Genomic DNA, 86425 nt, shown 5'->3' with positions numbered 1-86425 from the left:
GGTCCGGCGAGCGGCCCCGCTCCGCAAGCCGTCTCCCTGGCAGGACACGACACCTTCGTCTTCGCCGAGCATTTCGGTCAGGTCAGCGTTACCGATTTCCATCCGGGCAGCGACACGATCGTCGTCGGCCACAACATCTTCGCGAGTCAGGCAGAGCTGTTGGCGTCGATTCACGACGATGCGGCCGGCAACGCCGTGATCACCGACGCCGCGCACGACACGATCACCGTCCAGCACGTCACGACGGCGGACCTGCTGAGCCATTTGTCCAGCTTCCACCTGATCTGATCGGCGCGTCAGCGGTCCTCGGGACGGGCTGACGGGGAGCAAATCCCCTGCAGTGCCCGCTCCGATCTCTGCCCATGTCCGAGCTGCCCCAGCGCAGGCTGGCTTGGGACCCCGGGAAATAGCCGCTCCCCCAAATACGATCAATAGTTGATTGCGACCGGACGGATCGAACAATGGCGTATGGCCCGAGCGGCCTTTCTTCGATACCATTTTATACAAAATCTGGCGGCATCACTGCCCGATGCTTCAATTCCATCACGCCTGTCCGGCCTCGAGGACAGGATCACCATCGTGGCATGCATGTTTTACGAATCTGGCCGTACCGAAGACATTCCTGACCGCTGGCGTGAAGCCGCCCAGTCCCTCATTTTCGATCCTGTTGCTGGCGGGCGTCACGAGTTGCATGTGCAGCAGCCTGCTGCGGACGCTGCAGACGAATCCAAGCCGGCCTCCGCCGTCGCGCAGACCCAGCATGGCCCGGCCGAGCAGATCGATCTCGGGGCCGTAGCATCGATCGCCGTTGCTCCGAACGAAACCAGCGGTTTTCTCGCGCATGTCGACAAGACAATGGTGTTCGCACAGCTGTTCGATGTGAGCGCGCGGGCGCAGGCGGCGGCAGAGCAAACGGCTGGGACGGTGATCGCCGGCTCGACCTGGCGAGTCACCGAGACGTCCTTCCATCCGGCCCCAGCGGTTGCGGGCAGCGTCTCCGTCGAACCGGCGCATGCCGGGCAGAGCACCGGCGCGAGCGGATTCGTCCTATCGATCAGCGTCGCGATGTGGTCGGGCGCCAGCGCATCGCTGCAGACATGGTCGTTCAGCAGCCTCGGAAAGCCGGCGGCGGCGCACGCCGGACCGAGCGGAGAGCCCGCGCCCTCGCTCCACCACGCCGTGACGGAAGCCATCGCCTCGGCGGTCAGTGCACAAGGCGCGACCAGCGCCCAAGTCGTTCAGGCGCTCGGCGGCAATTCCACGGGCGTGACGGTATGTCAGCAACGCGATCGGCGCCGTTTCGGGCGGGTCGGCGGCGCTCGAGACGCTGGAAGCCAGCTTCCACCAGGATCTCAACGGCGACGGCACGATCGGCATTCGGGCTTCGAATAGCGCGGTAACGGCGACCGCGGTGACCGCCAACACGTCGGGCGGCGCCAACCTGATGCTCGCCGCCCCCTCCTTCAGCGGCAATCTTGTCGCCCTTGGCAGCACTGCGGCCCAAATCGACCTCCAGAAAATCGTCTTCGCGTCGCTGCAGACGCATTTCGACGAGGTGAGTGGCGTGCTGTCGCCAAGTGACGGGACGAGCAGCTCATCCCTGCAATTCGTCGGTCCGCTGTCGCAGGATAACTTCCAATTCGCCGGGGATGGCCTAGGCGGTAGTTTGAATTCCGGCGCGGCGGCGCAAGCGGCCGGCGTGATGTCTGAGCCGGTATCGCTGCAGGGCCACGACACATTCGTGTTCGCCGCGCATTTCGGTCAAGTGAGAATCGACGACTTCGCCCTTGGAGCCGACAAGGTCGTGTTCACCCAGAGCCTATTCGCCGACCAGTCGGCGTTGCAGGCAGCGATCCATGACGATACGGCGGGCAACGCCGTCATCACCGATGCGGCCACTGGACGCGATCATCGTCAAGCATGTGTCGACCGCCGAGCTGCTGTCGCATCTATCGAGCTTCCACATCGTCTGACTGTGAAGCTTGTCCAGAAGTTCGTCTCCGTCGACCAAACTTTGAGCTCCGTGACCGCCGCCTCTAAGAAGTCGGCCAATACGCGCATTATGAGGAGAATGGCGACCGGCTCCCGCTGCTCTCGACTCAACGCGCGAATTGCGCGGCCACTGGTCCCGCCGCTCTCAATTGTGATGTTGATTCTCGATAATGGTTGCGTGCCTTAGACCATGCGAGATGTGGAAACGAAGTCACGGGTTGAGCTACCAAGGCACCGGCAGACGAGGGCGGCGGGGCGGATGCCTTCGACCTGCGACGAACGGACCACATCTCGGCCTGCCCAAGGGAGTGAATTCATAGAGAGCGTTTCAGTCTGCTTCACGCCAGCGCTACACATTCGATACAGACGCTCTTACGCACACCAAAGCCCAGCAGATTCGGAGCAATCTTGTGGCTCAGTTCGGAGGTGCCGTTCGGGAAATGCCGCCGGGCCTCTGGAAGGTCATCACGTCCTCTGTTGCCATGGGGCGCGATGCCGGTTGGCAACCCGTCATGATGCTCGCAATGGATCCCCTGCTGCACGGAGGACCACCAGGATCTTTGTCGGCCGCCAATTTGGCCAGCGCGAAGAAGGCCAAGCAAAGAAGAAACAGCCCCAACATTAAAGACAATCGACGTAGAATCGGCACTCCGTTACCCCTCCCGCGTACCATCTGCGATGGCACGGAAGCCGCATTGCAGCCAGTCCTCTGTGGTTAGTCCTGGGGATTTAGCCAATTGGTGTGGCCAGTGTGCCGCAGTCTCGGCGCCAAAAAGTGGCGATGCGCTGTTGCTCTCGTTAAAGTGGTGGCTTGTCCGCCAAGCTAGGAAGTCTGTGTAGAGTGGTGCGTCGGTCTCGGCGGAAGGAATCATATCAGTGTCTTGCACCATCTGGGTGTTGGGGTCGTTCCGGGGGAATGCCGCGGCAATGAGCGCCGAGAATGCGTAGCCGTCCGCTCTTGCCGGCAGGTGCCAGGACATTGCGCATCGAATGGATCCGGCCGCGTTGCCAGATGGCGCTCAGGACCACGGCAACGGAGGCCTTGATGCCTTCATGCGAGTCGGAGATCAGCAGCTTGACCGCCGGCCCGCGCCGCGCGAGCCTGCGCGGGATATCCATGCCAAGAACCTCGCGGCGGCCGTCGCCTTCACTGCAATCGTAACGATAGCCTCCACTGAGGTGAGTTGGGCGTTCTGGCGCACTTTCACGCAACGTATGTTCGCGTAGGTAGCGTCGATCCACAGGTAGAGCCCGTCACCCTCGATAGGACGACCGAGGACCGCGCTCACCGTGTCGTCGATCCAGCCGCAGAGCCGGCTCACCCGGCTCCTGGAGATTCTGCCCATGCCATCGCCCCCCACGCCAGATCCTCGGCCGAGCGAGTGGGGACGCCCTGCACATAGGCCTTCTGGATCAAGGGAGTTGCGCCTTCTCCGCCATCCGCCGCCGCTTGCGAAAGCCTGGGAAGTAGCTCGCCCTGCGTAGCTTGGAGATACGCAGTTCGACCGCACCGGCTCGCGCCTCCAAGTCCGGTCGCGACAGCCACTCTGATGTGCCAGCCGCAGGGCGCTCTTCTCGCCAAAATGGCTCTGGTCAGTCCTGCGACCTCCATCAACATCAATGGCGAGTTGGCGACGCCGATCATCTGGGCAAGATGATCGCCGGTTACGATCAATTGCATCAATTGCTGCGCGCGCAGCGGCATTCCCATCTTTGACCCTGGGATGAGTGAGATGACCTCCGCAGAAAACCAAAACCAACGAACGACGGAAAGCAGCCGAAATTCCTCTCGCACCCGAACTAACCGCTCGATGCACGCGACAGGAGAAGTTTGGTGGAATTGCTGAAGCGGGTTGTATTCGTCGTTTGTCATCACCTTATGTTGTGAATAAGTTCCAATGCCCGTTGATCGTCAGACGCGAATGGCATCTGCTATATTTCGAATTGTGAAGATGCTGCGGGGGCAGGGATGTTTGGGAATTCGACTCGGGCCAGTCGAGAAAATGGCGCGCGTGGGTTGGTAGGACGAGCAGCGCGCGTCGGACTGAGCGCCGCTTTTTTTTGTATGTCTTTTACTACTTTAAGTAGTGCTGGAACGATGACGCTCCCCGGCCAGTTTTCTGTTGGCCAGATGGGTGCCGCGACCTATTCGCTTCCGATTGCCATTCCGCCTGGCTCCGCCGGTATGGTGCCGTCGCTGACGCTCGACTACAGCAGCCAGGGGGGCAACGGCGTGCTGGGTGTCGGTTGGTCGTTGGGCGGGCTGCCATCGATCGGCCGATGTCAGCGGACGGTAGCGCAGGACGGTGTGCTCGGTGGTGTCAATTTCGATGGCAATGATCGTTTCTGCCTCGAAGGGCAGCGGTTGATCCTGGTGAGCGGCGCCTATGGTGCCGACGGCGCCGAATATCGCACCGAGATCGATGCCTATTCCAAGATCGTATCGCGCGGCATAGCCGGTAGCGGCCCGGCTTGGTTCGAGGTGCGCACGAAGGCTGGGCAGATCATGGAGTTCGGTCGAACGGCCGACTCGCAGGTTCTGGCTCAGGGGAAAACCACCGCGCGCGCGTGGGGCGTCAACAAGGTCAGCGACACAAAGGGCAACTATTTCTCGGTCACTTATACGACGGACACGACGACGGGGCAGTCGGTCCCGAGCGGCATCGTCTACACCGGCAATGCGGCGGCGGGAGCCTCGCCCTACAACTCAATCGGATTCGTCTATTCGTCGCGTCCCGACGTCATTCAACATTACCAGGCCGGTTCGTTGGTCCGAACGGCTGTCCGGCTGACCAACATCAGGACGTTCTCGGATGCGGCCTTGGTGTCCGACTATCAGCTTTCCTATCAGCAGAGCCCGACCAGCAATGTGTCGGAAATCGCATCCATCAATGTCTGTGGCGGATCGGGCGGCTGCCTGCCGCCGACCATGTTCCAATGGGCGAATGGCGGAGGAGCGTCATTCTCCGGAGCCGTGACGACGCTCCCGAATGGCTTGTCATTCACTCCTCCGTCCGGCTCCAGCACGTCTGGCGGCGGATTTCTTTCCAATCTGGGGCCGCTGTTTCTGGGCATGCTGAGCGTGCCGGTTTCGGCTGATTTCAATGGCGACGGGAAGAACGATTTCGTCATGCTGTTGGGATCGAACGTGTACGGATTCCTTGGGAATGGTGACGGCAGCTTCACCAACGTGAATTCGATAGCGCCGAATGGCTGGAACTTCGGTCTGTCCAAGACCTTCATGAACATCAGCGGCGACTTCAACGGCGACGGAAAGACCGACTTTGCGATGCTGGGCGGCGCCAATCTATACGTCTTCCTGAGCAACGGAGACGGGCAGTTCAGCGGCGTAACGTTCCCTTGCCCGAACGGTTGGAATTTCGGCACGGCGCCGGCGGACAACTTCATTCCGATCGGAGGTGACTTCAATTCGGACGGTCGTAGCGATTTCGCGATGATGGCTGGTCAGTACCTCTACATGTTCCTGAGCAACGGAGACGGGACATTCGTGGGGCGCACGGTGCAGACGCCTGGATGGGACTTCGGCGTTCCGTCCTCGGCCGGCTACACGCCAGTCACGGGTGACTTCAACGGCGACGGGAAGACGGACTTGATGGTCCTCGGCGGTCTTGCTGCTGCCGGTCCAGGCGCGGCGACGAGCACGGCCGGGAAGATTGCCTATCTGATGCTCGGCAATGGCGATGGATCTTTCACATACAGCTCGTGGCAACTGCCGGGCGGGTGGAGTTTCGGAATAACCAGCAGCACGAACTTTACGCCGATCGGGGGCGATTTCAACGGCGATGGCAAGACCGACCTGATCATGCTGCAAGGGCCCTGGCTCTACGAAATGCAGAGCCGTGGAGACGGTACGTTCGACTACAGCTCGATCCATATCTCCAACGGCTGGGATTTCGGTGCTCAACCGAGTGCGAACTTCATGGCGTTCTCGAGCGATTTCAACGCGGACGGGAAGACCGACTTTGCGCTCATCGGCGGCAACAGTCCCTATATCTATCAGTTCATGAGCAATGGTGACGGCACATTTGGCTATCGTACACTCGGAATGCCCTACGGATTCAATTTCGGTGCTCCGCCCGCCAAGAATTTCTGGCCCCAACTCGGTGATTTCAACGGCGATGGTCGGCTGGAATTCGCCATGGTTGCCGGCACCAACGTCTATAGCGTCAGGGCCGACGGGGCGGCTGGCGATGTCATCAGCACGATCACAAGCGGTCTCGGAGCGACGGTCAGCATCAGCTATACTCCGCTGACAGACACGACTGTTTACGCCAAGGATACGACCAGCGCCTATCCGGTTCAGGACCTGCAGATCCCATTCTATGTCGTGTCGCGGGTCGACGCATCCAATGGTGTCGGCGGCACATCGAGTTCGACGTATACTTATACAGGCGCCAAGATCGATCTGACCGGGCGCGGGTTGCTCGGGTTCCGTCAGGTGACGGTCAGAGATGCTCAGACCGGAATTGCGGATACGACGACCTATCGGCAGGACTTTCCTTACATCGGCATGGTCGCTTCGGCTGCTCGCACGCTCGGCGCGCAGACCCTGGGCCAATCGACGAACACGTATCGCTTCATCAATGCGAGCGATGGAGCGACGATCTCGCCGTCAAGCGCGCCGTATCGTGTGTTTCTGACGCAGGGCGTGTCCAGCAGCACTGACCTCGATGGATCGGCAGTGCCGACCGTGACGACATCAAATCAGTACGATTCGTTTGGCAATGCCACGCGCGTGACGGTCTCGACGTCCGATGGGTTCAGCAAGACCACGTCCAACATCTACGCCAATGATACGTCCTATTGGTATCTCGGGCGTCTGACGCGCGCGACCGTCACGAGCCAGCGGCCACAATAGCCGGCCGCTGCCTCTCATCAGATCTCACATCTTCTGCTGCTTTGGTTGGTTAAGGAATTGACCATGTTCAATGCCGTGTCTCCGCGCGCCTTGCGCTCCCGTGCACCGCTCCGGCTGTCAGCTGCGGCGCTGGCGTTCTTGATCGGCGCTGGTGCTCCGTCGCTCGCCAGCGCTGCGCAGATCTTCCTCACCAATGGATCGACCTGGACGGTCCCGAGTGACTGGAACAGCTCGAACAACACCATCGAGGTCATCGGAGGGGGCGGCGGCGGCGCCGGCTCGAACTCTTCGACGGAAGGAGCTGGCGGTGGCGGCGGCGGTGGCTATTCGAAGATATCGAACCTCCCGCTTCAGCCAGGCGCGGCGATCACCTACCGCGTTGGCTCCGGCGGCGCGGGAGGCGGCGCGACGGCTGCCGGTGCGAGCGGCGGCGACACCTATTTCAACGGCTCCGGAGCGACCTGTCAGGCGCAATCGGTGTGCGCAAAGGGCGGCAATGCCGGTCAGCCCAGCAGTGGATTGAATGCCGCAGCCGGCGGTGCCGGCGGCGCGTTGGCGAGCGGCATAGGTGCCGTCAGATATTCCGGCGGAGCGGGCGGCAACTCGGGCGCGAGCAGCAATGGCGGCGGCGGTGGTGGCGGTGCGGCGGGGCCGCTCGGGCATGGTGGCAACGGCGGTTCCAGCGGCCAGAACGGCTCGGGTGCGGGCGGTGGCGGCAACGGTGGCGGCACGAGCGGAATCGGCGCGGGTGTCGGCGGCAACAACAACTCCGGAGCGGGAGGAGGAACGGCTGGCTCCATCGGCATCGCTGGCGGCAATGGCAGCGGCGGCGGTGGCGGTGGCGCGGGCTATTGGAATGCCAGCGCCTGGGTCAACAATGCAGGTGGCAGCGGCAGCACCGGGACGGAATGGGACGCCAACCACGGCTCTGGCGGCGGCGGCGGCAGCGGCGCTGGCGGCGGCGGTGGCGCGGGAGCGGCGAACGGCTCGGCGGGTCTCTATGGTGCGGGTGGCCCCGGCGGCTCCGGCAACAGCACTGCCGGAGCGCCTGGTGCATCGGGCATCATCGTCATCAACTATACGCCGGTGCCGCCGCCGCCTTCATCGGCCACGCGGATCTACTTGACCAGCGGCTCGAGCTGGACGGTTCCGGCGGACTGGAATAGCGGGAACAATACCGTCGAGGTCATCGGCGGCGGCGGCGGCGGTGCTGGTTCGAATGCATCGTCGGAAGGAGCCGGCGGCGGCGGCGGTGGCGGCTACGCCAAGATCTCCAACCTCTCGCTTCAATCCGGATCGAGCGTCAGCTACCGAATCGGCGCAGGTGGCGTTGGTGGCAGTGCCGCCAATGTCGGTGCGAGCGGTGGTGATACCTACTTCAATGGCACCGGGACGGCCTGCTTGTGGCAGTCGGTCTGTGCCAGCGGCGGCGCCGGAGGCGGCGTGAGCAGCGGGCTCAATCCGGCTGGTGGCGGTGCGGGTGGTGCAGCGGGCAACGGCGTCGGTACCGTCAGATACTCAGGTGGCGCTGGCGGAGGAACGGGAGCCAGCAGCAACGGCGGGGGAGGCGGCGGCGGTGCGGCTGGCCCGAACGGCAATGGCGGCAATGGCGGCTCCAGCGGCGCGAACGGCTCGGGCGCCGGCGGCGGCGGCAATGGCGGCGGATCGAGCGGAGCTGGCGCCGGTGCGGGCGGCAACAACTTTGTTGGAACTGGAGGCGGCAGCGCGGGCGCGCTGCGCGTTCCCGGCGGCGTCGGCAGCAATGGCGGCGGCGGCGGTGCAGGCTTTTGGGATGGTGTCATCGCGTTCGTCAACAATGCAGGCGGCAGTGGCAGCAGCGGCTCCGAGTGGGATGCGACGCATGGTTCGGGTGGCGGCGGAGGCAGCGGCGGCGGCGGCGGGGGCGGCCCAGGCGCATCCAACGGCGCCGCGGGTCTCTACGGCGCAGGTGGTCCGGGCGGCTCCGGCGTCAGCACAGCTGGTACGACCGGTGCGCCGGGCATCATCGTCATCACCTACACACCGGCGACGGGCGGAGGAGGATCGACGCCGGTCTCCGATATCTACACCATCACCCGCACATCCTCGTTCGCCTACGACTCCGCCTCGGGTCTCCTGACCCAGGAAGTCGTCGAGCCGGATACGCCGACGCTGCGGCTGCAGACCGACTATGTCTACAATGCGTTCGGCCAGAAGCAGTCGGTCACCGTCAGCGGCGCCGACATTGTCTCGCGTTCGAGCACGACCAGCTATGACGCGCGCGGGCAGTTCGCGACGTCCAACAGCAACGCACTAGGGCAGAGCGAGACGCTGCAATATGACGGCCGCTTCGGCCAGCCGGTCAGCCGCACCGGCCCGAACGGCCTGACCACGACGTGGAGCTATGACGAGTTCGGCCGCAAAACGCAGGAGACGCGCTCGGACGGCACGCAGACGCGCTGGGCCTACCAATTCTGCAGCGGCGTGAACGGCGGCAGCGCGAGCTGTCTGTCGGGCGCGAGTTATCTGGTGCAGGAAACGCCTTACGCCGCCGACGGCGCCACCGTGAACGGCCCCGTCACGACCGTGTTCTTCGACACGCTGGAGCGCGAGATCGGCCGCCGCACCCAGGGGTTCGACGGCAGCACGGTGCAGGCGACCAAAAGTTATGACGCGCTCGGGCGCGTCGCGCAGACCAGCCGGCCGTACTTCCTGACCGGCGGCACGCCGCAATACACGACGTTCAGCCATGACGTGCTGGGACGCGTGGTCTCGTCGACCCAGCCGGACGGCAGCGTGGCGCAGACCGCCTATCACGGCCTGACCGTCGTCGAGACCAACGCGCTGAACCAGACGCGCACGGTCACCAAGAACAGCCAGGGCCAGGTGGTCTCGGTCACCGATACGCTCGGCAAGACCATGACCTATGCCTATGATGCGGTCGGCAATCTGGTGCAGACCACGGATGCCCTGGGCAATATTGTCAGCGCGACCTATGATCTCAGGGGCCGCAAGATCGCGAGCAGCGATCCCGATCTCGGCAACTGGACCTACAGCTACAACACGCTGGGGCAGCTGGTCACCCAGACCGACGCCAAGGGCCAGACGGTCAGTCTGAGCTATGACAAGCTTGGCCGCATGGTGCAGCGGGTCGAGCCGGACATGACCTCGGTCTGGGCCTATGACACCGCGGCCAACGGCATCGGCAAGCTGGCCTCGAGCGGTATCACCTCCGGCTCGGGCAACGGCTTTGCCCGCAGCTTCAGCTATGACAGCCTCGGCCGTCCGCAGCAGGTCGCGACCACGATCGATGGCGCCACCTACACGATGGGTGCGACCTATGACGCCAACAGCCGGCTGATCAAGGTCAGCTACCCCTCCGGCTTCACCGCGCGCTACGGCTACAACAGCCTCGGCTTCGCCAACCAGCTGCAGGACGACGCCACCAGCCAGGCCTTCTGGACCGCGAATACGATGGATGCCGACGGGCATCTGACGCAGCAGACGGCTGGCAACGGTCTCGTTACGACGCGCGGCTTCGACCCGCTGACGGGGCGGCTGACCAGCGTCGCCACCGGCACCGGCAGCGCCGTGCAGAACCTGAGCTTCGGCTACGACCGGCTCGGCAATCTGACCTCGCGCAGTGACGCCAACACCAATGTCAGCGAAAGCTTCAGTTACGACGGGCTGAACCGGCTGACGACGTCGACGACCAGCCTCAACCCGACGCCGCTGGTGAAGACCTATTCCTACAGCGCGATCGGCAACATCCTGTCGAAGTCGGATGTCGGCACCTACGTCTATCCGGCGGCCGGAGCGCCGTTGCCGCACGCCGTCATGAGCGTCGCCGGCGGCAGCATCAATGCGACCTTCACCTACGACGCCAACGGCAACCAGACCTCCGGCCTCGGCCGCAGCATCGTCTATACCTCCTACAACAAGCCGGCGAGCATCACGCAAGGCACGCGGACGATCTCCTTCGTCGACGACACCGAGCACCAGCGCTTCAAGCAGGTGACGCCGGAAGGCACGACGCTCTACATTGCCGGCTTCGGCGTGATGGCCGAGGTGCAGAACTCCGGCACGACGACGCAGAAATGGACCGACTATCTCTCGGTCGGCAATGCCAAGGTCGGCATGCGCGTCACCCAGACCGCCGCCAGCGGCGCCACGCTGACGATGCGCTACTTCCACACCGACCATCTCGGCTCGATCGTGGCGCTCACCGACGAGAACGGTCTGCTGCAGCAGCGCCTGTCGTATGACGCCTGGGGCAAGCGCCGCAACGTCGACGGCACCGACGACGTCGCCGGCAGCACCACCAGCCAGACGACGCGCGGCTTCACCGGCCAGGAGGAGCTCTCGGTCGCCGGCCTCGTGCACCTGAACGGCCGGGTTTACGATCCGCTGCTGGCGCGTTTCACCAGCGCCGATCCAACGGTGACCGAGCCGCTCAATCCGCAGGGATGGAACCGGTACTCGTATGTCGGCAACGACCCGCTGACGTTCACCGATCCGAACGGATTCAACTGGTTCTCCAATTTCTTCGGCGGCATCTTCAACTGGATTGCTAAACCGATTCAGCGGCTGTTCCAGCAGGTCCCGATCCTGGCGAGCATCGTGCAGCTGGCTGCCACAATTGGGCTGACACCGTTCATTGGGCCATTTGCGGCGGCAGGTGTGGCTGCGGCCTTCGTTACGGGATTGCAGGGCGGTAGTCTCAGTCAGGCGCTGAGAGCGGGTGCAATAGCAGCAGCAACGGCGTTTGCTTTCGCGGTCGTCGGAGGCGCAACTGACGCCCTTGCCGCTGGTAACATGGATAAGTTCTCCATAGTGGGGCCACACACGCAGCCAGCTTTTGGGACTCCCGAGTACGCATTCAATGTTGCCGGTCATGCACTGGTCGGCTGTGGATCCTCTGTTGCTTCCGGCGGAGACTGCAAATCTGGTGCTCTATCGGGGGGAGTGAGTGCCGCATTCGGTCCGGTAGTTAACAGGCTGAACGGGGTTGCCGCGCTTACAGCCAATGCTGTCATCGGCGGCGCCGCGTCTGTCGCGGGAGGCGGAAAATTCGCAAACGGCGCGGTGACTGGTGCATTTGGCTACCTGTTCAATGCAGAGGGAGGGCGAATAGCTGGAGGACTGATCGCAGGTTCGATTGCTATGGTAGTGTTTGCCGAGACCGGACCAGCAGATCCTGCCCTAGTATATATTGCGCGCGCACTCGGGGGCGCCATAGGAGACGCCTATCAAGACTGGGTAGACTCGGTAAGGGGACCATACAGCAATCTTAAGGACTCCAGACCTGTTGATTACTTTGGAGAGTTTACTGCGGCACAAAAGGATGCGATCATTCGAGAGAACATGAGCCGAAATGGGGGCGTAGTGCGTTCAGACATCTCTGGTCAGGTCTTAAGTCAGCCACTTAAGAGCCAGAGCGGGATGGTGCCGGATCCGAACGAGTGGCAAATCGACCATATATTCCCACGGAGTTTCGGGGGAACCAATAGTTACAGTAATGCGCAAGTTATATCGCGTGCAGAAAATCGTGCCAAATCCAACATTCTTCCGTAGGACGCAATGAAAAGCCCAATACCGGATCCGCGCTCATTGTGGGAAGGAGCAGTGCTAGCATCAATCGCGCATGCAGTCTTTGTTGCGAGAGCGCCATATATGGTTAGCTCTCAATCGTGGGATGATAACGTCTACTGTGTTCAAGATAACGCGGACTCGCGGGGGGCCGTCGCATTTGCACCCAGTAAGACTCAGTTCGTTGGTGTCTTCTATTATTCAGAAAGCTCTAGAAATCCTCTCCGTCTTACGGTCGATCGACCGGTAGATGCAACGAAAGGACTTAGTGAACATCTTCTATTCAGTCTGCCTTCAGATCTCGTAACTCTTAAAGAGCAGGCGCTGCGGTACGTTATTCAGGACGTCCAGGGGCAGGTAATTCCGGTTGTAACGGCGGCGTTCTGGTGCGGAGCCGAAGGATCAGTTGTGGAAGCCGTGGAGCCTTGGTCCGTCGTATTTGAGGAAGGTGCGCTTCTGATTGAGCGTCAATTTTTGTCTGGTCACGATGCTCTTCACAGGTGGCAGCATGAGTTTGAGTTTGACTCAGATGAGCTGTCCCTCGTGGATAGTCTGTTCAAAAGGCGGATTAAATCACCTGATGAATTCATCGTGTTGACTTCAGAGGAGCAGAAGGTGCTCCGGTCCAATGCGTCTGGAGCGACGGGATTGACTGCGAGTCGAGAGGCGTTGGCGGAGATGAGAATTATGTTTAGTTAAGGGTGACGAGTTGATCACAAAGCATTGACGCCGCGCTGAGGAGCTTGATTGGATAAATTGAGTGCGCCTAAATTGTTGACTAGGTGTGTGGTGTTACGACGTCATTGGCGCTCGATGAGCGGGTGCGGTCAGATCGAAAGTGTGATGCGTTTTTTGACCGAAACTGCAGGTGTCAAGGCTTGTGAATGAATCACTTGCGTGTCCCTGCTAGCAATATCTCTCACTCCCGAAACCCTCTAGTCGCCGCCTGTTAGATGTTGAGCAGCCATGGCTGCTTCAGGTTGTCGGAAGCGGCAGTGCCTGGCGAGGCTTACAGGCACGGGTGGATGGCGCTTCCCATGGTGATGGCACTGTCGGCGTCCAGACCATGGACGAGAGCACGTCGTTCGCCTGGAGTACGGGTGGTGCGGAAGCGAGATCGGCGGCGCAGGCGCCGGCGGCGATGCGGGTGCCGGCGGGGAGTGCTCGGACCGGCAGGATCTCGGACTAGCCGCTGCTCGATGACAATAAGGGCGGCCCTGCCACCATGGTCGAAGGTGCCGGACGCTTCGTCGGTGAGTCGCCGACCGGCGTCGTGCCGCGCGGTGCGGAGCATGTTGCCGAAGGTGTCAGCATCAATCTCGCCGGGTAACGGTGCGGCAGGCGGCCAAGACGGTGCTCGGGGGGGGCAAGTACAGGGCCGATCCGAGGATCTGGTGGCGAGGATTATGGTGACAGTGCGTTTAACCGTTGATTGGGTGCGTGATGCTATGGCGATCGACGAGTAGGAAAAGTCTGGTCGAAATTCCCATTGTAAGTGCGCAATCCAGGATTGAGTCTTACGGCTGTCGCCTTACCTCCGCGTATCAAAGCATGTGTATGACTCACCGGCGTGTCCTGCCAGCAATATCTCTCGCTCTCAAAACCCTCTAGTCTCCGCCTGTTAGTTGTTGAGCAGCCTTGGCTGCTTCGGGTTGGGGCGAACGGCTGTGCGTGGTGAGTCTTGCAGACGCGGGTACATGGCGCTTCCCATGGTGCTGGCGCTTTCGGCGTGCCAGACCCTGGAGGAGGGGACGTCGTCGTTCGTCTGGAGCACGAGTGCTGCGGAGGTGGGATCGGCTGCACAGGCGCAGGCGGCGATGCGGTCGCCCGCGGGGAGTGCAAGGGCCAGCAGGATCTCGGGTTCGCCGCTGCTCGACGACAGTAAAGGCGGCCCGGCCACCGTGATGGAAGGCACCGGGCGCTTCGTCGGGGAGCCGACGACCGGGGCGGTGTCGCGCGGTGCGGAGGACGTGGCCGACGGCGTCACGATCAATTTGGTCAACGTGCCGGCGCCGCAGGCGGCGAAGACGGTGCTCGGGGATATTCTCGGGGTCAAGTACACGGTCGATCCGGGGATCGAGGGGCGGATCACGATTCAGACGCCGAAGCCGGTGGCGCGGGCCGCCGTGATCGATCTGTTCCAGGCGGCGCTGCGGGCCAACAATGCGGCCGTGGTCAACAATCGCGGCATCTATCGCATCGTGGCGGCGGACCAGACGGCGGTGTCATCCGCGTATCGCACCGACGATCCGGCCGATGGCGGCGAGATGGTCGGCAACGGGCTGCAGGTGGTGCAGCTGAAATATGTCTCGGCCTCCGAGATCCGGCGCGTGGTCGAGCCGATCGCGCCGCGCGGCGGCGTGGTGCGGGTCGATGATGCGCGCAACCTGATCACGCTCTCGGGTAATCGCCAGGAGATCGCGGCGATGATGGATGCGATCGCGCTGTTCGACGTCGACACCATGAAGGGGATGTCGTTCGCGCTGATCCCAGTCAAGACCTCGGCGCCAGATGCGATCGCAAGCGAGCTGAAAAGCGTGTTTGCCTCGGACCGCGACGGGCCGATGGCCGGCATGGTGCAGTTCGTGCCCAACAAGCGGCTGCGCTCGATCCTGGTGATCTCGCCGCAGGTTGCGTATCTGCGCCGCGCCGAGACCTGGATCCGCAAGCTCGACGCGCAGGCGCAAGGGTCCGAGAAGCAGCTCTTCACCTATGCGGTGCAGAACCGGCGGGCCCAGGAGCTGGTCGACGTGCTGCAGTCGATGTTCCCGACGGACACGCAGACGGCGACAGCCGGTCGGCGCACCGTGGCGCCGAACTATCAGGAGGCGAGCGTGCAGTCGCAGCCGTCGCCCTCCGGAGGCGGGCTGTCCGGATCGTCGTCGCCGTCCTTCACCGGCGGGCTCGGCGCGTCCGGCGGCGGCTTTGGCGGCATGCGCAATGCGGCGCCGGCGGCTGCTGCGCCGAGCGTCATGCCGGCGGCGGCTCCGGCTGCACCCACCGGCCGCGACGGCGATGCGGATGGGCCGCGGCTGCGGATCGTCGCCGACGAGGCCAAGAACGCGATCCTGATCGAGGCGGCCTCGGCCGACTACAAGCGCGTGCTGCAGGTGATCGAGCGGCTGGACCAGATGCCGAACCAGGTGCTCATCGAGGCGACAATCGCCGAGGTCACCCTGAACGACGAGCTGCGCTTCGGCGTGCAATGGTACATGCAGAAGCACAGCTCGAAATTCACCCTGACGGAGGCGGCCTCCGGCGCCGTCAGCTCGGTGTTTCCCGGCTTCTCCTACGCGCTGACAGCGGCCAACATCGCTGCCACGATCGACACACTGAACCAGATCACCAACGTCAACATCGTGTCCTCGCCGTCGCTGGCGGTCATGGACAACAAGCCGGCGGTGCTGCAGATCGGGGATCAGGTGCCGATCACGACGCAGTCGGCGACCGGCACCCTGACGCCCGGCGCGCCGATCGTCAATACCGTGAGCTACAAGGATACGGGCGTGATCCTGTCGATCATCCCGCGCATCAATGAGAGCGGGCGGGTGCTGCTCGACATCGAGCAGGAGGTGTCGAGCGTGGCGCCGACCACGTCATCGAACATCGATTCGCCGACCATCCGGCAGCGCAAGATCAGGACATCGGTGGTCGTGAACGACAATGACGCGCTGGTACTGGGCGGGCTGATCCAGGAGGGCCGCACCACCGGCCGCAGCCAGCTGCCGATCATTGGGGACATCCCGTTCATCGGCAATTTCGCCGGCAGCCGCGACAACGTCATCGGCAAGACCGAGCTGATCATCCTGATCCGGCCGCACGTGATGCGCAGCCTCGACGAGGCGCGCAGCGTGACCGAGGAGTACCGCCACTTCATGGCGATCGAGGGTCCGCATCGCCGGCAGCCGGCGCGGCGGCGGGTCGAGGACACCGGACGCAGGATTCTCGACTGATGCCGCGCTTCCGCTACCGCGCCTACGGCACCGACGGCTCCTTCGCGGAGGGGACGATCGAGGCTGCGTCCGCGGATGCGGCGAGCGCGACGCTGTGGGCGCAGGGGTTGTCGCCGTTCCAGATGCAGGCCGCCGATAGCGCCGGCACGGCATGGTGGAACCGCGAGATCACGCTCGGCAACGGCGCGGCGCGCGCGGACCTCTTGGCCTTCACGCGCGAGTTCGCCACGCTCTGCGCGGCCGACATTCCGATGGACGACGCCTTGCGCATTGTGCAGACGCAGGCCTCGGCAGCACGGCTGTGCACCCTGGTCGAGGCGCTGCTCGCCGATGTCCTCAATGGCCGCCCGTTGTCGGAGGCGATGCAGGCGCAGCCGCGCATCTTCCCGGCCGACTATGTCGCTGTCGTGCGCGCCGGCGAGAGCGGCGGGCGGCTGGCGCAGGTGCTGACCGAGCTCGCCGAGCTCCTGGAGCGGCGGGCGGAGATCCGTGCGCGCATCCAGTCGGCGCTGATCTATCCCGCGATGCTGATCGTGCTGAGCCTCGCAACGCTGGCGATCATCGTTGGCGGCGTGATCCCGTCGATGGCCCCGATCTTCACGCAGAGCGGCAAGCCGCTGCCATTGACCATCCAGCTGATGCTGGCCTTGAAGGCGCATTGGCTCGAGATGGTGATCGGCGGCGTTGCCGCCATCGTGGCTGGGGGGGCGGTCGTCGCATTCGTGCTGGGTGATCCCGGCCGCCGCCGGCGTCTCGACCGGCTCGCGCTGCGGCTGCCGCTGCTCGGCGGCTTCCTTCTGCAGCAGGACACCGCGCGCTTCGCCCGCACGCTCGGTACGATGCTGATGGCCGGCGTGCCATTGATAGCGGCGACGAAATCGGCGAGCGACGTCGTCGACAACCGTCATCTCCGCGCCGGCATGGAACAGGCGATCGAGCGGATCCAGCAGGGCACAGCGTTGCACCGCGCGCTGCGCAACGAGGTGGCCTTGCCGGCCGTGGCGCTGCAGATGATCGCGGTCGGCGAGGAGGCGGGCAAGCTCGACCGCATGTTGCTGCGCGTGGCGCAGATGCTGGAGAAGCAGCTGCAGACCAGCGTCGATCGCTTCATGGCGGCGTTGACGCCGGCGATGACGGTCGGCATCGCATTGATCATCGGCGCGCTGATCATGCCGGTGATGAACGCCGTCCTCAGCATCAATGATCTGGCGGGGCGATGAGCGCGCGGGCGGAACTGGGACGGGACGAGGCGAGCGCCGGCTTTACGCTGGTCGAGATGCTTGCCGTGCTCGTCATCCTGGCGCTGACGGTATCCGCCGCCGTCCCGCTGCTGTCACGCGGCGCCGGCACGGTGAGCCTCGATGCGGCGACAGGCGAGATTGCGTCGGCGCTGCGCGCGACGCGCTCGGCTGCGATCGTGCAGAACCGCGTGATGACCCTGAGCATCGACGTCGACCGCCGGGCCTTCAGCTCGGACGTCGTCCGGCCGCGTACCTTTGCGCCGGACATCCAGGCGAAGCTGACCTATGCCGCCGCGACGCGCGTGGGCGCCGCCGTGGGCGGCTTCCGGTTCTTTCCGGACGGCTCGTCGACCGGCGGCGATCTGAGCCTGGAGTTGAACGGGCGTCATATCAGGCTCTGTGTCGAATGGCTGACCGGGACGGTGCGGACCGCCGCGACGTGTTGAGGGGAGGGGACGATCATGCTGGGATGGATGGAATGTCGTGATGTCGTGAAGCTGCGCTTGGCCGCGTGGCCCGGGCAATTCCGGCTTCGTTTACGCAGAGGCCGCGATGGCGAGGCCGGCTTCACCTTGGTCGAGATGCTGGTCGTCATCACCATCATCGGCCTGATCATGGGTCTCGTCGGCCCGCGCGTGCTGAGCTATCTCTCCGACTCCAAGCTCAAGACGGCGCGGATCCAGATCCGCAGCCTGTCCTCGGCGCTCGACCTCTATCACCTTGACAACGGCCGCTACCCGACCGCAGCCGAAGGGCTCGGTGCGCTGGTGCAGAAGCCGGCCACCGCGACCACCTGGAACGGACCCTATCTCAGCGGCACCCTGGTCCCGAACGATCCGTGGGGACGGCCTTATGTCTACAGATTCCCGGGGCAGCACGGCACCTACGACATCGTCTCGCTCGGGCCCGAGGGACGCGAGGACGAGACCTCGGCAACGGCCAATGTGACGAGCTGGCAGCCGTGACTCCCGCCACGGCAGAGATGAAGCACGCGGACGGCGACGACGCCGGTTTCACACTGGTGGAGGTCCTCGTCGCACTTGCCATGCTGTCGGTCGGCCTCGCTTTGGTGATGAGCCTGTTCTCGACCGGACTGTCACGAACGGGCATGGCCGAACGCGTGGCTGGTGCCGTTGCGCTGGCGCAGTCGCTCATGGCCCAGGTCGGCAATTCGATTCCGCTGCGCACCGAGACGCGCGATGGCGCCGAGGCGAACGGCTATCGGTGGCGCCTTGCGATGCAGCCCTATCGGCCGGCACCAAACAGCGATGCACGCCCGGTCGAGCTGTATCAGGTCTCGGTCGAGGTCGGCTGGCAGGAAGGGCAGGACCCTCGCTCCTATGCGCTCTCTACGCTTCGCCTCGGGCCCAGAGTCTCCAGGTCGCAGTGAGCCAGGCCGATGATGTCGCCGAAAGCAAGCGGGATGGATGATCGCGACGCAGGCTTCACCCTGGTCGAGGTTCTCGTTGCACTGGCGCTGTTCAGCCTGCTCGCCGTTCTGCTGTTCGACAATCTCAAATTCGGCGCGCAGGCCTGGCAAAGCGGCAGCGCCCGCGCGGAGTCGTTCCAGCGCGAGCTCGCGGCGCAGGACGTATTGCGGCGACTGATCGGCAATCTCTATCCGATGATGCTGGGCGAAGGCGCGGCGCAGCGGCGCATCGATATCGACGGCCAGGCCGAGAGCCTCGAGTTCCTCAGCGACGCGCCGGCCGTGTCCGGTGGGGCCGGCCGCTTCCGCTTCAAGCTGTTCGCAGACCGCAGGCGTGACGGGGTCGATCTCGTTCTGCAGTCCCGACCCGAACTGGCGGTGAAGCAGGACACCGAGCGGACGCTGCTGGTGTCCGACATCGATCGAATCGAGCTCAGTTATGCGGCAAGAGCAACGGGAGACGCCAATGCGGCCTGGAGCACAAGCTGGAAGGATCAGAGCGAGGCTCCCGGCCTGATCCGGCTGCGGGTCCTGATGCGTCCCGACGATGCCCGTCACTGGCCGGAGCTCGTGATCGCGCCGCGGGTGCAGGCCGATGTGGCCTGCGTCTACGACGCGCTCACGATGCGCTGTCGCGGGCGATAGGGGGCCTCATGCCGGTGCTGTCGGTTCTCTGGGGGCTCGCGCTACTGACGGCGATTGCGCTGTCGCTGTCATGGTCGAGCAGCGTGTCCTATGGCCTTGCCCGTAACGGCGTCGATCAGGCCGCTCTCGGTGCGCTCGTCGAGGCCGGCGTGAACGCCGCCATCGACGGTCTGCTCGATGCCCGGGCGGACCACCGCTGGCGCGCCGACGGCCGTCTCTACACGCTCGATTTCAACGGCACGCGGATCGGCATCAGGATTCAGGACGAGCTCGGACGGGTCGACCTCAACCAGACCGATGAGGCAATGCTGAACAGCCTGCTGCTATCAGCGGGGCTGGACGCGCGGGCCGCCGCTGACCTGACCGACAAGATCGTCGACTGGCGAACCGCAACGTCCCTGAAGCATCTGAACGGCGCCAAGGACCGGGACTACGCGTCGCGCAACGCCGCCTATCATCCCCGCAACGGTCCGTTCCAGAGCGTCGATGAGCTGCTCCTGGTGATGGACATGACTCCGGCGATCTTCGCCCGGATCGCGCCGGCGCTCACGGTCCATTCGGGACGGCAGTTCGTTGATCCGCAATTGGCGCCGCGCGAGGTGCTGCGCGCGCTGCCCGGCATGACCGCGCAGAGTGCCGAAGCGACGCTGGCCGCGCGTGACGGTGCCAGGTCTGGCCTTGCCGAAGGCAACCCGATGACGGTGCTGCGTGGGCGCGCCTTCACGATCCGGACCGAGTTTTCCCAGGCTTCGCGCGTGGTCGAAGGCGAGGTCGCGGTGCGCCTGACGGAGAATCCGCAGCAGCCCTATTGGGTGCTGAGCTGGGGGACGCGATGACCGGACGCGCAGGGCCAGCGATGCAGCAGGACGCCGCCTTCGCCGCAGACATTGAGCAGCCGCGCGCGCAGCTGCACGGGTCCATGCCCGACATGGACCGGACCGCATTGTTGCAGAGTTTTGGCGACTTCCTGCGCGAGGAAGGCATCGTCGATCGTATGAGCCTCGACCGTGCCGGACGCGCGGCACAAACCACCGGAGACAGGCTCGACACCGTGCTGACCAAGCTCGGTCTGGTGTCGGAGGCCGGTCTGGTCGCGGCGTTGGCGAAATTCCTGGCACTCGATCTGGTGCGTCCGGATCAGATTCCGATCGACCCTGTGTTGCCCGAACTGGTCGAAGCCGAGTTCGTGCGTCACAATCATGTGCTGCCGCTCGGCTGCAGCGATGGCCGGCTTGCCGTCGGCGTGACCGATCCGTTCAACCACGATCCGATCCGGGCCCTTGCATTCCTCACGGGCCTTTCGGTCGACATGCGGCTGTTCACGGCGGCCGATTTCGACAAGGCCTGCACGGGGCTCTATCCCGCCATGTCGCGCAGCGACGAGACCCGCGCCACCGGCGGCGCCGAGGCCAACGAAGCCGACGTGCAGCGGCTGCGCGATCTTGCGAGCGAGGCGCCGATCATCCGCCTCGTCAACCAGATCATCACCAGTGCCGTCGAGGCGAGGGCGTCGGACATCCATATCGAGCCCAATGTGGACCAGGTGCTCGTCCGCTATCGCATCGACGGCGCCTTGCGCTCGGTCCAGGTGCTCGCGGCGGACCTGCGTGCCGCGATCACGTCCCGCGTAAAGATCATGTCGAAGCTCGACATTGCGGAGCGGCGCCTGCCGCAGGACGGGCGGATCAAGATCGCGGTCCGTGGCATCGACATCGACTTCCGCGTCTCCACGATCCCCACAGCCTTCGGCGAAAGCGTCGTGCTGCGCGTGCTCGACCGCAATCGCGTCAGCCTCGATTTTGTCGAGCTCGGCTTCTCCGACGAGCACATCGCGACGCTGCAGGCGCTGCTGCAGCAGCCCAATGGCATCATCCTGGTCACCGGACCGACCGGCAGCGGCAAGACCACGACGCTGTATACGGCGCTGAAGACGCTCAACAGCACCGAGCGCAAGATCTTCTCGGTGGAGGACCCGATCGAATATCAGATGCCGGGGATCAATCAGGTGCAGGTCCAGTCGGAGATCGGGCTGACGTTTCCTCACGCGCTGCGCTCGATGCTCCGGCAGGATCCGGATATCATCATGATCGGTGAAATCCGCGATCTCGAGACGGCGCGCATCGCCATTCAGGCCTCGCTGACCGGTCACCTCGTGCTCTCGACGCTCCACACCAACGATGCGGCGTCTGCGATCACGCGGCTGATCGACATCGGCGTCGAGAACTATCTGCTGGCCTCGACGCTGAAGGGCGTGATTGCGCAGCGCCTGGTGCGCAGGCTCTGCCCTCGTTGTTCCCATGAACATCCGCAGGCGGCCTATTGGGCGGAGAGCTTCGAGCGCTCCGTGACCGGGCTCCTTGCGCATGGGCGGCCCGACATTCGCCAGCCTCTCGGCTGCTCCGATTGCGGCAATGCCGGCTTCTCCGGACGTTCGACCATCGCGGAGATGCTGGTCATCGACGAGGCATGTCAGAGTCTGATCCTGGCCAAGGCGTCGGACACTGCGATCGAGCGCGCCGCCCGCGAGCAGGGCATGCAGAGCATGTACGAGACCGGAGTCCGGAAGGTCTGGCGCGGCGAGACCACGATCGACGAAGTTCTGCGCGCGACGCGCATGGGATAGGGCGGCGGGACGGGCGATGCATGAGAGCAAGGATAGAGGCGCGTTGCTGGCCACGGTTCGTGCGGCGCGTCCGCGCGACTGGGCGCAATCGGCGGCCGCCTGGTGGTGCAGGGAAGCGGTCGATCTGCTGCCGCGACGGTTTGTGGCCGCGCTGGCGCCGGCCGGCCGGCCGAGACTTCTGGTCGATCGCGACGACACGCGGATCCGGCTTCAGTTGAACGATCCCCGATCAGGAGTGCAGGCTGTCGAAACGACCCATGCAGGTGAGGTGACGGCGGCGATCGCATCCATCCTGCGGCGTCATGGTCTGGATCGGCGCGACGCGGATCTGGGCTTGCGTCTGCCGGAAGAGAGTGTTTTTCGCCGCGAGCTCATGCTTCCACCCGAGGCGAAGGGCGCGATCGATACGATCGTGCCGCAGGACCTGCTGCGCCGGACGCCGTTCAAGGCGGAGGACATCTATTGCGACCACTTGACCGCCACATCGCCTGACGGTCGGATCGCGGTTCGGCAATGGGTCACGCGGCGCCATCACGTGCAGCAGGCCGCAGATCAGCTCGGGCTTGCCGTCGCGCACATCGACTTTGTCGTGTTCGGCGACGATCAAACCTCGCCATCGATCCGACTGGCGCGTCCTGCTGCTGCCCGCAAGACCTCTACCGTTGCGATCGCAGTGCTTGGCGCGCTCGCCGTGCTTCTAGGGTCCGGCATCGCGGTCCTGACCTTTGCCCGGCAACAGGCCACGCTGGACCGGCTCGATGCCGAGATCGTTGTGGCCCGCAAGGGCGCCGAGCGCGTTCGCGTCCTGGTGGATCAATTGCGGGAGCGGCGGACGGCGCTGTCGCGCCTTCGTCTGCAGCGCAGCGAAGTGCCGGGATTGATCGACGTCTGGGATGAAGCCTCGCGCATTCTGCCGAAGCATTCCTGGCTGACCGAATTGCGGCTCGTGGAGGGAGCGAACCCGCGGAGCGCAACGGTCACGATGACCGGATTCTCGGCCGCGGCGCCGAGCCTGATCAACACGCTCGGTGGATCGAGACTGTTCGTGGACGCTGCCCTGACGTCGCCGGTCGCGATGGATCCGATCGAGAACCGGGAACGCTTTTCATTGCAGGCCAGGATTCGTGTGCCCGATGCCATCAAGGAGGTGGCGCCATGAGCGAATGGACGAACCGCAGGGACGCGCTCGGACGCCGCGGCCTGTTCATCGTCGTCAACCTCGCGCTTCTTGCTCTGTTGTTCTGGGGCTTCGTGGCGCCGATCGCGGCGATGTTCGCCGAGCGGGAGGCGCGGATCCAGCAGCAGCAGGCGCTGCTGGCACGGTTGAGCGCGATCGCAGCCCAGGCATCGGCCATCGAGGGCCTTGCCTCCGAAACCGAGTCGCAGCTCCAGAACGGGGAGTTCCTGACGGGTGCGAATGAGAACGTGATCGCCGCCGACCTGCAGACGAAGCTGAAGACGATCATGGGCAATGCCGGCGCCCAGTCCCGCGCGATTCAATCGCTGCCGGGCCGGACCGTCGATCAGATCAAGTACAGCGGCGCGCGCATCGACCTGTCTGGGCCGTTGCCCGCCGTCATGCGCGCGGTCCACGCGGTCGAGAGCGCAAGGCCATATTTGTTCATTGCCAATGCGGTGCTGAAGAGCGCGCCTGCGGTGCGCCCGGGAACGGCCGAGGAGCCGGTGCTTCAGGCGCAGCTCGATATCTACGGTGCCGTGCAATGAGGAGCTTTGTGCGATGGCGGGTGAGGCCGCAGGCCGCCGTTCTGGCGCTCCTGGCGGGTCTTGATCTAGTGCTCGGCGCCTGGCTCGCGACGTCGGTCGGAGGCGGCGAAGCGCCCGGCGCCCGCCGCGCGGCTTGGGAAGCGCCGGTGCCCCGGACCATGGCGGGCGTGGCTGGACGGCAGCCGCTGCAGACATATGCCGAGATCCTGGCCCATCCGGTGTTCCAGAAGTCGCGCGAGCCGTTCGTTCCGCCCCCACCCGCGCCGCCACCGCCGATGCCGGTGGCCGCTCCGCCCCCGGTGGCCACTGACCCGGGCCTCCAGGTCGGCGGCGTTATGATCAACAGCGGCACGAGCAAGGCCTATCTGCTCTCCAAGGTGGGAGGTGGCGCAGGCTCCTGGGTCAACGAAAACGAGACATTTCAGGGCTGGCGGGTGACGTCGATCGACGCGTCAGGTGTTCGGATCGAGCAGGCGGGGCGCGCCATCGAATTGCAGCTCTACCCCAAGAATTGAAGAATACAGGCCGCGCTGCGGCCCCTCGAGCCGGAGTAGAATAGCCTTGTTCGCACAGACGAAAGATCAAGGGCCAATCCGCAGACAGCCGCTCGTAGAGGAGGAGCGCGAATTGTTCGTTCCTGCTTGGCTCGGCTTCTCGGTGCTCTCATATGAGCTAGGTCTCTTACATGTCTTCTCGAAACCGTCGTCCGCCAAGCGATCTTCGGACCATGGCAGTCCCAGAGATCAGAAATGCCAGTCATAGCGGTCCTGTGGATCCTAGGATTATTGACAACGTTGTCACTGTCGCTGCTCTGGGGCAGCGAGGTGTCGTACCGCCTCGCCCGCAACGATTGTGAACTTGCGAATCGGAGTGCGACTGCGGACGGGGCGCTGGACTACGCCGTGTCGGGATTGTTTGATCAAAAATCTGATCGCCTCTTGCGTCCAGGTGTAGGCGAGGTTCACCTGCTCCACTTTGGCGAAGCCGAGATCCGGATCGTGATCCAGGACGAGCTCGGCAAGATCGACATCAACCAGGCCGACCCTGCCTTGCTTGCCAGTTTGCTGCGGTCGGCGGGGCTAAACGCCGATGCGGCAAGTGGGCTTGCAGACAAGATCGTAGACTGGCGAACCGCGAGCGAATTGAAGCATCTTAATGGCGCCAAGGAGTTCGACTATCGCGCGGCGAATAGTCCCCACCGGCCGCGCAACGGTCCGTTTCAGAGCGTCGACGAGCTTCTTCTCGTAATGGACATGACGCCTGCTCTCTTCCAGCGGATCGAACCAGCCGTGACCGTGTATTCCGGAAGCCAGTTCGTTGACCCACGACGTGCCACACCTGAAGCTCTGGCGGCGATGCCCGAGATGATCAGTACGCAAGGGACAGCCTCCGATCGCCCGCCTCCATTTCCGATCGGCGCAAACGAAGAGCCAACGTCATCCTTGCGCGGTCGCGCCTTCATGATCTGTATCGAAGTCGCAAAGTCAGGCCAGGTTTCTCGATATCGAGCTGTTATTCGAATGACGGACAATCCGGTACATCCCTATTTCCTTCTCAGCTGGAAGATGACGTAAGCTCGCGACCAGCGCTCTGTCAGAGACGTAGTGTCTGTGGAACACCTTCCTGGCCGCGAGCTTGGCGAGGACGTCGACTATCGACCGGAAGACGCTCGACGCAGCTGTCAATGCCTTGTGCGAAAGCGGGACGCCGCGGCGGCGTACCCCGCGGACCAAATAGGCGTCAAGCGCCAGTCAGTAGGGCCGCAGAGCTACGCTTACGTTGGAGCGACGAAGATGAGGCCGCAATGTCACGGAAACATGGGGCGGCTCAGTCCGCGCGGCGGCAAGGTGCTACGTATTGCTGCCGCAGCAAATGTTTGATCCGCACCGGCAATCGAGAGATGCGGCTGGCAACCGGGAGGCTAGCTAGCCACGGTGCCGCAGGAACTTCACTGATAGGCCACGCTTTCTCGTGAAGTGAGCCGCGTCTCGTCGCAGAACAGGGGGCTCGCCGCTATCAACAACAACCGTCGGACGGAGGAGTGTGAGGCTCTCATGGCAGCCGAGCACTTCGGCAAGGCCCAGAATCCGGATTATTCGCGGCACTATCGGGGTCTTGACATCGTTGCTGAGATCGAGGCTTACGGCAGCTTCAACGAGATCCAGCGCCGAATGGCCTTTGGTGGTCTCGCCCTTGCCAATAATGACTAACGACTGCGTCGCCGCTTCGCGCAGAATGCCTGATAGGCGAGCCCGACTCCCACTTCCAGGGAAGTCGTCGCGCGCCAGCCAAGCTCCGTCAGGCGGGAGACGTCGAGAAGCTTGCGTGGTGTGCCATCCGGCCGTGACCGGTCAAAGCTGATGCTGCTCTTGAAGCCTACTACGGCGGCAACCACGCGGGCGAAGTAGCCAATGGTGATATCCTCGCCAGTGCCGATGTCGACCAGCGCGGTGTCCGAATAGGTCTTCATCAGGTGCACGCAGGCATCCGCCATGTCGTCGGCATAGAGGAACTCGCGCCGCGGCGTGCCGGTGCCCCAGACCATGACCTCCGGCGCATCGGCGAGCTTGGCCTCATGGAAGCGGCGGATCAGCGCCGCGTTTGCGCCGATGGATGGGGTCGGCTAAATCCCATGATCTGCGATCGCCGTAAATCTCGGCTGGAAGCTCCCGGGCGTTGTCAGTGACATTAGATCGATGGCGCTGCTCGACACGTACGAGGCGAAGCGCCTACGGACGTCGCTCAACACCTACCATCCTTGACGCTCTACGGATTTGCCCGGTCTTTTCGCTGCAATGCTCAAGACCAAAGACGCAACGGGGGAGCTGGCGACGAGTCTCGTCGTGTTGCCGACGGCCGTCTCGACCTTTACGCGGGCGTCTAGTTCAACTTTGCCGGTATCTGATAATCCACTGTTGGTTCGACAGCCATCGTCTCGGATTGCACAACCTTGCCTCCCGATGCTTTGACGGCGTTCGCTCTGCCGCGTACTTTGTGTAAATCTCGAGGCGATCTCACACTGATCCGTCCTGATTAGATCCTGCGGCATTGCCAAAGGTGGTCGGCTCGCTGGACGGCGCGTTGATGCAGGCATTGGACCATGGTCGCGCTAGCCTCCCACGCATCTTACGTGCGGACCACAAGTTCCACTGACGAACACCTCCTCGATTTCAGGCATCAAGGTCACTGCCTCATCGACAGTCGCTTCGATATCCGCCTCTGTTGGCGCCGAACCCAGCCACCCCCGCGCATCGAACCAGCGCCTGAAGAATGGGCGACGATACACCTGGAAGTATTGTTCGAGATACTGGACCCATACGTCCTCTGCAGGGATGCGCCCTGACGCATGGACAATCCCCTCTCGAGGGACGATGCCAAGGTTGAGGCGAAACGCGGGGCGGCCGCACTTGTCGAGCTGGATTTCGACGATCTGAAATCCTTGAATGCCTTCGCGCCGCAGTCTCCCAAATGGGAATGCGGAACGAATCTCCCGGCTCCGCGCATCGCCGCCCGTAAGCGGGATCGTCCGGAATCCTCGCTGCTCAAGCGCTGGGACGATTCTCAATTGAACGACCCGTCTCAGCGCATGTCTAACCTTTTCCGTCATTAGCCATCGATTCGGTCGCCGACAAATATCAACATCATTGGGATGAGCCGGTCCATCCGTTAACCGCCGTCTCACTGCCATGTAGTGGTGAAGTCATGTTGGTTCTTTGGAGGAATCAGGACCCAGCAATGAGCGCGTCGAGGCAGTCTAACGGCGCCGGTGCTCCCAGGGCGTCAAACAGCTCTGACGCCGTTGACGACCGGGCCGCTTGACTTACAGTCTGTCCAGGATCCGTCTTGTCAAAGTACTGCTCAATGAGTTCGGGACGTTTTGTTATATAGTCGACGGCGCGCTGCCGCATCTCATTAAAGCGAATTTCAGGCGCCTGGCGCAGAGTTACCGATATCTTCCTGGTCCCACCATTCACAAAGCTGAATATCCTTCGCCAACGGCTTTCACCCCAAAGATGCTCGAAGCGAATCTCATCAATCCGCCAGATTGTCCCGTCACGATCCAAAACAATTACCCCGAGATAGCGCTCAAGGACCCGTTCTCTCGGACCCGTCGAGACTTTGAACGCATCGCTGCTATATGGCAGGATCGTTTCTCTTCTCTCATCAAAGAACAGCAAGGTACGTGGCCCACTATCTGCAGTCACATCCGCCTCCCCGGGGTGAAGTGCCCGCTAAAATTGCGCCGATCGTTAGGCTCTTAGACCATCCGGGGCCAGCCACCCAAGCCAGCTCGGGATACTGCGCGAGCGTCGAATTGAGGGACGCGGAGATGGGATTGGTGTTCCAGGGCTGGTTCTTAATCCAATCCGGTACCATCCGTCCTATGCCTTGGTTCCGCTCCAATAGCCAATGATGTCTCGCCTGCCCTTCCCCGAGAAGCTGAATGCCTTCCCTGTTCATCCACTTGCGTGTCGCGTTCCAAGTATGACTCCCAAAATCCTTAAATCGGAACGCTCCCTTCTCCAAGGCGCCAGCGAGGCCCCCCCCGACGAGGCTGAGTCCAACCTCTCCGAGGTTAATGCACCGCCAGTTTCCGCCGTTCTCGTAGAGCTGAAGTCCAATATCTGCTGCGGCAAAAGCGAGGCCCCACGCGAATTCTCCCGTCGGATCTGTAAAAGAGACAGGATTCCCGCCAGCGTATACATAGAGGCTCGGCCCTGCGACGAGCCCAAGCGGATCTGCCTGCGTGTATCTCCCAATCGATGCATCGTAATGCCGATGCCAGTTGTAGTGAAGCCCTGACTCGACGAGAAAATACTGACCCGGATATCGCAGGTTGTTGCTTGCGGTTCCGGTGATCGAGCGGACCTCACCGTAAGGCCAGTACCATGCGTCCCAAACCACGGTCTGGTTTGCGTCGGTCATCTTGCTCGGGCGATCGAGATGATCAGGATGCACGTACCATTGTTTAGGCGTTGCCGTGTCCAGATCTGCAAAAAGCGCAAGGGGTGTATCATCCAGCCAGACGTATTCCCGCTGCGTCGTGCCGTTCGCACCTGCCTCGGCCAATAGCCGCCCAGAGCTGTCATAGATATAGTGGGTCGTCGTCGATGGCGTCATATTTTGGGTGGTCCGAACGGCCATCCGCTCGAGCCCGTCATAGACGTAGCTCGCGGTCACCGTCGTGCCGATTGTGAGCTGATCGAGCCGATTGCGATTATTATAGCGGTAGTTGTAGGTCGTAGTGCCCCTGACATCAGTGACGATATTGCCGGCTCCGTCATTCGTGACGCTCCGCAGCGTATTCGTGCCCTCAGTGGTGCCGACGTAGAGATTGCTGTTGTACGGATAGCCCAAAACTCTTGTCGTGGTGGTTGTGCCATTTGTAAAGACGTCGCCGGTCCGATTGCCGACCGGGTCCTGCCAATAGGTCTGCGTCCCCCAGTCCCCGTAGACATTCTGCAGCCGATGACCCGGAGTGAAGACATAGTTGTCGGTCCGACCGGCGACATTGTTGTCCCAGACATTGGTGATGTCGAAATCATCGTACCAGTAGGTATAGGCGCGGTTGATGACCGAATTCGATCCCTGCTCGACCACGAAGGTGCTCAAATTGTAGTCCTGCGTGAATGTCTTCCACAGGATTAGGTCATTGCCGTACGAGAGCGACTGCAATGGACCGAAGGGTTGGTAAGTCACCCACTTAGCGAGCAGCATTTCGGCAGTTGCGGCGCCCGGCTGCTGCGTCACGGTGTTCACGAGCCCCGTTGCACCGCGGTAATAGTTGACGATCCGGCCGGATGGATAGGTGATGCGGGTCAGATTGCCGTCGAGATCATAGGCATAGCCAACGAGGTAGACGATCCCGGCTGTTGTCTTCTTTTCCTGAATGGCCTGTCCAAGCGAGTTGAAGGTCCACTCGATGCTCCCGGAGGCGTCGTCGATCCGTGTCAGGCGCCCAACGCCCTTGCTTCCGCCAGATGTCCCATCCCAGGTTAGTGTTACGTTCTCGCCCGGTGCAGCCGGATATTGCTTGCTCAACAAGCGCCCTGCTGCGTCATAGGTCAGATTGGTAACGACGCCACGCCCGTCAGTCATTTGCGTCGGTTGACCAGCGGCATCGTAGACATAGGTGGTCGTGCCTGTATCAGGGCTCGTTCGCTGGATTACGTCGCCGAAGCCGTCCCGCACGAAAGTGGTGTTGAGAGAGCGTGGGTCGCTATAGCTGGCTACTTCATCTCTGCCGTCGAGGGTGACCGTCTCGCTATTGCCCTCCTCGTCTTTCGAATTGACCAACCTGTTCAGCGGATCGAATGACCAGCCGAAGACATTCGAGCGCGGGTCGGTGATCGAGACGCGATTGTTGGTCTTGTCGTAGCCGTGAACCCAGGTCTGCTTTGAAGCCCCGATGAACTTCAACAGTCGGCCGAGTTCGTCGAATACGGCCGTTTGCGCCAACTGGATGGTTCCGTCAGATCCCTTGATCTGTCGCGCTGTGACGTTGCCCATCGCATCGCGCGTCAGTGAGATGGATGCGCCAGTATTGTCCTGGATCTGAACCACCCGCCGCGCATCATCATAGGTATAAGACAGATAGGCTCCGTTGGCGCGCGTCACTCTGGTGACATCGCCAACTGCATTGTATGTCAGCGACATCGTCGCGGCCAATCCCGACGGGTCGACTGTGACAGTCAGGAGTCGGCCGAGCGCGTCGTAGGTAAGGCTGGTGGTGACGCCATTGGGATCGGTGACGAGCGTCGGCTGTCCGCGGTAATTGACCGAGTTGATGATCGTGACCTGTCCGATCTCGTTTGTGTAGGAGGCAGGATAGCCGTTGGCATCGTATGAGAAAGAGACCGTATCGCCTGGGCCGGGGAGGGGGCCGTCAACGCTCGACAGCAGCGTCCCGGTATAGTTGAACGTCCAGGTCCGCGTCTGTCCATTAGTCGAATACGGCGCCGTCTGCGACGTCGTGTCGGTCTGGGTCACTTGCGATAGCTGACCGGCCGTGCTCCAGGTGTATGTCGTGGTCAGGCCAGGCTCGACCTGTTGCGCGACCACATTAAATGTGTTGTCGTACACGAAACCCGTGGTAGTCGCCGCTGCGGTGCCACTTCCGCGTACAATCGAGGTCGGGCGTCCGTACGAATCCCTCGTATAGGCTGTGACGCGTCCCTCGTCATCGATGACCTGACTGACCTGCCCAAGCGTGTTGTAGCTGACAGATCGAGCCGAAGCGGGGCAATTTGTGCTCGCCTGGCCGGCCACGCCTGCTGACTTCATCGTTCCCTCTCGCTTTGCAAACGAGTAGGTAGCCTGCTTTCCAAGAGCATTGGTGACCGTTCGGGCCACGGCGGCATCGTCATAAACAACCGTGGTCAGGTCTGCGCCACCTGCGTGCGAGCTGGACACCGGTCGCCCATCCTGGTCGTACGTCCAAGTTGCGTAACGTACGCCTCGAGCGTCGGTCATCCCGGTGAGAAGGTCCGGAAAGGTGGTGTTCTCGTAGTGATACGTCGTGATGTCGATCTGCTGCCATACTCCGTCGTTCTTTTCCGACCTCGTGACAGTCGTCAGGTTGCCGTTCGTATATCCGTAGTCGATCTTGAAGTATTCAGTGGGGCCTGTGCTCTGCGCATAGGTGTAAAACGTTGCGGTCGAGACATGGAGAGGGGTTCCCGAGGCGCTCGTCTCGTAGCGAAAATCGATATGCCTCGAATCGGCGAATCCTATGGAGTCGATTCGCGTGGGATGTACGGCTGTGTTGGCGATGATACCCTTGTTGACGCCGTTCCTTTCCGTGATCGATTTGGGCCAATAGGTATTCCCGCTCTGTATGAAAATGACCGTTCGATCATTCTCGTCCTTGAAAGAGAAGAACTTCGTGCCGCCATTGTCAGAGCTCGTCAGCGATGCTTTCGATTCGCTATAGGCGCTCGCGTAGACCCCCGGCGTCGGCTGGTTGAAATCGTATTCGATGCCGTCTGGCGAGAACACGGCAACGGTGTTGCCAACGAGTATCTCGTACTCGAAGTCGAAGTGCCACCGTGCCGTGCCTAGCCGTTGGCCCGGCGTTCCCCGGCTTCGATAGTGGCGTACAAGCCCGAGCGGGCGCGCTCCGCCCGACATGAAGTCGACGGCATCCTCTGACTTCGAAGATCCCGAGAGTGAGATCGGATTGCCAACGCTCGGATCAGTTGTGCACGGATCGGGGCTGTTCTGCGGCGCGGGTGCGTGGCTGTTCGGGGGGCCGCGGCTCGGATCCTTTGTGCACACCCCTCTCTGCAGCGCGTAGCCGGAGACGCAGTCGGGCGATGTGATGTTGATCTCGTACGCCACTCGGGTGGCGTCGGCAACGTAGCATATAAGGCTGCCGTTCGGGCGAACCTCGACGCCGTTGAATTTCAACGGCAAATGAACGTCATAATCGTAAAAGCCGATGATGATATATTGCGGGTACAAAGCTGCGAGCTGACAAGCCGCAGCTGGCTCGGTGACGTATTGGGTAGTCAGAGGGATATTGTTGACGACGATCGGATATCCCAATTGCGGGTTTGCATCGGCTGCGGTTGCGGCGCACGCGAGAATGAAACAGGCTCGTCCCAGGCAACGAAAATGACGCGCCGCCCCAAGAAGCATCTGGAAAATTGGAGCAAGAACCTTCAAGCCAAAAGTACAGCCAGAATCGGTATTTCTAATCCAAGAGGATACGAAATACTGGATTGTAGAGTGCTCGATCGCTCTTTGTCCCGCCGCTCCGATCGCTGACGACATCCCATGCCCCTCGCCTGCTTCCCCGTAGATTTACGGGGGCATAAGATAGAAGTCGCATTATACCTTCAACGGTTGTGCGGCTTTATCAACAACTTTAGGGTGAGCCGCTAGAATTGGTCTGAATGATTGCAGGAGCTATCGCCGAAAGTTGGTGACGGCGGGAGTCCGAAGGCGGCATCGGAAGGCTGCGGGGCCAAAGGCTTGAGCGGATCATTGAGACCAGGCCGAGGGAAGGTGTGATTTCGCGGGGGGAGTTGGTGGTGCAGCAGGCTGCGGGGGCGCTCGGTTTCTGAGTTCATCGTGCTGGGGTGGCTGACCCTGTCGATACTTTTGGTTGTGCGGCTACAGTTGTTCAAGTCGCGAGTCCTAACCCTTGAGGAGGCGAGGCCCTCGTGATCAAGTCGATCAAAGAGTCGTCGATGGACTAGGAGGACGCAGATCGCTTGGGGGGGCAGGTTCGCAGGGTCAAATCGGTTCATCGCATGGCCCAAGCCGTCGCTGAGGCACGCGGTTGAAAGCAGGCCGGCCTGCGACATACCTCGATCGCCGTGTGAGTGAGGTCCGGCCGACGTTCTGATACGATGCCTGGACGCTCTGTATCAGCTTTGTGCCGTCCACTAGCGACGCAATGAGCTCCCTGGTTAGTTCGCGCAGGCGCGGCAGATCGTTGTCATAGGCGTCGATATCGAGTCCGTCAGCCCGGGATTTCCCTGCACTGAGGCGCTCGCTAAATCGGAGACGCGGGCATGTTTCAGTTTCAGGACGAGAACTATCGAGGGGTCCCGACGGTTATCATCATCTCGTACGCCAATGCTTCGCTTGGACGCAAGGCGCGACGGGCCGCGGCGGCGCCGAAACGTTGCAGGACGTCCGAACGAGGAAATGTCTCAATTTCTAGCAGATTGGGCAGCTCGGAAGCCGATGCCGACCGTCTTCAAGCTGCAGTGGGATCGCATTCCAAAAGTCTGCAAGGGCATGGGCGCCGGCGTGGGGGCGCTGAGTTGGGAAGCGGCGGGGGCGATTGCTCATGCAGGTAATCAGAGCTCTTCTCGCCTGGCTATCTGGGGCTAATTCGCGCCTATCGTCGCTTGAGAAGCAGGTTCTCGATTGTGTGCGAGCGCGGCTGGATGATCAAATTCGAGATTTGTGGGATCGTCAGGTTCAGGCTATCAACAAGGTCCAACGGCTGCCAAACGGCGTTGAGGTGGACTTCTACAGGATGTCAAACGGACGACCGAGCTTCGACGGAATTATCGCATTCCCCAACAAGAGAGAGGCGGCTTTGGCTACGGTGAGCATCGAGATGAACGGCCTGGGGACGTTGGATGCAACAGTCTGGTCCGTCAATGGGCTCATGTTCTCGATCGAGTATAAGGGAAGCGTTGGTGACTTTGAGGAAGCAGCCGCCGGTATGGACCCCCTGCCTGGGTTCAGGATCAGCTGTGGTTTGACTGCCGATCTGTCAGCTGCCTGAAGAGTTTCAGGCAGGATGTCATCATCGGAGTGCGATTGTTATACGAGCCGTTGAGTAGCCAACGGTGTTGACGAATACGCTGACCGAATGGTCGATGTTGTAACCGAGAACGGCAGCTGCGCATCGGCGCCACTGAGGAGACCAAAGCGCCATGCAGCAAGCACTCCACTGCTCGAGTGGCGGGTGCACGATCGACCTTCAGCTCTATTCCCGAGACTGACGACGTTCTAAGCTTGATGGTTCAAACGCCCAGGGCTGGCAGAATCCCCCCTGCGGGTGCCCAGATGTATACGAATCAAACGAGCCATCGACTTTCCTGCGCAGCAAGGGTGACGAGCAGCCCAAAAGCCAGAAATGGTCCAAACGGGACCGCGCTCCTCCGTGTGACGGAGTAGCCAGCCGCATGTAGGGTGGCGACTACCGCGAGCGCCGATAGTGAGGCGGACAACAACTGGAGAGGGATGCCGACCATACCAACCCAGAAAGTCGACGCAGTCAGTAGCTTCACGTCGCCTAGTCCCAGGCCCTGCTGCCTTCGGATGACGAAATAGAGCCAGCGTAGGAGCCAGACGGCAGCAGCGACGATCATTGCCTGGAGAATTGTTTCGACGAGGGCAGGCAATCCGCCCAGGGCAGCTGCCCGAAACGCCCCAATTAGGGCGATCGTCGCATTCAGCGCGTTGGGTATTGTTCTGCGCTTGAAATCGATCCAAGCCAGCAAAACCAAAAGGCCTGGTAGGAAGATCAGACAAGCCGTAGCTACCCCAAGTCCGGTCATCGCGTACTAATGAGCTGCGCGCGGAGATCGTGCTGGATGCAGTCGAATCAGAATCCGCACAGTTCACATTTGATTGCGAAAATCACCTTCGCGCCCCGCGCGTGAAACAGGCGATTCATATTGCCAACAAAATCTCCGCGTCCGAGTGCTCGATAACCCTGAGTAATCACTCACGCTATCCCCTCATTTCAAGTGTCAATGCGGGAAGTCACGACTTCGCTTCTGCCCGATGTTTTTGGTCGTGTTCTGCGTCAAAGTCAGGAGGCAGGCCAGCGGCTTGCCGAACATCGCCCCTAGCTCGGCTCGCGTGATTCGCGGCGAGACCCCGCCTTACTCGCGGCGGTAATCGTCCTCGATACGGATAATGTCGTCCTCGCCGAGATAGGACCCGGTCTGGACCTCGATCAGTTCCAGCAGGATCTTGCCCGGGTTTTCCAGCCGGTGCACCGCGCCCATCGGAATGTAGATCGATTCGTTCTCGTGCACGGTCTGGACCGTCTCGTTCACCGTGACCCGCGCCGCGCCGCGCACCACGATCCAGTGCTCGGAGCGGTGATAGTGCTTCTGCAGCGACAGCCGCTGGCCGGGCTTGACGATGATGCGCTTGACCTGGTGGCGCTTGCCATTGTCGACCGACTGGTAGCTGCCCCAGGGCCGGTGCACCTTGATGTGGGCCTCGGTCACTTCGGGCGCGACGGTCTTGAGCCTAGCGACCAGCCGCTTCAAGCCGTTGGCATCGCGCTGGCGCGACACCAGCACGGCATCCTGCGCCGCCACCACGACGAGATCATCGACGCCCTCGAGCGCGACCAGCGCCTTGTCGGTGACCACATTGCAGTTGCGGGAATCCTCGAACACGGCGGTGCCGCGCGCGGCGTTGCCCTGCCCGTCCTTGTCGGACAGTTCCCAGACGGCATGCCAGGAGCCGACGTCGGACCAGCCGCACGACACCGGGGCCACGGCCGTCCGCTCGGTCTTCTCCATCACGGCATAGTCGATCGAGATCGGCTTGGCCGCGGCGAAGGCTTCGGAGTCGAGGATGATGAAGCTGAGGTCGCGGCCGGCCTTGGCAACGGAGTTGGTGACCGTCTGCACGCTGTCGGCATCGAACTTGCGGTATTCGTCGAGCAGGACCGACGCGCGGAACATGAAGTTGCCGCTGTTCCAGAGATAGCCCTCGCGAATGTAGCGCTCCGCGGTCGGCTGGTCCGGCTTCTCGACGAATTTCGCGACCGCCCGCACCTCCCCGGATACCGGCGCGCCAGGACTGATGTAGCCGTATTCTGTGGCCGCGCGCTCCGGATTGACGCCGAAGGTGACGATGCGGCCGGCCTCGGCGGCAGCGAGCCCCTGGCGGCACGCCGCGAGAAAAGCGGGGGTGTCACGAACGACGTGATCGGCCGCGAGCGCCAGCACGACAGCATCCTGATGGCGCGACTGGGCAAAGGCGGCTCCGGCGGCGATCGCCGGGCCTGAATCGCGTCGCATCGGCTCCAGCAGGACGTCGGCCTCGATGCCGATCTCGGCCAGTTGCTCCAGCACCATGAAGCGATAGGCCAGGTTGGTGATGATGATCGGCCGCTCGAAAAGATCGGCATCGGAGACGCGCAGCAGCGTGTCCTGGAATGTGGAATGGGCGCCGAACAGCGGCAGGAACTGCTTCGGCCTGACCTCGCGCGAGGCCGGCCAGAGCCGGGTCCCGGCGCCGCCGCACATGATGAGAGGAATGATGCGTCCGGTCATGAAATCAACCCGTCAAATCCGATGGTAGTCGCGGTACCATTTTGCAAAATGTCCTTTATCGTCGGCGATCGAGGTTGCCGGCCGGAAGCCGATGTCGCGCTCGAGATCGCTGACATCAGCATAGTTGGTCTCGACGTCTCCGGCTGCATCGGCAACATCTTCATGATGCGCGGACGGCCGATCTCCTTCTCAAGCGCCTTCCCGAGGGCTCGCGTGGCCGGGAGCATCGAGCCCAGATCGGCTTGGTGGGCACTGTCGATCGGAACGGTGACGAAGACGCAAGCAGCCGCGGCCGTCTCGCTCGGATCGGCGGCCGTCTCGCTCGGATCGCTGGTGAAGTGCAAGTCCGGCCGATTCAGAGCGGCCGACGGGATCTCATAGCTGCTGTCCCTACCGTCTTCTAGCTTGGCCATTTGGACGACGTCGATGTCAAATCCGATCGCGGGCTGGCCGGCTTGCACGAACGCTGCCGCGACCGGCGAGCCGGCATAAGCACCGCCTATCGCTGCGATCATCAGTCCATGGGACATAAACTGGTGTTCCGGTTGTTTGCGAGGCCATTGACGCCACCCCGCGGCTGTTTAGCCACTGGGGCGTCAGTACCGCAAGGGGGCGGTCTCCGCCGCGGCATCGCCTTAAGTCCGGCCCGCTATGAGGGGAGTTGCGCGTCGCGCACTCGACCTCGGAACCTTAAGAGCCAAAGTCGCCCTCGTGGGGGTGCATTCTGACTCCCCTCTTTGGATCGCGGCTCGCTCGCGTCTTTTTGGGCCAGTGAGCTCGAATTCGCAGGACGCATCATGGCCAGCGCGAGAACATTCTCTCGGCGCGTACTGGCGGGGGCCTTCATCGATCAGCCAGCGGAGATTCTCCACGTAGCTCAGGCCAGAGCGGGGGGTAAACTGTGGCGGAGGAGAGATGATCGTCGGGTACACTGGCAGGTACACGATGCCTTTGGCGCGCGAAAAACATCATATTAATCATGCTGATACAGAAATTTTCGATTCCGCCCCTGGGCACCACGCTTCGCCCTTCGGGCTACGCGTGGCGCAGCCGCGCTAGTGCCCGAAGGGCGAAGCGTGTCCGGCGAAGCCTCATGGCGAAGCCGGACGTTTGAGCCCCCCAGCTCTCGCTTGAGTCGCGCTGTCTGATCTCCGATCAACCTTGTCAAACAGCTTGCCGCTATCAGCGGCCGTCGCTCACGCCCATGCCGCCGCGATCTCGCGGCCGGATCGGCCCGAGCTCTGCTGCAGTTGGCGTCCTCTTCACATGAGAGGGCGCAGGGAAGGCCGAGTGCCGACTGGCACCCATGGCCCCCGTGCGGAAAAATGCACGGGGCAGGAACCACAGGCTCAGCCGGAAACAACCCGGCCTTCCCTGCGCAATGGGCTTACGGCTGCTCCGTGCTCTCCCAGGGGACCGGGCTTGTTGCCCCCGTCATCGGGATGTCGCCGACCAAGACACCAGCATCGGGGTGTCGGGACCACACGGCTTGACCGTCCGCGCAACGACGTTCGTCCGCACCTCCATGAGATGCTGCGTCGCCCCGCGGCCATCGCCCCCCGCCGCAACGTCCCGTGACGATCGCGATACGCCCCTCTCAGTGCGGGCGGGATGGCCAGAAATGTGGAGGTGATTTGCCCGACGGCGCAAGCGGAATCACTGCGGCAGAGTGGCACGACGGGCAGTTTGTGCAGACCGGGAATGCGTTGGCCGATGGAATCCGAGTCTGGAAGAAATGTGCACTGTTACGGCGATTCAAGCTCGAAGATGAAAGGTCCCCTTGATTGCAACAACTTCTCCATCGACGGAGCGCGCAGAAACTCGGATTCTATTGCAACCTATTTAGCCGACCCATCCTTAGGAAAATTTGATCAGTCACCCTGAGATGGAATTGCGCGGGGATCCAGAGGACGAGGCTGAGAATGCCCATCGATATTCGACCCGCGTGCTCGCGAACTGAAGGTGATGCGAGCGGAATCACGAGAACAACAAGCGCGGGAATCAGCCATCCGTTCACCGAGATGTTTATTGTGGCGGGTCCGCCGTTATGGATTAGCCAAGCGGCTGCCAGCACAATTCCTGCAGCGGCAGTAAGAGAGATGATCAGAGGTAGAACACGGCACATCGAGCAGATTCTAGACATCCGGCGGCCTGCACTTCCGAGCAGTCGCAATAGGTATCTGTAGTTTTTGTCCGAGGTCATGGAATCTCGTAGCACTGACTCAATGGCCAGAAAGTCCCATTCGACACTTTCTTGAGTGTGGATGGGGAGGACCTGAACTTGAGGTAAGTAGTACTCGGTCATGCGATAGCCGCTGGCCATCAGGGCGTACGCCTCGACCTCGGAGAAGCTGTCAAGGTCAGTGCGAATCCCTGCAAGAAGTTCCTGAACTCGCTTCCGAATACCGTATTCGGTCACCGGTTCGTCTGTTTGGTTTGAATCATCGCGCGGCTCTTCGCACCCCAACCAGTCGATCGGTACGACATCGAGATCCTTTTTAAGGTGAATGAACATCATTCCCTTGAGAAGGCCGCCTCTTTCCATGGTCTCTAAGCGGGCATATTGCTCCTGTCGAACGCGTTCCATAAGAATGGAATTGCTCCGCGTTAGCGACGCTAGCGTGCCCCCACCAGGATCTGGCGCAAATGCGGTTTGTCCCGAGGCGTCGCTCACGAGAACAACGCTGCAGCCTTGTTCGAAGAGGCTCGCGATCCCCTGGTTATCGTGCACTCCGCCGTCGACCTGTCTCAGTATAAGTGGCTCGGACTTTTTACCTCGTTCTTCGAGACGATATAGACCATCGATTCTGATTGGCTCGAAGAGGCCGGGCACGCAGGCAGAAGCAACAACAGCCTGAGAGAGGCTGGTCGCTCGGTGCTCTGGTGGCGCCTCACTATGGTACATTCTTCGGAGCCGGTTCGTGCCGTCTGCATTGGGATCGATTCCCCAAGGAGACTCACCCATGAAGCTCGTCGTATATTGCCAAGCATGTCCCGTATTCAGCGTCGTGGCATTGAGTATCAATACTGGAACTTTCGTTTGACGACGCCAGTTGTATTTGTTCGGCTCGAAATCCTCTTCTCCTCCGTAAGGCTGAATTTTTAGATCTTTGAGAAGCAACGGGCCCTTCGGCTTGCGCTCACTCACTGCGTTCGTCCACACCCTTGCGAAGAGCTGGGCCTCGAGGAGTTCGCCTAGTCGAACCGTTCGCGTGTAGGCGCGGCTAACGATTGAACGCAGGAGCGGTAGAGGGTTGGCAAATACGCGCATCCGTATATTTGTCTGCACGCCGGCCAAAAAATCCGCTGCTACGCGCCGAACTAGCCTAATGTACGCATCGCGTAGCTCAATCTCGTTCAGATTCTCCAGCCCCTCGGTCTCCATCGTCTCCCGTAGCTGAAGGTAGTAGTGAGCGCCGATGATTGAGCCACCGGAAACACACGAAAGGACCTCCACGCGGCGCAGGACATCGAGCTCGGCCAGTTTTGCAAGCACCCCGATATGAAAGAGCGAAGCACGAAAGCCGCCACCGGACAGGGCCAGGCCGACCTTTCCAATAAAGGCGCTTTCGCGTGCGGCGGCGGAACCAACGAAAGCGTCGAGCGCCTTCGCAGCCTTCGCTACCACGGGCTCGTTCGGTGATGGGATGCCTCGGTTCTGGAGCTGACAGAGCGTCGCAAGCTGTGTGGCGGTGCTCCGGAATTCCCAATCAGGGACGCTTGGGAGAGCCTTGGCCGCCGAGAGCCAGCGCTCGGCCTCGTCGTACCTGCCTAGTCCAAACAGCGCATCGGAAAGCGTGACAAGATACCACCAGTTGTTGTTGAGCGTGGGGTCTGTCGTGCGCAACGGTAACAGCTTCGCCACGACGGCCTCTCGTATCGCCCTGGCCTCCATTCGGCGTCCCTCGACCGATGGCGTCCCTTCAGATGATTCGATGTCGGCAAGTTGGTCCAAAACGAACGCAGCGTTGATCGCGCTGTAGCCATAATCCTTCTCCGGACCAACATCGAAGCCACGACGGTAGTAGTGATATGAACGTTCCAGTTGGTCCTTTTGCCCGGTGGCCTGCCAGCGGCGCTTACAGATGGCGCCCATGATGCCGAGAGTCTCCTGGTCGGAGGTGTTCGCGATATCGAAGGTTCCTTTGAGGATCGCAAGCGCTTGATCAAGAGCCTTCAATACGGGCAAATCAGGATCTTTGTAGGTGCACAGCGCGTGCTGCTGGGCAAACCAAACCCGAAGAGCGACTTCAGAGGTCGACTCTTCACGAATTCTCGCAAGGACTTTCCGCGCCACGCCGAATCTGTCCTCGTTCTTCAGGCGGACCACCAAATCCTTCACCCGTTCGGGCGAGAGCTGATGGCCTCGCAGGTACTCCTGTGCTTCGTTGGCTGCAGAGCGCGTGAGAATGACCCGCCCCTCAAACCCCGCCTCCGCCGCCAATTTCCGGAATTGACCGGTTATATCGCTTTCGGATCTGGCTGACCCCTCCCAGACAACTGCGGCGACGAGCCGATGCAGAGCCCCCTCTCTTGCAAGCGTCCTGGCCTCGCGGATCACGGCTTCGTTCACGGCGGCATAGGCGGCAGCGTCGCTGGTGTGATTGCCGGAGAGCACGATCAGGTCTCCTGCTGCTTCGGCAGCCGAGACGAGACGGTCAAATAGCCGGCCCCAATCGCCCGGTCGGTCGATCACGGAGGTTTGTCGAAATCGCTCCAGCGGAGCCGGCACGACAATTCGACGTCGTAGACTGAGACGCTCCGCCTCCTCGAGTGCGAGGAGGTCAGCGCCGCAGGCGGCGGAGCTGACGATGGTGACGACGCTTTCTCTGGTGAGCAGGTCGGCAAGTCGTTGGCGTACAACCGGGATGCTTTCGGGCGGAAAGCGTGAGGGAGCGGTATCAGCTCCATCGATCCGTCGTCCGGCGAGCGCGAGTACCGAGGATCTCTTGCGGAATGTCGAGCTCAGCAACTTGGCACCTTTTGAGTCGCATCGTCCTCGTGGCAGCCTCCTACAGAGAGCTAGCGGGCCTGTTCCTTCCAGCCGCTGTCTGCCAAAGGATCGTCGATATATGCATCTTGTACATTGTCGAAGATCTGACAGTTCTTCGCCTGCCCGCTCCCTCTTAAGAAGCTGAACGCCACACATCGCCGGTCGCCGGCGCAAGCCACTTGGCACGCCGTCAGGTCGGAGACGTTCGCGGTTGCAATCGGTCGTGCATCAAACCGATGATTATGAACAGTAGCCAATTGTACTGGCAGCGTTGAACGGGTCGGCAGCGCGAAAGGTTTCTTGATGCCGATTGCGGAGCGCGGCTCAAGTACGGACGTTGAGATTTTCCGCTTTAGAAAGCACATTTTATTCCAGCGATCGAAGCTGAATGCGACGCATGCCGGGTTCGCGTCGCACTGCAAGGCGCAGGCGTTGATTTCCGAATCGCGAATGCCAGCTTGGCCATCAGGTTGCACGATGTCTTGTTTATCAATGTCTTGGTTGTATTGCAGTGTGTAGTTGTCGAGGCGACTCGGCGGCGTCTCGTTCGCTGGCGGGACTTCCGGAGCCTGTTTGGCCGTCGTCGCTCCGAGGGGCTCCTTGGGTGTTGTCACTCCGGGAGGCTCTTTGGGGGTTGTCATTCCGGGGGGCTCCTTGGCTGTCGTCGCTCCGGCAACCTCCTTGGCTGTTGTCACTCCGAAGGGCTCTTTGGCGGCCGTATTCTGGTGACGTGCATCATACGAATTATTGCGATTCGAGCTGTCTTGCGGGCCCAGGAATTGATAGGCAAATGCGCCCGCTACCACGATCGCTGCGCCAGCAATTGCCAGCGCCCACCGACTCCGTCGCGCAGGGAGTATCGGGACAGGGGGCAGAATCGGCGGCGGCGGTTTTCCGGCGTGTGCCTCATCAGGCATTTTCGACGGGGAGGCGATAAGCCGCGAAATATCATTGATCAGCCTCTGGAACGCCTGGGTCGGCTCCGGGGCCTTCCAATCCGACAGGTCCGCCGCTTGAAGACTCCGAAATCCGATAGGAGCCTCGACACCTTCGATGAGCACCGGGACCAGTATCCCTCGCCGCTTTGCATCGTCCGCCTCTTCCTGCACCCAGCCGGAGGCGATCGAGGCCTTGGACCAGATGACGACGACACAGCGCGCCTCGCTGAGTTCTCGTCCGATCGTTTCCCGCCATGTCTTGCCGATCGGAATAGTCCGATCCCAAAAGATCGACCAGCCTCGGCCTTCAAGTGCGCGCGCAAGCATTTCAGCCCACGCCCGGTCTTCGTTCGCATAGCTGACGAAAACATCGCTCATAGCGGCTTCCGGTAGATTGGCATCAGCGTCGAGGTCGAGATAAATGGCGCAAGGCAACGAGGCCGCTGATGACCAAGGCCTCGAGTAGGAAAACCAGAAATTTCTGACGGATTGCGGAATGCCGCTTGAGTATGGTCCATGCGGACGCTCTCTCTGGAGTTCCAGACGAACGATAGACCAGCCACTCGGTACAACCATTGCGCTAAATCAACATCAGCTGGGTAATGCACCTTGAGATTGTTTGATGGGAGACCCAGAGCTTTGGCGGTTTGGGATGCCGGCTGCTTGAGGAGCCGCGTCGGTCGTGCGGCGGCCGACGTTCGAAAGCCTCCGGGGACCTCAGCCGAAATCAATCAAAGGTCTTCGCATGTGAGTTCGCGAGTGCGAAGGCGGAGCACTGCAGAAGCTGGGACTATGGTGACAGTGCACTCAACAATTCAGCGGCCCCGCTCCACGAGTTAAGTGCACTGTCATCGATTGCGGTGACGCTACTGGACTACACTAAACTCGGCCAAAGGCGCCGGGGGATTCGTGGTCGTCCGAGTGGTGACCGTCGCCGGAGTCCTGTCCACGTTCTATGTCGACCACCGATTGGCTGCGCTTGACGCATCCTCGGATGCGACAACGAGCCCGCGCCGGTTCGGCACGCGAGACGATGGCGGATGGGCCGGACCGGAAGCCTGCCGCACGGGAGTGTGAGTGTTATTCGCACGACCGCTCGCGCGAGGACGCGGGTCGTTCGCCGCGGCCGAAGCGTGCTCTTTCCGAATCGGCAGGGGCGGTGCAGAACAAGCATGATGTCGGTCGGCGAGCGGACGCCATCGCGCATGCCGAGCTATGGTGCCGCTGTCATGGCCCATGTTGTCCCTCGGCCATCTTCCCTCGGCCGTCTTCCCTCGTGTTGGCCGAGACTCCGCGGCGTATCCGGTGGCGTGAGAGTCCCAACCGAGAGGCGCGCGACAGCGTGAGGACATGCGCGCGCAAGACAGGGGTGCAGGACAGGGGGAAATCGGGTGAACGTCGTATCCGCCTCACCACGTGACCGCCGCCATCGGCTCGTCGTCGGTGTCCTGTGCGGGCTCGCCGTCGCGCTGCTGGCTTCGACCGCTGCGTCGGCCGAGCATCGCGGCCTTGCGGTTGCGCGCGCTGCGGCGGGCGACGGACGCCCGCTCTCCCGCCCGGCGCCGCGGTCCGAGCCGCCGGCCCGCTGGAGCTTGTCTGCGGAGACGATCCTGCTGGCCCGCTCGGGCACATCGCATCAACGGCTGGTCTCGCTGGTTCCCGGTAACGTGCCGTGGCTGACCCCGACCGGCACCAACACGACCAACGCTCCGGGCGTCGAAGCCCTGAACAGCAGCCAGCTCGGCCAGCGCCTGGACGCGGGAGCGAGACTGAGCCTGGCCTATCGCGACCCCTCGGGCTCCGGGCTCGCTCTGTCCTATTTCAGTGTGCTCGGCTTGAAGGTGAAAGAGGCTGGGCGCGCAGTCTTTTCGCGACCATCCTTCGAGACGCCCGCCTTCGGCGGGCTCCTCAGGATGAGGGCCTTTCGCCGCCGCAAAGCTGTTGATCCTCATGGTGAGGAGCGTCGCTCTTGCGACGCGTCTCGAACCATGAGGCCATGAAAGGTCCGCCCGATTCCCCTCCCCTGGAGGGGGAGGGTGACAGCGGGGTTGTCTCGGCGAACGATCCTGCCGATGAGTTACTCCGTTATGCCCGGGCTGTGCTTCATGGAGAAGCGCGTCCTGTTAGATGCCGATGTGACCTCCCTCACAGCCCGCCACGCGATTGCGCGTCAATGTCGTCCCATGTGGTCCTGACGCGCCGAACAAGGGATTTGATGACATGCGCTGGAGAGACTCAGCCAAGGGATTTGCGGTCGTCCTGGTGGTGACCGTCGCTGGATATCTGTCCACGACCTATGTCGACCACCGATTTGCAGCGCTTGAAGCATCCCCAGACGCGACAACGAGTCCGTCCCCGGCTTCCTCCGCTTGCGTCGGCGACGATGGGCGCTGGCACAATTGGCCATGGGCGAACGTGCCGATGCTCTCGCCGGCGTGTCGGCAGACTCGATAGCGCGTCGGGCGGATGAGCGGAGCGTCATCCGCCCTGCGGGATCATCGATGTCGGGTTTGGACCGTCGGCCGCAAGCTCGATCAGCAACCCCTCGCCAATCGAGCTGGTTCGCGGCAGCAACGAACGTCCCTCAGGATTGGGCGCCGACGACGGTCGGCAAGGAGCCCAATTCGGCGGATGACGCTTCGCTCATCCGCCCTACGAATTCCGCCACCTGGTGCGGACTCAAAGTTGCAGGCATCCCACGGCCGACCGCGAATCCGCCTTTGACTCCAGGTTGTCGAAGTGATCATCTTCTCCGTCGACGGGAGAGGCGGGCTCCAGCCAATCACACGCACCTAGGGAGGCGATGATGAACGGCAACAACAACAAGCTCGTGGCGGAGGCGATCGGGACGTTCTGGCTCACCTTCGGCGGTTGCGGCAGTGCGGTGATCGCGGCCGGGGTGCCTGATGTCGGGATCGGGATGCTCGGCGTGGCGCTGGCGTTCGGGCTCACCGTGGTGACGATGGCCTATGCGATCGGGCACATCTCGGGCTGTCATCTCAATCCGGCCGTGACGGTGGGGCTGGCGTGCGGCGGGCGGTTCCCGAGCAGCCTGATCGTGCCCTACGTCATCGCGCAGGTGGTCGGCGCGATCGTCGGTGCGGCCGTGCTGTATGCGATCGCCAGCGGCGCGCCGGACTTCAGCATGGCCGGCGGCTTTGCCGCCAACGGCTATGCGGAGCATTCGCCCGGCAGATATGGGCTCGGGGCCTGCCTGCTCAGCGAGTTCGTGCTGACGATGATGTTCCTGTTCGTGATCATGGGCGCGACCCATGGCAAAGCGCCGGCCGGATTTGCGCCGCTGGCGATCGGGCTGGCGCTGACGCTCATTCATCTCATCAGCATCCACGTCACCAACACCTCGGTGAACCCGGCGCGCAGCACCGGGCCGGCGCTGTTCGTCGGCGGCTGGGCGCTGGCACAGCTCTGGCTGTTCTGGGTGGCACCGCTCGCCGGCGGTGCGGCCGGCGGCTTCATCTATCGCTGGCTCAGCCCGGAGCCGGCCGGCGAGGTGACCGGCGAGCGCGCCGGGCAGGGCGTGGTCGCGAAGAGCGCCTAGCGAGATTTTCCCACGCGGTCGCGCTCACACCTTCATGTCGATCACGGTGCGGCTCATCTCGTCGCTCGCCTTCAGCACTTTCGCGTTCGCGGCGAAGCTGTATTTGGCGACAAGCTGGCTGATCATCTCCTGCGCGAGATCGACATTGGGCGCGGCGACGAGGCCGTCCTTGTTGGCGAACGGCGCGGTGGGATCGTAGCTCGCGGACGTACCCGAGCTCGACCGCGTGATGGTCGTCTGCGTGCCGCCGCCGGCGACATCGCTCTGCACCAGCGCGAGCGGGTCGTAGGCCTTCGGCGCACCAGCCGGCAGCGTGCCGTCGGCATTGGGCAGCGCGCCCGTGCTCCGGGCATTGGCGATGTTCGAGGCGGACACCTCGAGCCGGCGCGATGCGGCCTGCATGCCGGAGACTGCGATGGTGGCGGTGGGGCTCATGGCGGCGCTTGCTGGTGACGTGACGCGCCAGCTAAGCCCGCGGCGCACCAAGCAAGCGTCAAGACCGCCGATGAGACTCGAGCGTCCGGCGCAAGGTTTTGTTCACCATGACGATCAACGCGGCCCGTTCGGATCGTCGCGCAGCAGCGCCAAGGCGCTGGCGACGTCCTCGGCTGCGGAGACGAGCACATATTCGCCACGCGCCGCGCGGACCCCGCCGGTGACCACGACCGCCCGCTTCGGGCAGAGGCCGAAGCAGCTCGTCAAGACGACGCGCGCCGGCTTCTCGCCTGCGCCGTGACCAGCGCCGTCGTGGGATTTCAGCGCGTGCTTGATGGCCTTCCTCAAGGCCTTGTTCAATGCTTTGGGGTCATCGCTCCGCTTCAGGCATTTGCGGCAGACGAGCACCGGAGCGGCGCGGCGGGGGCGGACGAGAGCAGGGATGGCCATGCCTCCGAGCTAAGCGGCCGGCCGAGCCGCCGCATCCCTCGTGGATGCGCAGCCGTCGTGCGGCGAGCGAGGTTCCCCGACGCTTGGGCGGCACCTGGCGAGATGGGGCTATTGCCCATGATCAGAGCATATGATCTGGTCCGGGCGGCCCCACCGCGTCCTCCTGGGGATGGTGGCTCGCGTCGGTTCCCGGCGCCGCGAGCGCCATGGCATAGTGCAGGCGGATCATCGGCGCGTGCCGCTCGGCGGGAGAGACGTGTCGGAAGAGGAGACCACGCGGCGTCATGGCGGCCAGCGACAGCGACAAATCCCGGCTCGACGACGCCGCCCGCGCCGGCTGGCTGTATTTCATCGCCGGCCACACCCAGGACGAGATCGCCCGGATGCTGCAGGTGTCGCGCGCCTCGGCGCAGCGGCTGGTGTCGCTGTGCCTCGCCGAGCGGCTGATCACCTTCCGACTCGAACACCCGATCGCGTCCTGCATGGCGCTCGCGGCGCAGCTCAGGGAGCGGTTCGCGCTGGTGCATTGCGAGGTGGTGCCGACCGATCCGGCCGCCCCGGCGGGCGCCGCGGGGATCGCCGAGCGCTGCGCCAACCTGCTGGAGACGACCTTGCGCGCCGAGACGCCGGTCATCATTGCGCTCGGAACGGGGCGGGCGGTGCGTGCCGCGGTCGAGCGCGTCTCGCCGGTCGACCGTCCCGAGCACCAGATCGTCTCGCTGGTCGGCAACATCCTGGCGGACGGCTCGGCGAGCTTCTTCGATACCGTCGGCCGGCTCGCCGACCGCACCGGCGCGCGGCATTATCCGATGCCGCTGCCGTTCCTGATGGGCAGCGAGGACGAGCGCGACCGCATGGTCCGGCTGGATGCCATCGCCAAGGTCAAGGCGGTCGCCGACAAGGCCGATCTCAAGCTGGTCGGCATCGGCCAGATGGACCAGAAGGCGCAGATGCATGTCGACGGCTTCGTCACGCGCGACGAGCTCACCGAGATGATGCGGCTCGGCGCCATCGGCGAGATCACCGGCTGGGCCTATGACGCCGGCGGCAAGGTGATCGCTGGCGGCACCAACCGCCGGCTCACCAGCATTCCGCCCGAGGTGCCGGCCCGCGCCATGACCATCGCGGCGGCGCTGGGGCCGGCGAAGATCCCGGCGATCCGCGCCGCACTGACCGGTCGTCTCATCAATGGCCTGATCACCGACGAGGCCACGGCGCGCGCCGTCCTGGGGTGAATGCCCGCGGCGCTGCGCTTCCTTCTATCAAAGTCCGATCTCTGTCGCGCCGCACAACCTGTGGGCGCCGGCGCATGCTTGACAAAGCCCGACTAGTGTTGTGAACATCAGCTCAGCCCGTGAGCATATATTCAAAAGACACGGGAAGGGAGGAGACCGTGAAGACCATCTTCACTCGGACGAGCACGCTTGCCGCCCTGATGGGCGCCGCCACGCTGCTGACAGTTACGCCCGCACTGGCGGAGACGAGCCTGACCATCGCCACCGTCAACAACGGCGACATGATCCGGATGCAGGGCCTCACCAGCGAATTCACCAAGGCCAATCCCGACATCTCCGTGAAATGGGTGACCCTGGAAGAGAACGTGCTGCGCCAGCGCGTCACCACCGACATCGCCACCAAGGGCGGCCAGTTCGACATCCTCACCATCGGCACCTACGAGGTGCCGATCTGGGCCAAGAAGAACTGGCTGGTGCCGCTCGACAAGCTCGGCGCCGACTACGACGCGAACGACATCCTGCCCAAGATCAAGGACGCCGTGTCGGTCGACGGCAAGCTCTACGCCGCGCCGTTCTATGGCGAGAGCTCGATGGTGATGTATCGCACCGATTTGTTCGACAAGGCCGGGCTGAAGATGCCGGAGAGCCCGACCTGGGACTTCGTCATCGACGCCGCCAAGAAGCTCACCGACAAGCAGGCCGGCGTGTTCGGCGTCTGCCTGCGCGGCAAGGCCGGCTGGGGCGAGAACATGGCGTTCCTGACCGCGATGTCGAACTCGTTCGGCGCGCGCTGGTTCGACGAGAAGTGGCAGCCGCAGTTCAACACGCCGGAATGGAAGAAGACGCTGTCGACCTATGTCGAGCTGATGAAGGAGGCCGGCCCTCCCGGCGCCAGCTCCAACGGCTTCAACGAGAACCTCGCGCTGTTCAACTCCGGCAAATGCGCGATGTGGATCGACGCCACCGTGGCGGCCTCGTTCGTGACCAATCCGAAGGAGTCCAAGGTCGCCGACAAGGTCGGCTTCGCGCTGGCGCCGAACACCGGCCTCGGCAAGAACGCCAACTGGCTGTGGGCCTGGAGCCTCGCGGTGCCCGCCGGCTCCAAGAAGGTCGAGGCGGCGGAGAAGTTCATCGCCTGGGCGACCAGCAAGGACTATCTCAAGCTCGTCGCCTCGAAGGATGGCTGGGCCAACGTGCCGCCGGGGACGCGCACCTCGCTCTACAAGAACGAGGAGTACCTGAAGGTCGCGCCGTTCGCCAAGCTGACCTTGGCTTCGATCGACGCCGCCGATCCGAACCATCCGACGGTGAAGCCGGTGCCTTATGTCGGCGTGCAATACGCCGCCATTCCTGAATTCCAGGGCATCGGCACCGCGGTCGGGCAGCAGTTTTCTGCCGCGCTCGCCGGATCGATGACAGTGGATGCGGCGCTCGCGGCGGCACAGTCCGCCACCGAACGTGAGATGAAACGCGCCGGCTACATCAAATAGGCGTGCCAAGTCTATCAGCTCGACAAGAAACTCCTCCCGAGCTGATCACTGGCGGCCATCCCTCCCCACAGGGATGGCCGCATTTTCTCTCCGATGCGGATGGGACCTGCGAGCATTCGCAGGGTGGGCAAAGCGAAGCGTGCCCACCGCGTCACGACAACGGTTAAGATGGTGGGCACGGCGCTTTTGCGCCTTTGCCCACCTTACGGGAAGCCCCGGACTCCGTCATTGCGAGGAGCGAAGCGACGAAGCAATCCAGAGTCACGCCCGCGACCCTGGATTGCTTCGCTTCGCTCGCAATGACGGCGGTTTTTACCGAGCAAGCAGTTCATCGAGCAGACGGACAGCAGCAATGGCCACCAGACAGACGCAACTGCTCGCCCGCGCGCTGATGTCGCCGGCGGTGATTCTGCTGTTCATCTGGATGATCGTGCCGCTGGCGCTGACGATCTACTTCTCGACCTTGCATTACAGCCTGCTCGATCCCGGCTCGGAAAGCTTCGTCGGCTTCGAGAACTTCACCTACTTCCTCACCGATCCGGCCTTCCTCGCCTCGCTGCAGAATACGCTGGTGCTGGTCGGCTCGGTGCTGCTGCTGACCATCGGCCTCGGCATTCCCCTTGCGATCCTGCTCGACCAGCCCGTGATCGGCCGCAACATCATCCGCCTGATGGTGATCGCGCCGTTCTTCGTGATGCCGACGGTCAGCGCGCTGGTGTGGAAGAACCTGCTGATGCACCCGGTGTCCGGCCTGTTCGCGTGGATCGCGACCTCGCTCGGAATGACACCGGTCGACTGGTTCACCGACGCGCCGCTGCTCGCGGTCATCTTCATCGTGGCCTGGCAGTGGCTGCCGTTCGCCACGCTCATCCTGCTGACCGCGCTGCAGTCGCTCGACGAGGAGCAGAAGGAGGCCGCCGAGATGGACGGCGCCAGCGCGCTGTCGCGCTTCATCTACCTGACTGTGCCGCATCTGGCGCGCCCGATCACGGTGGTGATCCTGATCGAGACCATCTTCCTGCTCACGGTGTTTGCCGAGATCTTCGTCACAACCGGCGGCGGGCCGGGGCTGCAGACCACCAACATCGCCTTCCTGGTCTATTCGCAGGCGCTGATCCAGTTCGACGTCGGCACCGCCTCGGCCGGCGGCCTCGTCGCGGTGGTCATCGCCAACATCGTCGCCTTCTTCCTGGTCCGCATCGTCGGCCGTAACCTCGAGGCGTAACACCATGGCGCGCAAGGTCACCGGACGTCATGTCGCGATCTCCACCGTCGCCGCCTGGCTTGCGGGCTTCGTGATCTTCTTCCCGATCCTGTGGATGGTGCTGGCGAGCTTCAAGACCGAGCTCGAGGCGTTCGCGACGCCGCCGTCGTTCCTGTTCTTCCACTGGACCACCGAGAACTACGTCACCGTGCAGGAGCGCAGCGACTATCTGCACCACGCGCTGAACTCGCTGATCGTCGCCGGCGGCTCGACGCTCATTGCGATGCTGATCGCCATTCCGGCGGCGTGGTCGATGGCGTTTGCGCCGACCAAGCGCACCAAGGACATCCTGCTCTGGATGCTGTCGACCAAGATGATGCCGCCGGTCGGCGTGCTCGTTCCGATCTATCTGATCTACAAGAACATGGGGCTGCTCGATACGCGGACTGGGCTGGTCTTCATCCTGTGCCTCGGCAATCTGCCGATCGTGATCTGGATGCTGTTCACCTACTTCAAGGAGATCCCCAAGGACATTCTCGAGGCAGCGCGAATGGACGGCGCCACGATCGGGCGCGAGCTGATCTACGTGCTGACGCCGATGGCGATCCCGGGCCTCGCCTCGACCCTGCTGCTCAACCTGATACTGGCCTGGAACGAGGCGTTCTGGACCTTGAACCTGTCGACCCTGGAGGCGGCGCCGCTGACGACCTTCATCGCCTCCTATTCGAGCCCCGAAGGCCTGTTCTGGGCGCGGCTGTCGGCGGCTTCGACGCTCGCGATCGCGCCGATCCTGATCATCGGCTGGTTCAGCCAGAAGCAGCTCGTGCGCGGGCTGACCTTCGGCGCAGTGAAGTAATAAAGGGGCTGAATCATGGGACGGATCACGCTTGAGGGTGTGCAGAAATCGTTCGGGCCGGTCCACATCATCAAGGGCGCCGACCTCGACATTCCCGACGGTGCCTTCGTGGTGTTCGTCGGCCCCTCCGGCTGCGGCAAGACCACGCTGCTGCGCCTGATCGCAGGGCTGGAAGATGTCTCCGGCGGCCGCATCCTGATCGACGGCAACAATGTCGTCGACGTGCCGCCGGCCAAGCGCGGCCTGTCGATGGTGTTCCAGTCCTATGCGCTGTATCCGCACATGAGCGTGCGCGGCAACATCGCCTTCGGCCTGAAGATGGCCGGGCTGCCAAAGGCCGAGATCAACAGCAAGGTCGAGGCCGCCGCGGCGACCTTGAACCTCACGCCCTATCTCGACCGCAAGCCGCGCGAGCTCTCCGGCGGCCAGCGCCAGCGCGTCGCGATCGGCCGCGCCATCGTGCGCGAGCCGAAAGCGTTCCTGTTCGACGAGCCGCTATCCAATCTCGATGCCGCGCTGCGCGTGCAGATGCGGCTCGAGGTGACGCGGCTGCAGAAGCAGCTCGGTACGACGGCGATCTACGTGACGCACGACCAGGTCGAGGCCATGACCATGGCCGACAAGATCGTGGTGCTGAACGCCGGCCGCATCGAGCAATATGGCTCGCCGATCGAGCTCTATCAGCGACCCGCCAATCTGTTCGTCGCCGGCTTCATCGGCTCGCCGAAGATGAACTTCATCACCGGCGCGGAAGCGGACAAACACCATGCGACCACGATCGGCGTGCGGCCCGAGCATGTCGCGGTCGTCGATGAGGGCGGCGGGGGCTGGCCCGGCAAGGTCGTGATCGCCGAGCATCTCGGCAGCGACACCTTTCTCTACGTCGACGCCGGCGCGCTGGGCACGCTGACAGTGCGCGTCGTCGGCGAGAAACGGCTCAGTGCCGGCGACGCTGTAACGCTGCGGCCCGAGCCCAGCCGCATCTACCGCTTCGACCAGAGCGGCAATTCGATCTTCGCATGAGAGGTGACGTCCCCTCCGGGCGTCAACGACAACAACGGACCACGACGATGTATCTCGAAAAATTCAAACTGAACGGCAAGACCGCGTTGGTCACCGGCGGCGGGCAGGGCATCGGCCTGGCCTGCGTCGAGGCGCTGGCGGAGGCGGGCGCGCATGTGGTGATCGCCGATCGGGATGCGAAGGCGGCCGCGGACGCACAGGCGGCGATGAAGGCAAAGGGCTTCACCACCGAGACCGCGCTGATGGACGTGACCAATTCGGCCCAGGTGAGTGCCGTTGCTGACGATCTGGTGGCGCGCTACGGCAAGGTGGACATTCTCGTCAACAATGCCGGCATCGCGCGCAGCGAGACACCGGCCGAGACCGTCACCGACGAGCACTGGCTCAACGTGCTCGATGTCAACCTCAACGGCACCTTCTGGTGCTGCCGCGCCTTCGGCCAGCACATGCTGGCGGCCAAGAGCGGCAGCATCGTCAATATCGGCTCGATGTCCGGCTTCATCGTCAACAAGCCGCAGGAGCAGTGCTTCTACAATGCGTCGAAGGCCGCGGTGCACCATCTGACCAAGTCGCTGGCGGCCGAGTGGGGCGCGCGCGGCATCCGCGTCAACGCGGTGGCGCCGACCTATATCGAGACGCCGCTCAACGCCTTCGTGAAGAGCAATCCGCGCATGTACGACGCCTGGATCGGCGGAACCCCAATGGGCCGCATGGGTCAGGTCGAGGAGATCGCCTCGGTGGTGCTGTTCCTGGCCTCCGAGGCGGCAAGTTTGATGACCGGCAGCGTCGTCGTTGTCGATGGCGGCTACACTTGCTGGTAAGCTCTCGTCAAATTGACGGGAGCGGAACATGCAGGCCTTTGTCGGTGTCGATGTCGGCACGACCAGCACGCGCGCCGGAGTTTTCGACAGTCACGGTCGGCTGCTTGCCGCGGCGCGGCATCCGATCCAGACCTGGCATGAGGCCGGCGATGTCGTCGAGCAATCGTCCGACGACATCTGGCGCGCGTGCTGCGCGTCGGTCAAAGCCGCGCTGGCGGAAGCGGGGATCGCGCCGGATCTGATCAGGGGCATCGGCTTCGATGCGACCTGCTCGCTGGTGGCGCTCGATCCCACGGGCGCGCCGGTCACGGTGAGCAGCTCCGGCGACGCCCGCCGCAACGTCATCGTCTGGATGGATCATCGCGCGCTGACGGAGGCACGCGACATCAATGCGACCGGGGACGACGTGCTGCGCTATGTCGGCGGCTCGATCTCGCCGGAAATGGAGATGCCCAAGCTCTTGTGGCTGAAGCGGCATCTCCGCAAGAGCTTCGACGCCGCCGGCCACTTCTTCGATCTGGCCGACTTCCTGACCTGGCGCGCGTCAGGCTCGCTGGCGCGCTCGATGTGCACGGTCACCTGCAAATGGAATTATCTCGCCCACGAGACGCGCTGGAGCGCAGCCTATTTCCGGCGCATCGGGCTGGACGATTTCGTCGCAGACGATTACGCGCGGATCGGCACCGAGATCGTCGCACCGGGCACGCCGCTCGGCCGCGGGCTGTCCCGCGTCGCAGCCGAAGAGCTCGGGCTTGCCCCGGGCACGCCGGTCGGCGCCGCGCTGATCGATGCCCATGCCGGCGGCATCGGCGCCATCGGTGGCCGAGCGGCTGACGGCGGTGAGGTGAATGTCTGCGACCGCCTCGCCTACATCATGGGGACCTCGGCCTGCATCATGGCGACGACGCAGGCGCCGTCCTTCGTGCCCGGCGTATGGGGACCTTATTATCAAGGCATGGTGCCTGGGTCCTGGCTCAACGAGGGTGGCCAGTCCGCCGCGGGCGCGGCGATCGACCATCTGCTGCGCTCGCACCCGGCCTCTGTCGAGGCGACCGCTGCGGCGCGCGCGGAAGGGCTCGACCTGATCAGCCTGCTCGAAAAACGGATCATGGCGCGGGTGCCCAATGCCGGCAGTGCGGCGCTGCTGGCCCGTGATCTCCACATTCTTCCGGAATTTCTCGGCAACCGCTCGCCCTATGCCGATCCGGATTCGCGCGCCGTCATTGCTGGCCTCGATCTCGATGCCGATATCGCGGCGCTGGAGCGGCTGTTCGTGGCGGGGTTGTGCGGGCTCGCCTATGGCCTGGCCGACGTGATCGATGCCTTCGCCGCCAATGGCGTCACCAGCCGCACGCTGGTGATGGCCGGCGGCGCCTCGCGCAGCCCACTGGTGCGCCAGATCATGGCCGATACGACCGGGTTGACGGTGGCGCTGCCGGGGACCCAGGAGCCGGTGCTGCTCGGGGCGGCCATGCTGGGCGCGGTCGCCAGCGGCGCCTTCCGCTCGATCGTCGACACGATGGCCTCGATGTCCACGCTGGGGCGTCTCAGCGACCCGACCGATCCGAACATCGCGGCCTTCCATCGCCGCAAGCGGCGCATCCACGGCATGCTGCGGACGCTTGATCGCGAGAGCCGTTCCGTGATGCATGGGGGCCACGGGGAGGCATGACCATGATCCTGAGCTGCGGTGATGCGCTGATCGATTTCGTCCCGGCCAGATTGCCCGACGGGCGCGATGCCTTGCGGCCCGTGGTCGGCGGCTCGTGCCTGAACGTCGCCGTCGGTGTGGCCCGGCTCGGTGCGCCCACGGGCTTCGTCGGCGGCATCTCGACCGACCTGTTCGGCAGCATGATCGCGGCGCATGCCCAAGGCTCAAACGTCGACCTCGGCTACGCCACGCGCAGCCCGGACCAGACCACGCTCGCTTTCGTGCGCCATGTCGGCAGCGAGGCGCAGTATGCCTTCTACGACGCCGAGACCGCCGCGCGGAAATGGACGTTCAGACCCGGCAGCATCCCTTTTGCTGACATCGACGCCATCCATGTCGGATCGACCACGCTGATCCACGATCTCGGTGCCGCGGAGACCCGTGCGCTGATCGCCGCCACGCAAGGCACGGTGACGATCTCCTTCGACCCGAACTGCCGGCCGAATCTCGTGACCGACAAGGCCGCCTATCGCGCCGGCATGGATAGATTTGCCGCGAGCGCCGATCTGATCAAGATGTCGGATGTGGATTTCGACTATCTGCATGGCCACGACGATTACGCCGCACGGGCCGACGCGCTGCTTTCGCGCGGCACCAGCCTGGTCGTCGTCACCCGCGGCCCCAACGGGGCGCTCGGCTGGCATGCGCAGGCCGGCGCGGTCGAGGTCTCGGTCCCCCAGGTCGAGGTGGTCGATACGATCGGCGCCGGCGATACGTTCCAGGCGGGGCTCCTGTTCGCGTTGCGCAAGCTCGGCCGCATCGGCCGGGAGGCCCTGAAGGCATTGAGCCAGACTGAAATGCGCAGGGCGCTCGCCTTTGCCGGGGCGTGTGCGGCCGTCACCTGCACCCGCGAGGGCGCCGACCCGCCGCGCTGGGACGACATGGCTGCAACCTGGGATCGCCTGGGCTGAAGCACCCCATTGCACTCGTCATTGGGAACTGGTTGGCTGTTCCCCCGTCATATGTGAGGTCCGGACAGCGGAGCGCGATCGCGAAGCGTCCTTGTCGGGGCCGCCGAAATCATGACGCGACAACGAGTTGCAGGGAGGAGAACTATGGCAGTCGCCGCCAGGACCGAGCCGCTGTCCCGTCACGCGCTGGCCTTCGTGCTGGCAGGCGGCCGCGGCAGCCGCCTGCTCGAACTCACCGACCGGCGTGCCAAGCCGGCGGTCTATTTCGGCGGCAAGTCGCGCATCATCGATTTCGCGCTGTCGAACGCCGTCAATTCCGGCATCCGGCGCATCGCCGTGGCGACACAGTACAAGGCGCACAGTCTGATCCGGCATCTGCAGATGGGCTGGAACTTCTTCCGTCCCGAGCGCAACGAGAGCTTCGACATCCTTCCGGCGAGCCAGCGCGTCTCCGAGACCATGTGGTACGTCGGCACGGCCGACGCCGTGTACCAGAACATCGACATCCTCGAGACCTACAACACGAAATACATCGTCGTGCTGGCCGGCGACCACATCTACAAGATGGACTACGAGCTGATGCTGCAGCAGCATGTCGACCAGCGCGCCGACGTCACCGTGGGCTGCCTGGAGATGCCGCGTGAGGAATCATCAGGCTTCGGCATCATGCACATCAACGATGACGACACGATCCGCGACTTCATCGAGAAGCCGGCCGATCCGCCGCCGATGCCGGGCAAGCCCGACAAGTCGCTCGCCAGCATGGGCATCTATGTGTTCGACGCCAAGTTCCTGTTCGAGGAGCTGAAGCGCGATGCTGCCGACCCGAACTCGAACCATGATTTCGGACGTGACGTCATTCCCCACATTGTCAGGAACGGCCGCGCCGTTGCCCATCAGTTCTCGCGCTCCTGCGTTCGTGCCGATCACGATCCGCGCAGCTACTGGCGTGACGTCGGAACCGTCGACGCCTATTGGGCCGCCAATCTCGACCTGACGGACGTCGTGCCGGAGCTCGATCTCTACGACCGCTCCTGGCCGATCTGGACCTATTCGGAGATCACGCCGCCGGCCAAATTCGTTCACGACACGGATGGCCGCCGCGGCGAGGCGACCTGCTCGCTGGTCTCAGGCGGCTGCATCGTCTCCGGCGCACAGGTGCAGCGCTCGCTGCTGTTCACCGGCGCGCACCTGCATTCCTACGCCAGAGTGCAGAACGCGGTGCTGCTGCCCTACGTCAACGTCGCCCGCCACGCCCGCCTGACCAACGTCGTGGTCGACCGCGGCGTGCAGATTCCGGAAGGGCTGGTTGTCGGCGAGGATCCGGAGTTCGACGCCAAGCGGTTCAGGACCACGGAGAACGGCGTGACCTTGATTACCCAGCCGATGATCGATGGGCTCAATTCATGACGCCGCTGCGCGTTCTGTCGGTTGCCTCCGAGGTCTATCCCATCGTCAAGACAGGCGGTCTCGCCGACGTCGTCGGCGCGCTGCCCTGGGCGCTGCTGGCCGAGGACGTCGAGGTCCGCACGCTGATTCCCGGCTATCCCGCCGTGATGAAGGCGCTGGAGCAGGCCAGCGAGATCAGCTCATTGCCGAACTTCTTCGGCGGCAACGCCCGGCTGCTCGGCGGCAGCCATGGTGCGCTCGATCTGTTCGTGCTCGATGCGCCGCATCTCTACGACCGCGAGGGCAACCCCTATCTGGGGCCCGACGGCAAGGATTGGCCGGACAATGCGTTCCGCTTTGCCGCGCTGGCCCGCGCGGCGTCCTATATCGGGCTCGGCGCGGTGCCGGCCTTCGTCCCCGACATCGTCCACGGTCACGACTGGCAGGCCGGGCTGGTGCCGGCCTATCTGCTCTACAGCCACCGGCCGCATCCGGGCACGGTCATGACGGTGCACAATCTGGCGTTCCAGGGCCGCTTCCCCCGTCATTTCCTGCCGCCGCTCGGACTGCCGCCGGAATCGTTCTCGATCTACGGCCTCGAATATTACGGCGACATCAGCTTCCTCAAGGCGGGGTTGCAGTTCGCCGACAAGATCACGACGGTGTCGCCGACCTATGCGCGGGAGATCCAGAGCGACGAGCACGGCATGGGCCTCGGCGGCCTGCTGCGGCAGCGATCGTCCGACCTCGTTGGCATCCTCAACGGGATCGACACGGCGGTGTGGGATCCCGGCAGCGATCCGGCGATCGCCTCTCATTTCGGCATCGACCGGATCGAGGCGCGGGCGCCCAACAAGGCTGCGCTGCAGACGCGCATGGGCCTGCAGGTGGCGCCGGAGACGTTCCTGCTCGGCGTCGTCAGCCGGTTGACCTCGCAGAAGGGGCTCGACCTGCTGCTGTCCTGCCTGCCGACCTTGACCAGTAGCGGCATCCAGCTGGCCCTGCTCGGCGACGGCGAGGCCGAGCTGCGCGACGCGTTCCGCGCCGCGGCCGCGAACGATCCCGGAAAGATCGGCGTCGTCATCGGCTACGACGAGGGCTTGGCTCATCTCATCCAGGCCGGCTGCGACGCGCTGGTCGTGCCGTCGCGGTTCGAGCCGTGCGGGCTGACACAGCTCTGCGCGTTGCGTTATGGCGCGCTGCCGATCGTCACTGCGGTGGGCGGTCTCGCCGACACCGTCATTGACGAGACGGAGGCCGGCGTCGCCGCAACCGGGTTCAAGTGCGCGTCCGTGACAGCGGAGGCGCTCGACCAGACCCTGCGCCGCGCCGCTGCGGCCTTCTACGCCGCGCGCAGCAACGCCTCGAATTGGACCCGCATGCAGCTCAACGCGATGCTGACCGACGTCTCCTGGCGCCACCGCGCCGGTCGTTATGCCGAACTCTACCGGCAGATCGTCGCGCAGCGGCGTCCGGCAGGCTGAGCGCCGCGGCGTGCGGGTCAGGACGCCTATGTCTCGATGAGAACCTTCAACGCATGGGTCTTGGCCGCGGCGCCGAACGTCTCGTAGGCATCGAGGATCTGATCAAGCCTGAAGCGGTGGGTGATCAGCCGCTTCGGCTCGAGCTTGCGCGACTGCACGGTCTTCAGCAGCATCGGCGTCGTCACGGTGTCCACCAGCCGTGTCGTGATCGCGATGTTGCGGTCCCACAGCTTCTCCAGATGCAGATCGGCCTTGACCCCGTGCACGCCGACATTGGCAATCACACCGCCGGGGGCGATGATGTCTTCGCAGGTGACGAACGTCGCGGGCACGCCGACCGCTTCGATCGCCGTGTCGACGCCGCGGCCGTTCGTCAGGGCCATGACCTTGTCGACCGCCTTGCCATCGGTGTTGTTGATGACGCTGGTAGCGCCGAAGCGGGTGGCGACCTCGAGCCGGTTGTCGTCGAGGTCGATCATGATGATCTCGGCCGGGGAATAGAATTGTGCGGTCAAGAGCGCCGCCAATCCAATCGGACCGGCGCCGACGATCGCCACCGTCGAACCCGGCTCGACCTTGCCGTTGAGCACGCCGCATTCGAAACCGGTCGGGAGGATGTCGCTCAACATCACCAGCGCGTCCTCCTCGGTGCCCGCGGGCACGTGGTAGAGGCTGGTGTCGGCGTGAGGCGTCCGCACATACTCCGCCTGGGTGCCGTCGATCTTGTTGCCGAGGATCCAGCCGCCGTGGCGGCAGTGCGAATACATGCCGCGCCGGCAATAGTCGCACGTTCCACAGGCCGAAATGCAGGAAACGATGACATGGTCACCCGGCTTGAACGCGCGCACGGCGCTGCCGACCGCATCGACCACACCGACACCCTCGTGACCGAGAATGCGGCCCGGCGTACATGTCGGCACGTCACCCTTGAGAATATGAAGGTCGGTCCCGCAGATCGTCGTCTTCAGGATTTTGACCACCGCGTCGCCCGGCTCGATGACGGTCGGCTTCGGGCGCTCGTCCAGGGATTTCTTGCCGGGACCATGATAGACCAGGGCTTTCATGACTTACCTCCGCAGGTTTCTGCCCGGAGGATGGATGGCGCAAGAGAGGTCGCGCGCCGTTGAGGCGTATCAATCCTGACCAGAGTCCCTATCACTATCGTGTGTCCCGGGTGGCCAGGGCGAGATGCGGACGGCGGACGCGCGTCGCGCCTCCAATGCAGTCCAGCCCGGCTCAGATCACATACGCATCGCTCTGGACGCATCGGCGCGGCTCGCGGATAGTCTCCCGGCTTCCTACCATTCCGCGTGAGATTTCATGACCGACAGCCAGCCTTCGTCCGTGTCCTTCGACCTGATCATCCGCGGCGGCACCGTCATCGACGGCACGCGTGCGCCACGCTTCGAGGCTGATATCGGCATCAAGGATGGCCGCATCGTCGCCATCGGCGGGTTTGACGGCCGGAAGGCCACGCGCGTGATCGACGCCACCGGCCTCATCGTTGCGCCGGGCTTCATCGACTCCCACACCCATGACGACAGCGCCGTGCTGGTCGATCCCGACATGACCTGCAAGGTCTCGCAGGGCGTGACCTCCGTCGTGACCGGCAATTGCGGCGTCAGCATCGCGCCGCTGAAGCCAGGCTCGCCGCGGCCGATGCCGCTCGGCTTGCTATCGCCAAGCGAGGGACAGGTGGTCGAGTATGCCGCGTTCGCCGACTACGTCGCCGCGTTGCGCGCGGCGCCGGCTGCGGTCAACGTCGCGCCGATGGTCGGCCACACCGCGCTGCGCGCCTCGGTCGTGAGCGATCTCGGCCGGGCCGCGACGGCAGACGAGATCGCCGAGATGCGCGCCCACGTGCAGGAGGCGCTCGATGCCGGCGCCATCGGCGTCTCGACAGGGACGTTCTATCCGCCGGCGGAGGCGGCGCCGACCGAGGAGATCATCGAGGTCTGCCGTCCGCTCACCGGCAGCGGCGGCGTGTATGCGACGCATATGCGCAACGAGGCGAACGAGGTCATCCAATCGCTGGAGGAAAGCTTCGCCATCGGCAAGGCGCTCGACGTCCAGGTCGTGATCTCGCATCACAAGGTGGTGGGCCCTGCCAATTTCGGCCGCACCAGGGAGACGCTGCCGCTGATCACCAAGGCGATGAGCTGCCAGTGCGTCGCGCTCGACTGCTATCCCTACAACGCCTCCTCGACCATGCTGCACACCGATCCGGCCAAGCTGCAGGTCAAGGTCGTCGTCGCGGCCTCCGGACCCCATCCGGAAGTGGCGGGGCGCGATCTCGCCGACATCGCCGCCGATTGGGGCGTCGACCGGCTCGAAGCCGCGAAGCGGCTGCAGCCGGCGTCGGCGATCTACTTCGCGATGGACGAGGCCGACGTGCAGACCATCCTCGCCTTCGAGCCGACCATGATCGGCTCCGACGGCCTGCCGTTCGGCGAGCGTCCGCATCCGCGGCTCTGGGGCACATTCCCGCGTGTGCTCGGCTACTACTGCCGCGAGCTCGAGCTGTTCCCGCTGGAAACCGCGGTGTGGAAGATGAGCGGGCTGACGGCGCAGAATTTCGGCATCAAGGGACGGGGCACGCTCGCGGTCGGCAACCATGCCGACATCACGCTGTTCGATGCGGCCAGCGTGCGCGACGGCGCGACCTATGATGCCCCCTGCGTGCCGGCCGCCGGCATCGAGGCCGTCATCGTCAATGGCGCGCTGACCTGGTGGCAGGGCGCGCATCAGAAGGCGCATGCGGGGCAGGTGATCACCCGCGGTACGCTGCAGTGAGCTACGCGGCCATCGCGCGCGCGAATTCCGGGTAGCATTCCGCGAGCTCGTCGCGGATCCGGCCGCGGATCAGCTCGACCGTGGCGCGATCAGGGCCGGCCGTCGGCGGTACCATTTCCGGGGAAGCGTAGTCGAACCCGGTTCGGTCGCGGACGTCCTCGGCCGTGTAGCCGGGATGCACCGAGCGCAGCCGGAAGCCGCCGCGCTCGCGGTCGAAATCGAACAGCGCCAGGTTGGTCAGCAGCGCATGCGGGCCGCCGCGCCGCTTCACCTCCGGCGTGGTCGCGGCGGCGCTGACGAAGTCCACCTTCGGCACCAGCACGCGCGGCGAATGCTCCTCGCGAAACAGGATCACCCGCGGGATCAGATGATAGAGATAGGCCGAGCCGAACGAGCCCGGCCAGCGCACGTCCATCCGCGGATAGTCGCGGGTGCCGACCAGGTTGATATTCCCGGCACCGTCGATCTGGCCGCCGCCGAGAAAGAACGCGTCGACGCGGCCCTGCGCGGCGCAGTCGAACAGCTCGACGCCGCCATTGGTGAAGAAATTGTGCCGGCTGGAGCCGAGGATCGAGATGCGGACCGGCGGCTTGCCCCTTTGCGCGTTGCGTGCGCGCAGCAGCATCGCGCCGGCCGCCGGGACCGGCGACGAGGCGCCGACGGCGACGTGGCGGACGCCGTCGAGCAGGTCGGCGATGACGGTGATCAGCAGTTCCTTGCGCGCGCGCTCGTCGTGCATGGTCATGCCACCTCCTTGCTGCGGCTCAGGAAGGCGGAAAGATAGGCGCGGAAGCCGTCCTCCGTGCGCGCCATCGCGGCGTAGCGCGCGAGCTCGGCGCCGTCGGTCTCGTATTCGTCCCACAGCGGCAGTGGCCAGGCGCCGTTTTCGGCGACCGCGATGGCATCGACATAGAGCGCCGGCAGCACGCCGGCGGCCGAGTCTTCGGTCGCCATCAGATCGCGATCGACGATGCGCTCGACGGTGACCAGCGTGCGCTTCGCCGCATAGGCCATGGTCGCCAGCTCACGGTAGCGGCCGATGCGGACGTTGCCGAAGCGGTCCGCCTCGGGCGCGTGGAACAGCGCCACGTCGGGCGTGATCGCCGGCACCACGACGACCTTGCCGGGCTCGCCGATTGGACTGTCGATCACCTTCCAGTCGGGGCGGACCCGCAACAGGTCGCTGCCGATGATGCCGGCGATCGGCATGAACGGCACGCCCTTCTGCCCGGCCAGCAGGCCGGCATGGATCGCAGGGCAGGTGGCGTCGCGCAAGATGATGCTGCCGTCGCGCACGGCCGCGACGAAGCGCGGTGCGCCGCCGGCCTCGCCGAGCGAGACGGCGCTGGTTTCCACCACCGTGGCCACGCCGGCGCCGATCAGCAGATCGGCCTGCAGGCCTGATATCGGCACGCAGACGAGATGCAGCCCAGTGAGGCCGGCCTCGATCATGGCCGCTGTTGCCGCCATCGAGACGCCGGCACGGTCGACCGGGATCGCGATCGATTGCCCCGGTGCGATTGAGGCGACGAGCGCCTCCAGGCCGACCATCTCCGTCATCGGCTTATCCTCCCGTTGTTGCTTGGCCGCCGAGTGTAGCGATGGGCCGCGGGTCTGTCAGTGCTCGTATGCGATCGTCGAGCCGCGGATGATGAGCTCCGGCGCCAGTACGATGTGGTCGGTCACGGCCTCGCGCCCGGCAAGGCGGTCGAGCAGCAGCCGCGCCGCGGCTTCGCCCATGTCGCGCTGGGCGATCCGCACCGTGGTCAGCGGCGGCGCGACCATGTCGACGAACGGCATGTCGTTGTGGCCGACCACGGAGACATCGCCGGGGCAGGCGAGGCCGCGCGCGGCGAGCGCGTCATAGACGCCGAGCGCCAGCAGGTCATTGGCGGCGACGATGGCGGTTGGGCGCGTCCGCCGCGCGAGCAGGCGCAGCGCAGCCTCGCGACCCGCAGCCCGCGTATAGGCTTCGACGGCTTCGACCGGCGCATGGCGGGCGGACAGTCCCGCAGCCGCGATGCTGGCCTCGAAGCCGGCGCGGCGGCGCGCGCCGGTCGAGATGTGCTGCGGGCCCGCGACGTGACCGATGCGGCGGTGGCCGAGCGCGACGAGATGCTGGACGGCGAGACGCATGCCGGCGGCATCGTCGCTGGCAGCCGACGGCAGCAGTCCGGCGGCATCGACGCGATTGACCAGCACAACAGGGAGCGCCGCGTCCAGGCAGTGCTTCACGACATCGTCGCGCAGGCTCACCGTCGCCAGCACCAGACCGTCGACGCCGCGGGCAATCAGCCGGTCGACCAGATTCTGCTCCGAGCCCTTGCTGCCGACGTCGACGACGATCGTCGCATAACCCTCGGCGTTGAGATGATCGGCGATGCCGGACAGCACGGGCGGGAAGCCGGGATCGGCGATATCGGGCGCGAGCACACCGATCAGGCCGCTGCGCCCGGTGCGCAGGCCCTTGGCGGCCATGTTCAGCCGATAGCCGAGCGCGTTGGCGGCGGCCTGGATCCGCTCCACGACATCGCCCGCCACCAGATGCTTCATGGCCGGGCTGAGCGCGCGCGACACCGTGGAGGGATGCACGTCGCAGCGCGCCGCGACATCCTTGATCGTCGGACGTGAGGACGCCGCTGCGCGCGGGCTCCTTGTCGATGGCGACGTCCTTTTCATCTCCGCTCCCTGATGCCGCAGCGCAACGACGTTTTGATCGCGCGGTACCTTGACACATTTTGCGTGCATGCAATAAACCCGGCTCTGCAATCGATTGCAATAGCACAATGGGAAACGCCCACATGACAGCCAGCGCGTTGAAGCCGCATCTGGTCAGCCCGGAGCATCTCGATCCGCATTGGCGCTGGGGGCGGGCGATTCCGTCGCATGGCCATGTCTCGGTGGATTTCGAGCGCCGCGTCGATTTCGACAGGTTGCGGCGCTACCGGCTGGCGCGGGCGCGCGCAGCGCTGAAGGCGTCGGGCTATGGTGCGCTGCTGCTGTTCGACGTCAACAACATTCGCTACGTGTCCGGCACCAAGATCGGCGAATGGGAGCGCGACAAGCTGTGCCGTTTCGCGCTGCTGGCCGGCGACGGCGAGCCGATCGTGTGGGATTTCGGTTCGGCAGCCGTCCACCATCGTCTGTTCTGCGACTGGCTGGCGCCTGAGAACTGCCGCGCCGGCATGCTCGGCATGCGCGGCACCGTGCCGCCGGCGGTCGGGCTGATGAAGGCGCATGCCGAGGAGGTGATGAGCCTGCTGCGGTCGGCCGGCGTTGCCGACATGCCGGTCGGCGTCGACCTTGCCGAGACCGCGATGTTCTTCGAGCTGCAGAAGGCCGGCATGAAGGTGGTCGACGGCCAGCAGGTCATGCTCGACGCGCGCGAGATCAAGAACATCGACGAGATCATGCTGCTCAACCAGGCCGCGGCCATGGTCGACGGCGTCTATCATTCGATCTACGAACACCTGAAGCCGGGCGTGCGTGAGAACGACATCGTCGCGCTCGCCAACAAGATGCTCTACGAGATGGGCTCCGACGACGTCGAGGCGATCAATGCCATCTCCGGTGAGCGCTGCAATCCGCATCCGCATAATTTCACCGACCGCATCCTGCGTCCGGGCGACCAGGCGTTCTTCGACATCCTGCAGTCCTATCAGGGCTACCGGACCTGCTACTACCGCACCTTCAACGTCGGTCGCGCCACGCCGGCGCAGCATGACGCCTACAAGCAGTGCCGCGAATGGCTCGACAATGCGATCGCGCTGATCAAGCCGGGCGTCTCGACCGACACCGTCGCCAAGGTCTGGCCTAAGGCCGAGGAGTTCGGCTTTCCCTCGGAGATGGCGGCCTTCGGCCTGCAGTTCGGCCATGGACTTGGACTTGCGCTGCATGAGCGTCCGATCATCTCCCGGCTGGTCTCGCTGGACAATCCGATGGAGATCAAGACCGGCATGGTGTTCGCGCTCGAGACCTACTGTCCGGCGACCGACGGCTTCTCGGCTGCGCGGATCGAGGAGGAGGTCGTGGTCACCGACAAGGGCTGCCAGGTGATCACGCTGTTTCCTGCGGAAGAGCTGCCGATCGCCAACCGCTACTGAGCGGATGGGCAATGCGCCCAATAGAGCGATCTTTGTGATTTCGTCATTGCGAGCGAAGCGAAGCAATCCAGGGCGGGAGTCGTGACTCTGGATTGCTTCGTCGCTTCGCTCCTCGCAATGACGAAGACTGTGATCAGTAACGAGGAGAGGACGATGACCGCGACGCATTCGCTCGGCTGGATCGGCATGGGGCGCATGGGCTATCCGATGGCTGAGCGCCTGCTCAAGGCCGGCCACAAGGTGTCGATCTACAATCGCACCCGCGCCAAGGCCAAGCCGCTGGCGGCGAAAGGCGGCGTGATCGTCGATCATCCCCGCGATCTCGCCGCGTGCGACATCGTGTTCACGATGGTGTCGACAGGCAAGGATCTCGAGCAGGTCTATTTCGGCGACCACGGCCTGGTCTCCGCCAGTTCCGGATCGCGTCCCCAGATCCTGGTCGACTGCTCCTCGATCGGCATCGAGCAGTCGGAGGCGATCGCCGCCAAGCTGAATCAGCTCGGTTGTGAGTTCGTTCGGGCGCCGGTGTCTGGCAACGGCAAATGCGTCAAGGCCGGCAAGCTGTCGTCGGTCGTCTCCGGCCCCAAGGCCGCGTTCGATACGATCGAGCCGTATCTCGCCAAGATCGCCGTCTCCGGCGTGTCCTATGTCGGCGAGGGCGAGCTCGCGCGCATCTGCAAGATCGCGCACAACGTGTTCCTCGGTGTCGTGATCCAGAACCTCGCCGAGATCACCATCCTGGCGCAGAAGGCCGGCGTGCCGCGCCATGCCTTTCTCAACTTCATGAATGCCAGCGTGATGGGCTCGACCTTCACGAAGTACAAGAGCAACGCGCTGGTCAATCTCGATTGGACCACGACCTTCACGCCGCCGCTCTTGCGCAAGGATCTCGATCTCGGCCTGTCGGCGGCGCGCCAGCTCGACGTCGCCATGCCGGTGACGGCGGCGACGCGCGAGGCGCTGCAGGCCCATGTCGGCGCCGCCTCGCTGCAATCGGACCCGGCCGCTTATCTGGAGAAGGATTTTGCGGCGCTGCTGGAGACGGTGGCGCTCGCCGCCGGTCTCAAGCTGCAGCCGGAAAACGTGCCGATGCCGACCGGGCTGGAAACCGAGGGCTAAGCAGGCGCAGGGGTCGTGAGGGCCCGCCAGCGCGTGTCGCGCGCCGACGGCCGGCGGTGCAGGCGGGTGTCGAGCACCTCGCGGGCCTGGGTCAGCGCGCCGCTGCGGATCAGGGACAGGATGTAGGTGTCCTCGATCACCTCGCGCTGGGCGTGGCTGCCGCCGATGCGGGCGAGGTCGCCGATGACAGGGGTGAGCTCACGCGCGCAGGCGCGCCAATTCTCTTCGGCGAAGGCGCGCAGCGCCCGCAGCATGTGCGGCACGATGCGGCCCGCCGGCAGCGTGCCTTCGGTCTGCCGCCGCTCGATCGCGGCGAGACGGCCCTTGAGCGCCGCGGTATCATCGGTGGCCGCAGCGATCATCACCAGGTGCATCTCGATGAAGGCGAGCGTCGAGCCCGTGAAACGGGGGCTGGCATAGGCCGCCACCTCGGCCCAAGCGCCACCCGGCACGGTGTAGTTCTCCGCCAGCAGTCGCCACAGCAGCGAGGCGCAGTCCGACAGCGTGTTGAGCGGCGGCGCGGTGTCCATCGTCGGTACCAGCACGTCGGTGTAGACTTTGAGTGCCCCGGCGGCATCGCCGCGGTCCAGGGCGCCGAGCGCCTGGTGCCAGCAGATATGACCGTGCAGCATCCCGGTGCGATCGTAGTCGCCGATCCACCCCTCGACGAGCGCATCGGCCTCGTCCAGCGCACCAGCCTCGAACATCGCATGAAGCAGCGCATGCACGGCATAAGCGTTGTGCTGGCGCAACGCGAAGCTGCGCTCGGTGACGGCGCGTCCCTGCGCGATATCACCGGCCTCGGTGAGCGCCCAGCCGTGGTTCGATAGGAACCACCAGTCCTCGCCATAGGCGGCGGCAAACCGGTCGCACAGCTCGCGTCGGGCGGCGTCGTGATCTCTGCGACCGGAAAAGGCCAGCAGGCCGAAGGCGCCGAGCGGCAGCGCCATGATCATGGCGTCACGCGGCCAGCTTTCCAGATGGGCCAAGGTCGCGTCGAGCGCGTCGGTGCCGCGGCCCTCGATGGCGAGCACCAGGGTCGCGACATGGCTCTGCTCGCGCGGCGTGCCGCGCCTGGCGACGAGGTCGCGGGCGCGCTTGATGGTCTGCAGCGCCGCCTCGCGCTGCATATAGATGGCATGAATGCGCGCGCGGGCGGCGTGCGCCAGCGCGAAATCCGGATCGAGCATGATCGCCCGCTCGAACGCATCTGCCGCGCTGGGCCAGAAGGCGAGCAGCAGGTCGACGCCCTCGCGATAGGCCGCGGCCGCATCAGTGGAGGCGGTCGACAGGGGCAGGCCGTAGCGATCCTCCTCCATCTCAGCCCACCCGCGGCCTGCGGCCCTCGATCGGATAGGCCGGATCGTTGTAGCCGGGCGTCGAAGCGTGACCGGTCACGACCAGCCGGTCGATCAGCGCCTCGTCGTCGGCGGCGAAGGGATAGTCGAGCGCGCGGATGTAGTCGTCCCATTGCGCCTCGGTGCGCGGACCCGCGATCACCGAGCTGATGAAGGCGGAGTTGAGCACCCAGGACACGGCGAACTGCCCCGGCGTGAAGCCCTTCGTCTCGGCGTGGCGCTTGATCTCCTGCGCCAGCTTCAGCGATTCGGGCCGCCACTCGGTCTGCATCATCCTGGTGTCGTTGCGGCCGGCGCGGGTCTCCTTGTCCGGCGGCGCATCGGGGCTGTACTTGCCGGTGAGCACGCCGCGCGCCAGCGGGCTGTAAGGCACGACGCCGAGGCCGTAATAGCCGCAGGCCGGCAAGTGCTCGACCTCGGGCATCCGGTTCATCGCGTTGTAGTAGGGCTGGCTGACGACAGGACGGTCGATGCCCATGCCGTCGCAGAGATTGCAGATCTCGGCGAGCCGCCAGGCGCGGTAGTTGGAGACGCCGAAATACCGGATCTTGCCGGCGCGCATGAGGTCGCCAACGGCGCGCACGGTCTCCTCCAGCGGAGTCGCATGGTCTTCCTTGTGCAAATAGTAGATGTCGATGTGGCCGGTGCCGAGCCGCCGCAGACTTTCGTCCGCGGCCTGCATCACCCAGCGTCGCGACAGGCCGGCGCGGTTGGGATCGTCGCCCATCGGATTGGCGAGCTTGGTGGCCACGACCCAGCGGTCGCGCTCGCGCGCGATGGCGCGGCCGACCACCTCCTCCGAGACGCCCTTGTTGTAGGCGTCCGCAGTGTCGATGAAGTTGACGCCGGCGTCGCGCGCTTTGGCGATGATGCGGGCGGATGCCGGCTCGTCGGTGGGGCCGCCGAACATCATCGTGCCCAGGCAGATCGGCGACACTTTCAGGCCGGAACGGCCGAGCTGGCGATATTGCATTCTTGCCTCATTTCCAAACCATCACCGCCCGCGGACGGAGTGGATACGATAGCTCTCTCTGCGCGTCATTGCGAGCCACCGGGTCCGCGCGGATGCGCGGCCCGATGACAGGCTCCGCGAAGCAATCCAGAGCCGGGGCGGGACTCTGGATTGCTTCCGCCTTCGCCCGATCGGCTTCGGCGGACGCGTCGTCGCTGCGCTCCTCGCAATGACGGCGGAGCGAGTGACTCCTATTCGCTCTTCAAGATCTTGAACACGCCCGACGCCATCGCGATCACGCGATGCCCGGCCGTCACCTCGGTGGTGATGAACACCAGGCTGCGGGTGATCCGCACCACATGCGGCCGCGACACCAGGGTCTCGCCGATCTTGCCGGACTCGACGAAATGCGTGTCGAACTGGATCGTCGCCATGTGCTCCTTGCCCGCGGCATGGCGGGCCATCATGCCGCAACTGCGGTCCGCCAGCGTCATGATCACGCCGCCCTGGACCAGGCCGCGGCGGTTGTGATGCTTGTCCTCGGTGACGATGGCGTATTCATGGGCGCCGTCGACGACGCGCTGCCACAGCGGGCCGATCAGGTGCAGGAAGCCCGAGGTGTCGACGATCTCCCAGCCGTCGGACGTCATCCTGGCCGCGGCTGATTTCGTCATCGCTGAAGACCTTTCCTGTTGTGGCCCCGAAGCCGGCCTGCAGGTCGTTTCATCTGTCGCCGGCCTGGTGTAGTCAAGCTGCATGCCGATGCCGTTCGACGATGCCACCAGGCGGAAAATCGAGAGCTGCTGCGCGGGTTTCGTGCGGCTGGAGGCGGCTGCGGCGACCTCGCTGAAGCGCGCGGCGGTGGTGATCGCGCTGGCGCCCCACCACGAGACCGGCAGCACGGCGCTGCTGCTCACCCTGCGCGCTGCGGGGCTGCGCAGCCATGGCGGGCAATGGGCGCTGCCGGGTGGCCGCTGCGATGCCGGCGAAACGCCGGTCGAGGCGGCGTTGCGTGAGCTCGCAGAAGAGCTCGGGCTGATGCTGGCGCCGGACGCGGTGCTGGGCCTGCTCGACGACTATCCGACACGGTCCGGCTATCTGATTACCCCTGTCATCGTATGGGCGGCCAATGGCCGCACGCTGCGGCCCAATCCAGACGAGGTCGCCTCGGTGCACCGGATCGGCCTCGACGCGATCACGGCGGATGACGCGTTCGATTTCACCGCGATCCCCGAGAGCACGCGGCGGGTCATCCGTTTTCACGCCCGCGAGGGCCTCATTCACGCACCCACCGCGGCGCTGATCTATCAGTTCCGCGAGGTGCTGTCCGGCCGCGACACCCGGGTGCATGAGCTGGAACAGCCGGTGTTTGCCTGGAAGTAGCCGCCGTTTCGGCTACAAGGGCGGCATGCTTCATCAGCCGATTCGCACGCTTGTCCTGATTGTCGCCTGCGCCGTATCCGGCGCGCCGCCTCTGCTGGCCGCGGAACCCGACGCACCGGTCGCCCCGCGCGAAGCTTTGGCGCAGATGGCATCGCCCGCCGCGATTGCGGAGTATCGGCGCAAACTCGCCGAATATCAGCAGGCGCGCGCGGAGTTCGACCAGGAGGCGGGCGCCTATTGGAAGGCGATCGCCGACAAGCGCCGTGCGCGCAATGCCAAGCGCCGCGATCGTCAGCCGATCGGGCTCGACGACTATGTGCTGGAGCAGCCGCCGGTCTACACCGGGCCGAAGCGGCCGGTGAATCCCGAGCCGGAACCTGAGGGCGAGCCGCGCGAGCGCAAATACATCCCGGTGGTCGCCGACCTCGTGAAGGCGGCACAGGAGCATTTCCAATGGTCGCCGCAGCGCCCCGCCAGCGACATCGATTTCAAGCGCGCCTATGCGCGCTTCGCCGCGGCGTCGGGACTGACTCGCGAGCAGGCGGTGCGCGTCTATGCCTTCGAGACCGGCGGCAACGGCAAGCACGATTCGCAATCGGGCTTCAAGGGCAACCGCGCGATCTCGACGGCGATCGGCTACAATCAGCTCTTGACCACCAACAGCGTCGAGCTGCTGGCCGAGCAGGGTCCGCTGTTCATCCGCCTGCTCGGTGAACGCGTGGCGCGGACGTCCGGGCCGGCACGCGGCGCGATGGAGCACAAGCTCGCGGTCCTGAAGAAGATGGTCGCAATCGCGCGCTCCGTACCGGACGACTGGTCGGCGCATGAGAAGATCGGCAACACGCCGCAGGGCTGGGCCATGCACGCGATGGTGCTCGACATCGACGTCGGGCCGATGCTGCAGACGCACAAGCTCCTGACGTCGGTGCTGTTCGCACGCGCCAAGGGCTACACGAGGCCGCTTTCGGCCGCCGAGCTCGAAATGATGAATCTCACCGGCGACGGCACGGGCTTCGACATGGTGACGATGCCGCTCGAGATGCGCGATCAGGTTCCGACCGCCAACTTCTTCCAGCGCGGCGGCTATGAGCGCAATCCGGTCGCCGTTCGCCACAACACCGTGGCGAAGCTGCTTGCGGTGACGGATTCCAGGATGGACTCGCTCAGCAGCCTGCCCGGCGCCAAGGAGCTGGCGGCCGCGTTCTGAGGCTGCGCGCGCTCGCCTCTACTCATCCGCGCCGAACGAGAAGCTGCCGTCGCCGTCGAGATAGGGGGCGGTCCGCATGTAGAGCTGACCGTTCTGGCCGACGAAGAACAGCGTGCCCTTCGGCACCTTCTTGGCACCCTTGAGCAGCATGTCGGCGTTCTTGGTGCCCATCTTGTAGGCGAGCGTCTTGCCGTCCTTGCCATAGGCGTAACCCATGTCGGGCTTCAGCTCCCACGGCTCCGGCGGTGCGGCGCAGCTCACGCTGGTCAGTGCGCCGAGCGCCCCCAGGGCGATCAGGGCTTTCAGAAACGGGCTCTTCATGTCCTCCTCCAATCGATGTCGTCTCGAACAAATCGCGAACGCGTTGGCATCATCGTGGCCCCGTCGCAGCGCGGTGATCGTTGGCGGATTTTCCATTCGCCGATCTCGCGATTATCCTGCAGCGTGGTTTAGAAACATAGGCCAAGAAAACACTTTGGGGATGATTCGGATGAGCCTCGTCACGAAGATCGGTTGGGTTGCGGCGTTGTCGCTGGTGACGTTGGCATCCGCCCGGGCCGACGACTTCAAGCTGTCCAACAACCAGCGCATCGCCTGCAGCCGCGGTCTCTCCGCCGGCAAGCTCAATACGGCCGTTTGCAAGTCCTACGCCTACCTCTTCAACGTGAAGACCTCGGAATATTTCCGCTGCCAGGTCTCACTGTCGCTGACCCGGGACAACAAGGAGGTCATCAACGTCCAGACCGACGGCGGCTGCACCAGGAAGCCGCGCGTGTTCGACACCGACTCCAAATACGAGTTCGACGCCACCGAGACCGAGCCGGCGAACACGAACTCCTTCTTCGGCAATGGCGGCTATTCGATCTGGGTGGCGGATACGACCCAGCAGAAGGTGCGCGGCTGCATGACGATCTCGTCCGGGCTCGGCTCGGACATCTCCAAGTGCGTCGACATGACGTTCCAATGAGCGGCGGCCTTGCGAGGGAGGCAGCCCGCCGCTCTGGGCTGCACCTGCGGTTCAAGCTGGTGTTACTGTCAATGTAAGATTGAACGCGGGGGCGCATCGGTCCCGGCCTCGCGCCGTGGGAGCGGGAGAGGCTGGTGCGCCAGTCTTTCGGATGGGTTGACCCCGCGCCCGCAGCCGTCCAATTTGCGGCAAAATCAATGGGAGGATCCATGCGTTTCTCGAAAATCTCTGGCACTGCAACCGGTTTCATTCTGGCGGCCGCCTGCATGCTCGCGGCGCCGGCGGCGCAGGCACAGAGCTTCATCAACGTGCTCACCGGCGGCACGTCGGGCGTCTACTATCCGCTCGGCGTCGCCATCGGGAAGATCTACGGCGACAAGATCCCCAATGTGAAAACCCAGGTGCAGGCGACCAAGGCCTCGGTCGAGAACCTGATCCTGCTGCAGCAGGGACGCGGCGAGCTCGCCTTCGCGCTCGGCGACTCCCTGAAGGCCGCCTGGAACGGCGAGGAGGAGGCCGGTTTCAAGACCAAGCTGGACAAGCTGCGCACCATCGGCGCGATCTATCCGAACTACATCCAGATCGTCGCGACGGCCGAATCCGGCATCAAGACGCTGGCGGACCTCAAGGGCAAGAGCCTGTCGGTCGGCGCGCCGAAGTCCGGCACCGAGCTCAACTCGCGCGCGATCCTCGCCGCTGCCGGCATGAGCTACAAGGATCTCGGCAAGGTGGAGTATCTGCCCTTCGCTGAATCCGTCGACCTGATGAAGAACCGGCAGCTCGGCGCCACCTTGCAGTCGGCTGGCCTCGGCGTCGCATCGTTGAAGGATCTGTCGACCTCGTCGCCGATCACCGTGGTGTCGGTGCCGAAGGAGGTCGTCGACAAGATCGGGCCCCCGTTCGTCGCGGCGACCATCCCGGCCAACACCTATACCGGCCAGGACAAGGACGTGCCGACCGCGGCCGTGATCAACTATCTCGTCACCAGCTCGGCGGTATCAGACGATCTCGCCTATCAGATGACCAAGCTGATCTTCGAGTCGCTGCCGGAGCTCGCCAATGCGCACGCCGCCGGCAAGGAGATCAAGCTGGAGACGGCGGCGCAGGACAGCCCGGTGCCGCTGCACCCGGGCGCGATCCGCTACTACAAGGAAAAGGGCATCCTGAAATAAGGACGCTGCTCGCCCGGCGTGCCTTGCAGGCCGGGTCATTCGCAACCGGCTGCGCGGGAAACCTTCCGCGCAGTCTTGTCGTTCAGGTGATTGCGGCCATGGTCAGCAGCGCCTGATGGGCGCGTTGGGGGGATCATGACGATCGAAGCCGTGAACATGGAAACGCCGGTCAAGGTCGAGTTCGACAATTTCGAGCACGGCTTTCCGGAGGGCTTCGGTCCCGGCCGCTGGGGCTATCTGGCCTACGGCATCGGTCTCGCGTTCGCCCTGTTCCAGCTTTATGTCGCCGCCTTCAACTATCTGCCGAGCCAGGTCGTGCGCGGCGTCCATGTCGGCTTCCTGCTGCTGCTCACCTTCGGCCTGATCGGCAACTTCACCGCCAGGACCGATGCGGGGCGCATCGCCGGCTGGACCATCGGCGCCATCGGCTTCCTCTGCGGCCTCTATCAGTGGATCTTCTACGCCGACCTGATCGCGCGTGACGGCGATCCGACCCGCGTCGATCTCGTGGTCGGAACCCTGCTGGCGGTCCTGATCTTCGAGGGCACGCGCCGGCTGATGGGACTCGCGCTGCCGCTGATGTGCGGCGCCTGCCTGTTGTACTGGTTCTTCGGCCAGTATCTGCCGGCGCCGCTCAACCATCGCGGCTATGATTTCGATCAGATCGTGACGCATTTGTCGTTTGGCACCGAGGGCTTCTACGGCGTGCCGATCTACGTCTCGGCGACCTACATCTTCCTGTTCATCCTGTTCGGCTCGTTCCTCGAGCATGCCGGCATGATCCAGCTGTTCACCGACGTCTCGCTCGGCCTGTTCGGTCGCACCCGCGGCGGTCCGGCCAAGGTCGCGGTATTCGCCTCGGGCATGATGGGCACGATCTCGGGCTCGGGCGTCGCCAATGTCGTCACCGTCGGCCAGTTCACGATTCCGCTGATGATCCGGTTCGGCTACCGCCGCGCCTTTGCGGCCGGCGTCGAAGCCACCGCGTCGATGGGCGGCCAGATCATGCCGCCCGTGATGGGCGCGGTCGCCTTCATCATGGCCGAGACGCTGGGCGTCGATTACTCGGTGGTGGTCAAGGCCGCCGTGATCCCGGCGATCCTGTATTTCGCCTCGGCGTTCTGGATGGTGCACCTGGAGGCCGGCAAGCACGGCCTGACCGGCATGAAGACGTCGGAGATCCCGAGCGCCTGGAAGGCGCTGGTGGCGCGCTGGTATCTCGTGCTGCCGCTCGCCGCGCTGGTCTACATGCTGTTCGAGGGCTTCACGCCGCTGTATGCGGGCTCGATGGGACTTGCGCTGACGGTGGCGCTGATCCTGGGCACCTCGATCACCATGGGCTTCTCCAACCAGGTGCTGCGCTACGTATTCTGGATCGGGCTCGCGCTCGTCGTCGGCGCGCTGTCGCGCAATGGCCTGCAGATCATTCCCGTCGCCTCCGTCGTCGTCGCGCTCATCGTCATCACCGGCTTCGTGCGCGGCGGCATGGGCACCTTGCACGCCTGCCGCGATTCTCTGGCGGAAAGTGCGAAGTCGGCGCTGACCGTCGGCATGGCCTGCGCCATCGTCGGCGTCATCATCGGCATGATGACCCAGACCGGCGTCGGCTCGATCTTCGGCAGCTGGGTGATCGGCCTCGGCAAGACCAGCCTGTTCGCGGCGCTGATCATGACCATGCTGCTGTCGATCCTGCTCGGCACCGGCATTCCGACCATCCCGACCTACATCATCACCGCGGCGCTCGCAGCCCCCGCGCTCGCCAAGCTGGGCGTGCCGCTGATCGCGAGCCACATGTTCGCATTCTACTACGGCATCATGGCCGATCTTTCACCACCGGTCGCGCTGGCCGCGCTGGCCGCCGCCCCGATCGCCAAGGAGAATCCCGACAAGATCGGGTGGGAGGCGATGCGGATCGCGCTCGCCGGCTATGTCATTCCGTTTCTGTTCGTCTACTCGCCCGCGCTGATGCTGCAGCCAGGTGACCCGATGGAGGCGCAACTCGGCTTCATCGGCGCGGTGACGTATGCTTCCGTCAAGGCGCTGATCTCGATCGGCTTGTTCGGCATGGTGGCGATCGGCTTCCTGTACGTGCGCATGACCCTGGTCGAGCGCCTGCTGGCGTTTGTCGCGTCGGTCTGCCTGCTTGGCGAATTTCCCTACAGCGACATGCTGGGATTTGCACTGGCGGTGGTGATCGTGGCGTGGCAGTGGCGGCAGCGGCCGCCGGCTGCCGTGGCGGCCTCCGCTTGAGCCTCTGCCTCGCGTCATCGGGTGTGGTGAAGGCGCTGGCCCTCGCCGGCTTCACCTTGGCCTGGACCCACTCGGTCGAGAAGACCGCGTGGCAGGAGGACTGGCGCGTCACGCCTGACGGTCTCGAACTGGTGCAGGCCCGCGTCAAGGGCTCCGGCGCCGGCATGGAGCCGCCGCCGGAGGCACGGCTGGTCGATGGCTGGTTCCAATGGCAGGCCCAGCGGGGTCCGCTGTCGCGGATCGTGCTCGCCAATTCCGGCGCGGCCGGCGAGTGGCGCATCTGCGCGGACGGGCAATGCCGGACGCTGTCGGACATCTTCGGCCATGACATCGGCGCCGCGACGATCACGATGAGCGCCTGTACCGAATAACGAACAAACGACGGGAGAACGCGATGGATCGTCTCAGGGGCAAGGTGGCGCTGGTGGTCGGTGCGGGCTCGATCGGGCCGGGCTGGGGCAACGGCAAGGCCACGGCCGTGACCTTTGCGCGGCAGGGCGCCAAGGTGTTCTGCGTCGACCGCAACAAGGACGCCGCCGCGGAGACGGCCTCGATCATTTCAGGCGAAGGCGGGCAGGCCGAGGCGTTCACCGCCGATGTCTCGAAGGCCGTCGAGGTCGAGGCGATGGTGAAGGCTTGCGTTGCCGCCTATGGCCGCATCGACGTGCTCGACAACAATGTCGGCATTGCCGAGATGGGCAGCGTGGTCGATGTCGATGAAGCGGAATGGGACCGCGTGTTCGCGGTCAACCTGAAGAGCGCCTATCTCGCCATGAAGCACGTCATTCCAGTGATGATCGGGCAGGGCGGCGGCTCCATCATCAACATCTCCTCAGTGGCCTCGATCCGCCAGGTCGGCATTTCCTATGTCAGCTATGGCGCCAGCAAGGCGGCGATGAACCAGATGACACGCACGACCGCGGTCGAGTTCGCGCCGAAGCACGTCCGCGTCAATGCGATCCTGCCCGGGCTGATGAAGACGCCGATGGTCGAGCACTCCGCGGGGCTGGCCGCGAGCTACGCCAAGGGCGATGTCGAGGAGATGTGGAAGAAGCGGGATGCGCAGGTGCCGATGGGACATATGGGCGACGCCTTCGACGTCGCCAATGCCGCCTTGTTCCTCGCCTCCGACGAGTCGCGCTATGTCACCGGCACCATGCTTGTGGTCGATGGCGGGCTGACCTGCAGGAGCTAACTCTCTCTGCGTCATTGCGAGCGAAGCGAAGCAATCCAGGGCCGAGCAAGGACTCTGGATTGCTTCGTCGCCTGCGGCTCCTCGCAATGACGAGGTGCGATACACTGCGCGATTATTGCGCCATTGCCAGCATGCTGCCGCCGATCGCGTGCCACGCCGACGTCACGCTGATCGGCCAGTTCAGCAGCTTCACGGCGATCAGCGCGAGTCCGCCATAGATGTAGACCGGGTGGACGCGTCCGAACGTGCGGCGGTCGTGGATGATCGCGACGACGAGCAGCAGGTAGGCGACGAAGGCCGGCGGGATCGTCACGAACACCGGCGGCGGGCCGAGCGGACCGGGGGGCGCCAGGAATGTCAGGAACCAGCGCGCCACGGCGGCGTCCAGCAGCGAGATGCCGGCGAGCAGCATCAGCCGCTTGTGGGTTTCCGGCCGGCGCAGATGGACTACCGCGAGCGTAAAGACCACGGCAAAGAAGGCGATGCCGCTGAGCGGCACGATGGCAAAGGCGATGCCCTCGTTGGCCTGCCCCATCGCCGCGGAACGCTTCATCGCCTCGATAGCAACGAGGAAGCCAAAGATCGTCATCGCCGTGGCGAGCGATACGCCGAAGATGCCGAGCGAGCGGTGCCACGCCGTGCGTCCGGATGCGGCAAGCCAGCTCTGCAGCGCGAAATACAAGGTCCAGGTGAAGAACAGGAAGCCATGGAAATGAATCACGGGCGCGCCGGAGAATGAGCCGCGGGCCAGTGGCAGCCAGTAGGTCGGCGCGAAGCCGATGATCGCAATGGCCATGCAGGCCAGAGCCATGTTGAAATAGAAATAGCGCGCAGGGGACGCAACGACGCCGCGTGCGCGCGAATTGTCGGTCAGAATAGTCATGCGGTTGTGTCTGCGGGAACCGCAACAGGTTCAAATGACGATCGAGGACGTCGCCGGGGCGCGCATCCACAACATCTTGAAGGGAATGCGCGGCACGATCACGCGCATTTCAGCCGGGGGCCGCGATCAGCTCGCGAGCCCCATTCGCAAGGGTTGCCTTCTGCAGGAAAGGACTGTCGCACCGCTGCTGCCGCTGTATAGTTGAAGTCGCCGCAGAGGCGGTTACGCCCCGCGCGCCGTGCCGGATCGCCCACCACCTGAGAGAGCCATCTGCCTTGACCTCATCCGCCTCCTCATGGGTTGCAGCCGGTCGCCGGGATGGGCTGCTGCGCCTTGCCGCGCTGGTCACGCTCGGATGGCTGGCTTCGACCCAGGCCCATGCGGTCGGCGCGGCCGAGCCTGGCAAGGAGCCGGCGGTGGATGCCGGTGCCTGCATGGCGGCCTCGGAGGCGCGCGATGGCGACAAGGTGCTCACCGAATGCGGCGCCGTGATCGACAATCCCAAGGCCGCGAGGGCCGATCGCATCAACGCACTGATCGCGCGCGCCTCGATCTTCATCACCAGGGGTGAGATCGATCGCGCCATCGCCGATTACGGCGTCACCTTGCAGCTCAACCCGACGCTCGCCAGCATCTTCAATGCACGCGGCGAACTGCATCGCAAGAAGGGCGACCGTCCGAAGGCGCTGGCCGATTTCGCCGCGGCGCTGCGGCTCAATCCGGATCACGCCAGCGCCCGCAGCAACTATCACGCGCTCGCAGTGGAGCTCGAGCGCATGGGCGCGCAGATGGCCGTCGCGGGCCGGCCGAGCTTCAATTGCGCCGCGGCGCGGCGCGCCGTGGAAAAGGCGATCTGCGCCGATCCGGAGCTCGCCAATCTCGATCGCGAGATCGACGGCGCGCAGGCCCGCGTCGTTCGCGAGGCGGCCGGCCCCGCCGCGGCACGCGCCCTGCAGCGCGAGCAGGACGCGTTCATCGCGCGGCGCAACGCCGGCTTTGGCAGACCCGGCTACGATCTCAAGAAGGCGATGCAGGACCGCCTGCGGCGGCTGAACGGCGTCGACGGCTATTGATCATCGGCGTGGCCGCTTGAACCGGGTTCCGGCCGGAGACGACAACGGGGGAGATCAGCGTCTCAACCCGCAACAGTCGAAATTCCGAGCCCACGCCGATGCACGCTTTCATCCATTCGATTTCATCCCGCTCATCCTACCTCGCGCTGCGTCTTGCGGCCGGCCTCGTCCTTGGCCTCGGGGCCCAGCCTGCATTCGCTGCGGACCCCGAATGCGCTTTGGGCGGCAAGGCGCCACCGTCCGAACTCATTGCCGCCTGCTCGACCGCAATCGAGCAGGCATCGAGTTCGCCCAAGGATCAATCCATCGCCCTGGTCGCCCGCGCCGACGCCCGCGCCCGCACCTCGGGCGGCATGACCCAGGCCCTGAAGGACCTCGACCGTGCCATCGCGCTCGACGGCAAGAATGCGCGCGCCTACCGGCTGCGTGGCGACCTGATGCGCGAGGCCGGTGGCGATGCCGGCAAGGCGGCGGCCGATCTGAGCATGGCGATCTCGCTCGATCCGAATGACGCCGAGGCCTATGAGTTGCGTGGCGTTGTCTATACCGAGCAGCGCCGTCTTGATCGCGCTCTGGCCGACTATGACCAGGCGATCCGCCTGAAGCGCGACTTCGCGCAGGCCTATGCCGACCGCGGCGTCGCCTTCTACCTGCGCGGCGACAATGAGAAGGCGGTGCGCGACTATGACGAGGCGATCCGGCTCGACCCCGAACGTCCCCGCACTTTCACCAACCGTGCCGCCGCCTACAAGAAGCTCGGCCAGATGGACAAGGCGCTGGCCGATGACGACGAGGCGATCCGGCGCGATCCGAAGGTGTCGGAATATTACGACAATCGCGGCCTCACCTACGCCGCCATGAAGGAGTACGACAAGGCGATCGCCGATTATGACCAGGCGATCCGGATGGAGCAGCGGGCGAATTTCCTCACCAATCGCGGCGATTCCCATCAGTTCAAGAACGAGCTCGGCGCGGCCCTCGGCGACTACGACGCTGCGCTGCGGATCGATCCGACTTTCGCGCTCGCCTACAACAACCGTGCGGTGCTGTACAAGAAGATGGGCGAACGCGCCAAGGCGCTGGCGGATTACGAGGCGGCGCTGCGGCTGGATCCCGGCAACGACAATGCCATCGCCGGCCGGCGCGTCATGCTGGCCGAGATCAAGACGTTCGGCGCCGAGCCGCCGCGCCCGTTGAATGCGCCTTCGGAGCGCAGCGGGCCGTCGTTCGAATGCACCACCGCCGTGCGCGAGGTCGAGAAGGTCATCTGTGCCGACCCGCAGCTGTCGGTGCTGGACCTCGGCATCGCCGAGAGCTACGCTCGCCGGCTCAAATCGTCCCGTGGTCGCCTTGCGGCCGAACTGCGCAGCGCACAGCGTGACTTCATCGCCGAACGGAATGCCCGGTTCGGCAAGCCCGGCTACGACCTTCGTCTAGCCCTGCAGCGACGTTTGGACATGCTGCGCGACGCAGGGCATTGATCCGCCCGGGAAAGTGACCGGACTCCAGGTTGCGCCTGATCTGGATCAATTCATGACGGCTTGAACTGTCGCTTTGTCCCGTGACAATACTCGGGAATAAACACAGATCTTGGGGAAACGTCATGAGCGCTGCGAGCCGCTATCACGAGGTCCATGCACGGTCGCTGCAGGACCCGGAAGGGTTCTGGGCCGAGGCCGCCCGCGCGATCGACTGGATCGAGCCGGCCAAGACCATCTTCGATCCCGCGATGGGCGCCTATGGCCGCTGGTTTGCCGGGGCCGTCGTCAACACCTGCTACAATGCGCTCGACCGTCACGTCGCCGCCGGCCGCGGCGATCAGCTGGCGCTGATCCACGATTCGCCGCTCACCGGCTCGGTCACGAAGCTCACTTATGCCGAGATGCTGAAGGAGGTGCAGACGCTCGCCGCGATCATGCAGGATTTCGGCGTGGCCAAGGGCGACCGCGTCATCCTCTATATGCCGATGGTGCCGGAGGCCATGGTGGCGATGCTCGCCTGCGCGCGCATCGGCGCGGTGCATTCGGTGGTGTTCGGCGGCTTCGCCGCCAAGGAGCTCGCCACCCGCATCGACGACGCCACGCCGAAGCTCGTGCTGTCGGCGAGCTGCGGCATCGAGCCCGGCCGCATCGTGCAGTACAAGCCGCTGCTCGACCAGGCGATCGAGCTCGCCGACAACAGGCCCAAGGCCTGCATCGTCCTGCAGCGTCCCGAGCATGTCTGCGAGCTCAAGCCCGGCCGCGACTACGACTGGGCGGCGCTGCGCAAATCCGCGCTCGCCAATGGCAAGCTGGCACCATGCGTGCCGGTGCTGGCGACCGATCCGCTCTACATCCTCTACACGTCCGGCACGACCGGCAAGCCGAAGGGCGTGGTGCGGGACAATGGCGGGCACCTCGTCGCGCTGAAATGGTCGATGGAGAATCTCTACGGCATCAAGCCGGGTGAGGTCTGGTGGTGCGCCTCCGACATCGGCTGGGTGGTCGGCCACAGCTACATCATCTACGGCCCGCTGATCCATGGCGCGACCTCGGTGATGTATGAGGGCAAGCCGGTCGGAACGCCCGATGCCGGCGCGTTCTGGCGCGTCATCAGCGATCACAAGACGGTCGCTCTGTTCACCGCGCCCACGGCATTCCGCGCCATCCGCAAGGAGGATCCGGAAGGCACTTTCCTGCGCAAATATGATCTATCGCATTTCCGCACCCTGTTCCTGGCCGGCGAGCGCGCCGATCCGCCGACGGTGGAATGGGCCGAGCAGCAATTGAAGGTGCCGGTGATCGACCACTGGTGGCAGACCGAGACCGGCTGGTGCATCGCCGGCAATCCGGTGGGCATCGGGCTATTGCCGGTCAAGCACGGCTCGCCGACGGTTCCTATGCCGGGCTACCAGGTCGACATCGTCGACGAAGCCGCCAAGCCCGTGCCCGCCAACACGATGGGCTCGATCGTGATCAAGCTGCCGATGCCGCCGGGCTGCCTGCCGACCTTGTGGCAGCAGGAGGAGCGCTTCAAGGAATCCTATCTCAGCGAATTCCCCGGCTACTACAAGACCTCCGATGCCGGCTACAAGGACGAGGACGGCTATATCTTCGTGATGGGCCGCACCGACGACATCATCAATGTCGCCGGCCACAGGCTGTCGACCGGCGGCATGGAAGAGATATTGGCGTCGCATCCCGACGTCGCGGAATGCGCCGTGCTCGGCATCAAGGATGCGATCAAGGGCGAGGTGCCCTGCGGCTTCATCGTGCTCAAGGCCGGCGTCTCGCGCAGCCCGTCGCAGATCGAAAAGGAGATCGTGGCGCTGGTGCGCGACAAGCTCGGACCGGTCGCCGCGTTCAAGCTCGCCATCACCGTCGGCCGGCTGCCGAAGACGCGCTCCGGCAAGATCCTGCGCGGCACGATCAAGAAGATCGCCGACGGCGAGCAATGGAGCATGCCGGCCACGATCGAGGATCCCAAGGTGCTCGAGGAAATCGGCGAGGCACTGAAGAGCCGGGTGTAGCGTCACGCTGCTCAGGTCACCGGGCGGCGCGGGTCACTCTCAAGCCTCTCCATGAACACGCAAACAGCGTGTTCATGGTCCCGTATGCAGCGGCCGCTCCGTCGCTTGCCCCTCATGGTGAGGAGCGCCGACAGGCGCGTCTCGAACCATGAGGCTGCAGTGGGGGCCTCGCCTTCGAGACGCCCGCCTCTGGCGGGCTCCTCAGGGTGACGAGCACAAGTTGCACTCGAACACGGCTCTGCCCTGGAGCATCATGAGGCGTCGACATCCGCGCCCTCGGGCTTGACCCGGGCGCCCATTGTCGTCAAGCAACGGGCCGGACCGCCCAATTGACGAGAATGGAACGTTCGATGCGACAGACCTCCGCCCGCCTGGCCCTGGTGCTGATGGCCGTGCTTTCGCTCTCGGCCTGCGCCTCGCGCAACCAGGGTCCTGCGGTGGCGCTCGGCAATGACGATGATGATGCGGTCTGTCAGGCCGGCGGCAAGGTCGCGCCGGGCTCCGCCGAATATGTCGCCTGCCGCAAGGATCGCGACGTGCAGCGGCAGCGCGCCGAGGCGCGTGCCGACCGCCGGCAGCGCGATCTCGGCGAATACATGATGAACCATCCCGACCGGCCCTGAGCGCCAGTGCAAGCGCCTCTCATGGCCCGTGACTTCGATGCAACAGTTGCGTGACATCGGCGCTGCAACAATGCCGATTGATTGAGATCAAATCCAAGCCCATGGCGTCCCTGCCACACCTGTGACCGCAAGGCGCGGCCGTGCCCGCGCAAACGTTGCTCAAGGGTGGTTATGGGGACCTCGATGAACAGAATCTTGAAACTCTCGTCATCGCTGCTGGTGCTGGCGGCGATCTGCGGAGCCATGGGCTCGGCGCAAGCAGCCGACCTGCAGGCGGCGCCGGTCTATACCAAGGCGCCGGTGGTCGAGGCGTGGAATCCGTGGATGCTCCGTGTCCGCGCGCTGGGTGTGCTGCCGGATGCTGGCGGCTCCACCGTGAACGTGACCGGCGTGCCGGCCCTGTCGTCGCCGAACTCCGGCCTGTCGATCTCCAACTCGGTCGTGCCCGAGCTCGACATCAGCTACTTCTTCACCAGGAACATCGCGGCCGAGCTGATTCTCGGCGTCACCCGGCATTCCATCGGCGGCACCGGCTCGCTCGACGGCCTCAACATGGGCAAGGCCTGGCTGCTGCCGCCGACGCTGACCCTGCAATATCACTTCACCGATTTCGGCGCGTTCAAGCCGTATGTCGGCGCGGGCGTGAACTACACGGTCTTCTTCAACCAGAGCGCCGCGAACCAGGTCTGGAACGGCCTTGCCGTCACCAACCTGCACATCTCCAACCAGTGGGGCGCCGCGGTCCAGTTCGGCTTCGATTACATGCTCGACAGGCACTGGGGCCTGAACGTCGACGTCAAGAAGCTGTGGCTGCAGCCGAACTACTCGGCGACCGTCAACGGCGCAATTCCGGTCACCGGCCGCGCCAACATCGATCCGTGGCTGGTCGGCGTCGGCGTCACCTACAAGTTCTGATTTGTCGCGTTCCTCCCAAGACTGCATGGCGCCGGCATCCCCGGCGCCATTTTTTTGGGGGAGAATTGCTGCTGGCTAGTTTTGAGTTTGGCTGGAGCTCGCGCCTCCCCCACCGCTGTCGTCCCGGCCTTGAGCCGGGACCCATACGCCGCGGCGGGAATGAAGGACGAGGCGCTGAGCCACGACCGGCTTGGGCCGTTCCGCAAGCCTGTGGTTATGGGTCCCCGCGTTCGCGGGGACGACACCGATGATTGTGGCAGGCGCTGTTGATGGCCGATAGAGATGGACGCCCGCGCGTCCTACTCTTCGTCCTCGTCCTGCTTCTTGCCGCCGATGGTCTTGAGCTTGGCGAACACGGCGTCGACGTTGAGATCGTCCTCGTCGCGGCCCGCCGGCTCGTACTCATCCTTGCGGGTGGTCTCGGAGGCCGGCAGCAGGGTGGCGCCGCTGTAATTGGCGTCGAGCGGCTTTTCCTTGGCGGCGCGCTGGACCTCGAAGTCGAGCTCGATCTGCGAGCACAGGCCGAGCGTCACCGGATCCATCGGCGTCAGCGTCTGCGCGTTCCAATGGGTGCGGTCGCGCACGCTGGCGATCGTGGTCTTGGTGGTGCCGACCAGGCGCATGATCTGGGCGTCCTTGAGCTCGGGATGGTTCCGCACCAGCCAGAGGATGGCGCTCGGGCGCTCGTGGCGGCGCGACACCGGGGTGTAGCGGGGGCCCTTGCGCTTGGGCTGCGGCGGCAGCACCACCTTGCTCTCCTGCAACCGCAGGCGGTAGTTCGGGTCGCGCTCGGCCTTCTCGATCTCCTCGCGGGTGAGCTGCCCGGTCGAGATCGGATCCATGCCCTTGATGCCCTGGGCGGCGTCCCCGTCGGCGATGGCGCGCACCTCGAGCGGGTGCATCTTGGTAAAATCGGCGACCTGGTCGAAGGTCAACGCAGTATTGTCGACCAGCCACACGGCAGTTGCCTTCGGCATCAGCGGGGCGTTGCTCATGGCAAATCTCCTTTGTGCTCCGCCCCGGCCCTGGGAGGCGAAACCTGTGGTCATCGGCGATGACGGGAATTGGCCCTATATAAGCCGTCCCGGGGGCGGGGCGCAATGGCCTGGAGAAAACGGCCTTGACAGCGCTCGAAAGCAGTCCCAAGTCCTACCCAAACGAGTGTCAGACCCAAGCTCTTCGCGTATCGACCGCCCCCGCTTGCCGGCCCGGGGGTCCGTGGTCGCCGAAACCAGCCCGCACAGATCAGCTCAGACCAGCCCCATGGCAGCCAAACCAGACCTCAAAATCGTGCTTTGCTCGCCGCGCGGCTTCTGCGCCGGCGTGGTGCGCGCCATCGACACCGTGGAACGGGCGCTCGCGATCTATGGCGCCCCGGTCTATGTCCGCCACGAGATCGTACACAACAAATACGTCGTCGACAGCCTGAAGACCAAGGGCGCCATCTTCGTCGAGGAGCTGGCGGAGATTCCCGACAGTACCAACGCACCGGTGGTCTTTTCGGCGCATGGCGTGCCGAAGTCGGTTCCCGCCGAGGCCCAGGCGCGGAACTTCTTCTCCCTGGACGCGACCTGCCCGCTGGTGACCAAGGTCCACCGTG

The 86425-nt window shown here is 64.2% G+C and carries 71 protein-coding genes and 2 pseudogenes (1 of these 73 running past the window's edge); 50 read left to right on the top strand and 23 right to left on the bottom strand.

Going from position 1 to position 86425, the window contains the following annotated elements:
- The 3 genes and pseudogenes from QW845_RS27685 to QW845_RS27675 all read left to right on the top strand — a co-directional run.
- Positions 1-288 (top strand): annotated as a pseudogene (locus QW845_RS27685) (hypothetical protein); the annotation flags it as partial.
- A gap of 147 nt (positions 289-435) precedes the next feature.
- A complete protein-coding gene (locus tag QW845_RS27680) occupies positions 436-1392 on the top strand; it encodes a hypothetical protein (protein WP_315804681.1) in 957 nt (318 codons plus the stop codon).
- A 19-nt stretch (positions 1393-1411) separates the two neighbouring features.
- A complete protein-coding gene (locus QW845_RS27675; RefSeq protein WP_315804680.1) occupies positions 1412-2179 on the top strand; it encodes a hypothetical protein in 768 nt (255 codons plus the stop codon).
- A 151-nt stretch (positions 2180-2330) separates the two neighbouring features.
- On the opposite strand, the gene QW845_RS27670 is transcribed toward QW845_RS27675, so the two are convergent.
- The 3 genes from QW845_RS27670 to QW845_RS34195 form a co-directional block, all read right to left on the bottom strand.
- The gene (locus QW845_RS27670; RefSeq protein ID WP_315804679.1) at positions 2331-2534 is read right to left on the bottom strand and encodes a hypothetical protein; all 204 of its coding nucleotides are present in this window, start codon (positions 2532-2534) and stop codon (positions 2331-2333) included.
- Positions 2535-2865: 331 nt separating this feature from the next.
- On the bottom strand, positions 2866-3111 hold the full coding sequence (locus QW845_RS34200; protein ID WP_409997974.1) for a transposase: 246 nt from the start codon (positions 3109-3111) through the stop codon (positions 2866-2868).
- Positions 3112-3310: 199 nt separating this feature from the next.
- Positions 3311-3865, bottom strand: coding sequence for a hypothetical protein (locus tag QW845_RS34195; protein ID WP_409997973.1), 555 nt, complete (start codon positions 3863-3865; stop codon positions 3311-3313).
- Positions 3866-4090: 225 nt separating this feature from the next.
- Between QW845_RS34195 and QW845_RS27660 the strand changes: the two genes are divergently transcribed.
- The 16 genes from QW845_RS27660 to QW845_RS27585 all read left to right on the top strand — a co-directional run bounded on the left by QW845_RS27660 (position 4091) and on the right by QW845_RS27585 (position 26265).
- On the top strand, positions 4091-6871 hold the full coding sequence (locus QW845_RS27660; RefSeq protein WP_315804678.1) for an FG-GAP-like repeat-containing protein: 2781 nt from the start codon (positions 4091-4093) through the stop codon (positions 6869-6871).
- A 63-nt stretch (positions 6872-6934) separates the two neighbouring features.
- Positions 6935-12424 (top strand): RHS repeat-associated core domain-containing protein, encoded by a 5490-nt coding sequence (locus tag QW845_RS27655; RefSeq protein ID WP_315804677.1) that lies wholly within the window; start codon positions 6935-6937, stop codon positions 12422-12424.
- A 99-nt stretch (positions 12425-12523) separates the two neighbouring features.
- Positions 12524-13138 (top strand): hypothetical protein, encoded by a 615-nt coding sequence (locus QW845_RS27650; RefSeq protein WP_315804676.1) that lies wholly within the window; start codon positions 12524-12526, stop codon positions 13136-13138.
- Between the two features lie 998 nt (positions 13139-14136).
- Positions 14137-16392, top strand: a complete 2256-nt coding sequence (gene gspD, locus QW845_RS27645; protein WP_315804675.1) for a type II secretion system secretin GspD — start codon at positions 14137-14139, stop codon at positions 16390-16392.
- Positions 16392-17612: a type II secretion system F family protein gene (locus QW845_RS27640; protein ID WP_315804674.1), complete on the top strand. Its 1221-nt coding sequence runs from the start codon at positions 16392-16394 to the stop codon at positions 17610-17612. The genes gspD and QW845_RS27640 overlap by 1 nt, the downstream gene beginning before the upstream one ends.
- Positions 17609-18079, top strand: coding sequence for a GspH/FimT family pseudopilin (locus tag QW845_RS27635; protein ID WP_315804673.1), 471 nt, complete (start codon positions 17609-17611; stop codon positions 18077-18079). Before QW845_RS27640 ends, QW845_RS27635 begins: the two co-directional genes overlap by 4 nt.
- 15 nt (positions 18080-18094) lie before the next feature.
- Positions 18095-18598, top strand: coding sequence for a type II secretion system major pseudopilin GspG (gspG, locus tag QW845_RS27630; RefSeq protein WP_315804672.1), 504 nt, complete (start codon positions 18095-18097; stop codon positions 18596-18598).
- Complete coding sequence (locus QW845_RS27625) at positions 18595-19023, top strand: type II secretion system protein (RefSeq protein ID WP_315804671.1); 429 nt, start codon at positions 18595-18597, stop codon at positions 19021-19023. The genes gspG and QW845_RS27625 overlap by 4 nt, the downstream gene beginning before the upstream one ends.
- Positions 19024-19056: 33 nt before the next feature.
- Positions 19057-19707, top strand: coding sequence for a prepilin-type N-terminal cleavage/methylation domain-containing protein (locus QW845_RS27620; protein WP_315804670.1), 651 nt, complete (start codon positions 19057-19059; stop codon positions 19705-19707).
- Positions 19708-19715: 8 nt separating this feature from the next.
- Complete coding sequence (locus QW845_RS27615) at positions 19716-20543, top strand: type II secretion system protein GspK (RefSeq protein ID WP_315804669.1); 828 nt, start codon at positions 19716-19718, stop codon at positions 20541-20543.
- A 20-nt stretch (positions 20544-20563) separates the two neighbouring features.
- On the top strand, positions 20564-22330 hold the full coding sequence (locus QW845_RS27610; RefSeq protein WP_315804688.1) for a GspE/PulE family protein: 1767 nt from the start codon (positions 20564-20566) through the stop codon (positions 22328-22330).
- Between the two features lie 43 nt (positions 22331-22373).
- On the top strand, positions 22374-23489 hold the full coding sequence (locus QW845_RS27605) for a PilN domain-containing protein (protein WP_315804668.1): 1116 nt from the start codon (positions 22374-22376) through the stop codon (positions 23487-23489).
- Positions 23486-24055, top strand: coding sequence for a type II secretion system protein GspM (gene gspM / locus QW845_RS27600; RefSeq protein WP_315804667.1), 570 nt, complete (start codon positions 23486-23488; stop codon positions 24053-24055). Before QW845_RS27605 ends, gspM begins: the two co-directional genes overlap by 4 nt.
- Positions 24052-24570 (top strand): hypothetical protein, encoded by a 519-nt coding sequence (locus tag QW845_RS27595; RefSeq protein ID WP_315804666.1) that lies wholly within the window; start codon positions 24052-24054, stop codon positions 24568-24570. The genes gspM and QW845_RS27595 overlap by 4 nt, the downstream gene beginning before the upstream one ends.
- A 279-nt stretch (positions 24571-24849) precedes the next feature.
- The gene (locus QW845_RS27590; protein ID WP_315804665.1) at positions 24850-25629 is read left to right on the top strand and encodes a type II secretion system protein GspK; all 780 of its coding nucleotides are present in this window, start codon (positions 24850-24852) and stop codon (positions 25627-25629) included.
- A 480-nt stretch (positions 25630-26109) separates the two neighbouring features.
- Positions 26110-26265, top strand: a complete 156-nt coding sequence (locus QW845_RS27585; RefSeq protein ID WP_315804664.1) for a hypothetical protein — start codon at positions 26110-26112, stop codon at positions 26263-26265.
- Here the strand turns inward: QW845_RS27585 and QW845_RS27580 are convergent.
- Positions 26262-26654, bottom strand: a pseudogene (locus tag QW845_RS27580) (NAD-dependent epimerase/dehydratase family protein); the annotation flags it as partial. The gene QW845_RS27585 and the pseudogene QW845_RS27580 overlap by 4 nt on opposite strands.
- Positions 26655-27401: 747 nt before the next feature.
- Here QW845_RS27580 and QW845_RS27575 point away from each other — a divergent pair.
- Positions 27402-27665 carry a hypothetical protein gene (locus tag QW845_RS27575; protein ID WP_315804663.1) on the top strand — a complete coding sequence of 88 codons (264 nt, stop codon included), beginning with the start codon at positions 27402-27404 and terminating at the stop codon, positions 27663-27665.
- A gap of 112 nt (positions 27666-27777) precedes the next feature.
- Here the strand turns inward: QW845_RS27575 and QW845_RS27570 are convergent, their stop codons facing one another.
- Positions 27778-28260 (bottom strand): hypothetical protein, encoded by a 483-nt coding sequence (locus tag QW845_RS27570; protein WP_315783590.1) that lies wholly within the window; start codon positions 28258-28260, stop codon positions 27778-27780.
- On the bottom strand, positions 28247-32830 hold the full coding sequence (locus QW845_RS27565) for an RHS repeat-associated core domain-containing protein (RefSeq protein WP_315804662.1): 4584 nt from the start codon (positions 32828-32830) through the stop codon (positions 28247-28249). The genes QW845_RS27570 and QW845_RS27565 overlap by 14 nt, the downstream gene beginning before the upstream one ends.
- Before the next feature lie 1027 nt (positions 32831-33857).
- On the opposite strand from QW845_RS27565, the gene QW845_RS27560 reads away from it, so the two are divergent.
- Positions 33858-34304 carry a hypothetical protein gene (locus QW845_RS27560; RefSeq protein WP_315783594.1) on the top strand — a complete coding sequence of 149 codons (447 nt, stop codon included), beginning with the start codon at positions 33858-33860 and terminating at the stop codon, positions 34302-34304.
- A 295-nt stretch (positions 34305-34599) separates the two neighbouring features.
- Here QW845_RS27560 and QW845_RS27555 read toward each other — a convergent pair whose 3' ends face one another.
- The 5 genes from QW845_RS27555 to QW845_RS27535 form a co-directional block, all read right to left on the bottom strand.
- Positions 34600-35082, bottom strand: a complete 483-nt coding sequence (locus QW845_RS27555) for an A24 family peptidase (protein WP_315783596.1) — start codon at positions 35080-35082, stop codon at positions 34600-34602.
- Between the two features lie 330 nt (positions 35083-35412).
- Positions 35413-36825 (bottom strand): mannose-1-phosphate guanylyltransferase/mannose-6-phosphate isomerase, encoded by a 1413-nt coding sequence (locus QW845_RS27550; protein WP_315804661.1) that lies wholly within the window; start codon positions 36823-36825, stop codon positions 35413-35415.
- Complete coding sequence (locus QW845_RS27545; RefSeq protein WP_315804660.1) at positions 36822-37355, bottom strand: hypothetical protein; 534 nt, start codon at positions 37353-37355, stop codon at positions 36822-36824. Before QW845_RS27545 ends, QW845_RS27550 begins: the two co-directional genes overlap by 4 nt.
- A 1298-nt stretch (positions 37356-38653) precedes the next feature.
- On the bottom strand, positions 38654-41797 hold the full coding sequence (locus QW845_RS27540) for a tetratricopeptide repeat-containing protein (protein ID WP_315804659.1): 3144 nt from the start codon (positions 41795-41797) through the stop codon (positions 38654-38656).
- 50 nt (positions 41798-41847) lie between these two features.
- Complete coding sequence (locus QW845_RS27535) at positions 41848-43134, bottom strand: TIR domain-containing protein (RefSeq protein WP_315804658.1); 1287 nt, start codon at positions 43132-43134, stop codon at positions 41848-41850.
- Positions 43135-44147: 1013 nt separating this feature from the next.
- On the opposite strand from QW845_RS27535, the gene QW845_RS27530 reads away from it, so the two are divergent.
- Positions 44148-44756, top strand: coding sequence for a hypothetical protein (locus tag QW845_RS27530; RefSeq protein WP_315804657.1), 609 nt, complete (start codon positions 44148-44150; stop codon positions 44754-44756).
- 806 nt (positions 44757-45562) lie between these two features.
- Positions 45563-46315 (top strand): aquaporin Z, encoded by a 753-nt coding sequence (aqpZ, locus tag QW845_RS27525; RefSeq protein WP_315804656.1) that lies wholly within the window; start codon positions 45563-45565, stop codon positions 46313-46315.
- A 24-nt stretch (positions 46316-46339) separates the two neighbouring features.
- On the opposite strand, the gene QW845_RS27520 is transcribed toward aqpZ, so the two are convergent.
- Positions 46340-46750, bottom strand: coding sequence for a flagellar basal body rod protein FlgC (locus tag QW845_RS27520; protein ID WP_315804655.1), 411 nt, complete (start codon positions 46748-46750; stop codon positions 46340-46342).
- A gap of 114 nt (positions 46751-46864) precedes the next feature.
- Complete coding sequence (locus QW845_RS27515; protein WP_315804654.1) at positions 46865-47200, bottom strand: hypothetical protein; 336 nt, start codon at positions 47198-47200, stop codon at positions 46865-46867.
- Positions 47201-47484: 284 nt separating this feature from the next.
- Between QW845_RS27515 and QW845_RS27510 the strand changes: the two genes are divergently transcribed.
- The 10 genes from QW845_RS27510 (at position 47485) to glgA (ending at position 59324) form a co-directional block, all read left to right on the top strand.
- Positions 47485-48435 carry a sugar-binding transcriptional regulator gene (locus tag QW845_RS27510; protein ID WP_315804653.1) on the top strand — a complete coding sequence of 317 codons (951 nt, stop codon included), beginning with the start codon at positions 47485-47487 and terminating at the stop codon, positions 48433-48435.
- 200 nt (positions 48436-48635) lie between these two features.
- Positions 48636-49925, top strand: a complete 1290-nt coding sequence (locus QW845_RS27505) for a sugar ABC transporter substrate-binding protein (protein ID WP_315804687.1) — start codon at positions 48636-48638, stop codon at positions 49923-49925.
- Between the two features lie 352 nt (positions 49926-50277).
- The gene (locus tag QW845_RS27500; protein ID WP_315804652.1) at positions 50278-51150 is read left to right on the top strand and encodes a sugar ABC transporter permease; all 873 of its coding nucleotides are present in this window, start codon (positions 50278-50280) and stop codon (positions 51148-51150) included.
- 4 nt (positions 51151-51154) lie between these two features.
- On the top strand, positions 51155-51985 hold the full coding sequence (locus tag QW845_RS27495) for a carbohydrate ABC transporter permease (RefSeq protein ID WP_315804651.1): 831 nt from the start codon (positions 51155-51157) through the stop codon (positions 51983-51985).
- 15 nt (positions 51986-52000) lie between these two features.
- Positions 52001-53008: an ABC transporter ATP-binding protein gene (locus QW845_RS27490; protein ID WP_315804650.1), complete on the top strand. Its 1008-nt coding sequence runs from the start codon at positions 52001-52003 to the stop codon at positions 53006-53008.
- Positions 53009-53055: 47 nt separating this feature from the next.
- Entirely contained in the window at positions 53056-53829 is a 774-nt protein-coding gene (locus QW845_RS27485) for an SDR family NAD(P)-dependent oxidoreductase (RefSeq protein WP_315804649.1), read from the top strand.
- A gap of 28 nt (positions 53830-53857) precedes the next feature.
- Complete coding sequence (locus QW845_RS27480) at positions 53858-55501, top strand: FGGY-family carbohydrate kinase (protein ID WP_315804648.1); 1644 nt, start codon at positions 53858-53860, stop codon at positions 55499-55501.
- Positions 55502-55503: 2 nt separating this feature from the next.
- Positions 55504-56451, top strand: coding sequence for a carbohydrate kinase (locus QW845_RS27475; protein WP_315804647.1), 948 nt, complete (start codon positions 55504-55506; stop codon positions 56449-56451).
- Between the two features lie 144 nt (positions 56452-56595).
- Positions 56596-57861, top strand: a complete 1266-nt coding sequence (gene glgC, locus QW845_RS27470) for a glucose-1-phosphate adenylyltransferase (protein WP_315804646.1) — start codon at positions 56596-56598, stop codon at positions 57859-57861.
- Positions 57858-59324, top strand: a complete 1467-nt coding sequence (glgA, locus tag QW845_RS27465; RefSeq protein WP_315804645.1) for a glycogen synthase GlgA — start codon at positions 57858-57860, stop codon at positions 59322-59324. Before glgC ends, glgA begins: the two co-directional genes overlap by 4 nt.
- Positions 59325-59350: 26 nt before the next feature.
- Here glgA and QW845_RS27460 read toward each other — a convergent pair whose 3' ends face one another.
- Complete coding sequence (locus QW845_RS27460; protein WP_315804644.1) at positions 59351-60388, bottom strand: zinc-dependent alcohol dehydrogenase family protein; 1038 nt, start codon at positions 60386-60388, stop codon at positions 59351-59353.
- A 256-nt stretch (positions 60389-60644) separates the two neighbouring features.
- Between QW845_RS27460 and QW845_RS27455 the strand changes: the two genes are divergently transcribed.
- A complete protein-coding gene (locus tag QW845_RS27455) occupies positions 60645-62117 on the top strand; it encodes a D-aminoacylase (RefSeq protein ID WP_315804643.1) in 1473 nt (490 codons plus the stop codon).
- 1 nt (position 62118) lies between these two features.
- On the opposite strand, the gene QW845_RS27450 is transcribed toward QW845_RS27455, so the two are convergent.
- Genes QW845_RS27450 through QW845_RS27440 form a run of 3 tightly spaced genes read right to left on the bottom strand, consistent with a single transcriptional unit; the run spans position 62119 to position 64796 of the window.
- Entirely contained in the window at positions 62119-62862 is a 744-nt protein-coding gene (locus QW845_RS27450) for a CoA transferase (protein ID WP_315804642.1), read from the bottom strand.
- Positions 62859-63677, bottom strand: coding sequence for a CoA transferase (locus QW845_RS27445; RefSeq protein WP_315804641.1), 819 nt, complete (start codon positions 63675-63677; stop codon positions 62859-62861). Before QW845_RS27445 ends, QW845_RS27450 begins: the two co-directional genes overlap by 4 nt.
- Before the next feature lie 57 nt (positions 63678-63734).
- Positions 63735-64796, bottom strand: a complete 1062-nt coding sequence (locus tag QW845_RS27440) for a LacI family DNA-binding transcriptional regulator (RefSeq protein WP_315804640.1) — start codon at positions 64794-64796, stop codon at positions 63735-63737.
- Positions 64797-64918: 122 nt separating this feature from the next.
- Here QW845_RS27440 and QW845_RS27435 point away from each other — a divergent pair, with 122 nt between their 5' ends.
- Both QW845_RS27435 and QW845_RS27430 read left to right on the top strand, forming a co-directional pair.
- Positions 64919-66220, top strand: coding sequence for a Xaa-Pro peptidase family protein (locus tag QW845_RS27435; protein WP_315804639.1), 1302 nt, complete (start codon positions 64919-64921; stop codon positions 66218-66220).
- Between the two features lie 153 nt (positions 66221-66373).
- Positions 66374-67339 (top strand): NAD(P)-dependent oxidoreductase, encoded by a 966-nt coding sequence (locus tag QW845_RS27430; protein ID WP_315804638.1) that lies wholly within the window; start codon positions 66374-66376, stop codon positions 67337-67339.
- Here QW845_RS27430 and QW845_RS27425 read toward each other — a convergent pair.
- From QW845_RS27425 to QW845_RS27415, 3 genes are all read right to left on the bottom strand, one after another.
- Positions 67336-68658, bottom strand: coding sequence for a tetratricopeptide repeat protein (locus QW845_RS27425; RefSeq protein ID WP_315804637.1), 1323 nt, complete (start codon positions 68656-68658; stop codon positions 67336-67338). The genes QW845_RS27430 and QW845_RS27425 overlap by 4 nt on opposite strands.
- A gap of 1 nt (position 68659) precedes the next feature.
- Complete coding sequence (locus QW845_RS27420; protein ID WP_315804636.1) at positions 68660-69670, bottom strand: aldo/keto reductase; 1011 nt, start codon at positions 69668-69670, stop codon at positions 68660-68662.
- 230 nt (positions 69671-69900) lie between these two features.
- The gene (locus tag QW845_RS27415; protein ID WP_315804635.1) at positions 69901-70323 is read right to left on the bottom strand and encodes a PaaI family thioesterase; all 423 of its coding nucleotides are present in this window, start codon (positions 70321-70323) and stop codon (positions 69901-69903) included.
- Between the two features lie 82 nt (positions 70324-70405).
- On the opposite strand from QW845_RS27415, the gene QW845_RS27410 reads away from it, so the two are divergent.
- Both QW845_RS27410 and QW845_RS27405 read left to right on the top strand, forming a co-directional pair.
- Positions 70406-71032, top strand: a complete 627-nt coding sequence (locus QW845_RS27410) for a CoA pyrophosphatase (RefSeq protein WP_315804634.1) — start codon at positions 70406-70408, stop codon at positions 71030-71032.
- 25 nt (positions 71033-71057) lie between these two features.
- Positions 71058-72239: a hypothetical protein gene (locus QW845_RS27405; RefSeq protein ID WP_315804633.1), complete on the top strand. Its 1182-nt coding sequence runs from the start codon at positions 71058-71060 to the stop codon at positions 72237-72239.
- 18 nt (positions 72240-72257) lie between these two features.
- Here QW845_RS27405 and QW845_RS27400 read toward each other — a convergent pair whose 3' ends face one another.
- Complete coding sequence (locus QW845_RS27400) at positions 72258-72560, bottom strand: hypothetical protein (RefSeq protein ID WP_315804632.1); 303 nt, start codon at positions 72558-72560, stop codon at positions 72258-72260.
- 169 nt (positions 72561-72729) lie between these two features.
- On the opposite strand from QW845_RS27400, the gene QW845_RS27395 reads away from it, so the two are divergent.
- The 5 genes from QW845_RS27395 to QW845_RS27375 all read left to right on the top strand — a co-directional run bounded on the left by QW845_RS27395 (position 72730) and on the right by QW845_RS27375 (position 77823).
- Entirely contained in the window at positions 72730-73206 is a 477-nt protein-coding gene (locus tag QW845_RS27395) for a hypothetical protein (RefSeq protein WP_315804631.1), read from the top strand.
- Positions 73207-73415: 209 nt separating this feature from the next.
- Positions 73416-74378 carry a TAXI family TRAP transporter solute-binding subunit gene (locus tag QW845_RS27390; protein ID WP_315804630.1) on the top strand — a complete coding sequence of 321 codons (963 nt, stop codon included), beginning with the start codon at positions 73416-73418 and terminating at the stop codon, positions 74376-74378.
- Positions 74379-74534: 156 nt separating this feature from the next.
- Positions 74535-76628: a TRAP transporter permease gene (locus QW845_RS27385; protein ID WP_315804686.1), complete on the top strand. Its 2094-nt coding sequence runs from the start codon at positions 74535-74537 to the stop codon at positions 76626-76628.
- Positions 76625-76999: a DUF1850 domain-containing protein gene (locus QW845_RS27380; protein ID WP_315804629.1), complete on the top strand. Its 375-nt coding sequence runs from the start codon at positions 76625-76627 to the stop codon at positions 76997-76999. Before QW845_RS27385 ends, QW845_RS27380 begins: the two co-directional genes overlap by 4 nt.
- 23 nt (positions 77000-77022) lie before the next feature.
- Positions 77023-77823: an SDR family oxidoreductase gene (locus QW845_RS27375; protein ID WP_315804628.1), complete on the top strand. Its 801-nt coding sequence runs from the start codon at positions 77023-77025 to the stop codon at positions 77821-77823.
- 112 nt (positions 77824-77935) lie between these two features.
- Here the strand turns inward: QW845_RS27375 and QW845_RS27370 are convergent, their stop codons facing one another.
- The gene (locus QW845_RS27370; protein WP_315804627.1) at positions 77936-78706 is read right to left on the bottom strand and encodes a hypothetical protein; all 771 of its coding nucleotides are present in this window, start codon (positions 78704-78706) and stop codon (positions 77936-77938) included.
- A gap of 34 nt (positions 78707-78740) precedes the next feature.
- Here QW845_RS27370 and QW845_RS27365 point away from each other — a divergent pair, with 34 nt between their 5' ends.
- The 6 genes from QW845_RS27365 to QW845_RS27340 all read left to right on the top strand — a co-directional run bounded on the left by QW845_RS27365 (position 78741) and on the right by QW845_RS27340 (position 84825).
- Positions 78741-78911 (top strand): hypothetical protein, encoded by a 171-nt coding sequence (locus QW845_RS27365; protein ID WP_315804626.1) that lies wholly within the window; start codon positions 78741-78743, stop codon positions 78909-78911.
- A 118-nt stretch (positions 78912-79029) separates the two neighbouring features.
- Entirely contained in the window at positions 79030-79779 is a 750-nt protein-coding gene (locus QW845_RS27360; RefSeq protein WP_315804685.1) for a tetratricopeptide repeat protein, read from the top strand.
- 98 nt (positions 79780-79877) lie between these two features.
- Entirely contained in the window at positions 79878-81260 is a 1383-nt protein-coding gene (locus QW845_RS27355) for a tetratricopeptide repeat protein (RefSeq protein ID WP_315804625.1), read from the top strand.
- Positions 81261-81382: 122 nt separating this feature from the next.
- Positions 81383-83287 (top strand): propionyl-CoA synthetase, encoded by a 1905-nt coding sequence (locus QW845_RS27350; protein ID WP_315804624.1) that lies wholly within the window; start codon positions 81383-81385, stop codon positions 83285-83287.
- Between the two features lie 350 nt (positions 83288-83637).
- Entirely contained in the window at positions 83638-83910 is a 273-nt protein-coding gene (locus QW845_RS27345) for a hypothetical protein (RefSeq protein ID WP_315804623.1), read from the top strand.
- A 183-nt stretch (positions 83911-84093) separates the two neighbouring features.
- Positions 84094-84825, top strand: coding sequence for an OmpW family protein (locus QW845_RS27340; RefSeq protein WP_315804622.1), 732 nt, complete (start codon positions 84094-84096; stop codon positions 84823-84825).
- A 299-nt stretch (positions 84826-85124) separates the two neighbouring features.
- Here QW845_RS27340 and QW845_RS27335 read toward each other — a convergent pair whose 3' ends face one another.
- On the bottom strand, positions 85125-85820 hold the full coding sequence (locus QW845_RS27335) for a DUF1013 domain-containing protein (RefSeq protein WP_315804621.1): 696 nt from the start codon (positions 85818-85820) through the stop codon (positions 85125-85127).
- Between the two features lie 268 nt (positions 85821-86088).
- On the opposite strand from QW845_RS27335, the gene ispH reads away from it, so the two are divergent.
- Positions 86089-86425 carry the 5' end (the start) of a 4-hydroxy-3-methylbut-2-enyl diphosphate reductase gene (gene ispH / locus QW845_RS27330; RefSeq protein WP_315804620.1) on the top strand. The gene runs 632 nt beyond the window's last position, so 337 of the gene's 969 nt are visible here — the first part of the coding sequence; its start codon is at positions 86089-86091; its stop codon lies off the right edge, out of view.

The sequence above is a fragment of the Bradyrhizobium sp. SZCCHNS3002 genome (assembly GCF_032377435.1).
Lineage (GTDB): Bacteria > Pseudomonadota > Alphaproteobacteria > Rhizobiales > Xanthobacteraceae > Bradyrhizobium.
Note: the sequence above shows the minus strand (reverse complement) of the source record. Positions and strands in the feature narration are given on the sequence as shown.

What these genes read in the sequence shown, in the direction of transcription:
- QW845_RS27500 (WP_315804652.1), top strand. Translation starts at nt 50,278, where the DNA reads ATGGCCACCAGACAGACGCAACTGCTCGCCCGCGCGCTGATGTCGCCG.
- QW845_RS27420 (WP_315804636.1), bottom strand. Translation starts at nt 69,670, where the DNA reads ATGCAATATCGCCAGCTCGGCCGTTCCGGCCTGAAAGTGTCGCCGATC.
- QW845_RS27495 (WP_315804651.1), top strand. Translation starts at nt 51,155, where the DNA reads ATGGCGCGCAAGGTCACCGGACGTCATGTCGCGATCTCCACCGTCGCC.
- QW845_RS27545 (WP_315804660.1), bottom strand. Translation starts at nt 37,355, where the DNA reads ATGTCCCATGGACTGATGATCGCAGCGATAGGCGGTGCTTATGCCGGC.
- QW845_RS27345 (WP_315804623.1), top strand. Translation starts at nt 83,638, where the DNA reads ATGCGACAGACCTCCGCCCGCCTGGCCCTGGTGCTGATGGCCGTGCTT.
- QW845_RS27565 (WP_315804662.1), bottom strand. Translation starts at nt 32,830, where the DNA reads ATGTCGTCAGCGATCGGAGCGGCGGGACAAAGAGCGATCGAGCACTCT.
- gspD (WP_315804675.1), top strand. Translation starts at nt 14,137, where the DNA reads ATGGCGCTTCCCATGGTGCTGGCGCTTTCGGCGTGCCAGACCCTGGAG.
- QW845_RS27425 (WP_315804637.1), bottom strand. Translation starts at nt 68,658, where the DNA reads ATGGAGGAGGATCGCTACGGCCTGCCCCTGTCGACCGCCTCCACTGAT.
- QW845_RS34200 (WP_409997974.1), bottom strand. Translation starts at nt 3,111, where the DNA reads ATGGATATCCCGCGCAGGCTCGCGCGGCGCGGGCCGGCGGTCAAGCTG.
- QW845_RS27515 (WP_315804654.1), bottom strand. Translation starts at nt 47,200, where the DNA reads ATGGCCATCCCTGCTCTCGTCCGCCCCCGCCGCGCCGCTCCGGTGCTC.
- QW845_RS27390 (WP_315804630.1), top strand. Translation starts at nt 73,416, where the DNA reads ATGCGTTTCTCGAAAATCTCTGGCACTGCAACCGGTTTCATTCTGGCG.
- QW845_RS27575 (WP_315804663.1), top strand. Translation starts at nt 27,402, where the DNA reads ATGGACAATCCCCTCTCGAGGGACGATGCCAAGGTTGAGGCGAAACGC.
- QW845_RS27485 (WP_315804649.1), top strand. Translation starts at nt 53,056, where the DNA reads ATGTATCTCGAAAAATTCAAACTGAACGGCAAGACCGCGTTGGTCACC.
- QW845_RS27415 (WP_315804635.1), bottom strand. Translation starts at nt 70,323, where the DNA reads ATGACGAAATCAGCCGCGGCCAGGATGACGTCCGACGGCTGGGAGATC.
- QW845_RS27435 (WP_315804639.1), top strand. Translation starts at nt 64,919, where the DNA reads ATGACAGCCAGCGCGTTGAAGCCGCATCTGGTCAGCCCGGAGCATCTC.
- QW845_RS27340 (WP_315804622.1), top strand. Translation starts at nt 84,094, where the DNA reads ATGAACAGAATCTTGAAACTCTCGTCATCGCTGCTGGTGCTGGCGGCG.
- QW845_RS27655 (WP_315804677.1), top strand. Translation starts at nt 6,935, where the DNA reads ATGTTCAATGCCGTGTCTCCGCGCGCCTTGCGCTCCCGTGCACCGCTC.
- QW845_RS27450 (WP_315804642.1), bottom strand. Translation starts at nt 62,862, where the DNA reads ATGACCATGCACGACGAGCGCGCGCGCAAGGAACTGCTGATCACCGTC.
- QW845_RS27455 (WP_315804643.1), top strand. Translation starts at nt 60,645, where the DNA reads ATGACCGACAGCCAGCCTTCGTCCGTGTCCTTCGACCTGATCATCCGC.
- QW845_RS27660 (WP_315804678.1), top strand. Translation starts at nt 4,091, where the DNA reads ATGACGCTCCCCGGCCAGTTTTCTGTTGGCCAGATGGGTGCCGCGACC.
- QW845_RS27395 (WP_315804631.1), top strand. Translation starts at nt 72,730, where the DNA reads ATGAGCCTCGTCACGAAGATCGGTTGGGTTGCGGCGTTGTCGCTGGTG.
- QW845_RS27405 (WP_315804633.1), top strand. Translation starts at nt 71,058, where the DNA reads ATGCTTCATCAGCCGATTCGCACGCTTGTCCTGATTGTCGCCTGCGCC.
- aqpZ (WP_315804656.1), top strand. Translation starts at nt 45,563, where the DNA reads ATGAACGGCAACAACAACAAGCTCGTGGCGGAGGCGATCGGGACGTTC.
- QW845_RS27460 (WP_315804644.1), bottom strand. Translation starts at nt 60,388, where the DNA reads ATGAAAGCCCTGGTCTATCATGGTCCCGGCAAGAAATCCCTGGACGAG.
- QW845_RS27555 (WP_315783596.1), bottom strand. Translation starts at nt 35,082, where the DNA reads ATGACCGGACTTGGGGTAGCTACGGCTTGTCTGATCTTCCTACCAGGC.
- QW845_RS27355 (WP_315804625.1), top strand. Translation starts at nt 79,878, where the DNA reads ATGCACGCTTTCATCCATTCGATTTCATCCCGCTCATCCTACCTCGCG.
- gspG (WP_315804672.1), top strand. Translation starts at nt 18,095, where the DNA reads ATGCTGGGATGGATGGAATGTCGTGATGTCGTGAAGCTGCGCTTGGCC.
- QW845_RS27475 (WP_315804647.1), top strand. Translation starts at nt 55,504, where the DNA reads ATGATCCTGAGCTGCGGTGATGCGCTGATCGATTTCGTCCCGGCCAGA.
- QW845_RS27410 (WP_315804634.1), top strand. Translation starts at nt 70,406, where the DNA reads ATGCCGATGCCGTTCGACGATGCCACCAGGCGGAAAATCGAGAGCTGC.
- QW845_RS27430 (WP_315804638.1), top strand. Translation starts at nt 66,374, where the DNA reads ATGACCGCGACGCATTCGCTCGGCTGGATCGGCATGGGGCGCATGGGC.
- QW845_RS34195 (WP_409997973.1), bottom strand. Translation starts at nt 3,865, where the DNA reads ATGACAAACGACGAATACAACCCGCTTCAGCAATTCCACCAAACTTCT.
- QW845_RS27520 (WP_315804655.1), bottom strand. Translation starts at nt 46,750, where the DNA reads ATGAGCCCCACCGCCACCATCGCAGTCTCCGGCATGCAGGCCGCATCG.
- QW845_RS27635 (WP_315804673.1), top strand. Translation starts at nt 17,609, where the DNA reads ATGAGCGCGCGGGCGGAACTGGGACGGGACGAGGCGAGCGCCGGCTTT.
- QW845_RS27400 (WP_315804632.1), bottom strand. Translation starts at nt 72,560, where the DNA reads ATGAAGAGCCCGTTTCTGAAAGCCCTGATCGCCCTGGGGGCGCTCGGC.
- QW845_RS27585 (WP_315804664.1), top strand. Translation starts at nt 26,110, where the DNA reads ATGGCAGCCGAGCACTTCGGCAAGGCCCAGAATCCGGATTATTCGCGG.
- QW845_RS27365 (WP_315804626.1), top strand. Translation starts at nt 78,741, where the DNA reads ATGACGATCGAGGACGTCGCCGGGGCGCGCATCCACAACATCTTGAAG.
- QW845_RS27535 (WP_315804658.1), bottom strand. Translation starts at nt 43,134, where the DNA reads ATGAGCGATGTTTTCGTCAGCTATGCGAACGAAGACCGGGCGTGGGCT.
- QW845_RS27620 (WP_315804670.1), top strand. Translation starts at nt 19,057, where the DNA reads ATGGATGATCGCGACGCAGGCTTCACCCTGGTCGAGGTTCTCGTTGCA.
- QW845_RS27610 (WP_315804688.1), top strand. Translation starts at nt 20,564, where the DNA reads ATGCAGCAGGACGCCGCCTTCGCCGCAGACATTGAGCAGCCGCGCGCG.
- gspM (WP_315804667.1), top strand. Translation starts at nt 23,486, where the DNA reads ATGAGCGAATGGACGAACCGCAGGGACGCGCTCGGACGCCGCGGCCTG.
- QW845_RS27445 (WP_315804641.1), bottom strand. Translation starts at nt 63,677, where the DNA reads ATGACGGAGATGGTCGGCCTGGAGGCGCTCGTCGCCTCAATCGCACCG.
- glgA (WP_315804645.1), top strand. Translation starts at nt 57,858, where the DNA reads ATGACGCCGCTGCGCGTTCTGTCGGTTGCCTCCGAGGTCTATCCCATC.
- QW845_RS27615 (WP_315804669.1), top strand. Translation starts at nt 19,716, where the DNA reads ATGCCGGTGCTGTCGGTTCTCTGGGGGCTCGCGCTACTGACGGCGATT.
- QW845_RS27505 (WP_315804687.1), top strand. Translation starts at nt 48,636, where the DNA reads ATGGGCGCCGCCACGCTGCTGACAGTTACGCCCGCACTGGCGGAGACG.
- QW845_RS27490 (WP_315804650.1), top strand. Translation starts at nt 52,001, where the DNA reads ATGGGACGGATCACGCTTGAGGGTGTGCAGAAATCGTTCGGGCCGGTC.
- QW845_RS27550 (WP_315804661.1), bottom strand. Translation starts at nt 36,825, where the DNA reads ATGACCGGACGCATCATTCCTCTCATCATGTGCGGCGGCGCCGGGACC.
- QW845_RS27510 (WP_315804653.1), top strand. Translation starts at nt 47,485, where the DNA reads ATGGCGGCCAGCGACAGCGACAAATCCCGGCTCGACGACGCCGCCCGC.
- QW845_RS27640 (WP_315804674.1), top strand. Translation starts at nt 16,392, where the DNA reads ATGCCGCGCTTCCGCTACCGCGCCTACGGCACCGACGGCTCCTTCGCG.
- QW845_RS27375 (WP_315804628.1), top strand. Translation starts at nt 77,023, where the DNA reads ATGGATCGTCTCAGGGGCAAGGTGGCGCTGGTGGTCGGTGCGGGCTCG.
- glgC (WP_315804646.1), top strand. Translation starts at nt 56,596, where the DNA reads ATGGCAGTCGCCGCCAGGACCGAGCCGCTGTCCCGTCACGCGCTGGCC.
- QW845_RS27560 (WP_315783594.1), top strand. Translation starts at nt 33,858, where the DNA reads ATGCAGGTAATCAGAGCTCTTCTCGCCTGGCTATCTGGGGCTAATTCG.
- QW845_RS27370 (WP_315804627.1), bottom strand. Translation starts at nt 78,706, where the DNA reads ATGACTATTCTGACCGACAATTCGCGCGCACGCGGCGTCGTTGCGTCC.
- QW845_RS27385 (WP_315804686.1), top strand. Translation starts at nt 74,535, where the DNA reads ATGGAAACGCCGGTCAAGGTCGAGTTCGACAATTTCGAGCACGGCTTT.
- QW845_RS27650 (WP_315804676.1), top strand. Translation starts at nt 12,524, where the DNA reads ATGGTTAGCTCTCAATCGTGGGATGATAACGTCTACTGTGTTCAAGAT.
- QW845_RS27595 (WP_315804666.1), top strand. Translation starts at nt 24,052, where the DNA reads ATGAGGAGCTTTGTGCGATGGCGGGTGAGGCCGCAGGCCGCCGTTCTG.
- QW845_RS27335 (WP_315804621.1), bottom strand. Translation starts at nt 85,820, where the DNA reads ATGAGCAACGCCCCGCTGATGCCGAAGGCAACTGCCGTGTGGCTGGTC.
- QW845_RS27350 (WP_315804624.1), top strand. Translation starts at nt 81,383, where the DNA reads ATGAGCGCTGCGAGCCGCTATCACGAGGTCCATGCACGGTCGCTGCAG.
- QW845_RS27440 (WP_315804640.1), bottom strand. Translation starts at nt 64,796, where the DNA reads ATGAAAAGGACGTCGCCATCGACAAGGAGCCCGCGCGCAGCGGCGTCC.
- QW845_RS27480 (WP_315804648.1), top strand. Translation starts at nt 53,858, where the DNA reads ATGCAGGCCTTTGTCGGTGTCGATGTCGGCACGACCAGCACGCGCGCC.